Annotated in this window: 86 protein-coding genes and 3 pseudogenes; 58 read left to right on the top strand and 31 right to left on the bottom strand. The window is 72.2% G+C overall.

What is annotated here, in order from left to right; translation table 11 throughout:
• The 7 genes and pseudogenes from ACZ6CL_RS31930 to ACZ6CL_RS31900 all read right to left on the bottom strand — a co-directional run.
• Positions 1-311, bottom strand: a pseudogene (locus tag ACZ6CL_RS31930) (glycoside hydrolase family 2 TIM barrel-domain containing protein); the annotation flags it as partial.
• 36 nt (positions 312-347) lie between these two features.
• A complete protein-coding gene (locus tag ACZ6CL_RS31925) occupies positions 348-2570 on the bottom strand; it encodes a glycoside hydrolase family 43 protein (protein WP_468942083.1) in 2223 nt (740 codons plus the stop codon).
• Positions 2571-2693: 123 nt separating this feature from the next.
• On the bottom strand, positions 2694-3431 hold the full coding sequence (locus ACZ6CL_RS31920; RefSeq protein ID WP_468942080.1) for an HAD family hydrolase: 738 nt from the start codon (positions 3429-3431) through the stop codon (positions 2694-2696).
• Positions 3432-3511: 80 nt separating this feature from the next.
• Positions 3512-4507, bottom strand: a complete 996-nt coding sequence (locus ACZ6CL_RS31915) for an aldo/keto reductase (RefSeq protein ID WP_468942077.1) — start codon at positions 4505-4507, stop codon at positions 3512-3514.
• Positions 4508-4536: 29 nt separating this feature from the next.
• On the bottom strand, positions 4537-6129 hold the full coding sequence (locus tag ACZ6CL_RS31910) for an FAD-dependent monooxygenase (protein ID WP_468942074.1): 1593 nt from the start codon (positions 6127-6129) through the stop codon (positions 4537-4539).
• Positions 6126-7220 (bottom strand): 3-oxoacyl-ACP synthase, encoded by a 1095-nt coding sequence (locus tag ACZ6CL_RS31905; protein ID WP_468942072.1) that lies wholly within the window; start codon positions 7218-7220, stop codon positions 6126-6128. The genes ACZ6CL_RS31910 and ACZ6CL_RS31905 overlap by 4 nt, the downstream gene beginning before the upstream one ends.
• A complete protein-coding gene (locus tag ACZ6CL_RS31900; protein WP_468942069.1) occupies positions 7217-8242 on the bottom strand; it encodes a ScbA/BarX family gamma-butyrolactone biosynthesis protein in 1026 nt (341 codons plus the stop codon). Before ACZ6CL_RS31900 ends, ACZ6CL_RS31905 begins: the two co-directional genes overlap by 4 nt.
• A gap of 316 nt (positions 8243-8558) precedes the next feature.
• Between ACZ6CL_RS31900 and ACZ6CL_RS31895 the strand changes: the two genes are divergently transcribed.
• The 5 genes from ACZ6CL_RS31895 (at position 8559) to ACZ6CL_RS31875 (ending at position 12703) form a co-directional block, all read left to right on the top strand.
• The gene (locus ACZ6CL_RS31895) at positions 8559-9560 is read left to right on the top strand and encodes a beta-ketoacyl-ACP synthase III (protein WP_468942067.1); all 1002 of its coding nucleotides are present in this window, start codon (positions 8559-8561) and stop codon (positions 9558-9560) included.
• Between the two features lie 41 nt (positions 9561-9601).
• On the top strand, positions 9602-9841 hold the full coding sequence (locus ACZ6CL_RS31890; RefSeq protein WP_468942064.1) for an acyl carrier protein: 240 nt from the start codon (positions 9602-9604) through the stop codon (positions 9839-9841).
• Complete coding sequence (locus ACZ6CL_RS31885; RefSeq protein ID WP_468942061.1) at positions 9841-11061, top strand: beta-ketoacyl-[acyl-carrier-protein] synthase family protein; 1221 nt, start codon at positions 9841-9843, stop codon at positions 11059-11061. Before ACZ6CL_RS31890 ends, ACZ6CL_RS31885 begins: the two co-directional genes overlap by 1 nt.
• A gap of 25 nt (positions 11062-11086) precedes the next feature.
• Positions 11087-11791, top strand: coding sequence for a 3-oxoacyl-ACP reductase FabG (gene fabG, locus ACZ6CL_RS31880; RefSeq protein ID WP_468942060.1), 705 nt, complete (start codon positions 11087-11089; stop codon positions 11789-11791).
• A gap of 108 nt (positions 11792-11899) precedes the next feature.
• Entirely contained in the window at positions 11900-12703 is an 804-nt protein-coding gene (locus ACZ6CL_RS31875) for a thioesterase II family protein (RefSeq protein ID WP_468942057.1), read from the top strand.
• Here the strand turns inward: ACZ6CL_RS31875 and ACZ6CL_RS31870 are convergent.
• Positions 12672-13469, bottom strand: a complete 798-nt coding sequence (locus tag ACZ6CL_RS31870) for an AfsR/SARP family transcriptional regulator (protein WP_468942054.1) — start codon at positions 13467-13469, stop codon at positions 12672-12674. The genes ACZ6CL_RS31875 and ACZ6CL_RS31870 overlap by 32 nt on opposite strands.
• Positions 13470-13730: 261 nt before the next feature.
• On the opposite strand from ACZ6CL_RS31870, the gene ACZ6CL_RS31865 reads away from it, so the two are divergent.
• On the top strand, positions 13731-17711 hold the full coding sequence (locus tag ACZ6CL_RS31865; RefSeq protein ID WP_468942052.1) for a type I polyketide synthase: 3981 nt from the start codon (positions 13731-13733) through the stop codon (positions 17709-17711).
• An 86-nt stretch (positions 17712-17797) separates the two neighbouring features.
• A complete protein-coding gene (locus ACZ6CL_RS31860; RefSeq protein WP_468942050.1) occupies positions 17798-18427 on the top strand; it encodes a TetR/AcrR family transcriptional regulator in 630 nt (209 codons plus the stop codon).
• 79 nt (positions 18428-18506) lie between these two features.
• Here ACZ6CL_RS31860 and ACZ6CL_RS31855 read toward each other — a convergent pair whose 3' ends face one another.
• Positions 18507-19562 carry an aldo/keto reductase gene (locus ACZ6CL_RS31855; protein ID WP_468942049.1) on the bottom strand — a complete coding sequence of 352 codons (1056 nt, stop codon included), beginning with the start codon at positions 19560-19562 and terminating at the stop codon, positions 18507-18509.
• Positions 19563-19793: 231 nt separating this feature from the next.
• Between ACZ6CL_RS31855 and ACZ6CL_RS31850 the strand changes: the two genes are divergently transcribed.
• The 5 genes from ACZ6CL_RS31850 to ACZ6CL_RS31830 all read left to right on the top strand — a co-directional run bounded on the left by ACZ6CL_RS31850 (position 19794) and on the right by ACZ6CL_RS31830 (position 26181).
• Positions 19794-21194 carry an MFS transporter gene (locus tag ACZ6CL_RS31850; protein ID WP_468942047.1) on the top strand — a complete coding sequence of 467 codons (1401 nt, stop codon included), beginning with the start codon at positions 19794-19796 and terminating at the stop codon, positions 21192-21194.
• 54 nt (positions 21195-21248) lie between these two features.
• The gene (locus ACZ6CL_RS31845; RefSeq protein WP_468942045.1) at positions 21249-22232 is read left to right on the top strand and encodes a quinone oxidoreductase family protein; all 984 of its coding nucleotides are present in this window, start codon (positions 21249-21251) and stop codon (positions 22230-22232) included.
• Positions 22233-22394: 162 nt separating this feature from the next.
• The gene (locus ACZ6CL_RS31840; RefSeq protein ID WP_468942042.1) at positions 22395-23216 is read left to right on the top strand and encodes a PaaX family transcriptional regulator; all 822 of its coding nucleotides are present in this window, start codon (positions 22395-22397) and stop codon (positions 23214-23216) included.
• Between the two features lie 176 nt (positions 23217-23392).
• A complete protein-coding gene (locus ACZ6CL_RS31835) occupies positions 23393-24781 on the top strand; it encodes an MFS transporter (protein ID WP_468942040.1) in 1389 nt (462 codons plus the stop codon).
• Positions 24778-26181 (top strand): alpha/beta hydrolase family protein, encoded by a 1404-nt coding sequence (locus ACZ6CL_RS31830; RefSeq protein WP_468942039.1) that lies wholly within the window; start codon positions 24778-24780, stop codon positions 26179-26181. Before ACZ6CL_RS31835 ends, ACZ6CL_RS31830 begins: the two co-directional genes overlap by 4 nt.
• On the opposite strand, the gene ACZ6CL_RS31825 is transcribed toward ACZ6CL_RS31830, so the two are convergent.
• The 5 genes and pseudogenes from ACZ6CL_RS31825 to ACZ6CL_RS31805 all read right to left on the bottom strand — a co-directional run.
• A complete protein-coding gene (locus ACZ6CL_RS31825; RefSeq protein ID WP_468942036.1) occupies positions 26178-26789 on the bottom strand; it encodes a DUF742 domain-containing protein in 612 nt (203 codons plus the stop codon). The two genes, ACZ6CL_RS31830 and ACZ6CL_RS31825, sit on opposite strands and share 4 nt — an antisense overlap.
• A 16-nt stretch (positions 26790-26805) precedes the next feature.
• Positions 26806-27240, bottom strand: coding sequence for a roadblock/LC7 domain-containing protein (locus ACZ6CL_RS31820; protein ID WP_468942033.1), 435 nt, complete (start codon positions 27238-27240; stop codon positions 26806-26808).
• 32 nt (positions 27241-27272) lie between these two features.
• A complete protein-coding gene (locus tag ACZ6CL_RS31815; RefSeq protein WP_468942030.1) occupies positions 27273-30143 on the bottom strand; it encodes a sensor histidine kinase in 2871 nt (956 codons plus the stop codon).
• A gap of 168 nt (positions 30144-30311) precedes the next feature.
• On the bottom strand, positions 30312-30455 hold the full coding sequence (locus ACZ6CL_RS31810; protein ID WP_385443091.1) for an MFS transporter small subunit: 144 nt from the start codon (positions 30453-30455) through the stop codon (positions 30312-30314).
• 158 nt (positions 30456-30613) lie between these two features.
• A pseudogene (locus ACZ6CL_RS31805) lies at positions 30614-31993 on the bottom strand (L-lactate MFS transporter); the annotation flags it as partial.
• 556 nt (positions 31994-32549) lie between these two features.
• Here ACZ6CL_RS31805 and ACZ6CL_RS31800 point away from each other — a divergent pair.
• A complete protein-coding gene (locus ACZ6CL_RS31800) occupies positions 32550-32945 on the top strand; it encodes a DUF485 domain-containing protein (RefSeq protein ID WP_468942027.1) in 396 nt (131 codons plus the stop codon).
• A complete protein-coding gene (locus tag ACZ6CL_RS31795) occupies positions 32942-34537 on the top strand; it encodes a solute symporter family protein (protein ID WP_468942024.1) in 1596 nt (531 codons plus the stop codon). The genes ACZ6CL_RS31800 and ACZ6CL_RS31795 overlap by 4 nt, the downstream gene beginning before the upstream one ends.
• 63 nt (positions 34538-34600) lie before the next feature.
• On the opposite strand, the gene ACZ6CL_RS31790 is transcribed toward ACZ6CL_RS31795, so the two are convergent.
• The gene (locus ACZ6CL_RS31790) at positions 34601-35590 is read right to left on the bottom strand and encodes a LacI family DNA-binding transcriptional regulator (protein WP_468942096.1); all 990 of its coding nucleotides are present in this window, start codon (positions 35588-35590) and stop codon (positions 34601-34603) included.
• Between the two features lie 286 nt (positions 35591-35876).
• Between ACZ6CL_RS31790 and ACZ6CL_RS31785 the strand changes: the two genes are divergently transcribed.
• The 7 genes from ACZ6CL_RS31785 to ACZ6CL_RS31755 all read left to right on the top strand — a co-directional run bounded on the left by ACZ6CL_RS31785 (position 35877) and on the right by ACZ6CL_RS31755 (position 46916).
• Complete coding sequence (locus ACZ6CL_RS31785) at positions 35877-36803, top strand: carbohydrate ABC transporter permease (protein WP_468942021.1); 927 nt, start codon at positions 35877-35879, stop codon at positions 36801-36803.
• A 4-nt stretch (positions 36804-36807) separates the two neighbouring features.
• Positions 36808-37761 (top strand): carbohydrate ABC transporter permease, encoded by a 954-nt coding sequence (locus tag ACZ6CL_RS31780; RefSeq protein WP_468942018.1) that lies wholly within the window; start codon positions 36808-36810, stop codon positions 37759-37761.
• A 91-nt stretch (positions 37762-37852) separates the two neighbouring features.
• The gene (locus tag ACZ6CL_RS31775; protein ID WP_468942016.1) at positions 37853-39193 is read left to right on the top strand and encodes an ABC transporter substrate-binding protein; all 1341 of its coding nucleotides are present in this window, start codon (positions 37853-37855) and stop codon (positions 39191-39193) included.
• Positions 39194-39238: 45 nt separating this feature from the next.
• On the top strand, positions 39239-41302 hold the full coding sequence (locus ACZ6CL_RS31770) for a beta-galactosidase (RefSeq protein WP_468942013.1): 2064 nt from the start codon (positions 39239-39241) through the stop codon (positions 41300-41302).
• Between the two features lie 126 nt (positions 41303-41428).
• Complete coding sequence (locus tag ACZ6CL_RS31765) at positions 41429-43471, top strand: RICIN domain-containing protein (RefSeq protein ID WP_468942011.1); 2043 nt, start codon at positions 41429-41431, stop codon at positions 43469-43471.
• A gap of 118 nt (positions 43472-43589) precedes the next feature.
• Entirely contained in the window at positions 43590-45488 is a 1899-nt protein-coding gene (locus ACZ6CL_RS31760) for a glycoside hydrolase family 9 protein (protein ID WP_468942009.1), read from the top strand.
• Between the two features lie 90 nt (positions 45489-45578).
• A complete protein-coding gene (locus ACZ6CL_RS31755; RefSeq protein ID WP_468942006.1) occupies positions 45579-46916 on the top strand; it encodes an NAD-binding protein in 1338 nt (445 codons plus the stop codon).
• A gap of 10 nt (positions 46917-46926) precedes the next feature.
• Here ACZ6CL_RS31755 and ACZ6CL_RS31750 read toward each other — a convergent pair whose 3' ends face one another.
• The 3 genes from ACZ6CL_RS31750 to ACZ6CL_RS31740 form a co-directional block, all read right to left on the bottom strand.
• Complete coding sequence (locus ACZ6CL_RS31750) at positions 46927-48906, bottom strand: phosphatase PAP2 family protein (protein WP_468942003.1); 1980 nt, start codon at positions 48904-48906, stop codon at positions 46927-46929.
• 139 nt (positions 48907-49045) lie between these two features.
• Positions 49046-49696 carry a YceI family protein gene (locus ACZ6CL_RS31745; RefSeq protein ID WP_468942002.1) on the bottom strand — a complete coding sequence of 217 codons (651 nt, stop codon included), beginning with the start codon at positions 49694-49696 and terminating at the stop codon, positions 49046-49048.
• Positions 49697-49998: 302 nt separating this feature from the next.
• Positions 49999-51201: a PucR family transcriptional regulator gene (locus tag ACZ6CL_RS31740; RefSeq protein ID WP_468941999.1), complete on the bottom strand. Its 1203-nt coding sequence runs from the start codon at positions 51199-51201 to the stop codon at positions 49999-50001.
• Between the two features lie 259 nt (positions 51202-51460).
• Here ACZ6CL_RS31740 and ACZ6CL_RS31735 point away from each other — a divergent pair, with 259 nt between their 5' ends.
• Positions 51461-53245 carry an FAD-binding dehydrogenase gene (locus ACZ6CL_RS31735; RefSeq protein WP_468941997.1) on the top strand — a complete coding sequence of 595 codons (1785 nt, stop codon included), beginning with the start codon at positions 51461-51463 and terminating at the stop codon, positions 53243-53245.
• A gap of 47 nt (positions 53246-53292) precedes the next feature.
• On the opposite strand, the gene ACZ6CL_RS31730 is transcribed toward ACZ6CL_RS31735, so the two are convergent.
• Both ACZ6CL_RS31730 and ACZ6CL_RS31725 read right to left on the bottom strand, forming a co-directional pair.
• Entirely contained in the window at positions 53293-54438 is a 1146-nt protein-coding gene (locus tag ACZ6CL_RS31730) for a Glu/Leu/Phe/Val family dehydrogenase (RefSeq protein WP_468941994.1), read from the bottom strand.
• 188 nt (positions 54439-54626) lie between these two features.
• Positions 54627-55541, bottom strand: coding sequence for a LysR family transcriptional regulator (locus ACZ6CL_RS31725; protein ID WP_468941992.1), 915 nt, complete (start codon positions 55539-55541; stop codon positions 54627-54629).
• A gap of 176 nt (positions 55542-55717) precedes the next feature.
• On the opposite strand from ACZ6CL_RS31725, the gene ACZ6CL_RS31720 reads away from it, so the two are divergent.
• The 3 genes from ACZ6CL_RS31720 to amaB all read left to right on the top strand — a co-directional run bounded on the left by ACZ6CL_RS31720 (position 55718) and on the right by amaB (position 59941).
• Positions 55718-56902: an NAD(P)/FAD-dependent oxidoreductase gene (locus ACZ6CL_RS31720; protein WP_468941990.1), complete on the top strand. Its 1185-nt coding sequence runs from the start codon at positions 55718-55720 to the stop codon at positions 56900-56902.
• 68 nt (positions 56903-56970) lie between these two features.
• On the top strand, positions 56971-58374 hold the full coding sequence (gene hglS / locus ACZ6CL_RS31715; RefSeq protein ID WP_468941989.1) for a 2-oxoadipate dioxygenase/decarboxylase: 1404 nt from the start codon (positions 56971-56973) through the stop codon (positions 58372-58374).
• A 37-nt stretch (positions 58375-58411) separates the two neighbouring features.
• Complete coding sequence (amaB, locus tag ACZ6CL_RS31710; protein WP_468941987.1) at positions 58412-59941, top strand: L-piperidine-6-carboxylate dehydrogenase; 1530 nt, start codon at positions 58412-58414, stop codon at positions 59939-59941.
• 2 nt (positions 59942-59943) lie between these two features.
• Here the strand turns inward: amaB and ACZ6CL_RS31705 are convergent, their stop codons facing one another.
• Complete coding sequence (locus ACZ6CL_RS31705; RefSeq protein WP_468941984.1) at positions 59944-60354, bottom strand: VOC family protein; 411 nt, start codon at positions 60352-60354, stop codon at positions 59944-59946.
• A gap of 95 nt (positions 60355-60449) precedes the next feature.
• Here ACZ6CL_RS31705 and ACZ6CL_RS31700 point away from each other — a divergent pair, with 95 nt between their 5' ends.
• On the top strand, positions 60450-61430 hold the full coding sequence (locus ACZ6CL_RS31700; protein WP_468941982.1) for a helix-turn-helix transcriptional regulator: 981 nt from the start codon (positions 60450-60452) through the stop codon (positions 61428-61430).
• A gap of 9 nt (positions 61431-61439) precedes the next feature.
• Here ACZ6CL_RS31700 and ACZ6CL_RS31695 read toward each other — a convergent pair whose 3' ends face one another.
• Positions 61440-62324, bottom strand: coding sequence for a fructosamine kinase family protein (locus tag ACZ6CL_RS31695; RefSeq protein WP_468941979.1), 885 nt, complete (start codon positions 62322-62324; stop codon positions 61440-61442).
• The gene (locus ACZ6CL_RS31690; protein WP_468941977.1) at positions 62321-62785 is read right to left on the bottom strand and encodes a low molecular weight protein-tyrosine-phosphatase; all 465 of its coding nucleotides are present in this window, start codon (positions 62783-62785) and stop codon (positions 62321-62323) included. The genes ACZ6CL_RS31695 and ACZ6CL_RS31690 overlap by 4 nt, the downstream gene beginning before the upstream one ends.
• A gap of 84 nt (positions 62786-62869) precedes the next feature.
• Here ACZ6CL_RS31690 and ACZ6CL_RS31685 point away from each other — a divergent pair, with 84 nt between their 5' ends.
• Complete coding sequence (locus tag ACZ6CL_RS31685) at positions 62870-63364, top strand: MarR family winged helix-turn-helix transcriptional regulator (RefSeq protein ID WP_468941975.1); 495 nt, start codon at positions 62870-62872, stop codon at positions 63362-63364.
• Here ACZ6CL_RS31685 and ACZ6CL_RS31680 read toward each other — a convergent pair.
• Complete coding sequence (locus tag ACZ6CL_RS31680) at positions 63357-64907, bottom strand: carboxylesterase/lipase family protein (RefSeq protein WP_468941972.1); 1551 nt, start codon at positions 64905-64907, stop codon at positions 63357-63359. The genes ACZ6CL_RS31685 and ACZ6CL_RS31680 overlap by 8 nt on opposite strands.
• Before the next feature lie 152 nt (positions 64908-65059).
• Between ACZ6CL_RS31680 and ACZ6CL_RS31675 the strand changes: the two genes are divergently transcribed.
• Entirely contained in the window at positions 65060-65215 is a 156-nt protein-coding gene (locus ACZ6CL_RS31675; protein WP_468942094.1) for a DUF6131 family protein, read from the top strand.
• A 27-nt stretch (positions 65216-65242) separates the two neighbouring features.
• Here the strand turns inward: ACZ6CL_RS31675 and ACZ6CL_RS31670 are convergent, their stop codons facing one another.
• The gene (locus ACZ6CL_RS31670; protein ID WP_468941969.1) at positions 65243-66097 is read right to left on the bottom strand and encodes a LysR family transcriptional regulator; all 855 of its coding nucleotides are present in this window, start codon (positions 66095-66097) and stop codon (positions 65243-65245) included.
• 68 nt (positions 66098-66165) lie between these two features.
• Here ACZ6CL_RS31670 and ACZ6CL_RS31665 point away from each other — a divergent pair, with 68 nt between their 5' ends.
• Both ACZ6CL_RS31665 and ACZ6CL_RS31660 read left to right on the top strand, forming a co-directional pair.
• The gene (locus tag ACZ6CL_RS31665) at positions 66166-67086 is read left to right on the top strand and encodes an EamA family transporter (RefSeq protein ID WP_468941966.1); all 921 of its coding nucleotides are present in this window, start codon (positions 66166-66168) and stop codon (positions 67084-67086) included.
• Between the two features lie 127 nt (positions 67087-67213).
• Positions 67214-69190: an aconitate hydratase gene (locus ACZ6CL_RS31660; protein ID WP_468941964.1), complete on the top strand. Its 1977-nt coding sequence runs from the start codon at positions 67214-67216 to the stop codon at positions 69188-69190.
• A gap of 188 nt (positions 69191-69378) precedes the next feature.
• Here the strand turns inward: ACZ6CL_RS31660 and ACZ6CL_RS31655 are convergent, their stop codons facing one another.
• The 3 genes from ACZ6CL_RS31655 to ACZ6CL_RS31645 all read right to left on the bottom strand — a co-directional run bounded on the left by ACZ6CL_RS31655 (position 69379) and on the right by ACZ6CL_RS31645 (position 73983).
• Positions 69379-70065, bottom strand: a complete 687-nt coding sequence (locus tag ACZ6CL_RS31655) for a GAF and ANTAR domain-containing protein (RefSeq protein ID WP_468941962.1) — start codon at positions 70063-70065, stop codon at positions 69379-69381.
• Between the two features lie 42 nt (positions 70066-70107).
• Positions 70108-72759, bottom strand: coding sequence for an aconitate hydratase AcnA (acnA, locus tag ACZ6CL_RS31650; protein WP_468941959.1), 2652 nt, complete (start codon positions 72757-72759; stop codon positions 70108-70110).
• A 333-nt stretch (positions 72760-73092) separates the two neighbouring features.
• Positions 73093-73983 (bottom strand): FCD domain-containing protein, encoded by an 891-nt coding sequence (locus ACZ6CL_RS31645; RefSeq protein WP_468941956.1) that lies wholly within the window; start codon positions 73981-73983, stop codon positions 73093-73095.
• Between the two features lie 327 nt (positions 73984-74310).
• Between ACZ6CL_RS31645 and ACZ6CL_RS31640 the strand changes: the two genes are divergently transcribed.
• The 19 genes and pseudogenes from ACZ6CL_RS31640 (at position 74311) to ACZ6CL_RS31550 (ending at position 89293) form a co-directional block, all read left to right on the top strand.
• Positions 74311-74589, top strand: a complete 279-nt coding sequence (locus ACZ6CL_RS31640; protein WP_468942092.1) for an RraA family protein — start codon at positions 74311-74313, stop codon at positions 74587-74589.
• Positions 74590-74726: 137 nt separating this feature from the next.
• Positions 74727-74867, top strand: a pseudogene (locus tag ACZ6CL_RS31635) (short-chain dehydrogenase); the annotation flags it as partial.
• A 118-nt stretch (positions 74868-74985) separates the two neighbouring features.
• Complete coding sequence (locus tag ACZ6CL_RS31630; protein WP_468941953.1) at positions 74986-75984, top strand: LysR substrate-binding domain-containing protein; 999 nt, start codon at positions 74986-74988, stop codon at positions 75982-75984.
• Complete coding sequence (locus ACZ6CL_RS31625) at positions 75911-77014, top strand: mandelate racemase/muconate lactonizing enzyme family protein (RefSeq protein ID WP_468941950.1); 1104 nt, start codon at positions 75911-75913, stop codon at positions 77012-77014. Before ACZ6CL_RS31630 ends, ACZ6CL_RS31625 begins: the two co-directional genes overlap by 74 nt.
• A gap of 50 nt (positions 77015-77064) precedes the next feature.
• A complete protein-coding gene (gene catA, locus ACZ6CL_RS31620; RefSeq protein WP_468941948.1) occupies positions 77065-77931 on the top strand; it encodes a catechol 1,2-dioxygenase in 867 nt (288 codons plus the stop codon).
• A 6-nt stretch (positions 77932-77937) separates the two neighbouring features.
• Positions 77938-78234, top strand: coding sequence for a muconolactone Delta-isomerase (gene catC / locus ACZ6CL_RS31615; RefSeq protein WP_468941946.1), 297 nt, complete (start codon positions 77938-77940; stop codon positions 78232-78234).
• 71 nt (positions 78235-78305) lie between these two features.
• Positions 78306-79517, top strand: coding sequence for an FAD-dependent monooxygenase (locus ACZ6CL_RS31610; protein ID WP_468941943.1), 1212 nt, complete (start codon positions 78306-78308; stop codon positions 79515-79517).
• Positions 79518-79625: 108 nt separating this feature from the next.
• Entirely contained in the window at positions 79626-82028 is a 2403-nt protein-coding gene (locus ACZ6CL_RS31605) for a glycoside hydrolase family 44 protein (RefSeq protein ID WP_468941941.1), read from the top strand.
• Positions 82025-83158 carry a glycoside hydrolase family 53 protein gene (locus ACZ6CL_RS31600; protein ID WP_468941939.1) on the top strand — a complete coding sequence of 378 codons (1134 nt, stop codon included), beginning with the start codon at positions 82025-82027 and terminating at the stop codon, positions 83156-83158. Before ACZ6CL_RS31605 ends, ACZ6CL_RS31600 begins: the two co-directional genes overlap by 4 nt.
• A 45-nt stretch (positions 83159-83203) precedes the next feature.
• Positions 83204-83830: an alpha-ketoglutarate-dependent dioxygenase AlkB gene (locus ACZ6CL_RS31595; RefSeq protein WP_468941936.1), complete on the top strand. Its 627-nt coding sequence runs from the start codon at positions 83204-83206 to the stop codon at positions 83828-83830.
• Between the two features lie 97 nt (positions 83831-83927).
• Positions 83928-84476: an IclR family transcriptional regulator gene (locus ACZ6CL_RS31590; RefSeq protein WP_468941933.1), complete on the top strand. Its 549-nt coding sequence runs from the start codon at positions 83928-83930 to the stop codon at positions 84474-84476.
• 150 nt (positions 84477-84626) lie between these two features.
• The gene (locus tag ACZ6CL_RS31585; protein ID WP_468941930.1) at positions 84627-85097 is read left to right on the top strand and encodes a nuclear transport factor 2 family protein; all 471 of its coding nucleotides are present in this window, start codon (positions 84627-84629) and stop codon (positions 85095-85097) included.
• Complete coding sequence (locus tag ACZ6CL_RS31580) at positions 85094-85405, top strand: hypothetical protein (RefSeq protein WP_468941928.1); 312 nt, start codon at positions 85094-85096, stop codon at positions 85403-85405. The genes ACZ6CL_RS31585 and ACZ6CL_RS31580 overlap by 4 nt, the downstream gene beginning before the upstream one ends.
• Complete coding sequence (locus ACZ6CL_RS31575) at positions 85402-85845, top strand: aromatic ring-hydroxylating oxygenase subunit alpha (RefSeq protein WP_468941925.1); 444 nt, start codon at positions 85402-85404, stop codon at positions 85843-85845. The genes ACZ6CL_RS31580 and ACZ6CL_RS31575 overlap by 4 nt, the downstream gene beginning before the upstream one ends.
• Positions 85846-85865: 20 nt before the next feature.
• Entirely contained in the window at positions 85866-86696 is an 831-nt protein-coding gene (locus ACZ6CL_RS31570) for an RHO alpha subunit C-terminal catalytic domain-containing protein (RefSeq protein WP_468942088.1), read from the top strand.
• Positions 86697-86824: 128 nt separating this feature from the next.
• On the top strand, positions 86825-86980 hold the full coding sequence (locus tag ACZ6CL_RS31565; protein WP_468941922.1) for a hypothetical protein: 156 nt from the start codon (positions 86825-86827) through the stop codon (positions 86978-86980).
• Positions 86981-86992: 12 nt separating this feature from the next.
• Positions 86993-87943: a PDR/VanB family oxidoreductase gene (locus ACZ6CL_RS31560; RefSeq protein ID WP_468941919.1), complete on the top strand. Its 951-nt coding sequence runs from the start codon at positions 86993-86995 to the stop codon at positions 87941-87943.
• 34 nt (positions 87944-87977) lie between these two features.
• The gene (locus tag ACZ6CL_RS31555; protein WP_468941917.1) at positions 87978-88919 is read left to right on the top strand and encodes an amidase family protein; all 942 of its coding nucleotides are present in this window, start codon (positions 87978-87980) and stop codon (positions 88917-88919) included.
• Positions 88862-89293, top strand: a complete 432-nt coding sequence (locus ACZ6CL_RS31550; protein WP_468941914.1) for an amidase family protein — start codon at positions 88862-88864, stop codon at positions 89291-89293. Before ACZ6CL_RS31555 ends, ACZ6CL_RS31550 begins: the two co-directional genes overlap by 58 nt.
• Here ACZ6CL_RS31550 and ACZ6CL_RS31545 read toward each other — a convergent pair.
• The gene (locus ACZ6CL_RS31545) at positions 89277-89717 is read right to left on the bottom strand and encodes an Lrp/AsnC family transcriptional regulator (protein WP_468941911.1); all 441 of its coding nucleotides are present in this window, start codon (positions 89715-89717) and stop codon (positions 89277-89279) included. The two genes, ACZ6CL_RS31550 and ACZ6CL_RS31545, sit on opposite strands and share 17 nt — an antisense overlap.
• An 80-nt stretch (positions 89718-89797) precedes the next feature.
• Here ACZ6CL_RS31545 and ACZ6CL_RS31540 point away from each other — a divergent pair, with 80 nt between their 5' ends.
• From ACZ6CL_RS31540 to ACZ6CL_RS31500, 9 genes are all read left to right on the top strand, one after another.
• On the top strand, positions 89798-90583 hold the full coding sequence (locus ACZ6CL_RS31540) for an AzlC family ABC transporter permease (protein ID WP_468941908.1): 786 nt from the start codon (positions 89798-89800) through the stop codon (positions 90581-90583).
• The gene (locus ACZ6CL_RS31535) at positions 90576-90902 is read left to right on the top strand and encodes a branched-chain amino acid transporter permease (RefSeq protein WP_468941905.1); all 327 of its coding nucleotides are present in this window, start codon (positions 90576-90578) and stop codon (positions 90900-90902) included. Before ACZ6CL_RS31540 ends, ACZ6CL_RS31535 begins: the two co-directional genes overlap by 8 nt.
• A 509-nt stretch (positions 90903-91411) precedes the next feature.
• Entirely contained in the window at positions 91412-98485 is a 7074-nt protein-coding gene (locus ACZ6CL_RS31530) for an SDR family NAD(P)-dependent oxidoreductase (protein ID WP_468941902.1), read from the top strand.
• Positions 98486-98487: 2 nt separating this feature from the next.
• The gene (locus tag ACZ6CL_RS31525; RefSeq protein ID WP_468941900.1) at positions 98488-103212 is read left to right on the top strand and encodes a beta-ketoacyl synthase N-terminal-like domain-containing protein; all 4725 of its coding nucleotides are present in this window, start codon (positions 98488-98490) and stop codon (positions 103210-103212) included.
• A gap of 80 nt (positions 103213-103292) precedes the next feature.
• Entirely contained in the window at positions 103293-103592 is a 300-nt protein-coding gene (locus ACZ6CL_RS31520; RefSeq protein WP_468942086.1) for an acyl carrier protein, read from the top strand.
• 2 nt (positions 103593-103594) lie between these two features.
• Positions 103595-104479, top strand: coding sequence for an alpha/beta fold hydrolase (locus tag ACZ6CL_RS31515; RefSeq protein WP_468941897.1), 885 nt, complete (start codon positions 103595-103597; stop codon positions 104477-104479).
• Positions 104476-105723, top strand: coding sequence for a glycosyltransferase (locus ACZ6CL_RS31510; protein WP_468941895.1), 1248 nt, complete (start codon positions 104476-104478; stop codon positions 105721-105723). The genes ACZ6CL_RS31515 and ACZ6CL_RS31510 overlap by 4 nt, the downstream gene beginning before the upstream one ends.
• Positions 105720-106832: a class I SAM-dependent methyltransferase gene (locus ACZ6CL_RS31505; protein ID WP_468941892.1), complete on the top strand. Its 1113-nt coding sequence runs from the start codon at positions 105720-105722 to the stop codon at positions 106830-106832. The genes ACZ6CL_RS31510 and ACZ6CL_RS31505 overlap by 4 nt, the downstream gene beginning before the upstream one ends.
• A gap of 269 nt (positions 106833-107101) precedes the next feature.
• Positions 107102-109102 carry an RICIN domain-containing protein gene (locus ACZ6CL_RS31500; RefSeq protein ID WP_468941889.1) on the top strand — a complete coding sequence of 667 codons (2001 nt, stop codon included), beginning with the start codon at positions 107102-107104 and terminating at the stop codon, positions 109100-109102.
• A gap of 27 nt (positions 109103-109129) precedes the next feature.
• Here ACZ6CL_RS31500 and ACZ6CL_RS31495 read toward each other — a convergent pair whose 3' ends face one another.
• The gene (locus ACZ6CL_RS31495) at positions 109130-110479 is read right to left on the bottom strand and encodes an MFS transporter (RefSeq protein WP_468941886.1); all 1350 of its coding nucleotides are present in this window, start codon (positions 110477-110479) and stop codon (positions 109130-109132) included.
• A 204-nt stretch (positions 110480-110683) separates the two neighbouring features.
• Complete coding sequence (locus ACZ6CL_RS31490; RefSeq protein WP_391178303.1) at positions 110684-110764, bottom strand: putative leader peptide; 81 nt, start codon at positions 110762-110764, stop codon at positions 110684-110686.
• Between the last annotated feature and the right edge of the window lie 18 nt (positions 110765-110782).

Raw genomic sequence — 110782 nt, 5'->3', positions numbered from 1 at the left:
AAACCGGTGCCGCCCGTGGTGCCGTGCTCGGTGGTCGGGGTCTGCTCGATGCTCCAGTCGTGCGGAACAGCCACCTCGCGCCACGCCGAGTCGTCATAGCCGGGAGTGTGGGCCTCGGCGTAGTCCCCGGTCGGGTCGGTGATCCCGCCGGGGTTGACGAGGGCGAAGCGCCAGCCGTCGAGGAGCGGAAGGGGCCGGCCCCCCAGGGCGCGGGACGGGGCCGCCCCCGACGCGGGGGCGGCGGTGGCGAGTGTCCCGGCCACGGGGGCGGCGGTACCTGCGATCAGTAACGATCTTCGGGTGACCGCCACGGGGATCTCCTCTCCTCGATGGTGTGGGGGTCGGCGTCAGCGGCGGCGGAGCGGGTCGATCGACTCCAGCGTCGGCACCACCGGCTTGATCGTCCCGTCGGCCGCGAACTCCATGCGGTCGAGGGTCGTTTCCCGGTGCGTACCGTCGCCGCCCGCCGTGCCGGGGCCGTTGACGGCGAACCGGTGGTAGGCCATGTACCACTCGTCCGTGCCGGGGACGTTGACCACCGAGTGGTGGCCCGGACCCTTGATCCCGTAGTCGAGGCGCTTGGAGAGGACCGTGCCCCGCTTCGTCCACGGCCCCATCGGCGACGTGCCGGTGGCGTACGCGACGTGGTAGTTCTCGCTGCCGGTGTCGTCCTCGGACCACATCAGGTAGTAGGTGCCCTTGCGCTTGACCACGAAGGAGCCCTCCCGGAAGTTGTCCGGGGTGAACTTCCGCATCTTCGCGGGGTCGTACGACGTCATGTCGTCATTCAGCGGCACCCCGTACGCCTGGCCGTTGCCCCAGTACAGATAGGCCTGGCCGTCATCGTCCGTGAACACCGACGGGTCGATCATCTGGCCTTCCAGCTGGCCCTTGGGCACCAGGGGCTTGCCCAGCGCGTCCTTGAAGGGCCCGGCGGGGGAGTCGGCCACCGCGACACCCACCTGCTGTTCGGCGCAGAAGTAGAAGTAGTACTTGCCGTCGCGCTCGGCCATCGCGGGCGCCCACGCGTACTTGTCCGCCCAGCTCACATCCGGACCGAGGTCCAGGATCACGCCGTGGTCCTTCCAGTGGACCAGGTCCTTCGAGGAGTACGCCTTGAACTTGGTGCCGCCCCAGCCGCGGAAGCCGTCCGTCGTGGGATAGATCCAGTAGCGGCCGTCGGCGTACTGGATGTCCGGGTCGGCGTTCAGCCCGGGCAGGATGGGGCTGCGCATCGGCACGGCCTCGACGGTCCAGTCACGGGCCGTTCCGTCGGCGGACGTGAGCCGGTACGTCCGGGCCTTGCGGAAGTCCCGCCGGGTGCCCGAGGGCGGGCTGAGGGTGGCGCCGGCCGGAAGCGCGAAGCGGGGCGCCAGCCGCCGCAGATCGGCCTTCGGGTCCATCGGCAGCACGGCCTTGGCTGCCGCCTCGGTGACGATCGCGTACCCCTTCTGGCCCTTCGCCGTGACATCGGCGGGCGCGGCCTCCGACGCGGGATACGTGCGCAGCAGCCGGTCGTACTCGGCCTGGGTCACGGGCAGCACCGTGCCGTGCCGGGGGCTGGCGGGCAGCTGGTAGTTCTGGGACGGGGTCCACTTGCCCGAGCTGAGGTCGGTGGTCTCGAAGGGGATGTAGCCGCGGCCGCCGAACTCGTCGATGAACAGGTACCACTTGTTCTCGGTGTTCGACTTGAAGATGGTCGGGCCCTCGCCGCGGTCGATCGCCTCCTTGCCGATGCAGTCGGAGACGAAGTCGTACGAGGTGTCCGTCAGCGAGGTGGACTTCTCCGCCGTGATGAACTTCGAGCAGGGCGTGCCGGAGGACGGGTCGCGCTCGTCCTTGGTGAAGCGGTAGTAGGCGCCCTTGTCCTTGATGACGGTGGAGTCGATGACCGAGTAGCCGGGGTCGTTCCACACCTTGGGCTCGCTGAAGGTGCGGAAGTCCTTCGTGGTGGCGTACAGCATCTTGTTGTACGTCGAGCCGGTGTGCTGCGGGTCGTCCTCGGCGTAGAGCTTCGAGGCCCAGAAGACGACGTACTCACCGAGCTTCTCGTCGTAGTACGCCTCGGGCGCCCAGGTGTTGCCCGCGGTGTCCGGGGACACCTTGACGAGGCGCTGGTCGGTCCAGTTGACGAGGTCCTTCGACTCCCACACCATGATCGACTTGCTGCCGGTGCGCTGTACCTGGTCCCAGCTGCCGCTGCTGTTCTTGTACATCCGCAGATCGGTGGCGATCAGGTAGAACTTGTCGCCCTTGGGGGAGCGGATGACGAACGGGTCGCGCAGGCCCTTCTCGCCGAGGCTGGAGGTGAGGACGGGCTTCCCGGCGTTCAACTCCCGCCAGTGCAGCGGGTCGTTGCCGCGGCTGAGCGCCATCCGTATCTGTTCGCCGTCGGCGGTGCCCTCACCGGTGAAGTAGGTGAAGAGATACCCGGCGTATTTCGTCTTCTGCTGCGCCGCGGCCGCCGCTCCGCTCAGCGCGGGGCTGGGCGGAGCGGTGAAGACGCTCGCCACCAGCGTGAGCAGGGCGAGCAGCGGCAGGAGGAGCATGCGGGTTGAGCGGGGACCCATGACACATCCTGTGGGAGTCTGGTGGGTTCTGTTGAGCTGGTTGCACCGGAGTGTGTCCAGTGGGGACCCGGTGCGTCAACGGTGCGTGGCCCCCTCGGCCCGAGCGAAAGTTTCGACGCCTCCTCAGCCCGCCGACGAGCCGCCTGTGCCCACCGGGGCTACGTCCGGGGCGGCGTTCACGGCCGGGGGCAGCCGCCGCCACCTGCCCCGGTGGGCGTGCTCCAGCAGCACCGGATCGTCCCCCACCACGACGGGGTGCCCCACCTGGCGCAGCAGGTCCAGGTCGGAGGCGTGGTCTCCGTACGCGTGGCAGTCCTCGGCGCGCAGCTCCCGCTCCCGCAGCACCCCGGCCACCGCCTCGGCCTTTCCCGCCCCGATACGGACGGCCTGGACCTCGCCGGTGTAGCGGCCGCCGGAGACCTCGGGCACCGTGCCGAGCGCGATGTCCGCGCGGGTGTACCGGGCGATCGGGTCCAGTACGGCCGAGAAGGAGCCGGAGACGAGGACCACCAGATCACCCCGCTCCTTGTGCACCCGCAGGGCCAGCAGGGCAGGGGGGTGGAACAGCCCCCCGGTGGTCATGCCGTCGTCGAACCACTGCTGCCCGGCGGCGGCCACCTCGGCCACCCGGTGGCCCGAGAACAGCCGGTAGTAGGCGCGGTTGGACGCCGCCCGGCCACCGGGGCCCGCGGCGATGTCCCGCAGGGAGGACACCGCGTCGTCGGCCGCCGATTCGGGACGGCCGAGCCACCGGTAGTAGTCGCGGAGGAACGAGAGCATGCTCTTGTGCGTGATCAGCGTCTCGTCGACGTCGAAGAACGCGGCGCCGCGCGTCGTGGTGGTCGCCTTTGCCGGTGTCATCGCGGGGTTCCTTTTCTGCGCGGGGCGGAGGCGCATCCCGGTCGCGGGGGCGGCCGCCCCCGCGACCGGGATGCGGCGGGTCAGTAGCGGGACCCCACCGGGTCCGGTACGGCGTCCAGTTCGGCCAGGTCCGCGTCGCTCAGGCGGATCGCGGCGGCGTCGGTGTTCTCCTTGAGATAGCGGGAGTTCTTGGTGCCGGGGATCGGCACGACGTGTTCTCCCTGGGCGAGCGTCCAGGCGATGGCGACCTGGGCGGGCGTGGCGCCGTGCCGGGTGGCGACCGTACGGACCACCTCGACGATGCGGCCGTTGGCCGCCAGCGCGTCGTCCTGGAAACGGGCGTTGGACTTGCGGAAGTCGCTGTCCTCGAACTGGTCGGGGCTGACGTACGCGCCGCTGAGGAAGCCCCGGCCGAGCGGGGAGAACGGGACGAACGTGACGTCGTTCTCCGCGCACCAGCCGACCAGGTTCTCCGCGCCGGGCAGCCCCTCCAGCTCGTCACCAGGGCGACCGAGCGGGCCGCGGGTCCACAGCGACAGCTCCGACTGGATGGCGGCGACCGGGTGCTGCCGGTGGGCCTCGGCGGCCTGCGCGATGCTCACCTCCGACAGCCCGAGCCGCCGCACCGTGCCCGCGGCGACGAGATCGGCCATGGCGCCCCAGGTGTCGGCGAGCGGCACCTCGGGGTCGACCCGGTGCAGATAGAGCAGGTCGATCACATCGGTGTTCAGGCGGCCGAGGCTCGCCTCGACGGCCGCCCGCACGTGCGCGGGGCGGCCGTCGCGGTGCATGGCGCGAGTGGCCAGATCGTCCACCACCAGACCGCACTTGGTGGCCAGCACCACCTCGTCGCGGCGCCCGGCCAGCGCCCGGCCGAGCAGCCGCTCGTTGTGCCCGTCCCCGTACACGTCCGAGGTGTCGAGGAAGGTCACGCCGAGGTCGAGGGCCTCGGCGACGACCCGGACCGAGGTGTCGTCGTTCCGCTGCCCCTCGGCGTACCCCCAGCTCATGCCCATGCAGCCGAGGCCGATGGCGCCGACGGAGGGCCCGCCCGAGCCGAGCTTGCGCTGTTCCATGTGTCTGTATCTCCTTCGATCTCTGGTGCTCAGGCCGCTTCTTCGGGCCGGGTCGCGCCGACGCGGGCGAGGACCGCGCGCAGCCGCGCCGGGTCGAGCCGCGGCTCGATGGCGGCGATGTGGCCGTCGGGGCGTACCACGACGGCGCGCGGGCTGGTGCCGAGGAACTCCTTCAGCGCGGGCCAGGCCGACACGTCCCGGACCGGATGGTGCGGGGCGAGTTCGGCGCGCAGCGCCGCACACCGCTCCTCCCACCGCACACCACGGGCGCCGCCCGACCAGGTCAGCACGGTGAAACGGTCGTCGGCGATGGCGGGCCACGGCCCCTGCTCGCCGTCCTCGTACCCGTCGGACACGAAGACCGGGAGGCGCTCCCCGACGCCCAGCGGCTTGCGCCGCCAGCGGATGTCGGCCTTCACATCCTCCCGGTCGGAAGCGTAGTTGACGCTGAGCTGGCTCATCAGCGGCGTCACCAGCCGCTGGAACGCGCCGGTCACCTTCGCCCCGCGCACCAGGGCGTCGCGCAGGGCCACCTTCGCGGGCTGTCGCACCAGGCCCCACGAGGTCTGCTTGGCGGTCACCAGGGACACCCGCTCGGCGGAGTGGCGGCGCTCGCGGTCGTACGTGTCCAGGACCCGGGCGTCGACGGTGCCCCGCACCACGCCGCCCAGCTTCCAGGCGAGGTTGACCGCGTCCTGGATACCGGTGTTCATGCCCTGCGAGCCCGCCGCGCTGAAGATGTGCGCCGCGTCGCCGACGAGGAAGCAGCGGCCCGCGCGGAACGCGGCGGCGGTCCTGCGGCGGGCCCGGAAGACGGTCGTCCACTTCAACTCGCCCAGCTTGGCGGGGAAGGGCACCACCCGGTCCAGGTTCTCCTGGAACAGCTCGCGCGGCGGCTCGTCCTCGTCGTTCCACACCGGGACGCTGCACGCCACGCGGAACGTGCCGTCGCCGAACGGCGCGAGGCCCATGGCGCCGCCCGCGTTGTAGCAGTAGACCATCTCGTCCGGGGGCAGCGGGCCGTCGAGCGGACCGTCACCGATGGCGAACAGCACATCGGCACCCTGCCCCTGGAACTCGATGCCCAGCTCCTTGCGCACGGTGCTGTGCGAACCGTCGGCGCCGATGAGCCAGTCGGCGCGCACCTGCTCCTCGGACCCGTCCGGGCGGCGGAGCCTCGCCACCGGCCGGTCGCCGGAGTTGTCCAGCCCCACCAGGGCGGTTTCCGACTCGACCCGGCCGCCCAGCTCCACCAGCCGCTTGCGGATGACGTCCTCGGTCTTCCACTGCGGGGTGCACAGCCCGAACGGATACGGGGTGTCGTGCAGGCGGCTCATCTCGATGGCGCCCAGGCGGCTGCTGCCGGAGTAGTACGACACCGCGTCGATGTGCTTGCCGGTCTGGGACAGTTCCTCGGCGACACCGATCCGGCGCAGCAGCTCCAGGCTGCGCGGCCACATGATGACCGCCCGGGAGTGAATGGTGGTGCTTGGCGCCGCGTCGACGATCCGTACCGGGATGTCCTGGCGCAGCAGATCGCAGGCGATCACCATGCCGACCGGTCCCGCGCCCACCACCAGGACCGGGTCGGGGCCGTTCGTGCTGTGCTGTGCGGGGGTCATGCCCCCTCCTTCCTGTCACTGCTGTCGCTGTTCGCATCGCCTGGACCGGTGCGCCTGACGACCGCGCACGACCAGGTGAATCCGCCCCCGGCGCTGAGCACCACGGCCACCTCGCCGGGGGAGAGCCGCCACCGGCCGGGCCCGGCCAGCAGCGCGAGGTTGGCGAGGATGTCCCCCGCGCCCAGATGGCCGGTGTCGTGCCCCACGTCCCAGGCGGGCGCCGAGGTGACCAGCGCGACCGCCGGGGTGTACGCGGCGCTCAGCGCCGTATGGCCCAGGCGCGGCAGGAGCACACCGTGCAGGGCCGGGTCGTCCGGAGACAGACCCGCGTCGTACAGGGCCGCCCGGATCACCGAAGGCACCCGCTGCTGCACGACCTTGGCGAAGTGCTCCTTGCCGTTGTCCTCCAGGAACGCCTTCTTGGTACGGCGGATGTCCACCACCCGGCTGTGCTCGCGCGGCGCCGGGCTGAAGGTGTCACGGCCGCGGTGCATCGTCTCCATGGCGGGCGCCGCGGCGGTGACCAGGGACAGCAGCTCAAGCGTGTGTCCCGGGTCCGGGTGGGGCTGCGCGGCGCGCAGCACGGCGGCCGTGGCGCCGTCGCCGTACCAGAGGCCGTAGTCGCCGCGCCAGCGGTCGAACCCCGGCTGGCAGAAGCGGTCGGCCGTGGTGACCACGGCGGCGCCCGCCGCCGGGTCGGCCCGGAGCCGCGCGGCGGCGAGTTCCAGTGCGGCGGCGCCGCCGTTGCACATCTGCTGCACCCCGACCGGCACCGCGTCGAGGGCGCCCGCGCCGTGCGCGATGTAGTGGGCGGGCGACCAGAAGTCGTGCCCCTGGTGGTACGTCCAGGCGTGGGCCAGCAGGCCCACGTCCCGCGGGTCCTCGCCCGCCAGCTCCAGCGCACGCCGCGCGGCCCGGACGGCCATCTCCGGCGGCGCCTCGGCCCGGGACACCGGCAGCCGCCGGTACCCGGTCGCCGCCACGTCCTCCGGCTTCAGCCGTCCGTCGCGCACGGCGTCCTCCGGGGTCTCGACGGTGGCCGGGAGCCACGTCGTCGCGGCGCTCACATACAGCGGCCCGTCGAGCTTCACAGCGCGCCCTCGGGCGTGGGCCGCCGGGTGCGGGTGAGCGCGATGTCCGCCTCGGCGACGAGCTGTTCGTCCTGCTCGAAGGCGATGTTCAGACTCAGCTCCGCGCCCGTGTCCGGCTCGTGGCCGGTCGACGGGCGGGCGGTCAGCAGCAGCGGCCTGTCCAGCTCCGCGTACGTCTGGAAGGACGCGGCCAGCTCGGTCAGTGCCCACGCGCCCGCCGGATCACCGGCGCGTTCGGCGGCGTACAGGACGCCGAGCTGCCGGGCCGCCTCCATCAGGACCATGCCGGGGAAGTGATCCAGCGGGTGGTCGAAGAGGCTGGGGTGCTCACCGGCCGGGCGCAGCCGCGCGGTGGCGCTGTCGTCCCCGGTCACCGCGTCGAGCAGCACCACGTTCTCCGCCCGGGCGCGCCCGACCCGCCCCGGCGGCACCGGCGTGCCGTCCCGCAGGTGGCGGAAGGCGTCCGAGGTGGGCGGCGCGCTGCCACGCCGCCGGGTGCGCATCGCCGCGTACGTACCGCCGGGCATATAGGCCGCGCGCAGCGACACCTCGCCGAGGTACTGCCCGGCCACGGACAGCCGCATGACGTACGTCGTCGCGAGGAGCGTGCCGTCCCGCCACCGGCTGTCGCGCGTGGTCACGTCCATGATGAGTTCAGCGGGCCCGGGGCCGACACGGGCGGTGGCCGCGCCGGGCAGCCGCATCGACCACGATTGCAGAATGAAAACGGTGTCGCGCGGTGCTCCGAAATGCGCGTGCACCGCATGGGTTTCCGCCTGTCGGCAGCATTCGAGCAACAGCAGCGGATCAATCGGGGACGGGCCCGTGTGATCGGTGTAATAGGCGTGCGACGGGGGTATTTGGGCGGCAGCCACGAAATGCCCGTCCGTCACTTTCTGGCTGTCGGTGAGAAACAGCTCGGACAACGCCTCCCGGTGCACCAGGTCCTTGGGGACGGTGCGGGAGAAGTCGAGCTCCGGCACGATGGCTCGTGCGTCGGCCGTCTCGGTGGCCACTGTCACGCCTGTCCCCTTTCCCTCGAGGTCGTGGGGTGTTTCGGCACGGCAACCATGCTGGCGGGGCCCGCTACCGGCCCGCTCACGTCCCTCTCACGCCACGAATGAGGGGACCGTGAGTGCCCTCTGTGCCGAACGTGAGAACGCCTCAAGCGGCGGCCTGCAGCATGAATTCCCGGAAACGCCGCACGAGTCGGCGAGGCGGGCCAGAAGGGAAAGCACCGATGGACTCTTTGACGGATCCTTTCCGTGCGACGGACACATTCCGCGCTGACGGCGCATTCACGCGTACGTTTCACGCCATGGGGATCCGGAGCGCCGGGTGAACCGCGCGGCGGTTCTCGCGGGGCTCGGGACCTGGCTGCCGGAGAACGTCGTCACCAATGACGAACTGGCCCGTCGGCTCGACACCTCCGACGAGTGGATCCGCACCCGCACCGGAATCCGGCAGCGCCATGTCATCGGCCCCGGGCAGTCCACCGGAGACCTCGCCGTGGAGGCCGGGCGGCGCGCGCTGAAGTCGGCGGGCACCGAACAGGCCGACATGGTCATGGTGGCCACCAGCACCCCGGACCGGCCGTGCCCGGCCACCGCGCCGGACGTGGCGAGCAGGCTCGGCCTGACCGGTGTCCCCGCCTTCGACATCGCGGCTGTGTGCACCGGCTTCGTCTACGCCCTGGGCATGGCCTCCTCCGTCATCGGCTCCGGCGCCGCGGACAGCGTGCTGGTCATCGGCGCGGACACCTTCTCCACCATCCTCGACCCCGAGGACCGCACCACCCGCGCGGTGTTCGGCGATGGCGCGGGCGCCGTCCTGCTGCGCCCCGGCGACCCCGGGGAGCCGGGTGCCCTCGGCGGCCTCGACCTGGGCAGCGACGGCAGCCGCAGCGACCTCATCGAGGTCCCCGCGGGCGGTTCGCGGCAGAAGGCGTCGGGCCTGTCCGCACAGGAGGCCGGGGCCTACTTCACCATGCGGGGCCGGGCCGTGTTCTCCGAGGCGGTCCGCAGGATGACCACCTCGGTCGAAACGGCCGCACAGGGCCTCGGCTGGGCCCTGGGCGATGTCGACCGCGTCGTCCTTCACCAGGCCAACGCCCGCATCCTGGCGGCCGTCGCGGACCGCACGGGGCTGCCCGCCCGGCGATTCGTCTCCAACATCGGGCGCGTCGGCAACACCGTCGCCGCTTCCATTCCGCTCGCCCTCGCCGACGGCGTCATCGAGGGCGCGCTGCGACCCGGGCAGCGCGTGGTCCTCGGCGGCTTCGGCGGCGGCCTCACCTGGGGCGCGCTGGGGCTGCGCTGGCCCGACGTCACCCCCGTCTGACCTCACACCGGCAATCGGCCACCTACAGAAGGAGTTTCACCATGCAGGCGATCGAAGAGCGCGTCACCGGCATCCTCTCCGGACAGTTCAAGCTCAAGAAGGAGATCATCACCCCCGAGGTGACCTTCCAGAACCTGTCGTTCGACTCCCTGGTGCTCATCGAACTGAGCCTCGTCCTGGAGAAGGAGTTCCAGGTGGTGATCGACGAGGGTGACCTCACCGACCAGCTCACCCTGCGCGAACTGGCCGAACTGCTCACCGACAAGGGCGCGGTGGCCTGATGGCCGACGGCATAGCGGTCACCGGACTCGGGCTGGTGACACCGGCCGGATCCGGTGTCGCGGAGAACTGGGACGCGCTGCTCACCGGCCGCTCCCGCGCCACCAGGGACCCGTCCCTGGACGGCATGCCCGTCGATTTCACCGCGCGCGTCCCCGGCTTCGACGCCGGTGAACTGCTGGGCGGCTTCGCCTCCTGGCAGCTGAGCCGCTTCGTCCAGCTGGCCATCGTCGCCTCCCGCGGGGCGATCGAGGACGCCGGATGGGACCGGGACAGCTGGGACGGCACCCGGGTGGGCGTCGTCCTCGGCAACTCCCTCGGCGGCGCGGCCACCTTCGAGGAGCAGTACCAGGAGCTGCGCGACGGTGGACCCGGCCGGGTCTCCCCGCTGATGATCACCAAGTACATGCCCAACATGCTCGCCGGGTACGTGGCGATCGACTGCGGCGCCACCGGCCCCGGCCTGGTGACGGCCACCGCCTGCGCCTCCGGCGCCACCGCCGTCGGCACCGCCCGGGACCTGCTGCGATCGGGGGTGTGCGACATCGTGCTGGCCGGGGCCAGCGAGTCCGCGCTCACCCCGACCGTGCTGGCGGGCCTGACCAAGATGGGTGCGCTGTCCCGGAGCCGGGACGCCCCCGAACACGCCGCCCGCCCCTTCGACGCGGAACGGGACGGCTTCGTGGCGGCGGAGGCCGCCGGTGTGCTCGTCCTCGAACGCGCCGAGGACGCCCGAGCCCGCGGCGCCACGGTGCGAGCGGTCGTACGGGGATACGGCGCCACCTCGGACGCCCACCACGCCACCGCGCCCGACCCGCGGGGGCGGGGCATCGAACGGGCGCTGCGGGAGGCGCTGGCCGACGCCGACGTGGCGGCGCGGGACATCGGCCACGTCAACGCCCACGGCACGGCCACCCGCATGAACGATCTGATCGAGGGGCGGATGCTGCGCCGGGTCCTCGGCGACGGGCCCGCCGTGACCTCCACGAAGGGCGTGACCGGCCATGCCCTCGCCGCGGCCGGGGCCATCGAGGCGGCGTACACCGTGCTGGCCGTGCAGCACGGCACCGTACCGCCCACGGCCAACCTCAAGAACCAGGATCCGGAGATCGACCTGGACATCGTCACGGGAGAGCCGCGCCGCACCCGTATCGAGGCGGCCGTCAGCACCTCGCTCGGGTTCGGCGGACACAACGCCGCGCTCGTCGTCACGCCCGCGTGAGCGGCGCGGGAAGGGAGGGGAAACGATGAACCGTTCGGTCTTCGTCACCGGCGGCAACCGGGGCATCGGCGCGGCCGTCGCCGCCGCCTTCGCGGCCGATGGCGACAAGGTCGCCGTCAGCCACCGCTCGGGCAGCCCGCCGGACGGGGTGCTCGGTGTCCACGCGGATGTCACGGTGCCCGGGGAGGTCGAGAAGGCGCTGCGCGAGGCGGAGGCGGCCCACGGCCCGGTGGAGGTCGTGGTGGCCAACGCCGGGATCACCCGGGACCGGCCCGCGCTGCGGATGTCGGACGAGCAGTTCGAGGAGGTGCTCTCCACCAATCTCACGGGCGCGTTCGCCACCGTCCGGGCCGCGCTCACCAGCATGCTCCCGGCCCGGCGCGGCCGGGTGGTGCTCATCTCGTCGGCGCTCGGCTTCCTCGGCTCGCCGGGGCAGACCAACTACGCCTCGGCCAAGGCCGGTCTGGTGGGCATGGCCCGCTCCCTCGCGTGGGAGCTGGGCGACCGCGGCATCACGGTGAACGTGGTGGCGCCCGGCATCATCGAGACCGACATGACGGCGCCGCTGTCCGACCGCCGCATGGCGGACCTGATGCGGATGACCCCGCTCGGCCGCCCGGGCAGGCCCGAGGAGGTCGTGGCCGCCGTCCGCTTCCTGGCGAGCGAGCAGGCGAGTTACATCACCGGAGCGGTCCTGCCGGTCGGCGGAGGGATCGGCATGGGCCACTGACGATGAACCCGGGGCCCGGTACGGACACCCGCCCGTACCGGGCCCGTCCTGTACGTCCCTCAACCCAACCCCCTGTATCCCTCAACCCACCCCAGGAGGCAGACCACCGTGTTCCCGAGCCCGACCACCGGCGGCTGGACGGCCGGTCTGCGCCCCGCCGGCCCGGCCCCGCCGGCCCGGATCGTCGTCTTCCCGCACGCGGGCGGCGACGCGCCGCGCTATCTGACGCCACTGTCACGGCTGCCCGGCGACGTGGAACTCCTCGGCGTCACCCTGCCCGGACACCCGGAACGGGCCGTCGAACCCCCGGCCGTGCGCGTGGCGGATGTGGTGCGGGGCGTACGGGGCGCACTGCGCGGGCTGCCGCCCGTACCGACCGTGTTCTACGGGCACAGCATGGGCGCGCTGCTCGCCGTCGCGGTGGCGGACGCGCCGGGGGCGGCACAGCGGCCGGGCGCCGTGGTGGTGAGCTGCGGGCTGCCGGGAGAGCGCGCGTACCCGCACCCGGAGCGGCTGCACACGGCCGCCGGGCTGGCGGAGATCTTCGCGTTGCACGGGCTGCCGCCCGGCGCGCTCCACGACACCGCGCTCGCCCCGCGCGCCCGGACGCTGGCCCATGACCTGGCCCTCAGCCGCCAGGCGCTGCGCGCCGTGCGGGACATATGCCTCGGGATGCCGCTCACGGCCCTCGCCGGGACGAACGACTCGCTGGTCCCGGCCGCCACCCTGCCCGGGTGGGCCGCCTTCACCCGGGCCGCCCACCGCGGACGGCTCGTGGAGGGCGGCCACTTCTTTCCGTTCTCGCCCGCTGGAGCGGACGTGCTGCTGGAGGAACTCACCGCGGCGCTGCGCGCGGCGGGGCATGAGGCGAGGGCAGGTGTCACAGCCCCACGGACGGCAGCGCGGGGGTGAGGGAGCCGCCCGCCACGAGGATCGACTTCTGCAGTTCCTGGAGCCGCGTGGAGGGCTCCAGGCCGATCCCCTCGGCCAGGGCGGAGCGCAGCCCCTGATAGACCGACAGCGCGTCGTTGCGTCTGCCGGACCGGTTCAGGGCGATCATCAGGCATTCGTGCAGCATCTCGTCGTACGGGTGCAGCGCCGTCAACGCGCGCAGCTCGCCGACCACTTCGTATCGCTGGAGCCGCAGATCGAGCAGGATGCGGCGGCGCAGTACGGACTTCCGGTCCTCCTCCAGGCGCAGGACGTGCGACTGCAGCACGGGCCCGGTCGGCAGGTCGGCCAGCGGCTCGTCGCGCCACAGGTCGAGGGCGCACCGCAGGAGCGCCGAGGCCTGGGCGAGATGGCCCGCCTCCTCCGCCCGGCCCGCCTCGGCCACCAGGTCCTGGTAGCGGCGCACGTCGAACTCGTCGTCGCGGACGGCCAGCCGGTATCCGGTCTGCTCCGTGACCAGGACCTGTTTGGCAAGGGCGCTCCCGGGCCCGCCGGGCAGGACCATTCCCAGGTGCTTGCGGATCTGCATCACGTAGTTCTGCAGGCTGGTGGCCGCGCTCTTGGGTGCCGCGGCGCCCCACACCTCGCGCTCCATCGCGTCGATCTGCACGACCCGCCCGCGGTTGAGCACCAGCAGGGCGAGCACCTTTCTGGCCTTCGGCGCGGCCGGTACGACCGAGCCGCCGTTCAAGGTCACGCGCAGCGGCCCGAGTACGTTGGCGATCATCCGTCAGTCCCCCTCCTTGAGGGTAAACATATAGCGCCGTACATCTATGAGCGCAAGTACAAACTCAGCGTGCTCGCGGCGATGAGAGGACGTCAACTGCGTTGAAAGTAGGGCAAATCGGCGCGCGAAGTGTCGCTGTCTGCTGAATTTCGGGGACGCATAGTTATAGAGTTGGGTAAACTTTTGCCCTCCGATACAACTTTGCATCACCGTGATTGGCACTATGACGGCGTCATTCTCACGTCATGAAGGGGGAGCGCCGTGGAGCGCAGACGACCGATGGACGACACCGCGATCGCCGTTGTCGGCATGGGGTGCAGGTTCCCGGGGGCGGCCGGTACGGACGCGTTCTGGGACCTGCTCATGGGGGGAGTCGACGCCGTCACAGGGGTCCCGGCCGACCGCTTCGACATCCGCCGCGCCTACGACCCCACGCCCGGCACACCCGGCAGGACCGTCTCCCGCCACGGCGGCTTCCTGGACGACGCGTTCGGGTTCGACGCCGCGTTCTTCGGCATCGCGCCCGTAGAGGCCGAGAGCATGGACCCCCAGGCGCGCCTGCTGCTGCATGTGGTGTGGGAGGCGCTGGAGGACGCGGGCCTGCTGCCGGAGCGGCTGGCCGGAAGCCGGACCGGCGTCTTCGTCGGCCAGGCCACCGCGGAGTACGCGGAGGCCGAGCACGCCCCCGCCGGACCGGTGCTGCGGGACGCCGTGGGGGCGCGGATCAGGGCCATCACCGCGGGGCGCGTCTCCCACGCGCTGGACCTGCGCGGCCCCAGCGTGGTGATCGACACCGCGTGCTCGTCCTCCCTGGTCGCCGTGCACACGGCGCGGCAGAGCCTGCTGACCGGCGAGAGCGACCTCGCCATCGCCGCCGGGACCAACATCATCCTGTCGCCGCGGGACGCCGTCGCCTACTCTGATGGCGGCATGCTCTCGCCCTCGGGGCGCTGCCGGTTCGGCGACGCCACGGCCGACGGCTTCGTACGGAGCGAAGGCGTGGGCACCGTCGTCCTCAAGCGGCTGGACGACGCGGTCCGCGACGGCGACCCGGTGTGGGCCGTCCTGCCCGGCTCCGCGGTCACCTGCGACGGCCGGGCCAGCGGGCTGCTGATGCAGCCGTCCGTGGACGGGCAGGCCGCGATGGTGCGCGAGGCCTGCCGGAGCGCCGGAATCCGTCCCGGCCAGCTCGACTACGTGGAAGCGCACGGCACCGGCACGCCCGTGGGCGACGGGGTCGAACTGCGCGCCCTGGCCGAGGCCGCGGGCAGCGGGCGCGCCCGGGACCGCCCGCTGCTCACCGGGTCGGTCAAGACCAACATCGGCCACGCCGAGGCGGCCGCCGGTATCGCCGGGCTGATCAAGACGGTGCTGACGGTCCGGCACGGCGTCATACCGGCCTCCCTCCACCTGGAGCGGCGGAACCCGCTGCTGGACGGCGAGGCCTCCGCCGTCGACATCGTCACGGCGGCCCGGCGGCTGCCCAAGGCGGGCCCGGCCGCGCTCGCGGGCGTCAGCTCGTTCGGACTGTCCGGCACCAACGCCCATGTGGTGGTCGGCGAGTACGTCCCACCGGCCGCCCCGGCGGCGGACCGTGAGCCGGTGACCGCGCCGCGCCTGCTGGTGCTCAGCGCCCGTTCGGTCACCGCCCTGCGCCGGATGGCGGGCCGCTACGCCGACCACCTCGGCCCCGGCGGGCCCGGCCGCACCGACTCGCTGGACGCCATCTGCGCCACCGCCGCCCTCGGGCGCGCGGCCCACCCGCACCGGCTGTGGGTGGTCGGCGACTCGCACGACGACCTCGCGGACAAGCTCCGCGCGCTCGCCGAGGGGCGCGCCATCCGCGACGGCGGCACCGGCGAGGCCGGGTTCGGCGAGGCCAGGCGCACCGCGTTCGTCTTCGCCGGGCAGGGCTCGCAGTGGGCCGGGATGGCGCGGGACCTGCTCGTCTCGTCGCCCGCCTTCCGGGCCGAGATGGAGGCGTGCGACCGGGCGATCCGGGATGAACTCGGCTGGTCCGTCGTCGAGTTGCTGGGGAACGCCGCAGTGCCGTTCCCCACCGGAGTCGCCACCGTCCAGCCCGCCCTGTGGGCCGTGCAGGTGTCGCTGGCCGCCGCGTGGCGGGAGCTGGGGGTGGAGCCGCGGCTGTGCCTCGGCCACAGCATGGGGGAGGCCGCCGCCGCGTATGTGTCCGGCGCGCTGACCCTGCGGGACGCCGCCGCGGTGATCTGCCGCCGCAGTGGCCTGATGGAGCGGGCCGCCGGGCGGGGCGCCATGCTCGCCGCCGAACTCCCGGCGCGCCGGGCGCGGGAGGTGGCGGCCGCCCACGGCGACCGCGTCTGCGTGGCCGCCGAGAACGCGCCGTCCGCCTCCGTGCTGGCCGGTGACCACCGGGCGCTGACCGCCATCGCGGCGGACCTGGAGGCGCGCGGGGCCCTGAACCGCATGGTCCGGGTCGACGTGGCCTCGCACTCGCCCGCCATGGACCCGCTCCTCGACGAGCTCCGCGAGCGGCTGAAGGACATCGCACCGGCCGAAACACGGACCGGCATGCTCTCCACCGTGCACGCCACCCCGGTGCGCGGCCCCGAACTCGACGCCGCCTACTGGGCGGAGAACCTGCGCCGCGTCGTTCGATTCGCCCCCGCGGTGCGCGAGGCGGCAGGCCAGGCCGGGACCGTCTTCGTCGAGGTCGGCCCGCACCCCCTGCTCGTCACGGCGGTCGAGGAGACGCTCGCCGACGCGGACCTCGACGGCGCCGCCGTGGGCACGCTGCGCCGGGACTCCGACGGCAGGAGGGGCATGCTGCGCGCCGCGGGGCAGATCTTCGCCTCGGGTGGCACCGTGGACTGGACGGCGTGGTACGGCGGGGACCACCGCGCGGTGCCGCTGCCCGCCTATCCCTGGGACGCCGTACGGTTCCGCCGCGAGCCACGGCCACCGGAGACCGGAAGCCGCGGAGCGGCGCCGTACGTCAAGCGGCTCGACCCCGCCGCCTGGGCGACCGATACCTGGGGCGGCGGCATCCGGGTGCGGGGCGTGGCGCCCGTACCACCGGCGGTCTACTGCGCCACGATGCTGGAGGCGGCGCGCGAGGCCGGATGCGACGAAGCGCTGACGCTACGGCAATTGCGGGTGGGTGAAGAGCCCTTGTTGCTGGACGCCCTTCATGACACCGAACTCCGGGTGGTCCTCACCGGGCCGGGCCCGGACACCGCCGAGGGCCTGCGGGCCGTGGTGGAATTCCGTACCGCCGGGGGGACGGAGTGGCGGAGGGCCGCCGTGGCGCGGCTGTTCGCGGACCGGGAGGAGGGGCCGTGCGACGCCTCCTGGGCGCTCGACTCGGTGCTGGGCAGGTGCCGCGACCACCGGTCGGCGGACGAGTTCCGCGAACTCGCCGCCGGGCGCGGGTTCGCCGTCGGGGAGCCCTTCCACGCGGTGGAGCGGCTGTGGCGGGGCGGTGGTGTGGTGGCCGCCCGGATGCGGCGGCCGCGGGTGGCGGGACCAGCGGCCTGGGAAGCGGGCCTGCTGCCGCTGTTGGCCGCCCTGCCCCCGGCGGGGCCGGGTGCGGAGGCCCGCCGCCCCTATGTCCCGGTGTCCATCGACTCCGTACGGCTGCTGGCTCCGCTCCCGGACGACTTCTGGACGCTGTGCCGGTTCACCCCCGAGCGGGGGGACCGGCCCGCGCGCGCCGATGTGCGGATGGTCGCCCAGGACGGGCGGCTGCTCGCCGAGTTCACCGGGATACGGATGCGGCGCCCGGGGCCTGCCGCCCGGCAGGCGGGCGCCGCGTCCGGCGGGCCGGCCCTGCGGGCGGCCCGGCGCGGAGTGGCACGGGCCGTGGCGCAGGCGTGGGCACGGGCCGCGCCGCTGGGCTCCCGGCTCTCCCACCTGCTGGTGGGCCGCCCGTCCTGGCGTCCCGCGCCCGTCTCCGCCCGCCCCGCGCGGTCCCCGCGCCACGCGCTCGACGCCCGACCCGTGGCGGCGCCGCGCCTTCCGGATGCCCGGCGCGACTCCACCAAGGCGCTGCCCGCCGCGGCGGCCGCCGTCCTGGGGATGCCGCTCGGCGACCTCGACCCCCGCAGGCCGCTGCGCGATGTGGGACTCGACTCGCTCATGGCCGCGCGGCTCGGGCAACAGCTGCGCCGCGAACACGGCATCGAGATCACGGCGGGCCGACTGCTGGGGGCCGAGAGCCTGGAAGCCCTGACCCGCAGTCTGATGGACGGCGCGGCGAGATGACAGTGCCGAACGAGGACCAGAAGTCATTGTTAGACTGTGGTATAAGAAAGTTGGGGGTTGACCTCAAGGGACGGAGACGGATCGATATGGACTCAACGGCGTCAGTGGCGCCGCCCGCGGGTCGCCGGGAGCGCAACAAGCAGCGGGTCAAGGAAAGGCTGTACACGGCGGCTTTGGAACTCTTCAGCGAGAAGGGTTACGACCAGACCTCCATCGACGACATCGCGGAGCGTGCCGATGTGGCGCGGGGAACGTTCTTCAATTACTTTCCCCGCAAGGAAGATCTCATCGGCGCCTGGAGCGAACAGCGGCGGGCGAAGCTCATGACGCATCTCGCGGAGACCCGTTCCTATGGGGCCGGTGCCGTCGCGCAGCTGAAACAGTGCGTGTCCGTACTGGGGCGTATCAATGAGGAAGAGCGCGACCTCACGGTGGCCATGCTCACCGCCTGGGTGAAGGCGGGCCGTCCGATCCAGGAAGACCCGTATATGGCGGATATCTTCTCGGAGATCGTGGAAACCGGGTGCCACACCGGTGAACTGGCCGAGAATCTGTCGTCGCACCTCATGGGAAACGTGCTGCGCGATCTGTATCTCGGGGCGCTCTACCGCTGGTGCTACCAGCGGGATGCCGCTGACGCCGGATCGCTGAACGACGAACTCCAGGAAGTCCTGGGCCATCTGCTCGGAGGCATCTCGCATTCCTCGCGGCGCTGACGGCGCGACGAACGCACACGGCCCGGGAAATCGGCGGCACGCACACCGCCGGTTTCCCGGGCCAAAGCAGTGCGGGGCTTCAGGCTCCGCGCCGCTGGGCGGGCAGCCGCCGCAGGGACGCGTCGGCGAAGTGCGGGGGAGTGTAGTCGGCGTCCGGCGGATTGAGGTCGGTCCCCGGCGCCACCAGCGCGTCGAGCCGGTCCAGCACCGCGTCGTCCAGCGTCACCTCCGCCCCGGCCAGCAGATCCGTCAGCTGCTCGACCGTCCGCGGCCCGATGATGACCGACGAGACGGCCGGATGCGTCAGCACGAACGCCACCGCCAGGTGGGACACCGGAAGCCCGCATTCGGCGGCCAGTTCGACCAGCTCCTCGACGACGGCCAGCTTGCGCGCGTTGCCCGGCAGTGACTGGTCGAACTTGTACGGGATCATGTCGCTGCGGAACGAGCCCAGTTCGCCGATGCCGTCACCGTGCCCCTTGCGGAAGCGGCCGGTCAGCCAGCCGCTGGCCAGCGGGCTCCAGGTCATCACCCCCATGCCGTACCGCTGCGCGGTGGGCAGCACGGAGCGCTCGGCGCCCCGCATGAACAGGGAGTACGGGGGCTGCTCGGTGTGGAACGGCACATGGCCGCGGCGCTCCGCCGTCCACCGGGCCTCCACGATCTGCTCGGCGGAGAAGTCGGACGACCCGATGGCCATCACCTTGCCCTCCCGCACCAGATCGGACAGCACCGACAGCGTTTCGTCGATGTCCGTGGACGGGTCCGGCCGGTGTATCTGGTACAGGTCGAGATGGTCCGTGCCGAGGCGGCGCAGACTGTTCTCGACGGCCCGCCTGATCCAGCGCCGGGAATTCCCGCCGTGGTTCGGGTCGTCGCCCATCGGAAAATGCACCTTGGTGGCCAGCACCACATCGTCCCGGCGCCCCTTGAGCGCCTTGCCGACGATTTCCTCCGTCTCGCCCCCGGCGTACATGTCCGCGGTGTCGATGAAGTTGACGCCCGCGTCGAGCGCGGTGTGCACCAGCCGCACACAGTCAAAAACGTCGGCGTTACCCCACGATCCCAGCATCATGGTGCCGAGACAGAACCTGCTGACGGATATCCCGGTCGATCCCAGCGATGTCCTGCGCATGGATTACCTTGCACCTCATTTGCGCTTGGAGGGAATGTGGTCTCACGTCGCGGCGGGTCTCATGTCACCGCCGTCGCAGGGGAGTCTGACACGGTTGCCCGCGGCCTATGGAAGATCCACCGGAAGGCGTGAGTCCGGCGTGAGCGGGCCATGAGCGGAGGCGGACACAGTGGTGTGTACACGGGGTGATCCCCGTGTCGGATCCATACCCCCCACCGCGAATTGGATGTGATGATGCGTCGCGCCGGGACGCTGCTGCTGCCACTGGTGGCGGTCTTTCTCGTTCCCTTCACCCTGACCGGCGCTTCGGTGGCGCTCACCGACATCAGTGCGCAGCTCGACGCGAGCCTGGCCGCCACCCAGTGGGTGGTCAACGCGTACAGCGCCACCTTCGCCGGATTCATGCTGATCACCGGTGCCCTCGCGGACCGGCTCGGCCGCCGCCGGGTCTTCGTGTCCGGGGTGGCCCTCTTCGCGGTGTGCGCGCTGATCAGCGCCGTCGCCCAGGACATCGTGGTGCTGGACGTGGCGCGGCTGATCTCCGGGGTCGGCGCGGCCGCGACCACCACGGGGGCGAGCGCCGTGCTCGCCGAGGCCTTCACGGGCCCGGCCCGGTCCAGGGTGTTCGGCCTGTTCGGCACCACGATCGGCGTCGGCCTGGCCTTCGGGCCGACCCTGGCCGGGCTGCTGGTGGACAACTGGGGCTGGCGGGCCGCGTTCGCCCTGCCCGGGGTCATCGGCCTGGGCTGCCTCGTCTTCTTCCGCTCCCTCCCGGCCTCCCGGCCCGCCGCCTCGCGCGGCCAGCTGGACCGGGCGGGCGGCACGCTGTTCACCCTCGCGCTGCTGCTGTTGATCTTCGCTCTGGTGGAGGGCCCCGAGCTGGGGTGGGGCAGCGTGGCGGTGGCGGGCTCGCTCGTCGCCTCGGTGGTGCTGTCCGGGGCGTTCGTGGCCGTCGAGCGACGGGTCGCCGAACCGCTGCTGGACTTCCGGCTCTTCGGCACCGGCCGCTTCCTGGGGCTGTGCCTGGCCGTGGTCGCGGTGGTCGGACTGTTCGGCCCGCTGCTCACCTATCTGCCCGCCTACTTCCACGCCGTGGCGGGCATGAGCACCGGCGAGGCCGGACTGTCCATGGTGGCCCTCACCGGCCCGGTCCTCTTCATCCCGCTGATCTGCGGGGCGCTGGTCCGCTGGGTGCCCGGGTCGGTCCAGGTGGTGGCCTCGCTGGTGCTGGTGGCCGCCGGATCGGCCTGGCTGGCAACGGGATCCTCGCTGCTCCCGGCCCTGGTCGTGACGGGTGTCGGCGTGGCCGTCGCCCAGGGGCTGCTCGACGGACTGGCGGTCGACGCGGTCCCCGCCGAGCACGCCGGTGCCGCCGCGGGCACGTTCAACACCGCGAAGCTGACCGCGGAGACGCTGGGCATCGCCGTCGTCGGCGCCGTCCTGGCGGCCCGTACCGGAGGACGGCTGTCCGGCCCGCGGTTCCCGGAGGCGCTGCACCTCACGCTGTGGATCTTCGCTGGGCTCTGTCTGGTGTCCGCCGTCGCCACGGCGCTGCTGCTGCGGTCGAGGGCGGCGAAGCCCGTCACCGTGGCGGCGGAGGGCGAGCGCGACACCGAGGCCGTCGCGACCTGAACACCCCCCTGATTTCTTCCTGTTCATCCTGTTGCTTATGAGGAGTGACGTGCCATGCGCGCTGTGACCATCCCCCGCTTCGGCGGACCTGAGGTGCTGGAGTACACCGAGGCCGAGGCGCCCGTGCCCGGTCCCGGCCAGGTGGCCATCGAGGTGACCCACGCCGGGGTGAACTACGCCGAAATCCTGTTCCGGCAGGGCGCGGTGGACGTTCCGCTGCCGTACGTACCCGGCATCGAGGCCGCGGGACACATCCGCGCCCTCGGCGACGGTGTCACCGGGCTGCGGGTGGGCCAGCCGGTCACGGCGCTGACCATGACCATGGGCGGCGGCTACGGCTCGGTCGCGGTGACCGACGCACACCTGGTCGCGCCGCTGCCGGACGACGCCGACCGGTCCCTGATGGCGGCCGTCCCCTCCAACAGCACCACCGCGTGGCTGGTCCTGAGCGAGGTGGCCCGGTTGCGCAAGGGCGAGCGGGTGCTCGTGCACGCCGCGGCCGGCGGCGTGGGCAGCCAGCTCGGCCAGGTGGCCCGGCTGCTGGGCGCGAGCCAGGTCGTGGGCACCGTGGGCTCGCCGGACAAGATCGAGGCGGCGGCCGCCTTCGGCTACGACAAGGTCGTCCTGCGCGACGACCTCCCCGGATCCGTGGCCGGTCTCACCGACGGGCGGGGCTTCGACGTGGCCGTCGACCCGGTCGGCGGCGCGGCCCGCCGGACGAGCCTCGACGCGCTGGCGCAGGGCGGACGCCTGGTCGCCATGGGCAACGCCTCGGGTGCCGATGACGTCCCGTTCAGCGCGAACGAGCTGTGGTTCAGCGGCAAGGGCGTCCTCGGCTTCAACCTCGGCGCGCTGAGCGGTGAGCGCCCCGAAGCCGTGTCTTCCGTACTGCGGCAGGCCGTCGGCGCCGTCCTCGACGGCGAACTGCGCGTGACCGTCGGCCAGGTGCTGCCGCTGCGGGACGCCGCCGAGGCCCACCGCCGCCTCGAAAGCGGCCGCACCACCGGCAAGCTGGTGCTGGCGATGGAGCAGGAGTGACCTGCTCGCGGTGACCCCCACGCTCACCGGCGCGGGACTCCCGCGTCCAACGGCGCGGGCGTGACCGACGGCCCCGGCCCACCCCCGAAGGGCCGGGGCCGCCGGTGTGTCTCACGGGTGGCGGCGGACGCGCTGTCGGCGGGTGCGCGTACCGTTGGCTCCGTGACCACTGCTGATGCCGCACCCCGGCCCCAGTCGCTGATGCTCACCTTCCTGGGCGACTGGGTGCTGGGCCGGGACGTGTGCGTGTACTCGGGAAGCGTCATCGACCTCTTCGACCGCGCCGGTGTCGGCGAACACGCGACCCGCTCGACGCTCACCCGCATGGTCGGGCGCGGCCTGCTGCGGCGGCAGCGCGAGGGCCGACGCATGTACTTCGGGCTCACCGAGCGCTCGGAGACGGTGCTGCGGGACGGAGAGTGCCGCATCTGGCAGACCGGCGCCGTCAACCGGAACTGGGACGGCACCTGGACCCTGCTCGGTTTCTCGCTGCCCGAATCCTGGCAGCGCCAGCGCCACGACCTCCGCTCCCAGCTCACCTGGAGCGGCTTCGGGCCGCTGTTCAGCGGGCTGTGGATCGCCCAGGGCGAGGTCGACGTGGGCCCCCTCCTCAACGAGCTGGGCCTGGCCGCGCATGTGAAGGTGTTCCGCGCCCACGCCGACACGGGCATGGACATCGGCGCGATGATCGAGGAGACCTGGGAGCTGCCCGCGCTGGCCGGGCGGTACGAGGAGTTCGTACGCCGCTGGCAGCCCCAGGAGCACATGTCCGCCGGGGATGACGCGTCGCTGGTGGCCCGGTTGCGGCTGTCCACCGAGTGGCTGCGGATCATCCGGCAGGACCCCCGGCTCCCGGTCCGGCACCTGCCCGAGGACTGGCCCGCCGAGCAGGCCGAGAAGACGTTCCGCGCCGTCCACGAGCGCCTGACGCCGGGGGCGCGGACGGCGGCGGAGCGCCTGCTCGACGTGGTTCCGGTGCGCTAGCCGCGCACGAATCAGCGTACGAAGCCACACGCGAAGACGGGGGCCCGGCGGCGGTCCCGCTGTCAGTCGCGCACAAATGTTGTGCAGAACATTGACCGCAGTCGAATATCTGCCTACCTTCGCGGGAACCAACGGCACCGTCTCCATGCCACCCCGACGGCACCAGGGAGCTTCCCGTGCAGCCAGCCCCCGTCCCCGTTCCGCCGCCCCCCGATTCCCGGCAGCTGCGCCGCGTCGCACTGTCCGGCCTGCTCGGCACCGCGGTCGAGTTCTACGACTTCCTCGTGTACGGCACGGTCGCCGCGCTCGTCTTCGGCGAGCTGTTCTTCCCCGGCGCCGACCCCGCGGTCGGCACCATCGCCGCGTTCGGCACCTTCGCCGCCGGATACCTGGCGCGGCCCCTCGGCGGCATCGTCTTCGGCCACTTCGGCGACCGGCTCGGCCGCAAGTCGATGCTGCTGCTCACGATGGTCCTGATGGGCACCTGCAGCTTCGCCATCGGTCTCCTCCCGACCTATGACGCGATCGGCGTCTGGGCGCCGGTGCTGCTGGTCGCCCTGCGCGTCGTCCAGGGCCTCGCGATCGGCGGTGAGTGGGGCGGCGCCATGCTCATGGTCGTCGAGCACGCCGAGCGCACCGGCGGCGCTCAGCGGCGCCGCGGCCTGTGGTCGAGCTTCACCCAGCTCGGAGCCCCGCTCGGCTCGATGCTCTCCGCGGGCGTGGTCACGATCGTCTCGACCCTGCCGGACGACGAGTTCCGGGCCTGGGGCTGGCGGGTGCCGTTCCTGCTGAGCGTCGCGCTGCTCGCCGTGGGGCTGTTCGTACGGCTGCGCGTGGCCGAGAGCCCGCTCTTCACGGAGACCCAGGCCCAAGCCCAGGCCCAGAACACGCGGCAACACGACAAGCCCCCGCTCGCCGAGGTGCTGCGCCGCCCGGGGCCGCTGGTGCTGGCCGGGTGCGTCGGCATCGGCGCGTTCACGGCACAGGCGCTGCTGACCAGCTTCATGATCTCGTACGCCGTCCGCAACGGGTACACCCGGCCGCAGGTGCTCACCGCCGTGACCGTCGCCTCCTGCGTGGCCCTCTTCGCGCTGCCCGCCGCATCCGCGCTGTCCGACCGGGTGGGGCGCCGCCCGGTGGTGCTCGCCGGGGCCGTCGCGTCGGCCGCGCTGGCCTTCCCGGTCCTGGCGCTCGTCGACTCCGGATCCCCCGGGCTGCTGATCCTGGCGCTGGCGCTGGGCCACGGGGTGGCGCAGTCCACCATGTACGGACCGCTCGGGGCCCTGCTCAGCGAGATGTTCGGCACCCGTGTCCGCTACACCGGCGCCTCCCTCGGCTACCAGCTCGCCACCCTGGTCGGGGCCGGATTCTCACCACTGATCGCGAGCAGCCTGCTCGCGGCGAACGGCGGCGGCAGCACCCCGCTCTCGCTGCTGCTGTGCGGCGGCGCGGCCATCACCGCGCTCACCGTGTGGCGGCTGCGCGAGACCCACGCCGACACCCTCGACGACCGCACCACCACCCCCTCCGCCGATGTCCCCGCCACCGAAGGAGCCCGCCCGTGAAGCCCCGCGCCCGCGCTCTCGCCCTCGCCGCGACCGCCGTGCTCGCCGCCACCACGCTGCCCGCCCTGCCCGCGCAGGCCGCGAGCGCCGAGGGTGAGCACCTGGAAGGCCACCTGGCGTCCGGGGCCGCGTACATGGTGGACGTTCCCGCGCGGTGGAACGGCACCCTGCTGCTCTTCAGCCACGGCTACAACCCCCAGGGCGCCCCCAACCCCGCCCAGAACGCGCCGAGTTCACAGACCCGCACCCGGCTCCTGGAGCAGGGATACGCCCTGGCGGGCTCCTCGTACGCCACGACCGGCTGGGCCGTGACCGACGCGGTGCCCGACCAACTCGCCACGCTGGACCTGTTCGCGCAGCGGTTCGGCGCGGCCCGGCAGACCCTCGCCTGGGGCCAGTCGTACGGCGGGTTCGTCACCACCGCGATCGCCGAACGGCACCCCGACCGGATCGACGGATCGCTGTCGATGTGCGGACTCGTCCAGGGCGGGGTCGCCAACTGGAACAGCACCCTCGACCCCGTCTTCGCGCTGAAGACCCTCCTCGCCCCGGACTCCGGCATCCGCCTCACCGGCTTCGCCGACCAGGCGGCGGCCAGGGAGGCCGCGACCGCGCTCACGGGGAAGCTGACCGAGGCCCAGCAGACCGCGCGGGGCCGGGCCCGGATCGCGCTCGCCGCCGCCCTGCACAACATCCCCGGCCACAACGATCCGTCGCAGCCGAAGCCGGGCCCGGCCGACTGGGCCGGACAGCAGACCAACCAGTACGCGGCGGTCACCGGACTGCTGCGGACCGCCGCGTTCTCCTGGCGGCAGGAGGCCGAGTCCCGTGCGGGCGGCAACCCGTCCTGGAACACCGGTGTCGACTACGCGGCGATGCTGCGGCGCTCCTCGGTGTACAAGGAGGTGACCGAGCTGTACAAGGAGGCGGGGCTGACGCTGCGCGACGACCTCGCCGCCCTGGACCGCGCGCCCCGCACCACCGCCGACCCGAAGGCCGTGGCCTGGATGCGGCACACCAGCGCGTTCGCCGGCAGGCTGACCGACCCGCAGCTGAACATCCACACCACCGGGGACGGGCTGATTCCCGTACAGTCCGAGAGCGCCTACCGCCGGGCCGCCACCGCGGGCGGATCGGCGGGCCTGCTGCGCCAGGCGTACGTCGACGCTCCCGGCCACTGCACCTTCAGCCCCGGCGAGACCCTCGCCGCCGTGCATACGCTGGAGCGGCGGCTGGCCACCGGCCGCTGGGACACCTCGCCGGACGCGCTCAACTCCACGGCCAAGACGCAGGATCCGGCAGCCGAGGCACGCTACGTCGGCTACCGGCCCACCGCCTATCCGCGCCCCTACGACCTGGCCCACCAGGACGGCCCGCGCCACCGGGGGGATGGCTCCTAGAGCCGCCTGAGCCCGGTCAGCACCCGCTCCATCAGCGTCACGCTCGGGGCCTCGCCCTCCTCGGTCCCGGTCTGCTGGACGGTGATCAGCCCCCGGTCCGCCATGTCGCCGAGCAGGACCCTGGCCACCCCCAGCGGCACAGAGAGCCGTGCCGCCACCTCGGCCACCGACTTCGGCTCCTGGCACAGCGAGATCACGGGAACGTGGTCCGCGTGGGTGAAGGCGGCGGACTGGTGCCCCAGTTCGGTGGTCGTCACCAGGGTCTCCAGCTCGAAGTGATGCTCGGACCTGGTGCGACCACGAGTCCACGTATAGGCGCGCACGAACGAGGGCGAGCCCTGTTGCTGCTCGTGTCCGTCCTCCCACGCCGCGTGCTCCTCGTCCTGCGACGGGGGGTACGCGTACGGGTCCGGGGGAGCGGGGGGCGGCGTCTCCTCCGGCTGCTGGGCCGCGGTCTCCGGACGGGAGCCGGAGTCGGAGCCGGACTTCTTCCGCGGCCGCCGTGCCTTGCCGAAACTGAACGCGTTGAGCACGTCGGCGAAGGTCTGGTCGTCCTCCGCTCCCTGGTCTCTCCGAGTGTGCCCGGAAGGGCCTTCACCGGTGCTCATGATCTCCTCATCCGGGCTAGCGGGCTGCTGTCTGCTGGAATCCTTGCAGCTCGGCGCGTAGTTCGGGGGTCAGCATTTCGCCGACCTGGTCCACGAGCACGGCCATCTCGTAAGCCACCTGGCCGATCTCGCAGTCCGGCGCCGCCAGCGTCACCAGGCACGAGCCGTCCTTGATGGACATCAGCAGCATATGTCCGTACTCCATCTGGATCACGGTGCTCTTCACCTCACCGGTGTCCAGACACCGCGCGGCGCCCTGGATCAGGCTGACGGCGCCCGCGGCGATGGTGGCGAGGTGTTCGGCGTAGTCTCCCGCCAGCCGGTTGGAGGCGGTGAGCAAAATCCCGTCGGCTGATACCACCACGGCGTGGGCCACATTGGGAACACGTTCGGTGAAGTTGGTGACCAGCCATCCGAACTGGCTCACCTCCCGCGGGTGGGGTGAGGTCATGGCTTCTTTCCTGCCCGTTCGTCGATGGAATTTTAGCGCTCGTCGGGACGGGCCCGACGGATGCCTGACTGGTAGTTGCTGAGGAAGCTGTGCGTCTGGCCCGCGTCCTGGCTCGGCTTCGCCTTGCCGGGGGCGGTACGCGGCTCGGGACGGTCACCGGGGCGGGGCGTACGCGGCGTCCTCTTCGGCAGCCCGGACTGGGTGCGATCGGCCCCCTCCGCGGTGTCCGGGGAGTCGGCGGGGCTGCCCGGGCGGCGGTCGGCCACCTGGTCCGTGCCGTTCTCCGGCAGAGGTTCCGTCTGCTGGGAGGGCGGCGTGAACAGACGCGAGGAGCCCCGAGGACGGGGGCTCGCCGGTGCCGGTGCCGGCGCCGACCGCGGTGCCGGTGCCTCTGGCGCGTCATCCGACGCGGGCGGCGTGAACCACGACGCGCCGGGAGCGCGCTTCTGCTCCGGGCCCGACCGCTGTTCCGGGCCGGACCGCTGCGGCGGCACCAGGCCGTGGTTGGACGGGCGGGCCTTCTGGACGTCCTGGGTGCCCTGGGTGTCCGGTCCGTCCGCCGGTGTCCTGCCGTGCTCGGAGCCGTGCCCGGACCCGTGCTCGGCGCCGTCGCGGGACGCGTCCGGTGCGCCCTTGCCGACCGGGTCGGGGCGCCCGGCCCCGTTGGCTCCGCCGGGCCCGCCCGGCGTACGGCGCGGCAGCCGCCGCGGCAGCCCGGAGTCCGCGCCGGCCCCGGCAGGGGCGGGACGGTCCTGTTGCGGCTTGCCCCAACCCGGGGACCGCGTACCGGAGTCGGCGGCGGGCGCCGGGCGGTCCCCGTCCGAGGGCTCGCGCACGGCGGGGGCCGCCGTGACCTGGCCCTGCGCCCGGGCCGGTTCGAAGGCCTTGGCGGCGGTCGGCGTCGGCCCGGTGCGCCGGGGCGCGTTCCCCCGGGGAGCGTCGTCGGACCGGTCCGACGGTACGAGGTTCGCCGGGACGAGCACACCGGCCCGCAGACCCGCGCCCCACTCCGAGCTGAGGTTGACAGAGATGCCGTGGCGGTTTGCCAGACGGCCGACGACGAAGAGGCCCATTTGACGGGAAGACGAGGCTTCCTCGGAACTGGTTGCCTCCAGACGCCGATGTGCCTTGGCCAGTTCGGCGCCGCTCATCCCGATGCCCTGGTCGCGCACCTCGATGAGGGCGGAGCCGTCGCGGCGCGGCGTGGTGCTGATGACCACCTGGGTCTCCGGCGGGGAGAACGCGGTGGCGTTGTCGAGCAGTTCGGCGATGATCCGCGCCAGGTCACCGGCCGCGTAGCCGGTCACCGCCACGGAGGAGGAGGCCTGCACCTCGGCGCGCTGGTAGTGCTCGATCTCGGAGACCGCGGCCCGCAGGACGTCCTCCAGCTGCACGCGGTGACCGTGGGTGCGGACGAGCGTGCTGCCGCAGAGAACCATCAGGTTCTCGTTGTTGCGCCGCATCCGGGTCGCCAGGTGGTCCATCTGGAAGAGGTTGGCCAGCTGGTCCGGGTCCTCTTCGTGCCGTTCGAGCTGCTCCATCAGACGCAGCAGCCGGTCCACCAGGGTCTGGCTGCGCCGGGAGAGGTTGACCAGGGTGTCCCTCAGGTCGCCACGGAGCGCGGCCTGTTCCGACGCCAGGCGCACGGCCTGCCCGTTCACCGCGTCGAAGGCCCGGGCGAGCTGCCCGAACTCCTCGGTGGTGTGCACCGGCACGGCGCTGACGGCGATGTCCGCCTTCTCGCCCTCGCGGATGCTGGAGACGGCGGCCGGGAGCCGGTGCTCGGCCACGTCGAGCGCGGTGGAGCGGAGGACGGTCAGCGACCGCAGCAGATGCCGGCCGATCGCGAAACCGATCCAGAGGGCGAGCAGCAGCACCGCGAGCAGGCCCACGGAGTACGCGCCGGCCCGGTTGCTGGTCTGGTCCTGCAGCTGGGCGGAGTTCACGCGCAGCTGCTGGGCGAGGTTCTTCTCGACCTTGCCCAGGAGCTTCGCGGTCGTCTCCGAGCTGCGGTTCCACTGGGAAGCCGGGATCGGCGGCGTGGTGACGCCCTGCTGGGCGTCGGACCGGGACAGCGCGGTGCGCACCAGGTCCGAGCGCTTGGCCACCAGCTTGCCGGTGACCGTCCGCTGGTACATCTCCTGCTCCGCGGGGGTGGCCACGGCACGGAAGTCGCCGAGCTTGTCCTGCAGGCGGATGTCGGACTCCTCCAGCGCCCGGATCAGCTTGGTGTCCATGGGCTGCCCGGGCCGCATGCCCTCCAGGAGGATCACATGCTGGAGGTGGACCTCTTCCTGGACTGCCTCCAGGTCGTACAGCGCGGACGCGGGCCCGGTCAGCTTGGGTTCGGCGAACCGGCTGCCCAGGGACTGGTCCAGGTCGAGCAGGCTGTTGATGACGATGCGGTACCTGTTCACCGCCGCCCAGGAGCTGATGCTGCCGGACGTCACCTGCTTGCGCAGGTCGGTCAGGCTGCCCAGGGCCTTGGTGGCGTCCTTGTAGCGGACCCCCGCGGCGCCCTTGAGCAGGGGGGCCTGCTGCGAGGTGCTCGCGAGCACGGTCCGGGCGCGGTCGGTGGACCGGGCCTGCCGCCGCATGTCGGCGGAACCGCCGTCCGCCTTCTCACGCAGCTGTTCGGCGGCCATGGCGCGCTCCGTCTGGAGGCTTCCGAGCAGTGGCATCAGCCCGGAGCGCAGCTTGACCAGCCGCTGCATGTCCGCGTACGAGTTGGCGCGTTCGACTTCGCGCTGAATCTGGACGACGCCCAAGGCGACCGCCAGCAGCGCGGGCACCACCAGCACGGCGCCCATCTTGACCGGAAGCCGCCAGTTTCGCCATTGCACGATGGTGGCCCACAGCCCCGGGCCGCGTGCAACTTCGGCCGCATGCCTGCCCGGGGTCACGAGGCGCGCTCCGCGCCCGGAGCGGCTTGGCCACAGCGATGTATCACGATGCGCTTTCTCCTGGGATTTCTCCTGAAGAGGAAGTCGAACGACCGGCGGCACACCGGCCTGACCGGGGGCGGCGGAAACGCCCGCGGCCGGACTGGTGATGTGCCGGCGCGAACACCTCTACTCGAACAGCTTTCGGCTCGTCATGGCGAGCTCATAGAGGCCGTACGCGAAGGGAATGGCCACCCACAGCCACGCCACGGCCAACAGAACGGGCGACGACTTCACGGCCGCGCTCTGCGAAGGATCGTCCTGGTGAGCCATCAGTTACCCCTCTCGGCCGGGATGCGGTCGCTGCCGCCCTCGTCGCCCTTCGCGGACTGCTCGGCCCCGGCGGTCTCCTCAGCCTTCTCGGCTGGCTCGGCCCCCTGGTCCTGCTCGGCCTTCTCAGCCGACTCGGCCTTGTCGGCCTTGTCGGCCTTCTCAGCGTCCTTCTCCGCGGCCTTCTCGGCCTGGCCGCCCCGCTCACCCGGGGCCACCGGCTCCGGCTCATGGAACTTCGGGTTCACCGGGCGCACCAGCTCGTTGGCGATGAAGCCGATGACGAGGAGCCCGATCATGAGGTAGAAGGAGACGGCGTAGAGGCCCGGTCCGGAGTTCCCGGACTTCTTCCCGGCGTCCGCCACGGCGTCCACGATGATCGGCCCGGCGACCCCGGCGACCGACCACGCGGTCAGCAGCCGGCCGTGGATCGCGCCGACCTCGTAGGTGCCGAACAGGTCCTTCAGATAGGCCGGTACGGTCGCGAACCCGCCGCCGTAGAACGACAGGATCGCCATGGCCGCGACCACGAACAGCACGGTGCTGCTGTTCTTCCCGAGCAGGATGGTCAGGTAGAGCAGAGCACCCGCGCCCAGGTACAGGCGGTAGATGTTCTTCCTGCCGATCGCGTCGGAGACCGACGACCAGACGAAGCGGCCCGTCATGTTGGCCAGGGACAGCAGGGCGACGAATCCGGCGGCGGCGGTCGCGCTCACCGGGGCGTCGGTGTCCTGGAAGAAGTCCTGGATCATCGGGGCGGCCTTCTGCAGGATCCCGATGCCCGCAGTGACGTTCATGCACAGCACGATCCACAGCAGCCAGAACTGAGGGGTCTTCACCGCGTTCTTCGCCGACACGTTCGCCGTGGTGACGAGCTGCTTCCCGGTTTCCTCGCGGGGGGTCCAGCCGGCCGGACGCCAGTCGGCGGCCGGTACGCGGATGAGCAGCACGCCGAGCGTCATGAACGCGGCGTAGGCCAAGCCGTGCACCAGGAAGGTCTGGGCGATGCCGCTGGTGTCGCTGCCGAAGGAGGACAGCATCTGCGACGACCAGGGGGAGGCGATCAGCGCGCCGCCGCCGAAGCCCATGATCGCGGTACCGGTGGCCATGCCCGGGCGGTCCGGGAACCACTTCATCAGCGTGGACACCGGCGAGATGTAGCCGATGCCGAGGCCGACTCCGCCGACGACGCCGTATCCGAAGATCACCAGCCAGTACTGGCTGGTGGCGACACCCAGCGAGGCGATCAGGAAGCCCGAGGAGAAGGTCACGAGCGAGACGAACATCGCCCACCGCGGTCCCCTGCGCTCGACGAGCGTGCCACCGAAGGCGGCGGAGAGACCGAGAACGAGAATGGCGATCTGGAAGGGGAGTGCGCTGGCGGTGCCCGATATGTCTAGGGCATTTTCCAGTGGCGTCTTAAAGACGCTCCAGGCGTATGCCTGGCCAATGGAGAAGTGGATCGCAAGCGCCGCCGGGGGAATCAGCCATCGATTCCACCCCGGCCCTGCGATAATGCGGGAACGGTCGAGAAAACCCACCGATTACCTACCTCCGTCCTCGGGAACCCATTGTCGCAGGCTCTATTTGTGGAGACTCCAAACGCGTCTCGGGCGGTGGCGAGTGTAGAGCACTCTGATCAGCGGTAACAACGGCGGGACAACGTCACGGGCCCCGTAGTGGAGCAGCCTCCCACACGTTCGCATAGATGGGGCGATCCACCAACATCAACACATTGCATGCATCCTCCGTTCACGAAATATCCGCAAGTCCGGTGGTCGGGGGTTGCCGCCATGGCGTGACACCAGGTCAGACGGATCGAAAGGAGGAAGGATCGGTAAAAGCGCACATCCTGAGAAGTTCTGACAGGTGATCACAAGTGTTCCGTAGCGGCATATGTGGCATCGAATCACCTGGATCGGGCGCCACTGGTGCATCCCAGGACGGGCCGGTCCACGGGGTATCCCCGGCCGTTGACTGCCTCCGGCGCCTTACTACACTGACCCCGCCATGGGGCTGCGGGTTGCTCCTCCTCCCCACCATCCACTGCAGGCAGATCGGTACGAATTCTCCTGCCCGAAACTCCGGGAGAGGACCATGACGAAAGCGGTGCGGCCTCCCGCGCCTATTTCATCCGAGCGGGCCACTGGACAGGGGTTCGCCGGCCGCGGCAATGAAAACGGTGAGCCCGACTTTGCCGCGATTCAAGAGAGCCCGGAATTCGACCGGCTGCGCAAGAGGCTGCGCCGGTTCGTCTTCCCCATGAGCGCGCTCTTCTTTTGCTGGTACATGACCTTCGCCCTGTTCTCGGCGTATGGTCATGGTTTCATGAGTCGTAAGGTGTTCGGCTCGGTCAACATGGGGACCGTCTTCGGCCTGCTGCAGTTCGTGTCGACGATGGCGATCGTCCTGCTGTACCGGAGCTTCGCCGACAGGAAAATCGACCCGCAGGTGGACAAGGTGCGCGAGTTGGCAGGGGCCGACAAGGAATGACATTGCAGAGCGCGGGTGAGGCGACCGGCAGCCCGGTCATCAACGTCAGCGTATTCGTCGTTTTCGTCTTGATTACGCTGTTCATCGTCTACAAGGCCACCACCCGGAATCAGACCGCGGCCGATTACTACGCCGCGGGAAGCGCCTTCACCGGCGTACAGAACGGCATCGCCCTCTCCGGCGACTTCCTCTCCGCGGCGTCCTTCCTCGGGATCTCGGGGGCGATCGCCGTCCACGGCTACGACGGCTTCCTCTACTCCGTGGGATGGCTCGTCGCCTGGCTGGTCGCCCTCCTGCTCGTCGGCGAACGGCTGCGCAACACCGGCCGGTTCACCGTGGGCGATGTGATGGCGTACCGGATGAAGCAGCGCCCGGTGCGCGCGGCGGCGGCCAACGCCACGTTGGTGATCACGTTCTTCTACATGCTCGCCCAGATGGCGGGCGCGGGCGGGCTCATCGCCCTCCTGCTCAACGTGCACAGCAAGGGCGGCCAGGCCCTCGTCATCACGGCCGTCGGCCTCGTGATGGTCTTCTACGTCCTGGTGGGCGGTATGAAGGGCACCACCTGGGTGCAGATCATCAAGGCGGGTCTGCTGCTGGCCTGTGTGACCTTCATGAGCGTGTTCATCGTGGGCAAGTTCGGCTTCAGCTTCTCGGCGATCCTCGACCAGGCGGCGCAGCGCAGCCCGCTGGGGGAGAGTCTGCTGGAGCCGGGCGGCTGGTACGGCGACGGCGCGATGGACAAGCTCGACTTCGTCTCGCTGTCCCTGGCGCTGGTCCTCGGCATCTCCAGCCTGCCGCACGTGCTGATGCGCTTCTACACCGTGCCGAACGCCAAGGAGGCTCGCCGGTCGGTGGTGTGGTGCTCCTGGTCGATGTTCCTGTTCTACCTGGGCATCCTGGTCGTCGGCTACGGCGCCGCCGCGCTGGTCGGCCCGGACGCGATCCTGGAGGCCCCCGGCGGGGAGAACTCGGCGGCACCGCTGCTCGCGTTCAAGGTCGGCGGCGCGGTGCTCCTCGGCATCGTCTCCGCGGTGGCCTTCGCGACGATCCTCGCGGTGGTGGCCGGTCTGACCCTGACCGCGTCGGCCTCGTTCGCGCACGACGTCTACGCCAACGTGCTGCGGGAGGGGAAGGCCGACGCGCGGTCCGAGATCCGGGTCGCCCGCCTCACCGCGATCGCGGTCGGCTTCCTGGCCATCATCGGTGGCATCGTCACCAACGGCCAGAACGTCGCGTTCCTGGTGTCGCTGGCCCTGGCGCTCGCCGCGTCCGCGAACCTGTCGACGATCCTCTACACCCTGTACTGGAAGCGTTTCAACACGACGGGGACGCTGTGGAGCATCTACGGTGGTCTGGGGTCGGGGCTGATCCTCATCCTCTTCTCCCCGGCGATCTCGGGCTCCTCGACGGCCATCTTCAGCAGCGTCGACTTCCACTGGTTCCCGCTCACCAACCCCGGCATCGTGTCGATCCCCCTCTCCTTCCTGCTCGGATTCCTCGGCACGGTCCTCAGCAAGGACAAGGCGGATCCCGGCAAGCAGTCGGAGATGGAAGTACGGGCGCTGACCGGCATCGGCAGCAAGGTCTAGCCGGATACGCCACGACGGCCGGTCCGGGGAGCACACCGCTCCCCGGGCCGGCCGTTCCCGTCGCTACCGCCCGGGCGGCGGCGCGGTGCTGTGGCGCAGCACGAGCCGGGTGGGGACGAGCGTGGTCCCGCGTCCCGGGGCGCTCGGCCGCATCTGGCGCAGGACGCCCTCGACGCAGCGGCGCCCGACCTCGGCGAAGTCCTGGTGCACGGTGGTCAGCGGCGGCAGGAACGACCCGGCCTCGGGGATGTCGTCGAAGCCGATGACGCTGACGTCGTCCGGCACCTTCCGGCCCTTCTCGTGCAGGGCCCGCAGCAGTCCCAGCGCCATCTGGTCGTTGGCGGCGAACACGGCCGTGCAGTCCTCCTCGGCGGCGAGCGCGAGCCCGGCCCGGTAGCCGGACTCGGCCGACCAGTCGCCCCGTACGAGCGGTGGCGCGGCGCGCCCGGCCTCGACGAGCGCCGCGTGCCAGGCGTCGGTGCGGCGCTGTGCCGCGAACGAGCCCTCGGGCCCGGCGAGGTGCCACACCGTCCGGTGTCCGAGGCCGAGCAGATGCTCCACCGCGTCGCGGGTGCCGCCCGCCTGGTCGGTGTCGACCACCGTGTAGCGGTCCCCGGCGTCCGAGTCGGCCACGACGACCTGGACATGGGGCGGCAGGGAGAGCGCCGCCGCGTCGAGGAGGTGGACTTCCATGATGACGATGACGGCGTCGACGGCGAGTTCGCCCAGCCGGGAGAAGGCGCCGCGCACCTCGTCCTGGGTGGGGACGGCCACGGGCAGCAGGGTGACGGCGTAGCCCTCGTGCGCCGCGGAGGTGGCGATCGCCTCCAGCGTGCGCACATTGCCCGTGGTGGAGAGGGTGAAGGTGATGACGCCGATGGTGCGGAACTCGCCGCGCTTGAGCGCCCGGGCGGCGCTGTTGGGCCGGTAGCCGAGCTGCTTCATGGCGGCCAGCACGTCCTGCCGCGTCTCCTCCGTGACACCGGGGTAGCCGTTGGAGACCCGGGAGACGGTCTGCGCGGAGACACCGGCGAGACGGGCCACGTCCGCCATGGACGCGCGCTGCGCGCGCCGGGCGGCCCGGGTCCGGGTGGTGCCGCTGTCCGGCGAGGTGCCGTCCGCCGAGGGGCTGTCCGCTGCTTCCACTTTCTCCCTCGCTGCGTGTGTCCCGGATTCGCCAGATGGCTCTTGACCACCGTCATTGGGGCAGTGTAGACATTCCGCCATCAGATGTTTACGTAAACATAACACCTCCGCGTCTGCTTGAGCGCCGAAATGTTTACGCAAACATCGCGACGGCGCATGGCGCCGGTTCCGTGATGGACGAGCGAGGAACGACATGACGACGCTGCAACCCCCCGCCGCCGTGAAACGGCGCCCGGCCCGGCCTCCGGCGAAGCGGGACCGCCGCTCCTGGTCAGGCTGGGGGTTCATCGGCCCCTTCGTGGTGGTCTTCGCCTTCGTCTTCCTGGCGCCCATCGCCTACTCGGTCTACCTCAGTCTCTTCCGCGACCAGCTCATCGGCGGCACCACGTTCGTCGGCCTGGACAACTACCAACAGGCCCTGCAGGACGACCGGTTCTGGCAGTCCCTGGCCCGGGTGTCCCTGTTCCTGATGGTGCAGGTGCCGATCATGCTGGGCATCGCCCTGCTCGTCGCCCTCGCCCTGGACAGCGGGCGGCTGTACGGGCGCGACTTCTTCCGGATCTCGATCTTCCTGCCGTACGCGGTGCCCGCCGTCGTCGCCACCCTCATGTGGGGGTTCATGTACGGCACCCGCTTCGGCCTGGTGAGCGACATCAACGACGCCCTCGGGACGTCGCTGCCGAACCCGCTGTCACCCGATCTGGTGCTGACGTCCATCGGCAACATCGTCACCTGGGAGTTCGTCGGCTACAACATGCTGATCTTCTACTCCGCGCTCCGCGTCATCCCGCACTCCCTCTACGAGGCCGCGGAGATCGACGGCGCCGGGCAGATCCGCGTCATCACCGCCATCAAGCTCCCCGCCATCCGCGGTGCCCTGGTCATTGCCACGATCTTCTCGATCATCGGCACCTTCCAGCTGTTCAACGAGCCGAACATCCTGCAGAAGCTGGCGCCCAACTCCATCACCACCGACTACACCCCGAACTTCTACACCTACTCGCTGTCCTTCTCCGGTCAGCAGCACAACTACTCCGCGACGGTCGCCATCATCATGGGGCTGATCACCATGGTCATCGCCTATGTCGTCCAGCTGCGCGGCATGCGCAAGGGAGCGTGAAGCGATGAGCACCCCGGTCACCACCGCCTCCCGGCCCACCCCCGCCACGTCCGGCGCCCAGGGCTCCGCGCCCCGGCTGCGCGGGCCACGCAAGCGGGACGCGCGGGCGGGCCGCCGCCCGCGCCGCAGTGTGCTGCTGACCGTCCTCACCGGGCTGGTGCTGCTGTACTCGCTGGTGCCGCTGGCCTGGCTGGTCATCAGCGCCACCAAGACCCAGGAGGGACTGGCCCGGTCGTTCGGGCTGTGGTTCAGCGGCGACTTCGCCCTGTGGGACAACATCACCCAGACGTTCACCTACCACGACGGTGTCTTCACGCGCTGGCTGCTGAACACCGTGCTGTACGTGGTGGTCGGCGCCGGTGGCGCCACCCTGCTGGCGGTCCTCGGTGGCTACGCCCTGGCGAAGTTCACTTTCCCGGGCAAGCGCGCCGTCTTCGCCGTCATCATCGGCGCGGTGGCGGTGCCCGGCACCGCGCTGGCCGTCCCCACCTTCCTGATGTTCAGCGAGATGGGGCTGACCGACACCCCCTGGGCGGTGATCATCCCGTCCCTCATCTCGCCGTTCGGCCTGTATCTGATGTGGGTCTTCGCCACCGAGGCCGTACCCGACGAACTGCTGGAGGCCGCCCGCATCGACGGGGCGAGCGAGGTGCGCACCTTCTTCCAGGTCGTCCTGCCGCTGCTCGCACCGGGCATCGTGACCGTGCTGCTGTTCACGATGGTCGCCACCTGGAACAACTACTTCCTGCCGCTGATCATGCTGAAGGACCCGGACTGGTATCCGCTGACCCTGGGCCTCCACAGCTGGAACGACCAGGCCGCGACCGCCGGTGGCGAGGCCGTGTTCAACCTCGTCATCACCGGCTCCCTGATCACCATCCTGCCGCTGATCGCCGCGTTCCTCCTGCTGCAGAAGTACTGGCAGTCCGGGCTCGCCGCCGGAAGCGTCAAGGAATAGCCCCACCGTCCCGCACCACGCAGAGTCCCGCACCACGAAGCACCCCGCACCACGCAGAGTCCCGCACCACGAAGAAGTGGAAAGCACGCCCATGTCCAAGAACGCTCGCCGCCTGCTGCGCGGCATCGCCCTGGTCTCCGCCCTCACCCTGGGGGCAACCGCCTGCGGTGGCTCCGACGACAGCGCCGCCGAACAGAAGCCGGTGTCCGCCAAGGACATCGACGCGGCCCTGAAGAAGGGCGGCACCCTGAAGGTGTGGGCCTGGGAGCCCACGCTCAAGAAGGTCGCCGCCGACTTCGAGGAGGAACACCCCGCCGTCAAGGTCGACTTGGTCAACGCGGGCACCAACAAGGACCAGTACAAGGCCCTGCAGAACGCCATCGCCGCGAAGAAGGGCGTCCCCGACGTCGCGCAGATCGAGTACTACGCGCTGGGCGAGTACGCCCTGACCAAGGCCCTCGACAAGCTGGCCCCGTACGGAGCCGACAAGCTCGCCGGCAAGTACTCCCCGGGCCCGTGGAACTCCGTGAAGTCCGGCAAGGACGTCTACGCCCTGCCCATGGACTCCGGGCCCATGGCGATGTTCTACAACAAGAAGGTCTTCGACAAGTACAAGCTCAAGGTGCCCACCACCTGGGACGAGTACGTCAAGACCGCCCGCGAGCTGCACAAGGCCAACCCCAAGGCGTACATCACCGCTGACACGGGAGAGGGCGGCACCGCCACCAGCATGCTGTGGCAGGCCGGTTCCCGCCCGTACAAGGTCGACGGTACCAAGGTGAAGATCGACTTCTCGGACGCGGGCGCCAAGAAGTACACCGACACCTGGCAGAAGCTTCTCGACGACAAGCTGCTCGCGCCCATCAACGGCTGGAGCGACGACTGGTACAAGGGCCTCGGCGACGGCACCATAGCCACCCTGACCACCGGCGCCTGGATGCCCGCCAACTTCGTCTCGGGCGTGAAGGACGCCTCCGGCGACTGGCGCGTGGCACCCCTGCCGCAGTGGAAGGCGGGCGACAAGACCACCGCCGAGAACGGCGGCAGCTCCCTGGCCCTGCCCACCCTCGGCAAGCACAAGGAACTCGCCTACGCCTTCGCCGAGTACGCCAACGCGGGCAAGGGCGTGCAGACCCGCATCAAGGAGGGCGCCTTCCCGGCGACCACCGCGGACCTGGAGTCCAAGGCGTTCCAGGACACCGCGTTCCCGTACTTCGGCGGCCAGAAGGCCAACAAGATCTTCGCCGAGTCGGCCGCGAACGTCGGCCGCGGCTGGTCGTACCTGCCCTACCAGGTCTACGCCAACAACATCTTCAACGACACCGTCGGCAAGGCCTACGTCTCCGGCACCAAGCTGGCCGCCGGCCTGAAGGCCTGGCAGGACGCCTCCGTGAAGTACGGAGAAGAGCAGGGCTTCACCGTCGAGAAGTAATCAGCCCCTCGCGCCGCCCCGTTACGGTTCACCGGAAGGACCACCATGATCTCCACCCTCCAGTCCCAGCCCCCGCACGGGACGGATGGTGCCCCCACCCCACGCCTCGGCTACGGCGCGGACTACAACCCCGAGCAGTGGCCGCGCGAGGTGTGGGAGGAAGACATCCGGCTGATGCGCGAGGCCGGTGTCACCATCGTCTCCGTGGGGATCTTCTCCTGGGCCCGCATCCAGCCGACCGAGGACACCTGGGACTTCGGCTGGCTCGACGAGATCATGGACCTGCTGCACTCCGGTGGCATCGGGGTCGACCTGGCCACCGCCACCGCGTCCCCGCCGCCCTGGCTCACCACGGCGCACCCGGAGATCCTCCCGGTGACCGCCTCCGGTGAGACGGTGTGGCCGGGGGCGCGGCAGCACTGGCGCCCCACCTCGCCCGTCTTCCGCACCCACGCGCTGCGCCTGGTGCGGAAGCTGGCCGAGCGGTACGCCGGTCATCCGGCCCTGGTGGCCTGGCACGTCTCCAACGAGCTGGGCTGCCACAACATCTACGACTACTCCGACGACGCCGCCCGCGCCTTCCGCGACTGGCTGCGCGCCCGCTACACCACCCTCGACGCGCTCAACCACGCCTGGGGCACCGCGTTCTGGTCCCAGCGGTACAGCGACTGGGAGCAGATCCTGCCGCCCCGGCTCGCCGCCTCCCACCCGAACCCCACCCAGCAGCTGGACTTCAAGCGCTTCTCCTCCGACGCGCTCAAGGAACACCTGCGCGCGGAGCGGGACCTGCTGCGCGACCTCACCCCCGGCATCCCCGTCACCACGAACTTCATGGTGACGGGCGGTACCAAGGGCATGAACTACGCCGACTGGGCCGGTGAGATCGACTTCGTCTCCAACGACCACTACGTCCATCCCGGCCCGCAGGACCGCGACGAGCTGTCCTTCTCGGCGAACCTCGTCAGCGGCATCTCCGGCCACCGCCCCTGGTTCCTGATGGAGCACTCCACCAGCGCCGTGAACTGGCAGCCGGTGAACGTGGCCAAGCGGCCGGGCGAGCTGGCCCGGGACGCGCTGCTGCACGTCGCGCACGGCGCCGACGCCGTGTGCTTCTTCCAGTGGCGGCAGTCGGCGGCCGGAGCCGAGAAGTACCACTCGGCGATGGTGCCGCACGCCGGGCCCGACAGCGAGGTCTTCCGCGCGGTGGCCGCCCTCGGCAAGACCCTGCGGACCCTCGCCCCGGTGGCGGGGACCGAACGCGAACCGGCCCGCGTCGGCATCGTCTTCGACTGGGAGTCGTGGTGGGCGAGCGAACAGGACTCCCACCCGACCTCCCGCCTCGACTACCGCCAGGAAGCGCTGGACTGGTACTCGGCTCTCCTGGCCCTCGGCATCCGGGCCGACGTCATCACCGAGCGGACCGGCCTCGACCGGTACGAGGTGCTGATCGCGCCGGTGCTGCACATGGTCCCCGCGGCGCTGGCCAAGGAACTCACCCGGTACGCCGAGCAGGGCGGCCATCTGATCGCCACCTACTTCTCCGGGATCGTGGACGAGAACGACCACGTCTGGCTCGGCGGCTACCCGGGCGCCCTGAGCGAACTGCTCGGCATCCGCGTCGAGGAGTTCGGCCCGCTGCTCGACGGCGAGACGGTCGCCATCGAGGCAGCGTCCGGCGCCGACCGTACGGCCACCGGCACCCTGTGGACCGACCGGATCACGGTCACCGACCCCGAGGTGGAGGTGCTGGCCCACTACCGCAGTGGCACGTACACGGGCCGCCCCGCCGTCACCCGCCGCGCGACGGGCGGGGGATCGGCCGCGTACGTCTCCACCCGGCTCGGCCCCGGCGGCCTCGCCGGACTCCTGCCCGCGCTGCTCGCGCCCGCCGGTGTCCGCAGCGAACTGCCGGAGGGCGCCCGGGGAAGCGTCGAGCTGGCCGTGCGCCACGGCGGTGGCAGCCGCTATCTGTTCCTGGTCAACCGCACCGACGCGACGGTGCCGCTGACCGGGCTCGCCGGGGAACCGCTGATCGGCGGTGCCGGGGACGACGGCGCGCTCGCCCTGGCCCCCAGGGGTGTCGCCGTGCTGCGACAGCCCGCGACCTGACGGCTGCGTCCGCCACGTCCGTCACCGCCTGCCGAAGTTCCTGAAGCCTCCTGTAACTCCGCCGCCGCCCTCGCGGGCGCGGCGGCCGGTCCACCGAAGTGTCCGCTTACGAGTTGGGAGCACACGTTGGCACGCCGTACCCGCACACGACGACTTCTGGGCACCATCGGAGTCACCGCGCTGGCCACCGGGGCCGCCCTGATCACCGCGCCCCCGGTGACCGCGCAGGCCCCGGCGGCGACAGCCGACGCCGTCACCGTCTCACCCGACCCCTCGTACAAGGCGGAGAGATTCGAGGGCTGGGGCACCAGCCTGGTCTGGTTCGCCAACGCCACCGGCGACTACCCCAAGGAGATACGCGAGAAGCTGGCGAAACTCCTCTTCGGGGACGGCGGCCTCGCCCTCAACATCGCCCGCTACAACGTCGGCGGTGGCAACGCCCCCGACGTCAAGGACTACCTCCGCGCCGGGGGAGCGGTCGAGGGCTGGTGGAAGGCCCCGGCGGGCACCACGCGCGAGGACACCGACTGGTGGAGCGCGGACGACCCGGCCGACTGGAATCCCGACGCCGACGCCACCCAGCGCTGGTGGATCGACCGCATCAAGAACGACATCGACCACTGGGAGACGTTCAGCAACTCCCCGCCCTGGTTCATGACCGAGAGCGGCTATGTCTCCGGCGGCTTCAACGCCACCGACGAGCAGCTGAAGCCCGAGTCCGCCGATGACTTCGCCGCCTACATGGCGGGCGCCACCAAGCGGCTGGAGAAGGCACACGGCATCAAGGTCGACACCGTCGACCCGTTCAACGAGCCGAACACCAACTACTGGAGCACCCGCCTGGGAGCCGATGGCGAGCCGGTCGGCGGACGGCAGGAGGGCGCGCACATCGGCCCGGAGGCCCAGCAGAAGGTCATCAGCGCACTGGCCCCGGCCCTGAAGAAGGCGCGGACCGGCGCGCGGATCTCCGCGATGGACGAGACCAACCCCAGCATCTTCACGCAGAACTGGAACACCTACCCGCAAGCGGTGCGCGACCTCGTCGGCCAGATGAACGTCCACACCTATGGCACCGGCGGCCGCACCAGCGTGCGCGACCTCGCCAAGGCCGCGGACAAGCCGCTGTGGATGAGCGAGGTCGAGGGCGACTGGGGCGACGGCCAGAGCTTCACCGATATGCGGCCCGGCCTCGGCCTCGCCCGGCAGATGGTCGACGACCTGCGCGAACTGGAGCCCAAGGCCTGGGTGTTCTGGCAGCCCGTCGAGGACTACGACAACATGAAGCCCGGCGGGGAGTCGGCCAAGGGCGGCAACTGGGGCAGCATCCAGCTCCCCTTCAGCTGCACCTCCAAGGACACGCTCGAAACCTGCCCCATCCGCACCAACACCAAGTTCGACACGGCCCGCAACTTCACCCACTACATCAAGCCCGGCGACCGGCTCATCAAGACCGATGACACCTCCAGCGCCGCGGCCGTCTCCAAGAAGGGCGACGCGGCCACCGTCGTCCACGTCAACAGCGGCGCGAGCGGCCGTACGGTCACCCTCGACCTGTCCAAGTTCGGCAAGGTCAGCCGCCACGCCACCGTCACCCCCGTGGTGACCAGCGCCGACGGCAAGCTGGAGCGGCAGGACGCCATCAAGGTGACCGGAAAGAAGGCCACCTTCGCCGCGCCCGCGCAGTCCGTGACGACCTTCCTGGTCAAGGGTGTGTCCGGAGTGGCGAAGGACGCCGCCGAGCTGCGCAAGGGCCACACGTACGAGCTGACCGGCGTCCAGAGCGGCAAGGCGCTCTCCGTCGCCGACGACGGCACCAAGCTCGTCATCAAGACCGCGGACGCGGCCGCCGCCGGCCAGAAGTGGCGGCTGCGCCAGATCAGTGGCGACACCGGCAACCGGCAGCGGTACGTGTTCACCAACCCGGTGGAGGGCAAGCGGCTGGCCGTCCGCGACGGCGCCCCGATAGCGGAGCCGGATGGCGGGAAGCGGGACAAGGCCACCCAGTGGATCATGTCGACCACCGGTGACGGCACCTGGACCCTGGTCAACGCGGCCACCGGCCGACTGCTGGAGGTCGGCGGCCAGGCCACGCAGGACGGGGCCGCCGTCACCACGTACACCCCGAATTCCGGCGCGAACCAGCGCTGGAAGGTCTCCGATGTGAGCTGACGTCCGGGGAGTCTCGCCTACCTCAGTTGAGGTAGGCGAGACTCCGTCGATATGGGGAGCCAGATTTCGACTAACCGTACGAAGCCGCAGGTCAGGCCCGCTTCCTAGGCTCTGGGGCATGGCTGAACACGTCGAACGAATCCCGCGCGCGCTGGGCGCGGCCGTCGCCACGGCCGTCGCCGCGGGCCTGGCGCTGGGCGCCCTCGCCGCACCCGCCGCCGGGGCCGCCGACCACCGGGGCCGGCCGGGTGCCGATAAGCCCCGTCCCCAGGTCCACACCGGCTCGCCGGTGCGGGTGAACCAGGTCGGCTACCTCACGTACGGACCCAAGAAGGGCACCGTCGTCACCGGCGCCACCCAGCCCTTGACGTGGACACTCAAGACCGCCGACGGGACCCGGCGGGCACACGGCATCACCACCCCCGCGGGCGTCGACCCCAGCTCCCGGCAGCGCGTCCAGACCTTCGACTTCAGCGACGTCACCGACGCGGGCGAGGGCTACACCGTCACCATCGGCGGGCGGAAGAGCGAGCCGTTCACCATCGGCGACCAGCTCTACAGCGGGCTGCGCACCGACTCGCTGGCGTACTTCTACCACAACCGCAGCGGCATCAAGATCGACAAGGATCTCGTCGGTGCCCGGTACGCCCGCCCCGCGGGCCACGACAAGGCCGCTCCGCACCGCGGCGACACCGCCGTCCCGTTCCGGTCGGGCGGGTCCGAGTACCGGCGCAATGTGACCGGTGGCTGGTACGACGCCGGTGACCAGGGCAAATACGTCGTCAACGGTGGCATCTCGGTCGCCCAGCTGATGTCCGCCTACGAGCGCACCCGTACCACCCAGGGTGCCAGTGGCGACGCGCTGAGTGACGGCAAGCTGCGGGTGCCCGAGCGCGGCAACGGTGTCCCGGACATCCTCGACGAGGCGCGCTGGGAGATGGACTTCCTGCTGCGCATGCAGGTGCCCCAGGGCAAGCCGTACGCCGGTATGGCGTTCCACAAGGTGCACGACAAGCGCTGGACCGGGTTCCCGACCCGTCCGGACCAGGACGAGCAGCCCCGGGTGCTGCGCCCGCCGTCCACCGCGGCCACCCTCAACCTGGCCGCCACCGCAGCGCAGTGCGCCCGCCTGTTCAAGCCGTACGACCCGGATTACGCCGCCCGGTGCCTGGAGACGGCCCGGACCGCCTGGGCCGCGGCCAAGAAGCATCCGACGATGTTCGCGAGCGACAAGGACTCCATCGGCGGCGGCGCGTACGGCGACCGCCACGTGGGCGACGAGTTCTACTGGGCCGCCGCCGAGCTGTTCCTCACCACCGGTGAGGACACCTACCGCACCGCGATCCTCCGCTCACCCCTGCACGCCGACACCGACGCGCGCTTCCCGCGCGGCGGCGGGCTGTCCTGGTCGGCCACCGCGGGCCTCGGGGCGCTCGACCTGGCCACCGTGCCGAGCAAGCTCGACCATGAGCAGCGCGCCGCCGTGCGCGCCGCGGTGACCAAGGCCGCCGACCGCTACGCCTCGGACTCCGCGAAGTCGGCCTACGGCGTCCCGTACGCGCCCAAGGGCGGCGCGTACGAGTGGGGCTCCAACAGCCAGGTGCTGAACAACATGGTCGTGCTCGCCACCGCGCACGAGCTGACCGGCAAGACCCGCTACCGGGACGCGGTGCTGCGTGGCATGGACTACCTGCTGGGCGGCAACCCGCTCAACCAGTCCTATGTCACGGGCTACGGCGAACGGGACTCGCACCGCCAGCACCACCGCTTCTGGGCGCACCCGCTCGACCCCAAGCTGCCGAGCCCGGCCCGCGGTTCGCTGGCCGGAGGCCCGGACTCCAAGCTGGAGGACCCGGTGGCGAAGAAGAAGCTGAAGGGCTGCGCCCCGGCGATGTGCTACACCGACGACATCATGGCGTTCTCCACCAACGAGATCACCATCAACTGGAACGCGCCGCTGGCCTGGGTGTCCTCCTACCTCGACGACGTTGAGCATATGTCTGATCAGCGGCGCTGACCCTGTGGCATCTGTTCATGGTGGCGCGCGGCCTCCGCCCCTAGCGTGTGCGGGCAAACGCCCAGGTCGAGCGCGCCGAGGAGGAGCCGGATGCGGGAGGAGCGGCACGCCCCCGACACGGTCGGTGAGCGGTACTTCGTCGTGATCGGCAGCGAGGTGGCGCGCAAGGTCTGCGGCTCCCTGCGGGCGGCCGGACACCGGGTGCGCCACTTCGCCCAGCCCACGGACGAGGAGCTGCGCCAGGCGCTGGACCGGGAGGTGGCGGGGGTCGCGATCCTGCTGGAGGACGACGCCGGGTCCCTGCGCTACGCGCTCGCGGTGGAACACATCCATCCCCAGGTCCCCCTCGTGGTGACGATCTTCGACCGGACGGTGGCCGACCAGTTGGTGCGGGTCGTGCCGAACTGCCAGGTCACCTCCCCGGCCGACGTGGCCGCACCGGTCCTCCTGGCGGGCTGCCTCCAGCCGGATCTGCTCGCGCTCACCACGACCTCCTCGGGCCATACGGGGGCCCGCTGGGACGGGGACACCGTGCGCCTCCAGCCGTACCGGCCACCGCGGTCGCTGCGGTACCGGGCGTGGCTGGGGAAGTTCCGGGGGCAGCTGCGGCCGCACGACGGCAGTTCGCGGATCATGCTGATGGGCTTCGCCGGTCTGCTCGCCGTGCTGCTGACCGACTGGGTCTGGCTGGTGGCCCTGCACCACCGCACACCCGTCGAGGCGTTCTTCGAGGCGGCGCGCACCGTCTCCGCCGTGGGCCCGGGGCTCGCCCACGGCTCGCACGCCTATCTGATGTTCTCCGGCCTCGCGATGCTCATCACCATCGTCTTCACCGCCGTCTTCACGGCAGGTGTGGTCGACCGGCTGCTGGCCCCGCGGGCGGTGGGCATCGTGGGCCCGCGCGCCGTGCCCCGGGGCGGCCATGTGGTCGTCGTCGGGCTCGGGCAGGTGGGACTGCGGCTGTGTACCCAGCTGCAGGCCCTGGGCATCGGCGTGGTCGCGGTCGAGCGGAACCCGGCGGCCCCGAACCTCCGGCTGGCCAGGGCGCTCGGTGTGCCCGTCGTCGTCGCCGACGCCACGGACCGGTACGTGCTGCGCACCCTGCGTCTCGGGCGCGCGCAGGCGATGGCCGCGGTGGCCTCGGACGACCTGGACAACATCGCCGTCTCGGTGGCGGCGCTCGCCGTCGCGCCGGAGTTGCGCGTGGTGATGCGCGCCGGGGACCACGAGGCCATCGCGGAGACCCGCTCGCTGTTCAAGATCGGCCTGGTGCACGACCTGGGCAGCCTGAGCGCCGCGTACACCACCGCGAGCCTGACCGGGCTCCGCCCGCGCGGGGTGCTGGCCCACGGCAAGCGGCTCCTGGTGGAGCGGGCGGACGGGACGTTCGTACCGTGGCCGCAGCCGGAGCGCTGCGGCCACCCCTGACCTCGGCGGGTCACACCAGCCGTACGGTCAGCGTGGTACGGGAGTACGACGGTATGGCGGTGTACGTGTGCCCCTCCGAGTGGACCCTGATGGCGGCGAACCGGCCGTGCAGCCCGCCGCGGGCGTGCAGTACCCGGATGACGGTGTGCCGGGCGGGGGAGTGGCGGCCGTCCAGCCGGATGTCGAGGACAGCGCCGTGGCCGAGTACGGCGGACCGGGCGACCGTGAGCGCGGGCGCATCGCCGTCGCCGGTCCCGTCGCCCGCCGCCACGTCCAGCGTGGCGCCGGAGGCCACGACGAGGCCCCGCCGCGCCCGTACGCCACCGGAGGACGCGAGCCGCAGGGTCCCGCCGCCGTGGACGTGGACCTCTCCCGCGCCGAGCGCGTCCCGCGCCCCCGCGACCACGGTTCCGGCCTCGACGCGGGTGCCGCCGGTGTAGCGGTTGCGGCCGGTGAGGGTCAGGGTGCCGGTGCCCCGTTTGACGAGGCCGCCGTCGCCGGTGATGTCGTTGCGCCAGGCGTCGGCCGCGCTGAACCCGCCGTCGCCCGCGGCCATCTCCACGCGTACGTCGCGGTCGAAGGCCCCGTAACCGTCCGCCGCCGCGAAGAGGTTGAGCCGCCCCCACTGCTCGGGCCCCTCCAGCAGGGCGTAGCCGGAGGGCAGGGCGGTGGTGCGCAGCACCTCCCGGCGCTGGCGCGCGGTGAGATAGGGCAGCCGGGTCTCGATGAGCACTTCGGCGCCCTTGGGCACGGTCATCGCGCGGTGTTCGCCGCCCCGGGGCAGGACGTACGTCAGGCGCGGGGTGAACGCCCGGGCGTTGGCGGCGCGATCGGCGTACGGGTCGGTGTCCGGGCCCGCCGAGTGCGCGTAGTCCCAGAGGGTGTCGGTCGTGGTGCCGGTCCGGGCGCGGAGGTAGTCGGCGGCCTGCCGCCGCGCGGCGGCCTTGAGCCCGGCGTTGGCCGGGTCGTACAGCGCGGCGGCGGCCAGCGCGGTGGCCATGACGCGCCCGCCGACGACGTCGAGGGAGGAGTGCATGCCGGACACGATCCGGGTGTGGGAGGCCGCGGAGGCGTGGGTCACCAGCTCCTGGAACCGCTCGGGGATGGCGTAGGCCAGCGCGAGAGCGGCCAGGTACAGCGCGTTGGTGTGACCGCTCGGGAAACCGCCGTCCTCGGACGGCCTGCCCCCGCGCTGCCGCAGCAGCTGCGGGGTGACGGACACCTCGGACGCGTAGACGGGGAAGCCGAAGGCGTCGGTGGCGCCGGTGGCCACGACCTCGTTGTGCTCCGTCATCCGCCAGGGCCGCGGGTACTGGAAGCCGAACTTGGCGGGGTTGCCCGACGCGTACGGGCCGCGCAGTGTCTGTACGAGCCGTACGACATCGCCCAGGTCCGAGTCGGTGGCCCCGGCGCCGATGGCGGAACCGGCGGGCGCGCCGGGTGGCACGGCGTCACCGACGGTGGTGGCCGGGGTGGTGTCCGGGGCGCTGGTGATGCTGGTGACGGCCTTGGCGCCGGTGCGGTAGACCTCGGTGAGCGGGCCGAGCCCGCCGGTGGCCGCGTAACTCTGGTCCTGGCGGTCGTAGATGAAGGTTTCCCGGGCCTGCGCGTCGGTGCGCCGCGCGGTGAGGGCGATCGAGTAGCGCATGTTGGCGCGCAGCACGGCGGCCGCGAGCGGGGTGCCGTTGTCCCAGGCCGTGCCGGTGTGCCAGAGCCGCTGCACGCCGCTCAGGACGCGGAGGACGGCGTTGGTCTCGGGGGTGAGGTTGGCGGTGGTGTTGGTCTTGTAGTCGTCGACGAAGGACCTGAGGGCCCGTTCAGCGGTCTGCCCGGCCGTCCGCTCCGCCGCCCGGGCCGGTGGGCCCGTCAGGAGGGCTAACGCCGCCGGGGCGGTGATCAGCCCAGCCGGAACCGAAGCGGAACGCCGGAGGAAACCCCTGCGGTCCAGGGTGGGTCCCGCGGACCGGCCGGGGGAGGTACGCGCCGTCATGCTGCCCTCGCGATTCTCGCCGTAAGCGCTTGCTAAAGCGTTGACGCGAAGGAGTGTAGAGGCCTCCGCGGCACGGGGGCACCGGGAGGCGTCGGTTGTCACGGAGGCGCAGGGGGTGTGGGGTGCGCGGGACGCGGCGTCACCCGGCGGAGGGCGTGCGGATGGCCGCGATGTCGAACTGGAGGCGCACCTTCTCGCTCACCATGGCGCCGCCCTGGGCCAGCTTGGCGCTGTAGGTCAGGCCCCAGTCGGACCGGTTGATGGTGGTGGTGCCGTCGAAGCCGACCCGCTCGTCGCCGAAGGGGTCGGTGACGTGTCCGATGTAGGTCAGCTCCAGGACCACGGGGTGGGTGGTGTCCCGCAGGGTGAGGTCACCGGCCATGCGGTACACGTCCTGGCCCGCGAGCCGCACCTCGCGGCTCCGGAAGCTGATGCGCGGGTAGGCGCGGGCGTCCAGGAAGTCACGGCTCATCAGATGGGCGTCGCGCTGCTCGACACCGGTGTCGACGCTCGCGCTGGACAGCACGATCTCGGCCCGGGAGCGGGCGGGGTCGTGGCCGTCGAAGTACAGGCGGCTCTCGTATTCGGTGAAGGCGCCGCGCACGGTGGTCACCATGGCGTGCCGGACGGAGAAACCGATCCTGCTGTGCGCCGCGTCGATCGTCCATTCCCCGGTGAGCGCCGGCAGTCCGGGACCGGGCTGGCCGGTGCGGCCGCGGGCGGCGGGCGCGGCAGGCGCGTCCTGGGTGGCCGTGGACCGGGGCGAGGAGTTGCGAGTAAAAAGTTTCATGGGGCATCTAGTTACTGCAAGGGTGAGTTTCGCTGCAAGTCCTGTTCTGGAACCAACCCGGGACTGCGGACGTCACCCTACCGCCCGGGTCGTAATTCGCCTCGTGGCAACCGGACTCGGGGTCGCGGATCCGGCACCGTGCCTTCACATGTAAACGGCGGCCGCGGAATGCCGGATGACGGTGAATCAGTGGACGAAACGCTCTTCGGGTGCCGACGCGGTGTCGAATTCGGGTGCCGGTGCTTTAACTTTGACGTACCCGCCGTCACCTTCTCTTTCCTTTCTTCAAAAAATCTCCACGATCAGGAATGGTCGTGGTGGATCGTGTGCGGTCGCCCTCCCCGTCCCAGCCAGGTGTTCAGCGCCCACCACCAGTGCAGCGTGTCCAGCGGCCCGCCGCGGCCGTCGGGCCGGGTGTCGGTCAGTGAGGTGCCGGTGATCTGCTGGAACCGGCCGAGCCGGTAGCGGATGGTGTTGGGGTGGGTGAACAGGCTCGCCGCGGTCTGGTCCAGACGGCGGCCGTGGTCGAGGAAGGTCAGCGCGGTGAGCGCGAGTTGCCGGTGGAACGTGTCCGACGGGTCGAGGCCGCCCAGGAGCCGGTCGCTCAGGTGCGAGCCCAGGAGCGGCTGGTCCGCCACGGCGATCTCCGCGGCGAAGTCGGTGAGTTCGTACCATCCGTGCCGTCCCGCCGCCGCCCCCAGGCCCACGGCGCGTACGCAGAGCCGGTACAGCGGGCGTAACCGGTCCAGGGGAGCCGCCGGAGAGGCCACGATCAGGGCGGGCAGGTCAGGGTCCGCGCCGTCCTGCGGCAGCCGGGCGCACAGGCTCACCACACGTCCCTCGACCACCCCGGTCACCCCGCGCAGCGCGGACAGCCCGCGCATCAGGCGGTGGGCGTGCCCGGGCTCGGTGGCCTCGGCGACCAGACAGTGGTGCGGGGCGTGGCCGTCCTCCGCCCGGATCCCGGCGCTCGTCAACTCCTCGGCGCGGGGGGTGACTCCGTCGATCAGCACCTGCCGGAGCGCTCTGGTGCGGATCTCGTGTGTCTCGGGTGCAGGTCCCCGCTCCGCCGCGTGGTACCCGTTGATGACATGGCGCTCGATGGCGTCGCCGTACTCCTTCAGCCGGAGGACGACGGGCAGCAGCGCGCCATCGGGCACCCCGGACCTCCGGCAGCGGTCGACGCTGATCTCCACGGCCCGGGTCAGCGCGGCCTGCACACCGCGCAGTACGGCGGTCATCGGCACGCCCTGGCCCGCCCGGTCGGCGCCCAGCAGCAGGGCGGTGGTGAAGTCCTGTTCCTCGACCCGGTCGAACGTGCTGAACCACGCGCCGGCCGCGCGGATCATCGCGAGGACATGGGAGCGGGTCTCCGCCTCGGTCAGCCGCGCCACCTCGGGGGAGTGGGCGCGCGCCGCGCGCACGAGTTCGCCGCACACATCCGCGTCGTCGGCCATGGCCCGCAGAATCTCGGTGACCGGCCCGCGCTCGTGGACGACGGCCATGCGCCCCTCTTCTCTGGCGCTGTCGCCGGGACACAACGAAGCGGTGACCGCGTTGGCGCCCAGCTACTACCGCGCCGCTGTGCCGACCTGATTTCCTGTGCGCTACCGACGGTAACAGCGCGGCCGTCGCGGTGACAGTCATCGCGTCAGCTCGCGCTGCCCGTACGCACCGCGCACCGTCCGCACGCTTCGGACCGACCGCATGTTTCGCACCGTCCGCACGTTTCGCACCGTCCGTGCTTCACCGGGAGGGCATCCCATGGAGAACCCCGCATCCCCGACGTCGTTCACCCGGCGCCGCGCCTTGACGGTGGCCGGAGGCGTGCTCGCGGCGGCCACCCTCGACCAGGCGGTGCCCGCCTTCGCGGCCGGGTCCTCGGACGCGGACGCCATCGTGGTCGGCCACGGGCTGGCCGGTCTGGTCGCGACGGCGGAACTGGCGGCGGCGGGGCGCAAGGTGCTGCTCCTGGACCAGGAGCCGGAGAGCAACGTCGGTGGGCAGGCGTTCTGGTCCTTCGGCGGGCTGTTCTTCGTCGACTCCGAAGAGCAGCGCCTGATGGGCATCAAGGACTCCCGCGAACTGGCCTGGCAGGACTGGCTGGGCACGGCCGGATTCGACCGTGGCGTGAGCGATCCGCGCGGCCAGGACTACTGGGCCCACCAGTGGGCCGAGGCGTACGTGGACTTCGCCGGGGGCGAGAAGCGGTCCTGGCTGCACGGGCTCGGGGTGCGCTGGTTCCCGATCGTCGGCTGGGCCGAGCGCGGCGGCGGTCTCGCGGACGGACACGGCAACTCGGTGCCCCGCTTCCACGTCACCTGGGGCACCGGACCGGCCGTGGTCGAGCCGTTCGAGAAGAAGGTGCGGGCCGCGGTGGCGGACGGCCGGGTGACGTTCAAACACCGGTACCGCGTCGACGAGATCGTGACGAGCGGTGGCGCCGTGACCGGGGTCCGCGGCGCGGTCCTGGAACCGAGCAACGCCCAGCGCGGCAAGGCCAGTTCCCGCACCGTGGTCGGCGACTTCGAGCTGCGCGCACCGGTGGTGATCGTCACCTCGGGCGGCATCGGCGCCAACCACGATCTCGTACGGCAGAACTGGCCGGACCGGCTGGGCACCCCGCCGAAGCGCATGATCACCGGTGTCCCGGCGTACGTGGACGGCCGCATGCTCGCCATCACCGAGAAGGCGGGCGGGCGGATCGTCAACCCCGACCGGATGTGGCATTACACCGAGGGGCTGAAGAACTACGACCCGATCTGGGCCGACCACGGCATCCGGATCCTGCCGGGGCCGTCCTCGATGTGGTTCGACGCCAAGGGCAAGCGCTTCTCCGCCCCCGACCTCCCCGGATACGACACCCTCAGCACCCTGAAGACGATCACCGGCTCCGGCTACGACTACTCCTGGTTCGTCACCACGCAGAAGATCATCGCGAAGGAGTTCGCGCTCTCGGGCTCCGAGCAGAACCCGGACCTCACCAACAAGGACATCCTGCAGCTCCTCTCGCGCATCTGGCAGACGCCCGAGCCGATCGAGAAGTTCAAGAAGAACGGCGTGGACTTCGTCGTCGCGACGACCCTGTCCGAACTGGTCCGCGGGATGAACAAGCTGACCGGGGACAACCTCATCGACCTGGCCGACCTCAAGCGGCAGATCGACGCCCGGGACCGGGAGATCGACAACCCGTACACCAAGGACGTCCAGGTCATGGGTATCCGCAACGCACTCGCCTACCCCGGGGACACCCTGAGCCGCACGGCCTCGGCGCACAAGATCATGGACTCCGGCGCCGGACCGCTGATCGCCGTACGCCTCAACATCCTCACCCGCAAGACCCTCGGCGGCCTCCAGACCGATCTGTCCGGCCGGGTCCTGGGCGCCGACGGCGAGCCGGTCCCCGGGCTGTACGCGGCGGGGGAGGCCGCGGGGTTCGGCGGCGGCGGGGTCCATGGCTACCGCTCCCTGGAAGGCACGTTCCTGGGCGGCTGCCTGTTCTCGGGCCGCCGGACGGGACGCGCGGCGGCGGACGCCACCGCGACCTGACCGCCCCTGCCTGCCCCCCGCGACCTGGCCCCTTGGGCCTACGCAGCTCAGCCGGGCAGCCGTCCCTTGCTGCGCATGGCGGCGCGGACCCGCTCCTCGGCCAGCCCGCGCCCGGCCGTGTGCGGAGTGGTGCCACGGCGCTCGGCCTCGTCGAGGACGGTGACGGCGTTCGCGCGCAGCCGGGTGGAGATCGTCTCGAAGATGGTGGCGGTCTCGGGCCGGAAGCCCGAGTAGCGGGCATCCATGGCGAACGCGGCGGCGACCACACCGCCCGCGTTGGCCACGAAGTCGGGCAGCACGGTGACACCCCGCCCGGCGAGGATCTCCTGGGCCGCCGGGGACGTGGGCAGATTGGCGCCCTCGACCACCAGCCCGGCCTTGATCAGGTGTGCCGTCCGGTCGTCGATGACATCCTGAAGGGCGGCGGGGACCAGGATGTCGCAGTCGACGGTGAGTTCCTGGCCCGAAGCGAGCACCTCGCCCTGGGCGTGGCGGCCGACGAAGTCGTCGCCGTGCTCCTCGCGGGCGGCCAGCAGGGCGCGTACGTCCAGCCCGCCCGGGTCGTGCAGCGCCCCGCGGGCCGTGGACACGGCCACGACGGTGGCGCCCAGTTCGGCGAAGCGCGCCGCCACCGCGGCGCCCACGGCGCCGAACCCCTGGATGGCCACCCGGCAGCCGGACAGCGACAGCCCGCGCCGCCGCGCGGCGGCGTCAGCGGCCTCCGCCACGCCATAGCCCGTGACCCCGAGCTTGTCGTAGGCCACGCCGCCCAGGTGCTCGGGGGTGCCGACGGCGGCGCCGCGATCGCCCAACTCGTCCTGGATGATGGCCGCGTCGCTCTCCGTCAGCCCCATGTCCAGCCCCATCACATACTCGCGGGGCACCTCGTTGGACAGCGCGCGGGCGAACGCGCGCAGGATCGCCTCCTTGTCGCGGGACGCGGGATCGGCGGCGATGCCCGCCTTGGCCCCACCGTAGAAGAGGTCGACACCGGCCCACTTCCACGTCATGACCCGGGCCAGCCGGGCGACTTCCCCGACCGTCACCGTGGGGCTCATGCGGGTGCCGCCCTTGCCGATGCCCCGGGCCGTGTTGTCGACGACCAGCACGCCCTTCATGCCGGTGCGCCGGTGGGAGACGACGACGATCTTCTCGGGGCCCCAGTCGTCGACGAGGGAGAGTGCGTCAGCCACGTCTGTCCGTCCTTCTCCGTAGATCGGTCCACCTCACGATGTGGCCGCTGGCCCCGCCCCACAAGGGTCGGCAGGACGACAGAATTGACGCCGGGGAGCAAGGAACGCTTATGCTCGCGCCCGCGTCGCGGCATGCCGCGCGCATCGGGGGCATGCCACCCGAGTCGCGGGCATGCCGCGCGCATGCCTTACGCCGCCCCGCCCAGCCCCGTCCGCACCACGGCGCGCAGGACGTCGACGAGGGCCACCACCGAGGGACGGCGCTCCGCGGCGCAGCGGAACACCACGACGATGTGGCGCTCGATCGGCTCGCGCAGCCGCACCACATCGAAGCGTGACGGCCGCAGCCGGAGCATCAGATCCGTCACCGTGCTCACCCCCACCCCCGCCTCGACCAGCGCCAGCGTCGCTGCCGTGTCAGTCACCTCGTGCCGCACCTCGGGCTCGACGCCCGCCCGGCGGCAGGCGGTGCGCACGGCGCGCCCGTAATAGCTCTCGGCGGACGGCAGGATCCACCCGAGACCCCGGGTCTGCGCCAGGGAGACGCTCTCCCGGCGGCCCATCGAACCGGTCGGCACCGCGAGCGAGAACCGCTCCCGGTGCAGCTGCGTCACGCACAGGGCCGGATCGCGCGGGATCGGCACGTCCGGGTAGTCGAGGCCGAGCGCCAGGTCCACGGCCCCCGAGGCCACCGCGTCGTACACCTCGTCCACGTCCATGTCCCGGCTGTGGACCGTCAGCCCCGGATGGTCCTCGCGCGCGGTGCGCAGCGCCGGGGGCAGGATCTCGGCGGCGGCCGTGGTGAACAGGCCCACCAGCAGCGTGCCCGAGGCGTCGTTGCGGGTGCGCTCCAGCGCCTCGACGGCCTCGGCCTCCGTGGACAGGATCCGCTCCGCATGCCGGGCCAGCGTCATTCCCGCGTCGGTCAGCTCCACCCTGCGCCCGGTCCGCCGCAGCAACTCCATGCCGGTGGCCTTCTCCAGCGCCGCGATCTGCTGAGAGACCCCGCCGGGGGTGTACCCCAGCGACTCCGCCACCGCGGTGATGGTGCCGCGCCGGGTCAGTTCGACGAGGGAACGCAGCTGGGCACTCGTCCAGTCCATATAGCGACCCTAATAGATCACGAGCAATAACTGTTCATAGACGTCAACGGTCGGGGTGCTGCACGATGACCGGCAGATAGCTGATCGGCATCGTCCTGCACTGCGACAGCCGCGCAGCGCCCGGGGCCGGAGACCCTTCCGGCCCCCGGCGCCCGCCTCGGGAAGGGATCGGCCACGTGTCCTCCTCGTCCTCCTCGCCCTCCTTCCGCACCGTTCCGCCCGCCGCCGACGTCGTGATCATCGGCGGTGGCGTCATGGGTACCAGCACCGCCTTCCACCTGGCCGAGGCCGGAGTGGCGAACATCGTCGTCGTCGAGCGCGGGGACCTGGGCTGCGGCAGCTCGGGCAAGCCCATCGGCGGTGTGCGGGCCCAGTTCTCCGACCCGCTCAACATTCAGCTGGGCAGCCGGAGTCTGCGCGCCTACCAGGACTTCCCGCACCGTCCCGGCGCAGACATCCGGCTGGAGAGCGTCGGCTACCTCTTCCTCCTCACCAGCGACCAGCAGGCGGCGGACTTCGAGACCTGCGTCAGGACCCAGAACGGCCTCGGCGTGCCCAGCCGCATGATCGGCCCGCGGGAGGCCCGCACGCTGTGCCCGTACATCAGCGCCGACGGGCTCGTGGCCGCCGTCCACTCGCCCACCGACGGCCACGCCCGCCCCGGGCTGGTCATCGAGGGCTACGCGCGCGCCGCGTCCCGGGCCGGGGTCACGTTCGCCACGCACACCGCCGTCACCGCCATCGACACCGCCGGGGACCGGATCACCACCGTGCATACCGACCACGGGCCGATCTCCTGCGCCACCGTCATCTGTACCGCGGGCGCCTGGTCTTCGCAGATCGGGAACATGCTGGACATCAGCCTCCCGGTGCGCCCGGTGCGCCGTCAGGTGGCCTTCACCGCCCCGCTCACCCCGCCCGCCCCGCGCATCCCCTTCACCATCGACTTCTCGTCCACGGCCTACTTCCACAACAGTGACGACGGACTGCTGTTCGGCCTCGCCGACCCCGGTCAGGCCGATGGCTACGACACCACCTGGACCCCGGACTGGCTGGAGCTGTTCCGCGCCGCCGCACGGCGTCAGGCCCCGGCCCTGGCCGACATGGAGACGGTCGGCGGCTGGGCCGGGCTCTACGAGATCACCCCGGACCACAACGCCCTGATCGGCCGCTCAAGCGAGGTGAGCAACTTCTTTTACGCGACCGGGTTTTCCGGGCATGGCTTCCTCCAGGCCCCGGCGGTCGGCGAGATCGTCCGTGACCTGTATCTGGACCGCACACCGTATCTCGACGTCACGCCGTTCAGCGCCGACCGCTTCACGACGGGGGCGAAGGCGCGGCCCGAAGCCCATGTGGTGTGAAACGCCCGCTTGACAAGGCAGCCAACCGAGCGGCGAGCCGAGCGGCCAACCGAAAGGCAGCACTCTCCATGACCAGCCGGACCCTCAGCCAGTGGCAGCTGCGCGCCGCGTTCGCCGCCCGGCTCTCGGACATGTACGGGCGGGAGGTCCCCGCCTACACCACCCTTGTGGACGTCTCCCGCGAGGTCAACGACGATGTGCTGCGCGCCCGGGGCGCCGACGCCGAGCGGCTGGGTTCCATCAGCCGGGTCACCGCTGAGCGGCACGGCGCGATCCGCGTCGGCACCCCCCAGGAGATGAACCAGGTCGCGCGGGTTTTCGGCGCCCTCGGCATGCGGCCGACCGGCTTCTACGACCTGCGTGAGGCCGCCGCCAGCGCGGTGCCCGTCATCTCCACCGCCTTCCGCCCCACCGACGGCGAGGAGCTGGCGCGCAACCCGTTCCGTGTCTTCACCTCCATGCTCACCCCCGCCGATCCGCGATTCTTCGACGACGATCTGCGCGCCCGGCTGGAAACCTTCCTCGCTGGACGCGAACTGTTCCCGCCGGAGCTGCTGGCCCTCGCCGACCGGGCCGAGGCCGACGGCGAACTGCCCGAAGCGGAGGCGGCCCGCTTCCTCCACCTGGCCGTGGGCGCCTTCGAGCTGTCGACCGACCCGATCGACCAGGGCTGGTACCAGACCCTGGAGCGGGTCTCCGCCGTCGCCGCGGACATCGGCGGCGTCCGCAGCACCCACATCAACCACCTCACGCCGCGCGTCCTGGACATCGACGAGCTGTACCGGCGCATGACCGACCGTGGCATCGAAATGATCGACACGATCCAGGGCCCGCCGTACTGGGACGGCCCCGATCTGCTGCTGCGCCAGACGTCCTTCCGCGCGCTCGCCGAACCCCGCGCCATGCGCACCGCGGACGGCAGTGTGGCCGAGGGGTCCCTGCGGGTGCGGTTCGGGGAGGTCGAGGCGCGCGGCATCGCCCTCACCCGCGAGGGCCGCGCCCTCTACGACCACCTGCTGACCCGCATCGACCAGGAGGCGGCCGCCCGCCCCGACGCGGACCGCGGCGACATCGCCCGCGCGCTGTGGACGGATCACGTCCCCGCCACCGAACGGCAGCTCGCCGACCGGAAACTGGGCTACTTCACCTACCACGTGGTGCCCGACCGGCCACGGGACGGCAGCCGCCCGCCCGCCGACCTCGGCGAGCTGGTGGCCGGGGGCTGGCTGCGCGCCGAACCCATCGTCTACGAGGACTTCCTGCCCCGCTCCGCGGCGGGCATCTTCCAGTCCAACCTGACCAGCGAAGGCGCGCGCAACAACGACCACGCGGGCACCGCCTACGACAGCGCGTGGCTGTCCGGCGCCATCGGCCGCGACGTGCTCGACCCCTTCGCCCTCTACGAGCGGCAGCAGAACGACTCCATCGCCGAGGCCGCCCAGGCGCTGCGCCTCGACGGCGCGCTCGGCTGACACCCCGACGTACCCCACACTTCCCGAGGGAGCATCCATGACCAGCACCGCCCTTCCCGCCACCGACGACCTGCGCGGCCGGGCCCGCACCGCCCTGGAGCGCGTCGGCGTCAGCGTTCCGGAGGGCAGCGGCCTCACCGCGCGCACCCCGATCACCGGTGACGACCTCTTCGGCCTGGCCGCCGCGACCCCGGCCGACGCCGAGGACGCCATCGCCGCCTCCCGTACGGCCTTCCTCACCTGGCGCACCACCCCCGCCCCCCGGCGGGGCGAACTCGTGCGCCGCCTGGGCGAGTTGCTGCGCGACCACAAGGGCGACCTGGCCGACCTCATCACCATCGAGGCGGGCAAGATCCGCTCCGAGGCGCTGGGCGAGGTCCAGGAAATGATCGACATCTGCGACTTCGCCGTCGGCCTCTCCCGCCAGCTCTACGGACGCACCATCGCCTCCGAGCGCCCCGGCCACCGGCTCACCGAAACCTGGCACCCGCTCGGCGTGGTCGGCGTCATCTCCGCGTTCAACTTCCCCGCCGCCGTCTGGTCCTGGAACACCGCCGTCGCCCTGGCCTGCGGCGACACCGTGATCTGGAAGCCCTCCGACCTCACCCCGCTGATCTCGCTGGCCTGCGACCGGCTCCTCGCCCAGGCCGCCGAGGACGTCGCCGCGCCCCGCGATGTCCACCGGCTGCTGCTCGGCGACCGCGCCATCGGCGAGAAGCTCGTGGACGACCCCCGTGTCGCCCTCGTCAGCGCCACCGGATCCACCCGCATGGGCCGCGAGGTCGGCCTCCGCGTGGCCGCCCGCTTCGGCCGCAGCCTGCTCGAACTCGGCGGCAACAACGCCGCCATCGTCGCGCCCTCCGCCGACCTCGACCTGGCCGTCCAGGGCATCGTGTTCGCCGCGGCCGGAACCGCCGGGCAGCGCTGTACGACCCTGCGCCGCCTCATCGTCCACCGGGACATCGCCGACACCCTCATCGCCCGGCTGACCGCCGCCTACACCAAGCTCCCCATCGGCAACCCCTTCGACGGGGACACCCTCGTCGGCCCGCTCATCTCCACCGGCGCCCTCGACACCATGCGGGACGCCCTCACCCGCGTCCAGGCCGAGGGCGGCAAGATCCTGGCGGGCGGCAACCGCCGCCTGGCCGAGGCGTTTCCGGAGGCCGCGTACGCCGAGCCCGTGATCGTCCGGGTGGATGAGCAGAGCGATGTCGTACGGGAGGAGACCTTCGCGCCGATCCTGTACGTACTGACCTACGACACCCTCGACGAGGCCATCGCCCTGCACAACGACGTCCCGCAGGGCCTGTCGTCCAGCATCTTCACCCGCGACCAGCAGGAAGCCGAAGTCTTCCTCTCCGCCGAGGGCTCCGACTGCGGCATCGCCAACGTCAACATCGGCACCTCCGGCGCCGAGATCGGCGGCGCCTTCGGCGGCGAGAAGGAAACCGGCGGCGGCCGCGAGTCCGGCTCCGACTCGTGGCGCGCCTACATGCGCCCGGCCACCAACACCATCAACTACTCCAGCCGGCTGGCCCTGGCCCAGAACGTCAGCTTCCTCTGACGTCAGCGTGCTCCGAGGGCAGAGAACTTCTCGACGGCGGCCGGACTGACGGGCGTGAAGAAGTTGACGAGGTTGCCGTCCGGGTCCCGGAACAGCAGCGCCCGGTTGCCCCAGGGCATCGTGGTGGGCTCCTTGACGACGTCCTCCACGAAACCGCTGAGGTTCCGGTACACCCGGTCCACGTCGTCCACCAGGAACTCCAGGATGACGCTGCGGTTGTGGGCCGGGTCGGAGGAGCCGGGCGCGAACAGCGGGACGGTGCGGGTGCTGCCGATCGCCAGGGTGGCCGAGCCGGTCCGAAGCTCGGCGAAGTCCTCGGTGGCCCAGCTCGCCCGCACCCCGGTGGCGCGTTCGTAGAAGCCGACGAGGCGGGTGATGTCGCCCGTGATGATGCGGATCGAGACGAAGTCCATGGGTGCTCTCCTGTGCGTCGGTTCGGTGCTGCGGACCGCACGCTACGGCGGATACCGGGCAGAACCCGCCCGGTATCCGCGAGAGACTTGCCCGTATGCCCCGACCCATCGCCCGAGTGCTCACCCTGCTGGAACTTCTGCAGTCGGGCGGCCTGCGCACCGTCGCCGAACTCGCCGACCGGCTCGGCGTGGACGAACGCACGGTGCGGCGGTACGCCGACCACCTCATCGACCTCGACATACCCGTCGAGTCGGTGCGCGGCCGCTACGGCGGCTACCGGCTCGCCCCCGGTTTCCGCATGCCCCCGCTGATGCTGACCGACGACGAAGCGCTCGCCGTGCTGCTCGGCCTGGCCGCCGGACGGCGCGGCGGCCTGACGACGGCCACGGACACGACGGCCACGGACACGGCGGGCGAGACCGCGGCGGCCAAGATCCGGCGGGTGTTGCCCGAACGGCTTCGCGGCAGGCTCGACGCCGTGCTCGACTCCCTCGCCTTCACGGCCCCGCCCGGCGCGTCCGCCGCCCCGCGGACCCCGGTCCTGCTGGCGATCGCCGACGCGGTGCGCCACCACCGGCCGGTCCGCATCCGGTACACCGCCCCCGACGGCCGGTCCGGCGACCGCGTGCTGCACCCGTACGGGCTCGTCGCCCACGCGGGCAAGTGGTACGTGACCGGCGCGGACGCCGGGATCGGCGAGGACCGGACGTTCCGGCTGGACCGCATCGCCGATGCGCGGACCCTGCCCGGCTCGTTCGAGCCGCCCGCCGGACTCGACCCGGCGCGGCGCGTCCTGGAAGGGCTCGCCACCGCGCCGTACCGGCATCAGGTGACGCTGCGCGTTCAGGGGACGGCCGAGCAGATCCACACCCGGCTGCCCGCCAGTGTCGCGCTCGTGACCGAAGCCCCGGTCGCCGGGGAGTGGTCGCGCGTCGACCTGCGCGTGGAACGGCTCGACTGGCTGCCCGGCGTGCTCGCGTCGCTGGACCTGCCGTTCGTCATCGAGCGCCCCGACGAGCTGCGCGACCTCGTCGTGGCGCTGGCCGACCGGCTCAGGCGGTCGGCCAGCGCATGACGGACAGGGCTACCCCGCCAGGGCGGTGCGGGCGGCCGCGAGCGCCTGCTCGGCGTAGCCGCGTCCGAACAGCACCGCGTGCACCAGCAGCGGGAAGAGCTGGTGCGTTCCGATACGGTCCGCCCAGCCCTCGGCGAGCGGCGACGCCTCCTGGTAGCCCTCCAGCACCCGGTCCAGGTGCGGGCAGCCGAACAGGTGCAGCATCGCCAGGTCGGTCTCCCGGTGTCCGCCGTGCGCGGCCGGGTCGATCAGCCAGGCCTGCCCGTCGGCGCCCCACAGCACATTGCCGTTCCACAGGTCGCCGTGCAGCCGGGCGGGCGGCTCGGCGGGGCCCGTCAGCTCGGGCAACCGCTCGCAGACCCGCTCGATCGTGGCCGCCTCGGCGGCGCGCACCGTGCCGTCGTCGACCGCGCGGCGCAGATAGGGCAGCACCCGGTGCTCGGCGTACCAGCCCGGCCAGTCGCCGCCGGTGACGTTGCGCATCGGGGCGAGCCCGATGTACGCGTCCTCGGGACCGCCCGGGGGCGGGGCGCCGAACGCGGGCGCGCCGGACGCGTGCAGGGCGGCCAGGGCGCGGCCGAACCGCACCGCCGCCCCCGCGCTCGCCCGGCCCGACGGGACCCGGTCGGACACCAGCCAGCGCGGGTCGTGGCCGTGCACCACCGGGACGTTGACCGTGCCGGACTCGGCCAGCCAGCGCAGCCCGGCCGCCTCGGCCGCCACCGCGCCGGGGTCGTCACCGCGCTTGACCATCACCACCCGCCCCCCGTCGAGGGTGACTTCGGCGAGCGCCCCGGACATCGCGCGCTCGCCGGTCACCGGGAGGCCGGTGAGCCGGGCCGCCGCCGCGCCCGGGCCGTCGCCGGTCGCGGCCGGGTCCGGACGGGCGGTCATGCGCCGGCGCGCTCGCGCGCCCAGGCGAGCAGGCCGGGTGTCGCGGCTTCGATCATGTCCAGCACCTCGTCGAATCCCTCCGGGCCGCCGTAGTACGGATCGGGTACGTCCAGGTCGCCGGTCGCGTCCGGGTCGAAGGACCGCAGCATCCGGACCCGGGTCGGATCGCCGACCAGCTGGCGCAGCGCCCGCTCGTGGCCGCTGTCCATCGCCAGGAAGAGATCGGCGTCCAGGTGCTCGGCACCGACCTGGGCCGCGATGTGCTCGACCGGATAGCCGCGCTGGTCCAGCACCTCACCGGCCCGTTCGTCGACACCTTCGCCGACGTGCCAGGGGCCGATCCCGGCGCTGGTGACCCGCACCGCGCCCTGGAGCCCCGCGCGGCGCAGCTGCTCGGCGAAGACCAGCGCGGCGGACGGTGAACGGCAGATGTTCCCGCTACAGACAAAGCAGATGTGCACGGCCACCAGCGTACGGCCGCCCCGCCCGCCGCCGGGGGACGGGGGCCGCGTTCACGTCCGCTGCCCGACGGTAGCGTCACGGCCATGAACCCGTTAGGCAATGGCCTCACCGACCAGGCCCCGGCCGACCCCGCCGCCACCGACGACATGCTGGCGAACCAGCCCGTCGGCTACTGGACCGGCCTGGCCCACACCACCGTCACCCGGTACCTGCGCGACGCGATGGCCAGGACCGACGTCACCCAGCCGCAGTACTGGGTCCTCAACTGCGTACACTCCTGGCCCGCCGCGCCGAGCCGCGAGGACGTCGCCGAGCGGCTGACGCCCCTCGCGGACGGCCCGTACGAGATCCCGCGCGTCGTCGACCAACTGCTGCACCGCGACTGGCTGCGGGCCGACGCCGACGGCCGCCTGTGCCTCACCGACGCGGGTGAAGCCGCCCGCGTCCGGCTGCGCGCCCTGGTCACCGAGGTGCGCGCGGTGGTCCACGAGGGCGTCGGCGACGAGGAGTACGGGGCCGCGCTCACGGTGCTGCGCACCATGATCGGCAACGTCCATCGCGCCGAGGGCGTCAGCTGAGCAGCGGCAGGGCAGGGAAGGTGTGGTCCTGCCAGAGGCGGCGCGAGATCTCCTCCGGGTAGGCGGTGACCTCGGGCGCCGCGTCGAAGACCTGGGTCAGCCGCCTGCCCGGGTCGTACGCGGGCCAGCCCGGGGCGCCCGTCGCGGCGAACGCGGTCCACGCCGCGCGGAAGCGGGACGACAGGGCCTCCGCCTCCGGCGAGGGCCCTGAGCCGTCGAACAGCAGCAGGCCGAGGTCGGCGTCGAAGGTGCCGAACAGCAGCGGGACGTCCAGGCCGTGGCAGGCGCCCATGACGCCGCCGGCCCCCGGGGCGGGCCAGGCCAGCTCGTACACATGCGCGCGGCCGCCCCCGGCCACCTGGGCCTCGGCCAGCCGCAGCGAGGGCATGCGGAACAGCCAGTCGGACTGGACCCGTTCGCGCAGTTCGGCGGGGGAGGCGTCGGGGAAGGCGGCACGGTAGGCCCGTTCGCCGTCCGGCCCGGGCCCGAACGTGCGCAGGGCCGCCGCCGCTTCCTCCTCGTCCGCCTCGCCGAGCTGTCCGCCGAGGGCGAGGAACAGCCGGTACTCGTCCCGGTTGTGCCCGGCGATCAGCTCCACGTCGCGCGCCGCACCGGCCGCCAGCGCCTGCCAGGGGGTGGTCGGCAGCACGTCGCCGTCGACGACGGGGGAGAAGGGGGTCTGGGTATGGACGACCTTTCCCCACGTCTCCTCGTACGGGCGCATCTTGGGGCCCAGCGCCTCACCCGCGGAGGTCAGCCGGCGCGGGTCCACCGTGGCCAGATCGGCGGCGGTCGGGCGCAGGCCCGCCTCGGTGGCGAGCGCGCCCGCGATGTCCCGGGCCAGCTCGCCGGAGAAGAACGTGCCCGGCACGCTCTGCGCGATGGCGCGCCGGAACAGCCCCGCCGCGCTCGGCATGGCCAGCAGCGAGGCGACCGACCCGGCTCCGGCCGACTCGCCGAACACGGTGACCAGGCCGGGGTCGCCGCCGAACGCCGTGATGTTCTCCCGCACCCACTCCAGGGCCGCGACCTGGTCGAGCAGCCCGCGGTTGGCGGGCGCCCCGTCGAGGTGCGCGAAGCCCTCGACGCCGACCCGGTAGTTGAGGGTGACCACGACGAGGTCGCCGTCGCGGGCGATGCGCCGCGCGTCGTAGCCGGGGCTGCCGGAGTGGCCGAGCTTGTAGGCGCCGCCGTAGATCCACACCATCACCGGTCGGCGGGCGGCCGGGTCCGGCTCGGGGGTCCAGACGTTGACCGTCAGCCAGTCGTCGCCCGTGGGCGCCTCCAGTACGCCGGTGCGGCCCATGAACCCCGACTCCTGCGGGGGCGGCGGCCCGAAGGTGAACGCGTCCCGGGTCCCCTCCCAGGCGCGCACCGGGCGCGGCGCCTGGAACCGCGCGTCGCCCACCGGCGGCTCGGCGAACGGGATGCCGCGGAACACGGCCAGACCGTCCTCCCGGCGGCCGCGCACCGCACCGGCCGCGGCGCGCACCACGGGCTCGGCGGACCCGGCCACCGGCTCACGGGGCTCGGCTGTCGTCATCGATGACTCCTCACGGCTCCTGGCGAACACGTCGGGAGCCACGATGCCCGAGCCGCGCGCGGACGCCCCCGGCGGGGGTGCGACGCGTTGGCGCAACAGGCGGAAGAGGCGGATAGTGGAGGTGGAGTATGTCCGAGAGATCGGAGGACGCCATGATTGTCCTCGGAGTCATCCTCCTCATCATCGGTCTGGTGACCGGCATCGCCGTTCTGTGGACGATCGGCATCATTCTTCTCGCCATCGGGGCGGTCCTGTGGGCCCTGGGCGCCGCTGGTCACGCGGTGGCCGGGCGCAGGCACTTCTACTAGGAGGCACTTCCCCCGGCAGGCCGCGGGTCACCCCGCCCGGTAGAGCGCGGTGAGCAGTTCGATCACGGCCTGCCCGGCGGGATGCGGATCGTCCCGCCACCAGCCGAGGCGCACCGCGATCGGCTCGGCGTCGCGTACCGGCCGGTACACGATGCCGGGCCGCGGATACTGGTGCGCGGTCGACTCGGCCGTCATCCCCACGCAGTGGCCCATGGAGATCAGGTTCAGCCAGTCGTCGACGTCATGCGTCTCCTCGGTGGCCGGGCGGGCACCGGGCGGCCACAGCTCGGGGGTGGTGGTGCCGGTCCGCCGGTCGACCAGCAGGGTGCGGTCGCCGATGTCGGCGAGTCTGATGGAGCGGCGCGGGGCCAGGGGGTCGTCCGCCGCCATCGCGCACAGCCGCCGCTCCAGCCCCACGATGGCCGAGTCGAAGCGCTGGTCCTCCAGCGGCTTGCGCAGTACGGCCAGGTCACAGGCCCCTTCCGCCAGACCGGCCGTGGCGGTGTTGACCCGGACGAGGTGCAGCCGGGTCTCCGGGTGGGCGGCCGCCCAGCGGCGCTGGAAGGCGGGGGTGTGACTGCCCAGCGCCGACCAGGCGTAGCCGATCCGCAGCCGGGTGTGGCCCGACGTGGCCTCCCGCACCAGGTCGTCCACCTCCCCGAGCACCCGCCGGGCCTGCGCCACCACCCGCAGCCCGGTACCGGTCGGGGTCACCGTCCGGGACGTACGCCGCAACAGCCGCACCCCGAGGGCGCGTTCGAGCGAGGCCAGGGTGCGGGACACGGCCGCCTGGGACACCCCGAGCGCGATCGCGGCATCGGTGAAGGTGCCCTCGTCCACGATCGCGACGAGACAGCGCAACTGCCGCAGCTCCACATCCATAACCACAGCGTATAGGTGCGTCGTGGAACGCATTTTGCGCAACGGTCACCCGGCTCCACGATCGGGGCATGGACGCAGCCCACGCCCCCGCTTCCGCCCCCGAGCACCGGACCGCTACGTCACCCACGAGTCCGGGACTCCCGGACCCGGCGCCGGCCGGGCGGCCGCTGGCCGGGGTGCTCACCATGGCCGGGAGCGGCCTGTCCAACCAGACCGGGGCCGCGATCGGCTCCCTCGCCTTCCCCGTCCTCGGAGCCACCGGCGTCGTCGCGGTACGCCAGTACGTCGCCGCCATCGTCCTGCTGGCCGTCGGCCGCCCCCGATTGCGGTCCTTCACCAAGCGGCAGTGGTGGCCGGTGCTGCTGCTGGCCCTGGTCTTCGGCGCCATGAACCTGTCCCTCTACAGCGCCATCGACCGCATCGGCCTCGGGCTGGCGGTGACCCTGGAATTCCTCGGCCCGCTCACGATCGCCCTGTCCGCCTCGCGCCGCCGCACGGACGCGTGCTGTGCGCTGGTGGCCCTGGCGGGCGTGGTCACCCTGATGCGCCCTCAGCCTTCCACCGACTACCTGGGCCTCGGCCTCGGGCTGCTGGCCGCCGCCTGCTGGGCGTCGTACATCCTGCTCAACCGCACCGTCGGACGCCGCGTCCCCGGACTGCAGGGGTCGGCGGCTGCGGCCGCCCTCTCCGCCCTGCTGTTCCTGCCCGTCGGCATCGTCATCGCCGTGCGGCACCCGCCGACGCCGGGGGCGGCCGGTTACGCCATCGCCGCCGGTGTCCTCTCCTCCGCCGTGCCCTACCTCGCCGACCTGCTGACCCTGCGCCGTGTCCCCGCCCAGACCTTCGGGCTCTTCATGAGCGTCAACCCGGTCCTCGCCGCGGTCGTCGGATGGATCATCCTCGGCCAGAGCCTGGGGTGGACCGAGTGGGCGAGCATCGGCGCCATCGTCGCGGCCAACGCGCTCAGCATCCTCACCTCACGCGCCTGACGCGGCGGCCCCGTGCCCCCGTCCGGGTGACGGTGCCGCCGCGCGGCCGTCACAGCCGCCCCTGAAGGGAACCCGCATGGTGGCGCCCGGACCGTCCGGCCGCGCCGCACCGGAAGGCGGTAGCGCTATGGGTCTGCCCCGTGGCCGCGCACACGGCACCGTGACACAGCGGCTGATCGGCGACCACCTCGTGTCCGGCCGCATGGCGCCGGGGGAGGAGATCGCCCTGCGTGTGGACCAGACGCTCACCCAGGACGCCACCGGCACCCTGGTGATGCAGGAGCTGGAGGCGCTGGCGCTGGACCGGGTCCGTACGCAGGTCAGCGTCCAGTACGTCGACCACAACATCCTGCAGGCCGACGAGCGCAACGCCGAGGACCATCTCTTCCTGCGCTCGGCGGCCCGCCGCTTCGGCCTGTGGTTCTCGGGGCCCGGCAACGGGGTCTCCCACCCCACCCATATGCAGCACTTCGGCGCCCCCGGCAGGACACTCGCCGGATCCGACTCCCACACCTGCGCGGGCGGCTCCCTCGGCATGCTGGCGATCGGCACCGGCGGCCTGGAAGTCGCCCTCGCCATGGCCGGACGGCCGCTCCACCTCACCATGCCGATGATCTGGGGCATCCGGCTGACCGGGGAACTGCCGCCCTGGGTCAGCGCCAAGGACGTGATCCTGGAGATGCTGCGCCGCCACGGGGTGCAGGGCGGTATCCACCGCGTGCTGGAGTACCACGGGCCCGGTCTGGCCTCCCTCACCGCCATGGACCGGCACGTCATCGCGAACATGGGCGCGGAACTCGGCGCCACCACCACCGTCTTTCCCTCCGACGACGTGGTGCGCCGCTTCCTCGAGGGGGTGGGCCGGGGCGGGGACTTCACCGAGATCGTCGCGGACGAGGACGCCTCGTACGACCTCGACGAGGAGATCGACCTGTCGTCCCTGCAGCCGCTGATCGCACGTCCCACCTCGCCGGGCAACGTCGTACCGGTCCGGGAGGCGGCCGGGGAGCCCATCGGGCAAGCGGTCATCGGCTCCTCCGCCAACCCCGGGTTCCGCGACTTCGCCGTACCGGCGGCCATGGTGGCGGGGCGCCAGACGGCGCCCGGGGTGAGCTTCGACGTCAACCCCACCTCCCGCGAGATCCTGCAGGACCTGACGCGCTCCGGTGCCACGTTCGCCCTGATCGCCGCTGGTGCCCGTATCCACCAGGCGGGCTGTCTCGGCTGCATCGGCATGGGGCAGGCGCCCGCGGCGGGGCGCAATTCGCTGCGTACCTTCCCGCGCAACTTCCCCGGCCGCTCCGGCACCGAGGACGACGCGGTGTGGCTGTGCTCGCCGGAGACCGCCGCGGCGTCCGCGCTGACCGGCGTCATCACGGACCCGCGTGACTGGGCCGACCGCCTGTCGACGGACCCTCCCGCGCCGCACGCGCCCGAGCCGCCGTCGGTCAACGACGCCATGCTGGAGCCACCGCTGCCGCCGGACGAGGCCCGCCGCGTCCAACTGGTGCGCGGCCCCAACATCTCCGCGCTGCCCGATCTCGATCCGCTGCCGGACACGCTCGAAGGGCCGGTCCTGCTCAAGGCCGGTGACGACGTCTCGACGGACGAGATCTCCCCGGCCGGGGCGAAGGCCCTGCCCTACCGGTCCAACATCCCGAAGCTGGCCGAGTTCACCCTCACCCGGCTGGACCCCGACTACCCGCGGCGCGCCGCGTCGGTGCGGGACGACACCGGACACTTCATCGTGGCCGGTGCGAACTACGGGCAGGGCTCGTCCCGCGAACACGCCGCCATCACCCCGCGCTACCTCGGGCTACGAGCGGTCATCGCGACGTCGTACGCCCGCATCCACTGGCAGAACCTCGCCAACTTCGGTGTCCTGCCGCTCGAATTCGACGCCCCCGGCGACTACGAGCGCATCGAGGCCGACGACCGGCTGTCTCTGTCCGGTCTGCACGAGGCCCTCGCCCGGACGGACGACCGGACCCTCCGCGTACGCAACGCCACCCGGGACGAGGAGTACCTGCTGCGGCACCGGCTCTCCCCCCGGCAGTGCGAGGCGGTCCTCGCGGGCGGCGTCATCCCGGCGCTCGCCCGCTGAGCCCGTCGCCCGCTGAGCCTGTGCCCGCCGATCGTCCGTCATCGGGAGCGGCGGGAATGCATACGGGCTGGGGCGTCGGGTACCCGCGCCCCACGCTGTCAGTGAGTCCCCCGGGGGAACGCGATGGCCAGGCTCTTCCGGTCCAGAATGCGGGCCGGTGGAGCCGCTTTGCGGCGGCACGGCGGCCGTCAGTCGTCGATGCCGCCGCTCTCACAGACCTGCCGGGCGATGTCCCGCAGCTTGATGTTGCGCTGCTGGGACACGCGCCGCAGCACATTGAAGGCATCGTCCTCACCGATCTTGAGGCGTTCCATGAGGATGCCCATGGCCTCGCCGATGGTGTGACGGGTGGAGAGCGCCTGCTGGAGCTGGTCGGCGGTGCGGGCGCTGGAGAACGCGACCGCGGCGTGTGAGGCCAGTAGCCACCCCGCCGTCTCGCTGCCCTTGGTGAAGGTGCCCGTACTCCGTGAGTACAGGTTCAGCGAACCGAGTTCCTCTTCCCTCGTGTAGAGCAGGAACCCCATCATGCTGCCCACGCCCAGGTCGCGGGCAGCGCGCCCGTACTCGGGCCACTTCTCCTGCGGCTCGGCGAAGTCCCGGATCCGGTAGACGGGCTCGCTGTGGCGCGCGGCGTCGAAGCACGGGCCCTCGCGGGTCCGCTCCTGCAACTGATCGGAGCGGACCACCAGCCCGTCGGTCGGGGCCAGGGTTTCCACCTGCTGACCGTGGAGAACCAGGATCCCCGCCGCGTCGCACCCCTCGACGTTCTCCACGGCGCCCGCGGTGATCCGCTCCAGCGTCGCGTCGACCGAGTCTTGCGCCAGCAGGTCCCGCGCCATCCCGGCCATCTGCTCCGCGAAGCTCTCCCAGTCCATGCCCACCGTCTCTCTTCGACGCCATCTTGCCCCGCAGGGCCATCATGGGGCCTGAAGGGAGCGGCGGACCACGTAGGGCAGGATGCCGCCGTGGCGCAGGTAGGCGAGTTCCTGCCGGGAGTGGATCCGCAGCCGCAGCTCGGCCGTGGTGTGGCGGCCGCCGTCGCCGTGGAGGTGCAAGATCACCCGGTTGGAGCCGACGCTCAGATGGCCGAGCCCTTCGAAGGACAGCTCCTCCTCTCCGGTGAACGCGTGTGCCGACGCGCTGTCGCCCTCGGGGAACTCCAGGGGCAGGACGCCCATGCCGATCAGGTTGCTGCGGTGGATGCGCTCGTACGACTCCGCGACGACCGCGCGCACCCCCAGCAGGGCCTGCGCCTTGGCGGCCCAGTCGCGGCTGGAACCGGCGCCGTAGTTGCGGCCCGCGACGACGACCAGGTCGTAGCCCGCGTCGCGGTAGGTGGGCGCGGCTTCGTGCACCGGCATCACCCGGGTGCGGTCGGCCGTGTGGGTGTGGGCGCCCGCCCCGGCCCGGGTGCCGGGCAGCAGGTTGGTCACCGCCGGGTTGGTGAAGGCGCCTCGCAGCATGACCTCGTGGTTGCTGCGGCGGGTGGAGTACTGGTTGAGGTCGCGGCGGGCGACCTGGCGCTCGGTCAGCCAGCTCCCCGCCGCGCTGTCGGCGGGGATCCGGCCCGCGGGGGAGATGTGGTCGGTGGTGACGTCGTCACCGAGGTGCAGCAGCACCTTCGCCCGGCCCAGGGTGACGCGGTCCGGGGCCGTGGCCGACAGTCCGGTCAGATGAGGCGGGCAGCGGACGTACGTCGACTCGGGGCTCCAGGGGAAACGGGTGCTGCCCGGGGCCTCGACGCCGCGCCAGGCCTCGGTGCCGTGGTGGAGGCGGGCGGCGTTCGCCCGGAACAGCTCGGGGCGGACGTGCTCGGCGATGCGGGCGCTGACCTCCTCGTCCGTCGGCCAGAGGTCCTTCAGGTGGACGGGACGGCCGTCGGGGGTGGTGCCCAGGGGGTCGTGGCCGAAGTCGTGCAGGATCGAACCGGCCAGCGCGTAGGCCACGACCAGGGGCGGGGAGGCCAGATAGGACAGGGGGGTGCGGGGGTTGACCCGTCCGGCGAAGTTGCGGTTGCCGGACAGGACGGCGACGGGCTCGACCGCGCCGCGCTCGGCGAGGTCTTCCATCGCCGGGTGCAGCGGTCCTGAGTTGCCGATGCAGGTCATGCAGCCGAAGCCGACGATGTGGAAGCCGGTCTCCTCCAGGGCGGGCAGCAGCCCGGCCGCCCGCAGATACTCCTCGACGACCCGGGAGCCGGGGGAGAGGGACGTCTTCACCCAGGGCTTGGCGGTCAGCCCGGCCCGGACGGCCCGCTCGGCGAGCAGCCCCGCCTGCACCATGAGCGCCGGGTTGGCGGTGTTGGTGCAGCTGGTGATCGACGCGATGGCCACCGGGCCCTCGGGAAGCGGTTCGCCGAAGGCACCGTCAGTGTCCGGGGCCGTCTCCCGGGCGGTGGCCGCCGTCGCCGTACGGTACGACGCGGGCACCCGCGACAGCGACAGCCGCTGGTGGGGGAGGTTCGGCCCGGCCATGCTCGGCTCCACCGTGCCGAGGTCGAGGTCGATGACATCGTCGTAGCGGGGTTCGGGCCGGTCCTCGGTGCGCTTGAGGCCCTGGGCGTCGAGGTAGGCGTCGACGAGCCGGACGTGTGCCTCGTCCCGTCCGCTGAGCCGCAGATACGCGGCGGTCTCGTCGTCGTACGGGAAGAACACGCAGGTGGCTCCGTACTCGGGCGCCATGTTGGCGACCGCGGCGCGCTCCGCCCAGCCCAGCGTCGTGACGCCCGTGCCGCAGAATTCCACGAAGCTGTCCACCACGCCCCTGGCGCGCAACCGCTCGGTCAGCGTGAGGGCGAGGTCGGTGGCGCCGACGCCGGGCCGCAGGCGGCCGGTCAGCCGCACGCCCACCACCGTCGGGTACGGGATGGTGACCGGCTCGCCCAGCATGGCCGCCTGCCCCTCCAGCCCGCCCACACCCCAGCCGACGACGCCCAGGGCGTTGATCATCGGGGTGTGGCTGTCGGTCGCGACGAGCACGTCCGGGTACAGCCACGGCGGGCCGTCGCCGGGTGCGTCCTGCTGCCAGACGACCCGTGCCAGCACCTCCATGTTGACCTGGTGGATGATGCCGGTCCCGGGCGGGACGGCCCGGAAGTTCCGCACGCTGCGCTCGGCCCACTTGACGAACTCGTAGCGCTCCCGGTTGCGGCGGAAGTCGATCAGCAGATTGCGCTCGACGGCGTCGGGGTGGCCGTATTCCTCGACGATGACGGAGTGGTCCACGGTGAGGTCGACCGGGATGGCGGGCTGCAGCCGCTCCGGCTGGCCGCCCAGTTCCGCGACGCTGTCCCGCATGGCCGCGAAGTCGGCCAGGGCGGGCAGACACGTGGTGTCGTGCAGCATGATCCGGTTCGGATGCACCGGCACCTCGCAGGTCCCGCCGCCGGACCGGGCCCGGCCGACGACATCCGCCAGCGCGCCGGGAGCGCGCCGCGCGACGTTCTCCAGCAGGACGCGCACCGCGTACGGGAGGGCGTCCCGCTCCGCGCGCGGCAGGAGGCGGTCCAGGGGCAGGTAGCGGTACGGGTGGCCGTCCACGGTGAGCACGGCGGTGCGGTCAGCGCTCATGGTCCCTGCTGTCGTAGGCGGCACGCCCGGAGCGGTACCGGCGCGATGCCATCGGAACGTCAAGGAACTCAAAACCATGGCTTCGGTCTCTTGACGCGGCTGCATGCTCGCTCAATATTGTCTCAAGCCGCTCATTGATACAACCACTCGACCGCTCAGCGGGACCTGGTGGACTGGTTCGGCCTCAGCGGCTGGCGCTGGATGTACGTCGTCCACCAGGCGGGCAGCCTGGGCGTGGGCTACCGGCATGTACAGCTTCAAGTCGCACCCCGGCCCAGCCGCCGGTGCCCGAGGAGGCGCCCCGGCCCACGCTGCGCACCTGAGCGGCACTCCTCAAGCTTCCGGGTCCATCCCGGTCTTGAGGGACCGGACCTTGTCCAGATGGCCCTGGAGGAACGCCGACGCCTCCTCGATGCCGCCACCTTCCACCAGGTCCAGCAGGCGCAGATGCTCACGGGCCTGGAGGGTCAGCCGGGAGCGGTCGATCTGGTGGCGGTACTCGATGAGGCGGCGCAGCCGGTTCTGCCGACGTACGGCGTCCAGCAGGAACTGATTCCCCGAGCAGCCCACCAGCATCTCGTGGAACGAGGCGTTGACCTGGAACAGCTCGGCCCGGGGCAGCAGCAGGATGTCACCGCGCAGCAGCGCCTCCTGCTGCCGCCGGTGCCGTGTGAACGCCTCGGTGTCCACCGTGAAGCCGGGCTCCAGCAGCGCCGCGGGCTCGATGATCATCCGAAAGCGGTAACTCTGGTCGTGCGCCTCGACGGTGGTGAGGACGTGCTGGAACTCCCAGCCCCGGCCGCCCGCCCTGCGGCGCACCAGATCCTCGCCGTCCATCCGGGCCAGCACCCGGTCGGCCTGGCGCGGCGTCAAGTGGTAGCGGCGGCTGACGTCGGCGGCGGTGAACGCGCCCGTGAAGCGGCCGCCGACATAGTCGTCGGCGATCTGGAAGTACGCCTCCTGCTCGACGTCGGTGTCCTCGGACAGTTCGCGCCGGGTCAGGGTGGCCGCGCCGCGGGCGAGGAAGAAGCCGCGGTTCGGGACCCGGGCGAGGATGCCGACCTCGGTGAGGAAGACCATGGCCTTGCGGACGGGGGTGCGCGAGACCTCCAGCGCGTCCGCCGCCCACTGCTCGGTGACGTGCGCCCCCTCCTCAAGGCCGCTGTGGCGCATCAGGTCCACCAGGCGGGTGGCGATGGAGGTGGTCAGATTCGGCCGCGACATCAGCCCCTGCGCTCTGCGTGTGGTGGACGAGGACACTTCATCCTAAGAGGCATCCTAGGAGGTTCGGCCGCTCCGCGGCGGCCGCGAGAAGACGACGCACACGGGTGACCCCGTGGACAGTGCGTCGCCGGACGGCCGGAGCGTGCCGCTGTCGCGGCCACGTCGAACGCCACGCCGCAGGCGGCCTCCCATCGGTAGGTGGTCACCGTCGACCGCAGCTCGTCGGTCGTGTACGCGGCCGTTCGGGCCCGTCCCCCGCACCGTCCCTGAAGATGTTCGACGTGGCAGATTGTATCAACCTGTATTTTAATGCAATGGTGATAACCGCTGAAGCCACCGCCGATCTCGCCGATCAGTTCGGCGACCGCCTGCGCGTCTGCGACGTCCAGTTGGGCAGGTGTCGTCGTGTACGGAGCCATCCGCGACAGCGCCGCCCTCGCCGGTGTGCGGGTCGGTGTCCAGGCCCTCGGCACCACCCCGCGCAAGAGCGGCAAGGCCGGGCGCGGCGTGGTCGACGTGCCCGTGTCCTTCGGTGGAGTCACCTTCACCCCCGGCGACATCCTCCACGCCGACCAGGACGGAGTCGTCCTGCTGCCGACCGGCTGACCGCGTTTTCGCCACCGCGCCCTCATCGCCATCGCGCGCTCAGGCGTGCGTGCGACACTCATCGGGTGAACTGGTCACCGGATCACGAGGCGCTGCGCGGACGGGTCGCCGTCGTCGCGGGGGCGACCCGTGGCGCCGGGCGCGGCATCGCCGCGCTGGCCGCCGACCCCGGCCGGGCCCGGTGGAATCAGCGGTCCGTCAGCTCCGCCCAGCTCGCCGCGGAGTACGGATTCACCGACACCGACGGCTCCCGGCCCGACATCTGGAGCGCGGGCTGACCAGCTCCCGCACCGAACTCCTATTGATATCTCTCCCGTCTCAATAGGCTGCGACCAGGTATTTGTGGTGTATGGGACGCGTTCCCTACGCTGAGGCGCAGTGTGAGGGGAGTTTCCGATGGAACTCAGGCAGCTCCGGTATTTCGCGGCCGTCGCCGAGACACGGCACTTCGGGAGGGCCGCGGAGCGGCTGCACATGGCCCAGCCCCCGCTGTCCCAGGCGATCCGGCGACTGGAGACGGAGCTGGGGGTCGAGCTGTTCGCCCGCACCACCCGGCACGTCGCCCTGACCGGGGCCGGTGAGGTGTTCCGTACCGATGTGGAACGGATCCTCACGGCGGTCGACGAGGCGGTGGCCCGGGTCGGGCGGTTCGCCTCCGGCGCGGAAGGTGTGCTCCGGATCGGGCTGACGGGCTCCGCCTCGTACCGCCAACTGCCCGTGCTGGCCCGGCTGGTGAAGCGCGAGCTGCCGCAGGTGATCCTGGAGGTGCACACCGACATGCTCACACCCGCCCAGGAAGCGGGGCTGACCGAGCGGCGCCTGGACGTCGGCGTACTGCGTCCGCCGGTGCGCCAGGAGGGCATCGTCCACCGCCCCATCGCCACGGAGCCCCTGGTGGCCGCCGTCCCCGAGGGCCACTGGCTCGGCGAGGCCGACTCCGTGCGCGTGGAGCAGCTGCGGCACGAGAACTTCATCATGTACGAGGCCGCGCTCGGCTCCGTCGTGGGCGACGCGGTGATCCGCAGCTGTCTCGCCTCCGGCTTCTACCCGCACCGCGCCTACGAGGTCACCGAGACCTCGGCCGCCCTCGCCCTCGTGGCGGCGGGGCTCGGGGTCGCCGTGCTGCCGGACTCGATCCGCTCCGCACCGCGCGAGGGAGTCGTGTGCAAGGACATCGAGGACGCGCTGTGCGTCCGGCTGGACCTCGCCTGGCGCGAGGACGACGACTCACCGCTGCTGCGGAACCTCTTGAAGGCGCTGGAGCAGAACGACGTGTTTCTCGAAGACGTGTTTCTCGAAGGGGACTCGAAGGAGAGCGGCATTGAAGATCGTCAAGGTGGAGGCCATTCCCTTCGCCATCCCCTACGAGAAGCCTCTGAGGTTCGCGAGCGGTGAGGTCCACACCGCCGACCACGTCCTGGTACGTGTGCACACGGACGAGGGCCTGACGGGGACCGCCGAGGCACCGCCTCGGCCGTACACCTACGGCGAGACCCAGGAGTCGATCGTGGCCGTGATCGACAAGATCTTCGCGCCGCAGATCCTGGGCCTGACGCCACTGGAGCGGGAGGCGGTCCACGACAAGCTCGACCGGACGGTGGGCAACCCGACCGCCAAGGCCGCCGTCGACATGGCCCTGTGGGACATCCTCGGCCAGGCCGCGGGCATGCCGGTGTCAGCCCTGCTCGGTGGCTTCGGCGACCGGATGCGGGTGAGCCACATGGTCGGGTTCGCGCCCACCGGCGAGATGGTGGACGAGGCGCTGCGGGTCCGGGACACCTACGGCATCACCACGTTCAAGGTGAAGGTCGGACGGCAGCCCTACCGTGCCGACGTCGACGCCTGCCGGGCGCTGCGCGACGCCCTCGGCCCGGACGCCGGGCTGTACATCGACGGCAACCGCGGCTGGACCGCGTCCGAGTCGGCGCGCGCCCTGCGCGAGATGGCCGACCTCGGCCTCACCTTCGCCGAGGAGCTGTGCCCCGCCGACGATGTGCTGGGACGGCGCTGGCTGGTCGCCCAGAGCCCCATCCCCTTCATCGCCGACGAGAGCGCCACCCGGGCCGCCGAGGTCACCCGCGAACTCCTCGGCGGCTCCGCCACCGCCATCAGCATCAAGACCGCCCGCACCGGGTTCACCGCCTCCCAGCGCGTGCTGCACCAGTGCGAGGGGCTGGGCGTCGAGGTGGTCATGGGCAACCAGATCGACGGCCAGATCGGCACGCTGTGCGCGGTCGCCTTCGGTGCCGCCCACCGGACGGCCTCCCGGCACCCGGGCGAACTCTCGAACTTCCTCGACATGTCCGACGACCTCCTCGCCGAGCCGCTGACCATCGCGGACGGCACCCTGCGGGTCCGTGAGGGCGCGGGGCTCGGAATAGCCGTCGACCCCGGCAAGCTGGCCCGCTACCGCCAGGACCGCTGACACGACATCCGATACCGCCCACGACCGACGGACAGACAAGGAACGCGACCATGACCGACATCAGCACGGACCGGCCCGCCGAGCAGGCCACCGCCGCCGCGTCCGGTGCCGCCGCCACCGAGCGGTTCCGCACCAAGCGGCACACCGGCGCCGCCGGGGCCGACACCGCACGCGTGGACACCCTGGTCTCCGAACTCCTCGCCGCCACCCACGACATCATCCGCCGCCACAAGCTGACCTACGCCGAGTACGACGCGCTCAAGGCGTGGCTGATCCAGGTCGGCGAGGACGGCGAGTGGCCGCTGTTCCTGGACGTGTGGGTCGAACACGTCGTGGAAGAGGTGGCGAACGAGAACCGCGAGGGCAGCAAGGGCACCATCGAGGGCCCGTACTACGTCCCCGGCGCACCGAGCCTGCCCGCCGACGCCACCCTGCCCATGCGCGACGGCGAGGAGGGCACGCCGCTGCTCTTCCAGGGCCAGGCCACCTGTGTGGACGGCACCCCGCTGCCGGGTGCCGTGATCGAGATATGGCACGCCGACAACGACGGCTACTACTCCCAGTACGCCCCGGGCCTGCCCGAGTGGAACCTGCGCGGCACGGTCGTCGCCGACGGTCAGGGCCACTTCAGGATTCAGACCATCGAACCCGCGCCCTACCAGATCCCCACCGACGGCTCCTGCGGCCAGCTCATCTCCGCCGCGGGCTGGCACGCCTGGCGCCCCGCACACCTCCATCTGAAGGTGTCGGCGCCCGGCCACCAACTCGTCACCACCCAGCTGTACTTCAAGGGCGGCAGTCATGTCGCGGATGACATCGCCCAGGCCGTGAAGCCCGAACTCATCCTCGACCCCGGCCCCGCGGCAGACGGCAGTGGCCGCGAGGTCACCTACGACTTCGTCCTCGACAAGGTGTGATGCGCGGTGCTGTTCGCGGTACGGATGAACGTCGACATCCCGCGCGACCTCGACCCCGGGGTGCGCGCGGACCTGGTGGCGCGTGAGAAGGCGTACTGCCAGGAGCTGCGGAAAGCGGGCACCTGGGCGCACATCTGGCGCTGCGTCGGGCAGTACGCCAACCTCAGCGTCTTCGACGTCGAGGACAACGAGGAACTGCACCGGATCCTGTGGAACCTGCCGCTCTTCCCCTACATGACGATCGAGGTCACACCCCTGGCCCAGCACCCCTCCGACCTGGCGGCAGACGACGCCGGGGCATGAGGAAACGAACGACGAGCGCAACGAGCGCAACGAGCACGACGAGCACGACGAGGAACGGAGGCGGACACACCATGGGCACGGCTGCACCGCGCGTGGCGATCGTGGGAGCGGGCATCGGGGGACTGACCCTCGGGCTCTTCCTGCGGCAGCGCGGCATCGACGCCGAGATCTTCGAGCAGGCGGAGGAGCTGAAGGAGACCGGCGCGGCGGTGGCGCTGTCCGCCAACGCCACCCGGCTGCTGGACGAACTCGGCCTCGGCGCCGCACTCGCGGAGGCCTCAGCGGTCCCCACCGAACTGGTCTACCGCCACTGGCGGGACGGCCACCGGGTGGCCGCTCACCCGGTCGGCGAGGTGTACCGCGAGCGGTACGGCGGCGCGTACCGCGGTGTGCACCGGGCGGTGTTCCAGACCATCCTGAGCACGGCGTGGGGCCGGGCCGGGCTGCACCTCGGAGCGCGGGTGCGCGGCCTGGTCGAGGAACGCGACGGCATGCGCCTGGAACTGGAAGACGGCCCCGGCGACACCCGCTTCGACCTTGTGGTCGGCGCCGACGGCGTCCACTCCTCGGTCCGCCGCTGGATCCACGCCGGTGAGCCCGCCGTGTACTCGGGCACCAGCGGCTTCCGGGGCCTGGTCCCCGCCGAACGGGTGCCGTCGCTGCCCGACCCGGGGGCCATCCAGTTCTGGATGGGACCGGGCGCACACGTCCTGCACTACCCGATCGACCGGGAAGGCACGATCAACTTCCTCGCGGTGGTCCGGGGCCCCGCCCGCTGGACCGCCGATTCCTGGCGTGCCGAGGCCGCCCCGGGGGAACTCGCCGCCGCGTTCGACGGATGGCATCCGGCGATGGCCGAGATGGTCACCGGCGCCCCGCAGAGCGACCGGTGGGCCCTGTTCGGCCAGGACCCGCTGCGGCGCTGGGCCCGCGGGCGCGCGGTGCTGCTCGGCGACGCCGCGCACGCCATGCTGCCCCACCACGGGCAGGGCGCCAACCAGACCATCGAGGACGCCGCCACCCTGGCGGGCTGTCTGGCCGGGGCCGATGGGCCGGGGGCGCACGGCTCGGCGCTGAGCCGTTACGAGCGGCTGCGCCGCGCCCGCACCCGGCAGGTGCAGCGCAGCTCGTGGGTGACATCGGACCTGCTGCACCTGCCCGACGGACCCGCCGCGGAGCGGCGCGACCGCAAACTGGCCACCGTGCCCGAGGACTTCGGCTGGATCCACGCGTACGACGTGCGGAGTGGGGGAACTGTCGCCGGGTTCGGTCGAGAAGGTTGACACTCCTGCGCGGCTCCTTGACCATGCGCTGAGGTGGGAGCGCTCCCATCTCCTCGTCACCTCTCCATGTCCCGTCGTCAGCACGGCCGCCCCGAAGGAGACACGCGCATGACTCCGAGAGCCGCGTCGGCGGCCGTGGTGCTGCTGGTGGCCGCCGCCGGTCTGGCAGGCCCCCACCAGGCGAGCGCCTTAACCGGAGGGGGAGCGCGGTCCGCCGCCTCCTCCGCCGCGGAAGGCCCTGCCCTCAGCGTCGACACCACCACCGGCCGCAAGGCGATCGACCCGCACATCTACGGAATCAATTTCGCCGACGAAGCACTGGCCGAGGAACTGCGCCTGCCGGTCCGGCGCTGGGGCGGCAACGCCACCAGCCGCTACAACTACAAGCTCGACGCGTACAACGCGGGCCACGACTGGTACTTCGAGAACCTGTACTACGAGAACGGCACCGCCCAGCTCCCGGACGGCTCGCAAGCGAACAAGTTCGTCGAGCAGGACCGCCGCACCGGCACGGACACCGTGCTGACCGTGCCCATGAGCGGCTGGACGACCGGGGAGCGCAACGCCGCCTGCGGCTTCAGCATCGCCAAGTACGGTCCCCAGAAGGCGAACGACGCCCAGTGGCGGCCCGACTGCGGCAACGGTGTGAAGACCGACGGTACGAACGTCACCGGCAACGACCCGGCCGAGACCAGCATCCCCGCGGGCCCGGAGTTCACCAAGGGCTGGGTCGAGTACCTGAAGGGCGCCTACGGCGCCGCGAACGACGGCGGCGTCCGCTTCTACAACCTCGACAACGAGCCCGACCTGTGGTGGAGCACCCATCGCGACGTCCACCCGGAGGGCACGGGCTACGACGAGATGCGCGACAGTACGTACGCCACCGCCGCCGCCATCAAGGACGCCGACCCCAGGGCGCAGACCCTCGGCCCGGTCGGCTGGGGCTTCAACTCCCTGATCTACTCCGGCCTCGACCAGAAGACCTGCGGAGAGAAGGGCGGCGACTGCTGGTCCAACCCGCCCGACCGGGCCGCCCATGGCGGGCAGCTGTTCGCCCCCTGGTACCTCCAGCAGATGAAGGCGTACGAGCAGACCCACGACCGCCGCATCCTGGACTACTTCGACGAGCACATCTACCCCCAGCAGACCGGGGTGTTCGGCGGCGGCGTGGACGCGGCCACCCAGGAGCTGCGGCTGCGCTCCACGCGGCAGCTGTGGGACCCGGCGTACGTGGACGAGAGCTGGATCAACCAGCCCGTCCAGTTCATCCCGCGCATGCACTCCCTGGTCGACGAGAACTATCCGGGCACCAAGCTCGCCATCACCGAGTACAACTGGGGCGCGCTGGACCACATCAACGGGGCCCTCGCCCAGGCCGATGTGCTGGGCATCTTCGGACGGGAGGGGCTGGACCTCGCGACCCTGTGGGATCCGCCCACGTCCACCGAGCCCGGCGCCTTCGCGTTCCGCATGTTCCGCAACTACGACGGCAAGGGCGGCTCGTTCGGCGACACCGCGGTCCGCGCCGCCAGCGCCGATCAGGACAAGCTCGCGGTCTACGCGGCCGAGCGCAGCGGCGACAAGGCGCTGACCGTGCTCGTCGTCAACAAGACCACCGGTGATCTGACCGCCCCGGTGTCCGTGACGGGCGCCACCGCGCCGGGTGGCGCGGCGCAGGTCTACCGCTACGGCCAGGACGACGTCACCGCGATCAAGCACCTGGCGGATCAGCCGCTGACCAACGGCGGTTTCACCGCCACCTTCCCGGCCTACTCCATCACCGAGTACGTGCTGCCCGCCGGCTCCTCCGAGGCCAACCCGCCCACCGCGCCCGGTACCCCGTCCGCCACCGCCGTGGCGTCCGACCGGGCCACCCTCACCTGGGGCGCCTCCACCGCCGGATCGTCCCCGGTGGCGCGTTACGAGGTGTACTCCGGCGACACCACCGGCGCCCCGGTCGCCACCGTCGACGCCCCCGCCACGAGCGCCACCGTCACCGGGCTGTCCCCGGCCACCGCCTACACCTTCCGCGTGGTGGCCAAGGACACCGCCGGACGCGGCTCCCCGCCATCGGCCCCGGTACGGGTGACCACGGCCGCGGCCCCGGCGGCCTCCTGCACGGTCGACTACCAGGTGACCACCGACTGGGGCACCGGCTTCACGGCCACCGTCACGATCACCAACAAGGGCCCCGCCCTCAACGGCTGGCAGCTCGGCTTCTCCTTCCCCGGCAACCAGAAGGTCACCCAGGGCTGGAACGGCACGTGGCGCCAGAGCGCCACCGCGGTCACCGTGAAGGACGCGGGGTGGAACGCCGCCCTGGCCACCGGCGGCTCCACCGCCATCGGCTTCAACGGCGCCTACACCGGCACCAACCCCGCGCCACGGGACGTCACCCTGAACGGCAAGCCGTGCACCGCCCCCGGAACCGCGGCCGCCGCACACATCGCGGCCCCGGTCGGCCACGCGCCCGGCCCGGACGCCGTGCCGGACCGGAGGAGGACACGGTGACCGCGTACAGACCCGGGCCCGGGCGCCCGCACCCGCTCCGGGCCGCCCTGCTCGCCACGGTGCTCGCCCTGGCGGCGGCCCTGCTCACCGTGCCCGCCAAGGCGTCCGCCGTGAACGCGCTCAGCATGCGCGGCGCCGATGTGTCGACCGCGCAGCGTGCCCTCGACCTCGGCGCCCCGTACTACGACGGAAACGGCAAGGCTGGCGACCCGCTCGACATCCTCAAGGGCGCCGGAGTGAACTACGTCCGCCTGCGGGTCTGGAACAACCCCGCCAGCGGCTACAACAACAAGGCCAAGGTGCTGGCCTACGCGAAGAAGGCCAAGGCCAAGGGGATGGGGCTGCTGGTCGACTTCCACTACTCGGACACCTGGGCCGACCCGGGGAATCAGCGCAAGCCCGCGGCCTGGGCGAGCCACGGCATCGGCCAGCTGCAGACCGACGTCTACAACTACACCTACGACGTGTGCGGCAGCCTCAAGGCCCAGGGCACGGCCCCGGACAGCGTGCAGATCGGCAACGAGATCAACGTCGGCATGCTGTGGAACGACGGCAAAGTGGTCAACAACGACTTCACCAACCTCAGCCTCCTGCTCAAGGCGGGTTACAACGCCACCAAGGCGTGCAACGGCGGCACCAAGGTGATCATCCACACCGCGAACGCGGACAGCGACGCACACGCGCGCTGGTTCTACGACGGGATCAAGGCGAAGGGCGTCAGCTGGGACATCACCGGGCTGTCGTACTACTGCATGTGGCACGGCTCGCTGTCCACCCTGTACGACGTCACCGCCGACATGCGGTCCCGGTACGGCAAGGACGTGGTCATCGCCGAGACCGCGTACCCCTTCACCACGGCGAACGCCGACAGCACCGGCAACTCCGTCACCTCTGGCTGCTCGGGCTATCCGCTCACCTGGGCGGGCCAGGCCGCCAACTTCACCGACGTCCAGAACACCGCCCGCAACGCCGGTGCGATCGGTGTCTTCTACTGGGAGCCCACCTGGTACGCGGTGCCCGGCAACGGCTGGGACCCGGCCGACATCAACAACAGCGGGGACGGCTGGGACAACATGGCCGTCTTCAACTGGACCGGCCAGCTGAACCCGAACATCCGGTGGGCTCCCTAGCCACGTCATCGCACACATGCTCGATTTCCTGGGTACACTGCCGCTATGGGCGCGTATCTACAGGGCTCGCTCTTCGACCAGGCCGACGACGCCGTCATCGGCCCGCTGCGCGGAGTGCGCAGGACCGGGCTGGGCGACGGGGCCTGGACCGACCTGCTGACCGGATGGCTGCGAGGCGCCGACGACCTGTTCACGCACCTCGCGGCCGACGTCCCCTGGAAGGCCGAGCGGCGGCGGATGTACGACCGGACCGTGGAGGTCCCGCGGCTGCTCGCCTTCTACGGAGCCGACGACACCCTGCCCCACCCCGTCCTCACCGAGGCCCGGGACGCGCTCTCCGCGTACTACGCCACCGAACTGGGGGAGCCGTTCACCACGGCCGGGCTGTGCTACTACCGCGACGGGCGCGACAGCGTGGCCTGGCACGGCGACCGGACCGGCCGCGGCAGCAGCGAGGACACCATGGTCGCCATCCTGTCCGTCGGCGCGCCGCGCGATCTGCTGCTCCGCCCCCGTGGCGGCGGGGCCACCGTGCGGCATCCGCTCGGACACGGCGATCTCATCGTGATGGGCGGCTCCTGCCAGCGCACCTGGGAACACGCCATCCCCAAGACCTCGCGGACGACCGGGCCGCGGATCAGCGTCCAGTTCCGGCCCGCCGGTGTGCGGTGAACACCCGGACTCTTGAGCGGGCCGACGCTTTGCACGATGCTCATTGCCTGACCCCGCACCTGCTCACGCGGGCTCACGCGGGAGGAAGGTGGCGGCGATGCGTGCTGAGCCGGAGGGCGACTCCCTGCTGCGGAAGGTGCGGCTGATCGCGGCCCGCTACCTCGAGGACCTGGCGCTGACCACCCGGGAGACCGTGGTGCTCGCCTTCCCCGGGGACCATGACGTGCTCTTCGTCGAGAAGTACTTCAGCCAGCGCGGCGGCGGCGTCGCCGTCACCGAGGTCGAGGGCCGGGTGCCGTTCCACTGCGGGGCGTCGGGCAAGGCCCTGCTGGCCTTCGGCGCCGAGGAGATACGCGAGACCGTCATGGCCTCACCGCTGCGCCGCCGCACCCGGTGGACGATCACCGATCCGGCCCGGCTGGAGGCCGAGCTGGAGCAGGTGCGCCGCCAGGGCTACGCCGTCGACCGCCAGGAGCTGGTCGCGGGCTACGCGGCGGTCGCCGCGCCCGTGTTCGCCGGTGGTGTCGCCGTGGCGACGCTGACCGTGGTCGGCCCGGCCGAGCGGCTGGACGTACGCCAGCTGGCTCCGGTGGTCGGGGCGGCGGGCCGCGCGCTGACCCGGGATGTCGCACCGGTGAAGGGCTGAGCCCCGCCAACTTTTCGGTCCGGTGACCGGGCCATGGGCATTTCCTCCCTCGAAGCCTCCGCGCACCATGCGTAAACGGAGGCCGCGGCCGGTGATCGGAAACGCGGCCGACGCAGGGCCAACGTGGCACGAAGAGGAGGCCGTTCCCGCATGTCCTCGCCCGAACATCTCGCACACGGGACGTTGATCCGCTACCTGGAGCTGTGCGACGTCCCCCGGCCGCCGGACGCCACCGGCCGGTTGGAGGACCTGTTCACCCCGGACGCCGTATGGGAGGGCGTCGGGCCGCTCTACACCGCGAAGTTCGGCCGTACGACCGGCGCGCGGGCCATCGCGGAGATGGTGGGGGCGCATCTGCCGCCGACCCCGCGCTTCCGGGCGAATGTGCATCTGCTCCACCCCGGCACGACAACCGTCAACGGCGGCGGGGGCCGGGGGAGATGGCTGATGCAGCAGCTGTCCCGGTACGCGTCCGGAGCCTCCGAACTCGTCGTGGCACGGCTGGAGGTGGATTTCCGTATCGACGGCGACACCGCCCGCATCCGCCACTTCCGCACCGAGCGCGTCTTCACGACCGTACTCCCCGAAGACGTGGCGACGGCCGAGGCGGCGGCCCGATGACCGCGCCCGACGACGGCCGGACGATGCTCCTCACCTGCTACCGCGACATCCGCCCCTACGGCTGGCACCACGTGGACCTGTTCCTGCGCGACCGGGACGGCAGAGAGCTGAACTGGGTGCACTGGGGCGCCGCAGAGGAAGGCCCCGAGGGCGCGGACGCCGCCTGCGCGGCCGTCGAACCCACCCTGCGCAGAACCACCGAGTGGCGCCATGGCATCCGGGCCGACGGCAGCGACTACTGGACCGCGGACGCCGAGTGGGCCGCCGCACCAGCCGAACGCGATGACTCACAGGAAGCGACGGAATGAACACATCCGTGAACCCCGCCACTGAGCCCGGCGCCACCGGCGGCGAGCCCGCCGACCTGGTCCGGGCAGACCGTGTGGACGTCTCGCTCTACACCGACCCGGAGCTGTTCGAGCGGGAGATGGAACGCATCTTCCAGCGCACCTGGGTCTGGGTGGCGCACGAGAGCGAGATCCCGGACGCCGGTGACTTCAGGACGGCGATGGTCGGACGGCAGCCGGTGATCGTGACCCGCGACCGGCGCGGCGGGATCAACGTCCTGCTGAACCGCTGCCGCCACCGCGGGGCCAGCCTGTGCGAGGCGCCCCGGGGTACACCAACGGCTTCACCTGCCCGTATCACGCCTGGTCGTACGCGCTCGACGGAAAGCTGCGCGGCATCCCGTACCCGGACGGCTACGAGGACGTCCTGGAGAAGAAGGACTTCCCGCTGCACCGGCTGAAGGTCGGCAGCTACGCGGGGATGATCTTCGCCAGCTTCAATCCGGACGTGGAACCCCTCGCGGACTTCCTGGGACCGACCAGGCACTGGATGGACCTGTTCATGAAGCAGGGCGCCGGATACCCGGTCAAGGTGCAGGGCGAGCACAAGTTCCGGTTCGACGGCAACTGGAAGATCCAGCTGGAGAACACCGCCGACGGCTACCACTTCCCGATCGTGCACCGCTCGTGGATGTCCTCCGTGGACGCGGAGACCGCCGAGATGCTGTCGTTCATGACCGACGAGAAGGCGGTCACCCACTCCCTCGGCCATGGCCACAGCGTCATGATCATGGTGCCGGAACATGTCGACCTCGACGAGGACGACGGCACCGAGCAGTTGCAGGGGCGTTTCGGCCACATCGTCGAGGAGCTGTCCCGGGAGTTCGATCCGGCGACGGTGCGGCGCATCGTGCGCTCGATGCACGGCGCCGGATTCAACCTGAACCTGTTCCCCAACGTGGCGATGTCGATGGCGTTCTTCCGGGTGCTGCGGCCCATCTCCGTGGCCGAGACGGAGATCCGGCATCTGGCGCTGGGCCTGGACGGCGGCCCGGAGATCGTCAACCGGGAACGGCTGCGGATCCACGAGCACTTCCAGGGGCCGTTCGGGTTCGGCAGCCCCGACGACTCCGAGGCATGGGACCGGGTCCAGCGCGGCGCGGCGGCCGGGCCCGGCGTGCCGATCATGGTGAACCGGGGTCTGTCCCGGGAGCGGGACGACCATCAGGGGCGCGTCGCGCACGCCACCGACGAGACCGGTATGCGCGAGGCGTACGCGATGTGGAAGGCGATGATGACCGATGTCCGTTGAGACCCCCGCGACCCCGGCGGCCCCCGCGAGCCCGGTGTCCCCGGTGGCGCCGGAGCTGATGAGCCTCGCCGCCCCCCGGATCGCCCCGGCCATCGAACGAGGACACCGTCACGCTCAGCTCCGCGCAGGTGCTGGTCGGCCACCGGCGGGAGCGGACCTTCGTACTCGGCGCGGACGTCACCCACCGGATCCGGCTGGACGGGCCCGAGCCGCTGATCCAGGAGAAGGTCATCCGGCTGGTCAACTCCGAGGACGCCGTCAACGCGTCCGGCTTCCTGCTGTAGGTGAGGCACACGATGATCAGGGTCACGGTCAGCGAGGTGACGGCCGAAACCGGCGCCGTGAAGTGTTTCCGGCTGCGGCGCCGCGACGGCCTCCCGTTCGCACCGTACGAGGCGGGGGCGCACGTGGACGTGGTGGGCCCCAGTGGCCTCACCCGGCAGTACTCGCTGTGCGGGCCACCCGACGACAGCGGTGCCTATGTGATCGCCGTCAAGCGGGAGGAACTCTCCCGGGGAGGGTCCTCGGCGCTCCACGACCAGGTCGGGGCCGGTGACGAACTCGTCATCAGCGAACCCCGCAACCTCTTCCGCATCGAGCCCGCGGCGGCCTGCCATGTGCTGGTCGCGGCCGGTATCGGGATCACGCCGCTGCTGAGCATGGCGTATCAACTCCGCCGTACGGGCGCGCCCTTCCGGCTGCACTACTTCGCCACCAGCCGGGAGCGGGCGGCGTTCGTCCCGCTCCTGGAAAGCGCCGAGTTCGCCGCTGACGTGGAGTTCCACTTCGGGCTCGGCCGGGACGCACAGCCCGGGGCGCTGGCCGGGGCGCTGGCGGACCCGGACCCCGGGACGCACGTCTACACGTGCGGCCCGAAGGAGTTCATGCGACGTGTCGTGGAGGTGGCGGCGGCCCGCCCGCTGCCCGGGACCCGAGTCCACGTCGAACACTTCCAGCCCCTGGAACCGGTGGCCGGGGCCGGTGACGCGTTCGAGGTGGAACTGGACACCGGCGAGGTGTTCGCCGTGCCGCCCGGGCGGAGCATCGTGGATGTGCTGGCGGAGGGCGGCGTCGAGGTCGGCACGTCCTGCCGCGAGGGCATCTGCGGCACCTGTGTTCTCACGGTGCTCGACGGCGTACCGGACCACCGGGACAACTGCCTGACCCGCAAGGAGAAGGAGGCCGGGGACCAGATCGCCCCCTGCGTGTCACGGGCCCGCACCGCTCGCCTCGTCCTGGAGCTGTAGGCCGGCCGTAGCCCACCGGAAGGGAGAGACACCGATGCCGGAAGTGCGGCATGGAACCACGACCCTGACCGCCCTCGCCGCGCGGGTGGCCGCGGGCGGGCTGCGCGCGGGCGATGCGGTGGGCGGCGCGCTGGAACGCCTCGACGCGACGGAGCCCGGCATCCGGGCGTGGGCGCGGGTCGACCGGGGCGGGGCACTGGACGCCGCCCGGCAGCTCGACGCCGCGCCGCCGCCGGGCGGGCTCCTGCGCGGCATCCCGTTCGGGGTCAAGGACATCATCGACGTCCGTGGCCTGCCGACCGAATGCGGCTCGTCCCTGCGGCAGGGCCGGGTGGCCGCGTCCGACGCCCCGCTGGTCGCCCGGCTCCGGCAGCTCGGTGCGATTCCCCTGGGCAAGACGGTCACCACCGAATTCGCCTACTTCGCGCCCGGACCCACCCGCAATCCGCATCACCTCGCGCACACTCCCGGCGGCTCCTCCAGCGGTTCCGCGGCCGCCGTGGCGGCGGGCGTGGTGCCCCTGGCCCTCGGCAGCCAGACCGCCGGTTCGCTGACCCGGCCCGCCGCGTACTGCGGTGTCGCGGGCTTCGTGGCACCGGTCGGGGCGCTCGACACGACCGGGTTCGCGGTTCTGTCCCACAGCCTCGACGCGGTCGGGCTCCTCACCCCGGCCGTCGCCGACCTGTACCTCGCCTACCTGGCGCTGACCGGCGCGGACCGGATCCCCGGCCCGCCGCCCGAACCGCCCGCTCAGGTGAGGCTGGCGGTGTGGCCGGGTACCGAACTGGCCGAGATCGCGGACCCATGCGCGCGGCCCTGCGGCGCACTGCCGACCGGGCGGTGGCGGACGGCGCGGTGCTCGTGGACGTCGACTGGGCCGCGCGGACACCCGCGCTCATCGAGGCCCACGCCACGGTCATGGCCTACGAGGCCGCCCGCGCCCTGGCCACCGAGGGCGCGCACCCGGAGCGGCTGAGTGCGCCCTTGGGTGAACTCCTCGCGCTTGGGCGCGCCACCACGGCCACGGACTACCGGCAGGCGCTGTCCGTCGCGGAGCGGGGGCGTGGCGAGATGCTTGCGCTGCTCGCCGATGTGGACGCCGTACTGGGCCCGGCCGCCCCCGGCCCCGCCCCCAGCGGCCTCGCGGCCACCGGTTCGCCGGTCCTGAGCCGCCCGTGGCAGCTCCTGGGCCTGCCCGCCCTGACCGTACCGGGCCACCGGGACGGCCACGGCCTGCCCCTGGGGCTCCAGCTCATCGGACACCCGGACCGGCTGGAGCGGCTCTTCTCGCTCGGCCACGCCATGGAGCGGGCCATCGGGCAGGATCGCGGGGCTACGGGGCCGGTTTGATGGTCTTCATCGTGAAGTGCGAGGTGACGTTCTTGACCCGCGGGATGGTCATGACGTGCTGGCTGAGGAACGTCTCGTAGGCGGCCAGGTCGGCCACGGCCACGCGCACGAAGAAGTCGGGGGTGCTGAACAGCCGCCGCAGCTCGACCACCTCCTCGGCCCGGGTGAGCGTCTGCTCGAAGTGTCCGGTGGTCTGCGCGTCCTGGGAGTCGAGGCTGACGTCGAGCAGCACCTCGAAGGACCGGCCCACGGCGACGGGGTCGATGACGGCCCGGTAGCCGCAGATGACCCCGTCGGCCTCCAGCCGTTGCACCCGCCTCAGGCACGGCCCGGTGGTGAGCCCGACCCGACGGGCCAGCTCCACGTTGGTCAGCCGCCCGTCCCGCTCCAGCTCGGCGATGATTGCTCGGTCCATGGCATCCATGGCACAAAGATTGCACGATCACGGGGCCACCCCGCAATATTCGCAACCACATGGCGCGGCTTCCGCGAGACGATGAGCAGGTGCGACACGACGTACCCACCCAGACAACCGCGCCGGATCCCCCACCGGCCTCCGCCCCGGACACTCAGCGGCGGCGCATCGCCGCGGGGGTGCGCGATTCCTTCTCCGCGGGGCTCGGGATCTTCCCGCTGGGCATCGCGCTCGGCCTGCTGGTCATCCAGGCCGGACTGCCGTGGTGGCTCGCCCCCGCGCTGTCCCTGTCCGCGTTCGCCGGATCGCTGGAACTGCTGCTCGTGGGCATGGTGGCCACCGTCACGCCACTGGCCTCGGTGGCGCTGACCGTCCTGGTGGTCAACTTCCGGCATGTGTTCTACGCCTTCTCGTTTCCCCTCCACCTGGTCAGGAATCCGCTCGCGAAGGCGTACGCCGTCTACGCGATGATCGACGAGGCGTACGCCGTCAGCGCCTCCCTGCCCGAGGCGGAACGCTCCGCGTCCCGTCTGCTGGCGATGCAGATCGCCTGCGAGATCTACTGGGTCGGCGGCGGTCTGGCCGGTGTCGCCCTGGGCGCGGCCCTGCCCGGGCCGATCAAGGGCCTGGAGTTCGCGCTGTGCGCCCTGTTCACCGTGCTCACGCTGGACGCGTTCCGTTCACGCCAGGAGGTCCCGTCCGTCCTGCTGGCCGGGGCCAGCGTCACGGTCGCGCTCGTCCTCACTCCCGGCGTCGCGATGTTCACCGCGCTGCTGCTGTTCGTCGCCCTGCTGCTCGCCCGCCACGCGTACACCACCCGCCGCCCGGCTCGCCGCTTGACCCGCTGCTCCGCCGAGGAGGTCGCCGATGCCTAGCACGTCGTACCTGGTCGCCGTCCTCGCGATCGTCTTCACGATCACCCTCGCGCTGCGGGCCGTGCCCTTCGCGGTGCTGCGCACCCTGCACAACTCGCCGATCGTGCGGCAGCTGTCGGCGTGGATGCCGGTGGGCATCCTCGCGATCCTCGCCGTGACCGCCCTGCACGGCAGCGTGGCCGCGGCACCGCACACGACGCCGTACGCGCTGCTCGCCGTGGCCGTCACGGTGGGCGTTCACCTCGCCTGCGGCCGCCGCACGATCCTGAGCGTCGGCATCGGCACCGCCGTCTACGTGGCCCTCGTCAACGCCCTCTGACCCTGCGACCGGCGGTCCGCCGCGTGCTGTCCGTGCTCGCGATGCTCGCCCGGCCGGGAGTTGAGTGGCCGCCTCCGCGGGCTGATTCAGGCCGCACTTTCCGGTGACGCACCGCATGGGCGCGGAATTCAGAATCCGGAATGTGCTCCGCCGATTGGCTTCGACCGGCTCGCTCGAGTGGTTTACCCAGCGGGACTCCCGCTGGGTAAATGGTGTATTCGAGGGGCACAAGGGGCGCCGGTGGCACGCTCTCTTCCGGCCCAGCTCACGAAAGGTACATCAACATTTAACAAGGGAAGAGGGGGCGGTGTCGCGATGGATCTCCCTACCTATGGCGAGATCCAGCCCGTCCTGGCAGGTACGGGGCCCGCAACTTGTTGACGGCTCAGTAACCTAATCGCTAATTTCGCCTCCGCGTCGTTCTGTGTAAATGGCGCAAGCCGTACGTTAGATGCACATGCCAGAATTATCTCCCCTTTCGCAGCTTTAGCGATTTACCCGGAGAAAACATGTCATCCGTTGCGTATCCTGGCGATCTTGTAATAGGCATCACTCCGTTCGGGGAACCGGACCCCCGGCTCGCCGCGGCGGTGAGCCGCGCGGGCGGTCTCGGCGTCCTCGACCTGGGAACGACGCGCCGAACAGCACTGGACGCGTGGGAACGCGTCAATGACTGGGTGGCCGACGGACGGTACGGGGTCCGCGTGGCGGCGGGCTGCCCCCTCACGCCCGCCGATCTGCGGCACGCGGCACCACCGGACACCGGGCCCCCAGGGCCCGGCCCGCACACTGTCGTCCTCGGCGCCGGGGCGCCCTGGCCCATCGACGCCGTCGCCGCCCGCCACCGCGTACTGGTCGAGGTCGCCGACCTGGACCAGGCCCTCGAAGCGGTAAGGGCCGGGGCGCATGGGCTGATCGCCCGGGGCAGTGAATGCGGCGGGCCGGTCGGCGAGTTGAGCACCTTCGTCCTGCTCCAGCGGCTCCTGGCCGAGCCCGGGGTGTCCGTACCGGTGTGGGCCTGGGGCGGCATCGGCCCGCGTACCGCCGCCGCGGCGGTGATCGGCGGCGCGGCCGGGGTCGTCCTGGACACCCAGCTGGCCCTGCTCGCCGAATCGGGACTCCCCGAAGACCGCGCCGCGCTGCTCCGGCCGATGGACGGGTCGGAGACCACCGTCGTCGACGGGCACCGCGCGCTGCGCCCGCGGGCCCGCTCCCCGCACTCCGTGCCGCCCCTGCCGGTGGGCCAGGACGGATTCCTCGCCGCGCGATTCTCGACGCGCTGGGGAGATGTCGGCCGGGCCGTCCGGGGCGTCACCGAAGCCGTCCAGGACGCCGTACGGGACGCCGCGCACGAGACCGCGCCGCGACTGCCCGTCGCGCAGGGCCCGATGACACGGGTCAGCGACCGGGCGGGGTTCGCCTCCGCCGTCGCGGCGGACGGCGGACTGCCGTTCATCGCGCTCGCCCTGGCCGGACGCGAGCAGGCGCGCACCCTGCTGGAGGAGGCCGCGGCCGCGCTGGCCGGGCGTCCCTGGGGAGTGGGCGTGCTCGGCTTCGCCCCGGAGGAGATCAGAAGCGCCCAGCTGGAGGCCGTACGGGAGATCCGCCCGAGCCACGCCATCATCGCGGGCGGACGGCCGTCCCAGGCCGCGGCGCTGGAGCGGGACGGCATCACCACCTATCTGCATGTGCCCTCGCCCGGACTGCTGCGCCAGTTCCTGGGGGGCGGGGCGCGGCGGTTCGTCTTCGAGGGCTCCGAATGCGGCGGCCATGTGGGCCCGCGCGCGAGCTTCCCGCTGTGGGAGGCACAGCTCGCGGTCATCGAGGACTACCTCGACGACCCCGCGCACCCGGCCGACGGCGAGGCGTCCGACGGCACGCGCGTCGAGGTGTACTTCGCCGGTGGGGTGCACGACGAACGGTCCGCCGCGATGGTGGCCGCGCTCGCCGCCCCGCTGGCCCGGCGCGGCGTCGCCGTGGGGCTGCTGATGGGCACCGCGTACCTGTTCACCGAGGAGGCCGTCGCGCACGGCGCCGTACGGCCCCTCTTCCAGCGCCAGGTGCTGGCCGCCGAGCGCACCGCGCTGCTGGAGACCGCCCCCGGTCACGCCACGCGCTGTGTGCCGAGCCCCTTCACCGAGAGCTATCACGCCCTCAAGGACCGGCTGCGGGACGAGGGCGTCCCCGACCGGGAGCTGTGGGAGCGGCTGGAGAGACTGAACGTGGGGCGGCTGCGCATCGCCAGCAAGGGCCTGGACCGCGCCCCCGATGGCCGATTGGCCGAGGCCGATGAGCAACGCCAGCTCTCCGACGGCATGTTCATGGCCGGGCAGGTCGCGGTGCTGCGCTCGGCCACCACTACGATCGCCGCGCTGCACCACGCGGTGGGCCCGGCCGCGGTGGACTTCCTCGCCGAGCGGTCCAGGGCGCTGCGTACGCCGCTGGGCGTGGACGCGGCCCCCGCGGCGGCACCGGCGCCCGCGCCGCTGGACGTGGCCGTGGTCGGCATGGCCTGCATGTTCCCGCAGGCGCCCGACCTCGCCTCGTTCTGGGCCAACGTGGTGGGCGGCGTGGACGCCATCACCGAGGTGCCGCCCGAGCGCTGGGACCCCGCCGTCCACTACACGGGCGACGGGGACGGCGCCTCCGCCTCCCAGTGGGGCGGCTTCCTGCCGCGCATCCCCTTCGACCCGCTGCGCTACGGCATCCCCCCGGCCTCCCTCGGCAGCATCGAACCCGTCCAGCTGCTGGCCCTGGAGGCCGCCCGCCGGGCCCTGGACGACGCCGGGTACGGGGATCCCGCTGAGCGTGGCCGGGCCTTCGACCGCTCGCGCACCTCCGTGGTCTTCGGTGCCGAGGCGGGCAGCGACCTGTCCAACGCGCAGACCCTGCGCACCGTCCTGCCGTCGTACTTCCGCGAGGTGCCACAGGCCCTGGCCGAGCAGCTGCCCCGGCTCACCGAGGACTCGTTCCCCGGCATGCTCGCCAACGTCATCTCCGGGCGGATCGCCAACCGGCTCGATCTCGGCGGTGCCAACTACACCGTCGACGCGGCGTGCGCGTCCTCGCTGGCCGCCGTCGACGTCGCCTGCAAGGAGCTGACCGCGGGCACCAGTGACCTCGTCCTGTGCGGCGGCGCCGACCTGCACAACGGCATCAACGACTATGTGCTGTTCTCCTCCGTGCACGCGCTGTCCCCGACCGGCCGCTCCCGCGCGTTCGACGCGTCGGCCGACGGCATCGCGCTCGGCGAGGGCGTCGCGTGCGTCGTCCTCAAGCGGCTGGCCGACGCCGAACGCGACGGTGACCGGATCTACGGCGTCATCAAGGGCGTCGGCTCGTCCAGCGACGGCCGCTCGCTCGGGCTGACCGCCCCGCGCCCCGAGGGCCAGCGGGCCGCGCTGGAGCGCGCCTACGCCAGCGCCGGGGTGTCCCCGGCGAGCGTCGGCCTGGTCGAGGCGCACGGCACCGGTACGGCGGTGGGGGACCGTACCGAACTCACCGTCCTCAGCGAGGTGTTCGCCGACGCCGGGGCGGCCCCCGGCGGCTGCGCGCTCGGCTCCGTCAAGTCCCAGATCGGGCACACCAAATGCGCCGCCGGGCTGGCCGGGCTCGTGAAGACCGCGCTGGCGCTGTACACGGGTGTCAAGCCGCCGACCCTGCACATGACGCGGCCGAGCCCGGCGTGGGACGCGGAGCGCGGCCCCTTCGCCTTCCACGCGGAGGCGCGGCCGTGGGCCACGGCGCCCGTGGACCGGGTGGCCGGGGTGAGCGCGTTCGGCTTCGGCGGGACCAACTTCCACGTGGTGCTCGCGGCCCACGGGAAGGGCGCGCCGCCACCCCCGCACACGCTCGACGCCTGGCCCTGCGAACTCTTCCTCTTCCGCGGAACCGACCGGGCGGCGGCGCTGCGCGCGGTCGAGCACACGCTGCGGCAGGCCGAGGCCAACGACACGGCGGGACGGCCGTGGCGGCTGCGCGACCTCGCGCTGTCCGCCTCCCGGCGGGCCGACGCGGGCCACGAACCGGTGCGGGTGGCGGTGGTGGCGACGGACCTGGACGACCTGACCGAGCGGTTACGGCGGGTGCTGGCGGGCGACGTGGCCACCTTTGGACCGCCGCCAGGACCGGGCGGACGGGACCACGGGCTGTACGTGGCCGACCCGGCCCCGGCCGCCGGGCGAGGCGCCGTGCGGCACACCTCACCGGACGAGGCGGCGGCCGCCGCCGCGCCGGACCGCACGCCGGACGCTGCGCGGGACGCCGGGCCGGCGGCGACAACGGACCGCCTCCTGGACACCGGGCCGGATGGCCCCATCGGCAAGGTGGCCTTTCTCTTCCCCGGGCAGGGCAGCCAGCGGCCCGGGATGTTCGCGGACGTGTTCGTGGCCTTCCCCGAACTGCGGCACCATCTGCTCGACGGCTCCGACTACGCCGGTGTGCTGTACCCCCCGGCCGCCTTCGACGAGGCCGGGAAGAAGGCGCAACACGCCGCCCTCACCGACACCCGGGTGGCCCAGCCCGCCCTGGGCATCGTGGGGCTCGCCGCCCACACCCTGCTCACCGCGGCCGGAGTACGGCCCGACATGGCGGCCGGGCACAGCTACGGCGAGCTGGTCGCGCTGTGCGCCGCGGGCGCCCTCGACCCGCGCACCCTGCCCCGGCTGAGCGCCGAGCGGGCCGCCGCCATCCTCGGCGCCGCCGAGGCCGCCGGACACGAACCCGGCACCATGGCCGCCGTCACCGCCCCGGCCGGCGAAGTCGAGCGGCTGCTGCGGGACGCCGGACTCGCCGAACACGTGGTGGCCGCCAACCACAACGCACCCCGGCAGACCGTGATCTCCGGACCCGAGCGGGAAGTGGCGGAGGCGGTCGTCTTGCTGCGGGAGGCCGGGCACACGGTCCGGCGGCTCCCGGTGGCCTGCGCCTTCCACAGCCCGCTGGTCGCCGGGGGCGGACCGCGCTTCGCCGAGGCGCTGGCCGAACTCCCGGTGCGCACACCGGAGTTCCCGGTCTGGGCCAACCGCACCGCAGCGCCGCACGGGGCCGAACCGGACGCCATTCGGGCCGAACTCGCCGCCCAGATCGGCGCCCCCGTCCGCTTCCAGGAACAGATCGAGGCCATGTACGCGGCGGGCGCCCGCGTCTTCGTGGAGGCCGGGCCCGGCACCGTGCTGACCCGGCTGGTGGCGGAGATCCTGGGCGATCGGCCGCACCGTACCGTCGCGTGCGACGCGCGACGCGCCGGGACGGACGGGCGGCGTGGCTTCGAGGGGCCGCGCGGGTTCCTCGAAGCCCTCGCCCAGCTGGCCGTCGCCGGGGTTCCGGTGCGTACGGGCTGGCTGTTCCGGGGCCGTGACGCCGTCGACGCGGCGTCCACCGCCCCGCCGAAGCGGCCCGGATGGACAGTCGACGGACAACTGGTCCGCACCGCGGACGGTGACCTTCTCCCCGGTGCGCTGGCACCGGCCCGACGTGTCGTGGAGGCGACGGTGAGCCAGACGGACCGCACGGACAACGGCGGACACGGGGACCGGGATGCCCTGATCGCCGAATACCTGAGAACCAGCCGAGAGATGATCGCCGCTCAGCGCGATGTCCTGCTCACCTACTTCGGTGGCGCGGCGGGGGAGCGGCACACGGCTCCGCTTCAGGTAGCCGCCCCGCTGCCCGTTGCCGCCCCGGCCACCGCACTGCCCATGGCGAGGGAGCCCGTGGCCACTCCCGCACCCGCCACCACCGTCCAACCGGCTGTGGAAGAACCTGCCGCACCCGCCACCGGGCCCGATGTCCTGCGCGCGGTCTCCGAGATCATCAGCGAACGCACCGGCTATCCCGTCGACATGATCGACCCCGATCTCGACCTCGAAGCCGACCTCAGCATCGACTCCATCAAGCGCGCCGAGATCGCCGGTGAGCTGGCTAGACGTCTCGGTGTCGCGGGCGCCGGAACCGCCGCGCTGGGCGACGAGGAGCTGGAGGAGCTGGCCAAGGCCCGTACGACGGCGGCCGTCACCGACTGGCTCACGGCGCGTCTCACCCCCGCCACCGCACAGGCCGGCCCTGTGGTCGAGCCCGCCGCCGAGCCCGCCGCCGAGCCGGGCGTGGCGCCCCGGCGGATGCGGCTGGTGCCCGTACCCCTGGACAGGGCGGAGAAGAACGAGCCGCTCGACCTCACCGGCCAGCGCTTCGCCCTGCTCGGCGGGGACCCGGGAGGGATAGCCACCGCCGTCGCCACCCGCCTGGCCGCGCACGGCGCCCAGGCCCTGCCTCTCGCCGCGGGCCACCTCCTCGCCGAGGCGGACGGCTCGCTGGACGGCGTGGTGCTGCTCGACCCGCTGGTCGGGTCCGGGGCGCCCCTGCTGCCCGAGGCGTTCGCCGCGCTCCAAGCGGCGCTGCGGCGCGGACCACGCTGGCTGCTGGCCGTGCGCACGGCCGACCCGCTCGACCCGCGCCCGGCCGGGCTGCGCGGGGTGTTCCGCACGGTGGCCAGGGAATATCCGGACACGGCCGCCACCCTGGTGGAGCTGGCCACGGACGCGCCCGTGTCCGCCGATGACGTGGCCGGCGCCCTGCTCGACGAGCTGTCCACCCCCGCCCGTACGCCCGTCGTCCTGCGCACCGCCGACGGACGCCGCCACCGGCTGGACCTGACGCAAGCCCCGCTCGGGCCGCTCGCGGCCTCCGGCGCCGGGCCCGCCGGAGACGGCGCGGCGGAGGCCGCCGCGCTCGGCCTCGACCGCGACTCCGTGGTGGTCCTGGTCGGCGGGGCGCGCGGCATCACCGCCCGGTGCGCCCTCGCCCTCGCGTCCGCCGCCCGCTGCCGGATCGAACTGCTCGGCCGTACGCCGGAGCCCACCGGCCCGGAGGCCCCGGACACTGCCTCGGCACACGACGAGACGGCGCTGCGCGCGGCGCTCGCCGCCCGGGGCGGCGCGACACCGGCCGAGATCGAGCGGGAGGTGGCCCGGATCCTCGCGGGGCGCGAAGTCGCCGCGACCGTGGCGGAGTTGAGTGCCCTGGGCAGCCGGGTGCGCTACCGCTCGGTGGACGTCCGGGACGACGCGGCGGTGCTCCAGGCCGTGAAGCAGATCCACGCCGACCACGGGCGGCTGGACGGCGCCGTGTACGCGGCCGGTGTCATCGAGGACCGGCTGATCGAGGAGAAGTCCGCCGCGTCCTTCGGGCGGGTCTTCGGCACCAAGGTGGACGGCGCGCGGACCCTGCTGGACGCCCTCGCGGAACTGCCCGAACCCCCGGCGTTCACGGTGCTGTTCGGCAGCATCTCCGCCGCCCTCGGCAACCGCGGCCAGGTGGACTACGCCGCGGCCAACGACGCGCTGGAAACCCTCGCCGCGCGGTGGCGGGCCCACACCGGCCGCCGGGCGCTGACCGTGCACTGGGGGCCCTGGGCCCCGAGCGGCTCCCACGGCGGCATGGTCACACCGGAACTCGGCCGGGAGTACGCCCGCCGTGGCATCTCGCTCATCGACCCCGAAGAGGGCGCGCTGGCGCTGCTGCGCGAGCTGGCCTGGGGCGAGGAGCCGGACCAGGCCGTCGTCTACACCGCCTCGGGCTGGTGACCATGACCGACCGTCACCAGATGCCACCGGTGGCCATCGTCGGGATGTCCGTCCTGCTGCCCGGCTCCCCGGACCTGGACGCCTACTGGCGCAACCTGACCGGCGGCGTGGACGCCATCACCGACGTCCCGGCCGGGCGGTGGGACGCGGGGTTCTACGACCCGCTGGGCGCCGCGGGCACCCCGGCCGCGCCCGACCGGGTGTACTGCCGCCGGGGCGGCTTCGTCGACACGTACGCGGAGGTGGAGGCCGCCCGGTTCGGCATCATGCCGAACTCGGTGTCCGGCACCGAGCCCGACCAGCTGATCGCCCTCGGCGTCGCGGCGGCCGCCCTCGCCGACGCGGGTGGCGGCGACCGGCTCCCCGACCGGGAGCGGGTGGGCGTGGTACTGGGCCGGGGCGGCTACCTCACCCCCGGGCTGGTCCGGCTCGACCAGCGGGTCCGTACCGCGCACCAGCTCGTACGGACCCTCGGCGAGCTGCTGCCCGGCCTCGGCCCCGGCCACCTGGACCGGATCCGGGACGCCTTCACCGAACAGCTCGGCCCGGACCGCCCCGAGGCGGCCATCGGGCTGGTGCCCAACCTCGCCGCCTCCCGCATCGCCAACCGGCTCGACCTGCGCGGCCCCGCCTACACCGTGGACGCCGCGTGCGCGTCGTCGCTCGTCGCCGTCGACCAGGCGGTGGCGGAACTGGCCTCCGGGCGGTGCGACGTGATGCTCGCGGGCGGTGTGCACCACTGCCACGACATCACCCTGTGGAGCGTCTTCACACAGCTGCGCGCGCTGTCGCCGAGCCAGCGCATCCGGCCCTTCGACCGCGCCGCCGACGGCCTGCTGATCGGCGAGGGCACCGGAGTGGTCGTCCTCAAACGGCTCGCCGACGCACGGCGCGACGGCGACCGCGTGTACGCCGCCATCCGCGGTACGGGCGTGGCCTCGGACGGCCGCGCCACCGGCCTGGTCAACCCCGACCCGGGCGGCCAGACCCGCGCCGTACGGCAGGCCTGGCGCGCCGCGGGACTCGACCCGCGCGAACCCGGTTCGATCGGCCTGCTGGAGGCGCACGGCACGGCCACGCCCGCCGGGGACGCGGCCGAACTCGCCACGCTGGCCGAGGCGTTCGGGCCCGGCGGTTCCTCTCGTGGCGAGCCCGCCGTGATCGGCTCGGTGAAGTCGATGATCGGCCACACCATGCCAGCCGCCGGTGTCGCGGGGCTGGTCAAGGCCGCCCTCGCCGTCCACCACGGGTGGCTGCTGCCCACCCTGCACTGCGACGACCCGCACCCGGGGCTCATGGCCACCCGCTTCCGTCCCCTCGACGCGGCCACGCCCTGGGAGGCCACCGTGCGGCGCGCGGCGGTCAACGCCTTCGGGTTCGGCGGCATCAACGCGCATGTGGTGCTGGAGCAGGAGCCGACCGCGGCGGTGAAGCGCCGCCCGGCGACGGTCGTGACCGAACCCGAACGGGTGCTGGCCCTGGCCGTGGACACGCCGGAGCGGCTGGCCGAACTGCTCGCGGCCGACGACGCGACCGTACGCGCCACCGCGTACGAGCCCGTCAGCCATGGTGGCACCCGGCTGGGCATCGTCGACCCCACCGCCAAACGCCTCGCCCTCGCGCGGCGCGTGGTCGCCAAGGGCCGCCCATGGCGCGGCCGCAACGACGTCTGGTTCACCCCGGACCCGCTGCTCGTGGCCGCCGGGAAACCGGCCTCCGGGAAGCTTGCCGCCGGGAAACTGGCCTTCGTCTTCCCCGGCCTGGAGGCCGAGTTCGAGCCCCGCACGGACGGCATCGCCGAGTACTTCGGGTTGTCCCGGCACACCGGCGACCGCCCGGGCGAGCGGTACGGCGAGGCGGCCCGCGCGGGCGACATCGGCCGCCACGGCGTCGGTGTCTTCGGCGTCGGACGCCTGCTCAACGCGGCGCTCGGACGCATGGGAATCGTGCCGGACGCGGTGGCCGGGCACAGCGTCGGCGAGTGGTCCGCGATGGCCGCGGGCGGCCTCTACGCGGGCGAGGCGGTCGACGCCTTCCTCGACTCCTTCGACCCCGACGCGCTGCGCGTCCCCGGCGTGACCTTCGCCGCCCTCGGCGCGGGCGCGGAACGCGTCCTCAGCGCGCTCGCGGAACTGCCGGAGGGCCGCATCGTGCTCTCGCACGACAACGCGCCCAGCCAGTCGATGGTGTGCGGGCCCCGGGCCGACGTCGAGGAGTTCGTCCGGGCGATGCGCGCGACGGGCGTGATCGCGCAGGTCCTGCCGTTCCAATCCGGCTTCCACACTCCCATGCTGGCCCCCTACCTCGACCCCATCCGGGCCCTGGCGGAGCGCTTCGAACTGCTCCTGCCACCCCGTGTCCCCGTCTGGTCCGGAACCACCGCCGCGCCGTATCCGGACACCGAGGCCGGGGTGCGGCGGCTGTTCGTCCGGCACCTCCTGGAACCGGTGCGGTTCCGGTTGCTGACCGAGGCCCTGTACGACGCGGGCTTCCGCGCCTTCGTCCAGCTGGGCACCGGCCAGCTGACCTCGCTCATCGGCGACACCCTGCAGGGCCGCGACCACATCGCGGTGGCCGCCAACTCCTCCCACCGCGACGGCGTCGCCCAGCTGCGCCGTGTGGCCACGGCGCTGTGGACGGAGGGCGCCGACGTCAACCCCACCCTCCCGCGCCCCGGTGTGGCGACGCGCCCTTCGGCCCCCGTGCGCCTGAACCTGAACGCTGCCCTGATCTCGCTGGCCGAGCCGCGTCTGGCGGAGTTGCGTGGGGTGCTGGCGGCTGGGGTTTCCCCCACCCCGCCCCTTCCCGAAACCGAGGGGCTCCGCCCCCCGGCCCCCCAGCCCGGTCCCTACCCTGCCCTTCCCGCGACGGCGGGTTCGCAGTCTCCCGCGTCGCTCTACCCGGCGGCGGGCGCCTCCTACGTTGCGCCGCCGCAGGGGGCGAGGGCAGGCGCGAACCAGGCCGAGGCGGCGCACGCGGCGGCGGGTACCGTGCAGGCCGCACCGCCGCTTCCGGCGGCGGTCGCGGGGGCGGGGGCCGTGGCCGCCGCTCCCTGGGCCGCCGAACTCGACGCGCTTCTCCGGGAGACCGCCGACACGGCGGCCGCGGTGGTCGCGGCGGGGCGCAGCAGGCGGGTCGTGCCTGTCGCGCGGACCTTCGACGTGGACGTGTCCACCGAGGCCATGCCCTACCTCCGCGACCACTGCTTCTTCCCCCAGCGGCCCGGCTGGCCCGATGAGTCCGACCGGTGGCCCGTGGTTCCGGCCACCACGATCGTGCAGCACCTCATCGACGCGGCGGAGCACACGGCGGGCGGGGGTGTGGCCGTGGCCGTGCGGGGAGCGCGGTTCGATCAGTGGGTGACGGCGACGCCGCCCAGCACCGTCGCGGTCACCGTGACACCGTCCGCCACCGATCCGGCGCTCTACACCGCCACGTTCGGCCGCAGCGCCCGTGGCACCGTACAGCTCGCGGCCCGCTACCCGGACGCGGCCGAGCGCCCCGCACCGTGGCGTATCGACCCCGCCACCGAGCGCGAACCCGAGCACACCGCGGCGCAGATCTACGGTGAGCGCTGGATGTTCCACGGCCCGGCGTTCCAGGGGCTCACCCGGCTCACCGCGATCGGGGAGTCGCATGTGCGCGGCACGATCACCACCCCGGCCGCGCCCGGAGCGCTCCTGGACAACGTCGGTCAGCTCCTCGGGTACTGGATCATGGCGACTCGCACCAAGCGCTCCGTCGTCTTCCCGGTCGGCATGCGCCTGATGCGCTTCTACGGTCCGCCTCCCCGGCCCGGCACCGACGTGGAGTGCCTGGTCAGGATCGTCGCGCTGACCGATGCGGCGCTGGAGGCCGATGTCCAGCTGCTGATCGGCGGTCAGGTGTGGGCGGAGCTGAACGGCTGGCACGACCGCCGGTTCGACAACGATCCGCAGACCCGCCCGGTGGAGCGCTTCCCGCAGGGCAACACGCTGTCGCGGCCCCAGCCGGGCGGCTGGTCGCTGGTGTACGAGCGCTGGCCGGACCTGGCCTCGCGGGATCTGATCATGCGCAATCACCTGGGCAGCGCCGAACGCGCCGAGTACGCGCGGCGGCCACCGCTGGGCCGCAGACAGTGGCTGCTGGGCCGGATCGCGGCCAAGGACGCGGTACGGCGGTGGCTGTGGGACCACGGGGAGGGACCGGTCTTCCCGGCCGAGATCCGGGTGTGCGACGACGAACACGGCCGCCCGTACGCCCTCGGCGTCCACGGCCGGACCCTGCCCCCGCTGGAACTGACGCTGGCGCACGCGGCCGAGGCCGGGGTCGCCCTGGTGGTGCCGCGCCACGCGAACAACAGGCAGGGCGGCCCCGGCATCGCCATCCAGGAGATCGCCGACTTTGACGAGGCGGCCCTCACGGCCGCCTTCGGCCCGGCTGAGCGCGGAATCCTCGCGACCGCGACCGCGACCGCGACCGCCCCCGCCCACTGGGCCACCGCCTTCCACGCCGCCAAGGAGGCGGTGGCCAAGGCGGACGCCACCGGCCGGGACATCACCATCGTCGGCGCGGACACGTCGCGCCTCACCGTGGAGGTGGCCCCCGCCCCCGGGCAGCCGCCGCGCCGCTACCGGGTGCACTGCACGACGACCGCCAACCCGTCCGGGCTGCCGGGCAGGGAGTACGCCGTGGCCTGGACGACCGGTCCGGGCCACCGGGATCAGGACGAGGAGACCGATCAGTGACCACCGTCGAACCCACCGCCCCGGCGCCCGTGCGACAACAGACACCGACCGCGCCAGCCGTGCTCGCGGACGTTGCCGGAATGCTCCGGACCATGCTCGACGAGGAGGGCCTCGACGACATCGAGGTCGCCATGGACACCCGCTTCACCGATGACCTGGAGCTGGAGAGCATCGACCTGGTGGCCCTCGCGGGCACCCTGCAGGACCGGTACGGGCAGGAGGTCAACTTCGCCGAATTCGTGGCCGATCTGGAGCTGGACGAGATCATCGGCCTCACCGTCGGACAGCTCGTGGAGTACATCGTGCGGTGCCTCGCATCGACCGAGATCGGGGCTGCCGAGATCAGGGTTGCCGATGCCAGAGCGGCCGAGGGGAGCTGACCATGGCGATGATCCACCTCGGCGGCCCGCCCGGCACCGGCGACGGGCCGGACGGTATCCGCCTGCACGTACAGCGGCTGTCCCCGCCCGCCGGCCGCCCGGCCACCGCCACCGTCGTGCTCGTCCACGGGCTGCTCACCGACTCCCTGGCCAGCTGGTACTTCACGGTGGCCCCGGACCTCGCCGCCGCCGGGCTGGACGTGGTGATGTACGACCAGCGGGGGCACGGCCGCAGCGAGCGCCCCGGATCCGGCTACCGGCTGGAGACGTTCGTCAGCGATCTGGAGCGGCTGCTCGACCATTTGGACATCACCACCCCCGTGCACCTGGTGGGCAACTGCTTCGGCGGCACGGTGGCGTACGGATACGCCCTGCGCCACCCGGAACGGGTGGCCGGTATCGCCACGATCGAGGCGAAACCCGCCACCGAGGGCTGGCTGACGGACATCAGTGGCATCATGCGCCGCATCGTCGTCGAACTCGTCGCCCACGAGGCCGAGTCACTGGCCTGGGTCACCGCCCACCGGGGCGCGCACACCGCGCGGCTGGCCAAGTCGGCGGCGCGGCTGGTGCGGACGACCACGATCGCGGAGGACGTGGCGGCGAGCCGGACGGTGAGCGAGGAGCGGGCCCGCTCGCTGCGCTGCCCGGCGCTGGCCGTGTACGGCGCCGACTCCGAACTCGCCGGGGAGGACGGATGGGTCAGGGCGCTGCCGCCCGGCACCCGGACCGTCATGCTGCCGGGGGAGGGGCACTCGGTGCTGGCCGAGGCGCCCGCGCGGATCCGCGCACTGCTGCTGTCCTGGATCGCCGGACAGGAGACCGCCGCCGTCCCGGTGGCGGCGCTGTCCCGGCGGCGTGGGCTCGAAGGAGCTGAGGTGTCATGAGCGTCCCGGCCACCACACCCCCCGGAAGCCGTTTCCTCTTCGTCGTCCCGCCGCTCGTCGGCCACGTCAACCCCACCGTCGGGGTCGCGGCCGAACTGACCGCCCGTGGCCACCAGGTGGCCTGGGCCGGGCTGCCGGAGGTCGTCCAGCGGCTGGTCGGCCCCGACGCCACGGTCCACCGCTGCGCCGGGCCGGTGCTCGGCGACGGCGGGGCGGAGCGCCCGCCCGAGGTGCGCGGCCCGGGCGCGCTGAAGTTCCTGTGGGAGGACTTCCTGGTGCCGCTCGCCGAGGCCATGGCCCCCGACGTGGCGCGGGCCATCGACGAGTTCCGCCCGGATGTGGTGGTCGCCGACCAGCAGACCGTGGCGGGCCCGCTCGTGGCCGAGCGGCTGGGCGTACGGTGGGCCACCTCCGCCACCACCTCGGCGGAGTTCACCGGCGCGCTGGACGGCATGCCCAAGATCGACGCCTGGCTGGACGGGCTGCTGGCCGGGCTGCGGGGCCGGATCGGTGACCGGTACGGCACGGCCGACCCCCGGTTCTCGCCCGACCTGGTGCTGGCGTTCACCACCGAGGAACTGGCCGGGCGGCCCGTCCGGGCGGCCGACCACATCCGGTACGTGGGCCCGTCCATCGCCGGGCGCCCGGCCGAACCGGACTTCCCGTGGGAGTGGCTGGACCCCGCCCGCCCCACCGTCCTGATCACCCTCGGCACCGCGAACACCGACGCCGGGGCGCGTTTCCTCGCCGCGTCGCGGGACGCCGTACGCGCCCGGGCCGACCGCTTCCAGACGGTCATCGTCGACCCGGCGGGCACCCTCGGCCCGGCAGCCGCCGAAGGTGACAAGAACCTTCTCACGGTCCCGCGCATCCCCCAACTGCGCCTGCTGGAGCGGGTGTCCGCGGTCGTGTGCCACGCGGGACACAACACCGTGTGCGAGGCCCTGTGGCACGGCGTCCCGCTCGTCGTGGCCCCGATCCGGGACGACCAGCCCGTGGTGGCCGCCCAGGTGGTGGCCGCGGGCGCGGGCGTCCGGGTCAGGTTCGGCAGGGCGCGGGCGGCGGCGCTCGGCGAGGCCATCGACGCCGTGCTGGACGGACCGGGCCACCGCGCCGCCGCCGAGCGCGTCGGCGCGTCCTTCCGGGCGGCGGGCGGCGCCCGCGCGGCCGCCGCCCACCTGGAGCGACTGGCCGCCACCACGGCCACCACCCACGCCACCACGATCCCCGAGGGGGAACGATGAGCCAGGACAACGCCACCTCGCCCATGCCCGGCGCACAGGCCCCGCGCCCCTCCCGCGCCGAGGCCGTGGCCGCTCTCCGGCCGCGCTACCAGGCCGACCTCGACCAGGGCACCGAGCGGTTCTTCGAGCCGCGCCGCACGGACTGCCCGTTGTGCGGCTCAACGCGGCTGAAGCGGCGGCTGCGCACCAGGGACCGGTTCCAGAACAAGCCGGGCCGCTTCGGACTGGACAGGTGCCGGGACTGCCGCCTGGTGTTCCAGAACCCCCGGCTGAACGGCGACGGACTGGAGTTCTACTACCGCGACTTCTACGACGGGCTGGGCGAGGAGGGCATGGGCAACGTGTTCTCCGGGCGGCAGAAGATGTACCGCGGCCGCGCGGAGGCGCTGAGACCCGCCGCCGACGCCCCGGCGAAGTGGCTCGACGTCGGCACCGGCCACGGCCACTTCCCCGAAGTGGCCCGCACCGTCTTCCCCGACACGGTCTTCGACGGACTGGACTTCACCGAGGGCGTCGAACTGGCCGAGCGGGAGGGTCGGATCGACCACGGCATCCGGGGCAGCTTCCCGGAGCTGGCCGGGGAGCGGCTGGCGGGCCGCTACGACGTGGTGAGCATGTTCCACTACCTGGAGCACAGTACGGACCCCCGCGCGGAACTCCGCGCGGCCCACCGCACGCTGGGCCCCGGTGGCCATCTGCTCATCGAAGTGCCCGACCCGGAGTGCTGGTTCGCCCGTCTCCTCGGCCGCTTCTGGCTGCCCTGGCTCCAGCCCCAGCACCTGTACTTCCTCCCGGTGGCGGCCCTGCGCAAGGAGCTGGAAACACTCGGTTTCACCGTGGTCCTCGAACAGCACCGGGAGTCGTCCGACACGGTCGACCTGCTCGGCGCCGTGTGGCTGACGGCCAACGCGGTCCTCCCGGCCGACGATGCCCCCTGGCTGGCCAGGCAGCCCGGACGCGCGCGCTGGCTGCTGCGCTGCGCGGGCCTGGTGGCGGCCATTCCCGCCCTCGTCGTGGCCACCACCCTGGACCGGCTGCTGCTCAAGCCACTGGCCGGGCTGGGGAAGGTGTCCAATGCCTACCGGGTAGTAGCCCGGCGCAATGGGTGAATTCGTTCGCCACTTTGCTTTTCGTAACGCCAGCGGACATGTCAGTGGCCGTTGATGGTGCCCGAACTCGAATAATGTGAACTCCCTTGAGCCGCATCGGTTCCGTATGCAAAGGTGCAGGTGTCGCCACGTGGGACAGGTGTTTTCCGCGCCACCGACAGGGCCGACACCCCCCATTGGTACGGACTTTTCTCGCTGCCCTGTGAAAGGGAAAAGACGTGAACGATGCTGCCCCGACGCATTTCTTGCCCCCCACCCCCCTCTTCGGCGTGACGGATGAACAGCTCACGGCCGAACTGAAGAAGTGTTCGGGGAAACTGTCCGAGCAACACCCCGTCGGGGAGCTGCTGGGCCGTCACTGGGAGGCGGCCTTCTCCTACGCGAGCCTGTGCACCACGGGCGCCCACCCGGCGGGGATCCTCACCTCCACCGCGTTCACCAGACTGTTCGGGGAGGCGTTACGACGGACCGCACCGGCCACCGCGTGGCGGCCACGGGTGCTGGCCACCGTGCGGGGTATCGCGGAGGAGTGGAACACGGGCCCGCGCGGCGCGCTGCTCCATCCCGGCCTGCGCGCCGTCCCCAGGGGGCGGGGGCACATGGACGGGCGGCTCCGGCCGCCGGAGAACAGGCGTCTGGTGTTCCGCGCGTTCCAGCGGCTCCCCGACAGCGCCCGCTGTTTGCTGTGGCACACGGAGGTCGAGGCGGAGCAACTGGCCGTACCGGCAGGGTTGTTGGGGCTGCCCGAAGGTGCCCACGCCGAGCTGGAGCGGGCCCGTGAGCGCTGGCGTCAGGCCTGTGTGGAAGCCCACTGCGACACGGCCCCCGAGGAGGAGTGCCGACAGTACAGCCGTCTGCTGGACGTCTCGCTCCACCGTGGCGACACCCGGCTCGACCCCGATCTGCGGCAGCATCTGGACCGGTGCGAGCACTGCCGTCAGGCCGCCGACCAGCTGGACCACTCCACCGGCCGGTCGGCCGTCCTGCTCGCCGAAGCGGTCCTGGGGTGGGGTGCGCGGGACTATCTCGACTCCCGCCCTGGCCGCCGCGTCTTCGAACCGGACCCGGCCGCGCATCCCTATCCCGTACCACCCATGCCCTCCACCCCGCCACGGGTCGGCGCGCCACGGAGCGGCGGCCCCCGCCACTCGGCGCGGAAAGACCCCTGGTGGAAGGCGCGCCCAGTGGCGGTCCCGGCGTTCGGCCCGGCATTGGCCCAGGCAGTGCGCCTGGCGGCGCGCCCGCCCGCGCGCCGAAGGCGGCCACGCGTCACCCGTGGACGGCTCCTCGTCGTGGCGGCGGCCACGGTGAGCGGCTGCGTCCTGGTGTCGGTGGCGGTGGCGTCCGTCCTCCCGTCCGGCGGTGGCGATGACGCGGCGTACGACCGCGACACCCCCTCGACGCCGGGCGCGGGCAGCACCAAGGCCCCGGGCTCGGAGCCCTCCTGGATCGGCGCCGGTGGCAGCGCGGCCGACACCCTGCGCGGGCCACTGCGCAACGCCGCGAGCGGGCTGTGCCTCGACATCGTGGGCGGCAAGCTCACGGCGGGCGCCGAAACCGAGGCCGCCTCCTGCGCCTCCGCGGCGGCCACCCAGGAGTGGTCGTACGAGGCGGACGGCCTGCTGCGCAGTGGCGCCGACCCCGAACTCTGCCTCAACTCCCGTCTGAGCTTCTCCCTCCGGCTCGGCCCCTGCGAGACCACCTCGCGCCGGGACGCCGCGAACGTGCGGTACGACTTCACCCTCCAGGGCACCCTGGTGCCGCGCTGGAACCAGGAGCTGGCCCTGACCCCCGACTCCACGGAGAAGGGAGCCGGGCTGGTCCTCAAAACCCGGGACGACTCCGCGATGTCGCAGCGCTGGCTGGCGGGCAGCTCGGCGGAGGCGAACCGGCACCGGACCGAGACGGCCCACCCGGGCCGGGGCGGGGAGACGGCACCCCGTCAGGTGTCCGCCGTCCGGCCGAAGCCCGGGAAGCCCGCCCGCACCGCGCCCCCGGCGCGCACGCCCGAGCCCTCGGCGCCACCACGGTCCGCCGCGCCACCGCCACCGTCGAAGTCCTCGAAACCGAAGCCCTCGAAACCGAAGCCCTCGAAACCGCCCCGCCTGAAGCCCCCGGCGGCGAATCCGCCCGGACGGCAGGCGGGCCCCTGGTACGGGCAGCAGGGACGGCCCGGATGGCACGGACGCCACGGATGGTACGGGCAGTACGGGCAGCCCTGGGGCCGGTCCGGACACGACCGCGGCTGGGGGCGCGGCGGCTACCGCTGACGGCGCGACACGACCCGAGGCGAGGGGCTACTTCACGGCCACCGTCGGCCTCGGAGCCGTGGGGCCCACCGGACGGTCGGCGGTCCCGGACGCGAAGTGCACGTCGGACGGCCGCACCCGCGAGGTCGCCCACACGCTGACGACCGCGGTGGCCGCCAGATATCCGCAGGCGATCCACGGAGCGCCGTGGCCGAGCGCGAGGAACGTCGTCATCAGCAGCGGTGTGATGCCGGAGGCGTACACACCGGACAGCTGGTAGACCACGGACATGCCGGTGTACCGGACCTCCGCCGGGAACAGGGAGGCGAACAGGGTGCCCTGGGCCGCGTAGAAGGTGGCGTGGACCGCGCCCAGCGTCAGCGCGATCGCCGCGGCGAACCCCCACACGCCGGTGGAGTGGAACAGCCAGAACGCGGGGAACACGCTCAGCCCGAACAGCGCCATGCCGGCCATGTACATCCGGCGCGCGCCGTGCCGGTCCACCAGGGAGCCGGACAGCGGGATCAGTACGGCCATCAGCAGTGCGGCGACGGTGACCGCGAGCAGGACCGGGGTGCGCGGCAGGTCCAGCGTCGAGGTGGCGTAGGAAATGGCGAACACACCCCAGGTGTTGAACGCGGCGCCCTCGCCCCACCTGGCCAGCATGCCCAGCACGGTGTGCCGCCGGGTTCCCGGGTCCCGCAGCAGCCGTGCCAGCGGGATCCGGGACGCCGACTGCCGCTGCTCGATCCGGCGGAAGGCCGGGGTCTCGTCCACCTTGAGCCGCACGGTGATGCCCAGGACGACCAGCAGCAGACTCACCAGGAAGGCCACCCGCCATCCGTAGCTGAGGAAGGCGTCGTCGCTGAGCACATTGCTGAGCAGGGCGAAGACACCCGTCCCCAGCGCCAGCCCGAGGGCCAGCCCGATCTGCGGGTAGCTGCCGTAGCGGCCCTCGCGGCCCGCCGGGCCGTGCTCCACGGACAGCAGCACGGCACCGGCCCACTCCCCGCCGAGCGCCACGCCCTGCGCCACGCGCAGGACCAGCAGCAGGACGGGGGCCCAGATGCCGATCTGCTGATAGGTGGGCAGCAGACCGATGAGGGTGGTGGAGCCGCCCATCACGCTCATGGTGACGGCGAGCGTTCGTCTGCGGCCGATCCGGTCACCGATGTGTCCGAAGAGCAGGCCGCCGATGGGCCGGGCCAGGAAGCCGACCGCGAAGGTGGCGAAGGAGAGGATGGTTCCGACGGTGTCGTTGCCGGTGGGGAAGAACAAGTCACCGAAGACGAGGCCCGCGGCGGTGCTGTAGAGAAAGAAGTCGTACCACTCCACCGTGGTGCCCAGAAGGCTGGACAGCACCACGGTACGAAGGGGTCGTCGGGACGTGTCGGGCATGGGGGATTACCGTTTCGTTGCATGCCGGGGCGCCGGGGCAGGCGGAAGCGCGCGACGGCGAGCAGCACGGCGCGCGCACCGGCTCCGGTGGGAGGGTGTGATGAGGGAAGGCAACTGTCCGCAGGCGGACGGCACATGACGAAGCGTCAGGAAGCCTGGGGCGCTACGGGGCCGGAGGCGTGATCGTCCGCGGGGGAGCCGGGATCAGAGGCGACAGCAGGCGCTGGACTGGCGGCACAGATCGACGTGGAGGCGTTCCACGAGCGGGCCAGCAGCATTCGACATGGCCGACAGTATGGTCGG

It is taken from the genome of Streptomyces sp. NPDC041200 (assembly GCF_055591805.1).
The sequence above is the reverse complement of the archived record's forward strand: the minus strand, read 5'-3'. Positions and strand labels throughout refer to the sequence as shown.

Coding starts and splice junctions, on each gene's coding strand:
- ACZ6CL_RS31925 (WP_468942083.1), bottom strand. CDS start 2,570: ATGGGTCCCCGCTCAACCCGCATGCTCCTCCTGCCGCTGCTCGCCCTG.
- ACZ6CL_RS31920 (WP_468942080.1), bottom strand. CDS start 3,431: ATGACACCGGCAAAGGCGACCACCACGACGCGCGGCGCCGCGTTCTTC.
- ACZ6CL_RS31915 (WP_468942077.1), bottom strand. CDS start 4,507: ATGGAACAGCGCAAGCTCGGCTCGGGCGGGCCCTCCGTCGGCGCCATC.
- ACZ6CL_RS31910 (WP_468942074.1), bottom strand. CDS start 6,129: ATGACCCCCGCACAGCACAGCACGAACGGCCCCGACCCGGTCCTGGTG.
- ACZ6CL_RS31890 (WP_468942064.1), top strand. CDS start 9,602: ATGCAGGCGATCGAAGAGCGCGTCACCGGCATCCTCTCCGGACAGTTC.
- ACZ6CL_RS31885 (WP_468942061.1), top strand. CDS start 9,841: ATGGCCGACGGCATAGCGGTCACCGGACTCGGGCTGGTGACACCGGCC.
- fabG (WP_468942060.1), top strand. CDS start 11,087: ATGAACCGTTCGGTCTTCGTCACCGGCGGCAACCGGGGCATCGGCGCG.
- ACZ6CL_RS31870 (WP_468942054.1), bottom strand. CDS start 13,469: ATGATCGCCAACGTACTCGGGCCGCTGCGCGTGACCTTGAACGGCGGC.
- ACZ6CL_RS31860 (WP_468942050.1), top strand. CDS start 17,798: ATGGACTCAACGGCGTCAGTGGCGCCGCCCGCGGGTCGCCGGGAGCGC.
- ACZ6CL_RS31855 (WP_468942049.1), bottom strand. CDS start 19,562: ATGCGCAGGACATCGCTGGGATCGACCGGGATATCCGTCAGCAGGTTC.
- ACZ6CL_RS31850 (WP_468942047.1), top strand. CDS start 19,794: ATGATGCGTCGCGCCGGGACGCTGCTGCTGCCACTGGTGGCGGTCTTT.
- ACZ6CL_RS31845 (WP_468942045.1), top strand. CDS start 21,249: ATGCGCGCTGTGACCATCCCCCGCTTCGGCGGACCTGAGGTGCTGGAG.
- ACZ6CL_RS31825 (WP_468942036.1), bottom strand. CDS start 26,789: ATGAGCACCGGTGAAGGCCCTTCCGGGCACACTCGGAGAGACCAGGGA.
- ACZ6CL_RS31820 (WP_468942033.1), bottom strand. CDS start 27,240: ATGACCTCACCCCACCCGCGGGAGGTGAGCCAGTTCGGATGGCTGGTC.
- ACZ6CL_RS31810 (WP_385443091.1), bottom strand. CDS start 30,455: ATGGCTCACCAGGACGATCCTTCGCAGAGCGCGGCCGTGAAGTCGTCG.
- ACZ6CL_RS31800 (WP_468942027.1), top strand. CDS start 32,550: ATGACGAAAGCGGTGCGGCCTCCCGCGCCTATTTCATCCGAGCGGGCC.
- ACZ6CL_RS31795 (WP_468942024.1), top strand. CDS start 32,942: ATGACATTGCAGAGCGCGGGTGAGGCGACCGGCAGCCCGGTCATCAAC.
- ACZ6CL_RS31790 (WP_468942096.1), bottom strand. CDS start 35,590: ATGGCGGACGTGGCCCGTCTCGCCGGTGTCTCCGCGCAGACCGTCTCC.
- ACZ6CL_RS31785 (WP_468942021.1), top strand. CDS start 35,877: ATGACGACGCTGCAACCCCCCGCCGCCGTGAAACGGCGCCCGGCCCGG.
- ACZ6CL_RS31780 (WP_468942018.1), top strand. CDS start 36,808: ATGAGCACCCCGGTCACCACCGCCTCCCGGCCCACCCCCGCCACGTCC.
- ACZ6CL_RS31775 (WP_468942016.1), top strand. CDS start 37,853: ATGTCCAAGAACGCTCGCCGCCTGCTGCGCGGCATCGCCCTGGTCTCC.
- ACZ6CL_RS31770 (WP_468942013.1), top strand. CDS start 39,239: ATGATCTCCACCCTCCAGTCCCAGCCCCCGCACGGGACGGATGGTGCC.
- ACZ6CL_RS31760 (WP_468942009.1), top strand. CDS start 43,590: ATGGCTGAACACGTCGAACGAATCCCGCGCGCGCTGGGCGCGGCCGTC.
- ACZ6CL_RS31755 (WP_468942006.1), top strand. CDS start 45,579: ATGCGGGAGGAGCGGCACGCCCCCGACACGGTCGGTGAGCGGTACTTC.
- ACZ6CL_RS31750 (WP_468942003.1), bottom strand. CDS start 48,906: ATGACGGCGCGTACCTCCCCCGGCCGGTCCGCGGGACCCACCCTGGAC.
- ACZ6CL_RS31745 (WP_468942002.1), bottom strand. CDS start 49,696: ATGAAACTTTTTACTCGCAACTCCTCGCCCCGGTCCACGGCCACCCAG.
- ACZ6CL_RS31740 (WP_468941999.1), bottom strand. CDS start 51,201: ATGGCCGTCGTCCACGAGCGCGGGCCGGTCACCGAGATTCTGCGGGCC.
- ACZ6CL_RS31735 (WP_468941997.1), top strand. CDS start 51,461: ATGGAGAACCCCGCATCCCCGACGTCGTTCACCCGGCGCCGCGCCTTG.
- ACZ6CL_RS31725 (WP_468941992.1), bottom strand. CDS start 55,541: ATGGACTGGACGAGTGCCCAGCTGCGTTCCCTCGTCGAACTGACCCGG.
- hglS (WP_468941989.1), top strand. CDS start 56,971: ATGACCAGCCGGACCCTCAGCCAGTGGCAGCTGCGCGCCGCGTTCGCC.
- amaB (WP_468941987.1), top strand. CDS start 58,412: ATGACCAGCACCGCCCTTCCCGCCACCGACGACCTGCGCGGCCGGGCC.
- ACZ6CL_RS31705 (WP_468941984.1), bottom strand. CDS start 60,354: ATGGACTTCGTCTCGATCCGCATCATCACGGGCGACATCACCCGCCTC.
- ACZ6CL_RS31700 (WP_468941982.1), top strand. CDS start 60,450: ATGCCCCGACCCATCGCCCGAGTGCTCACCCTGCTGGAACTTCTGCAG.
- ACZ6CL_RS31695 (WP_468941979.1), bottom strand. CDS start 62,324: ATGACCGCCCGTCCGGACCCGGCCGCGACCGGCGACGGCCCGGGCGCG.
- ACZ6CL_RS31685 (WP_468941975.1), top strand. CDS start 62,870: ATGAACCCGTTAGGCAATGGCCTCACCGACCAGGCCCCGGCCGACCCC.
- ACZ6CL_RS31680 (WP_468941972.1), bottom strand. CDS start 64,907: ATGACGACAGCCGAGCCCCGTGAGCCGGTGGCCGGGTCCGCCGAGCCC.
- ACZ6CL_RS31675 (WP_468942094.1), top strand. CDS start 65,060: ATGATTGTCCTCGGAGTCATCCTCCTCATCATCGGTCTGGTGACCGGC.
- ACZ6CL_RS31670 (WP_468941969.1), bottom strand. CDS start 66,097: ATGGATGTGGAGCTGCGGCAGTTGCGCTGTCTCGTCGCGATCGTGGAC.
- ACZ6CL_RS31665 (WP_468941966.1), top strand. CDS start 66,166: ATGGACGCAGCCCACGCCCCCGCTTCCGCCCCCGAGCACCGGACCGCT.
- ACZ6CL_RS31660 (WP_468941964.1), top strand. CDS start 67,214: ATGGGTCTGCCCCGTGGCCGCGCACACGGCACCGTGACACAGCGGCTG.
- ACZ6CL_RS31655 (WP_468941962.1), bottom strand. CDS start 70,065: ATGGACTGGGAGAGCTTCGCGGAGCAGATGGCCGGGATGGCGCGGGAC.
- acnA (WP_468941959.1), bottom strand. CDS start 72,759: ATGAGCGCTGACCGCACCGCCGTGCTCACCGTGGACGGCCACCCGTAC.
- ACZ6CL_RS31645 (WP_468941956.1), bottom strand. CDS start 73,983: ATGTCGCGGCCGAATCTGACCACCTCCATCGCCACCCGCCTGGTGGAC.
- ACZ6CL_RS31630 (WP_468941953.1), top strand. CDS start 74,986: ATGGAACTCAGGCAGCTCCGGTATTTCGCGGCCGTCGCCGAGACACGG.
- catA (WP_468941948.1), top strand. CDS start 77,065: ATGACCGACATCAGCACGGACCGGCCCGCCGAGCAGGCCACCGCCGCC.
- ACZ6CL_RS31610 (WP_468941943.1), top strand. CDS start 78,306: ATGGGCACGGCTGCACCGCGCGTGGCGATCGTGGGAGCGGGCATCGGG.
- ACZ6CL_RS31605 (WP_468941941.1), top strand. CDS start 79,626: ATGACTCCGAGAGCCGCGTCGGCGGCCGTGGTGCTGCTGGTGGCCGCC.
- ACZ6CL_RS31595 (WP_468941936.1), top strand. CDS start 83,204: ATGGGCGCGTATCTACAGGGCTCGCTCTTCGACCAGGCCGACGACGCC.
- ACZ6CL_RS31590 (WP_468941933.1), top strand. CDS start 83,928: ATGCGTGCTGAGCCGGAGGGCGACTCCCTGCTGCGGAAGGTGCGGCTG.
- ACZ6CL_RS31585 (WP_468941930.1), top strand. CDS start 84,627: ATGTCCTCGCCCGAACATCTCGCACACGGGACGTTGATCCGCTACCTG.
- ACZ6CL_RS31580 (WP_468941928.1), top strand. CDS start 85,094: ATGACCGCGCCCGACGACGGCCGGACGATGCTCCTCACCTGCTACCGC.
- ACZ6CL_RS31575 (WP_468941925.1), top strand. CDS start 85,402: ATGAACACATCCGTGAACCCCGCCACTGAGCCCGGCGCCACCGGCGGC.
- ACZ6CL_RS31570 (WP_468942088.1), top strand. CDS start 85,866: ATGATCTTCGCCAGCTTCAATCCGGACGTGGAACCCCTCGCGGACTTC.
- ACZ6CL_RS31560 (WP_468941919.1), top strand. CDS start 86,993: ATGATCAGGGTCACGGTCAGCGAGGTGACGGCCGAAACCGGCGCCGTG.
- ACZ6CL_RS31555 (WP_468941917.1), top strand. CDS start 87,978: ATGCCGGAAGTGCGGCATGGAACCACGACCCTGACCGCCCTCGCCGCG.
- ACZ6CL_RS31550 (WP_468941914.1), top strand. CDS start 88,862: ATGGCCTACGAGGCCGCCCGCGCCCTGGCCACCGAGGGCGCGCACCCG.
- ACZ6CL_RS31545 (WP_468941911.1), bottom strand. CDS start 89,717: ATGGATGCCATGGACCGAGCAATCATCGCCGAGCTGGAGCGGGACGGG.
- ACZ6CL_RS31535 (WP_468941905.1), top strand. CDS start 90,576: ATGCCTAGCACGTCGTACCTGGTCGCCGTCCTCGCGATCGTCTTCACG.
- ACZ6CL_RS31530 (WP_468941902.1), top strand. CDS start 91,412: ATGTCATCCGTTGCGTATCCTGGCGATCTTGTAATAGGCATCACTCCG.
- ACZ6CL_RS31525 (WP_468941900.1), top strand. CDS start 98,488: ATGACCGACCGTCACCAGATGCCACCGGTGGCCATCGTCGGGATGTCC.
- ACZ6CL_RS31520 (WP_468942086.1), top strand. CDS start 103,293: ATGCTCCGGACCATGCTCGACGAGGAGGGCCTCGACGACATCGAGGTC.
- ACZ6CL_RS31515 (WP_468941897.1), top strand. CDS start 103,595: ATGGCGATGATCCACCTCGGCGGCCCGCCCGGCACCGGCGACGGGCCG.
- ACZ6CL_RS31510 (WP_468941895.1), top strand. CDS start 104,476: ATGAGCGTCCCGGCCACCACACCCCCCGGAAGCCGTTTCCTCTTCGTC.
- ACZ6CL_RS31505 (WP_468941892.1), top strand. CDS start 105,720: ATGAGCCAGGACAACGCCACCTCGCCCATGCCCGGCGCACAGGCCCCG.
- ACZ6CL_RS31495 (WP_468941886.1), bottom strand. CDS start 110,479: ATGCCCGACACGTCCCGACGACCCCTTCGTACCGTGGTGCTGTCCAGC.
- ACZ6CL_RS31490 (WP_391178303.1), bottom strand. CDS start 110,764: ATGTCGAATGCTGCTGGCCCGCTCGTGGAACGCCTCCACGTCGATCTG.